General features: G+C 37.4%; 109 protein-coding genes, 3 tRNA genes and 2 pseudogenes (1 of these 114 running past the window's edge). 74 read left to right on the top strand and 40 right to left on the bottom strand.

Annotated features, from left to right (window positions below; translation table 11 throughout):
- The 3 genes from ACNOGP_RS14995 to ACNOGP_RS14985 form a co-directional block, all read right to left on the bottom strand.
- Positions 1 to 85, bottom strand: the beginning of a protein-coding gene (locus tag ACNOGP_RS14995; protein WP_259464038.1) for a hypothetical protein. Its footprint begins 242 nt before the window's first position; only the first 85 of its 327 coding nucleotides appear in the window; it begins with the start codon at positions 83 to 85; its stop codon lies beyond the left edge, outside the window.
- 158 nt (positions 86 to 243) lie between these two features.
- Positions 244 to 426, bottom strand: a complete 183-nt coding sequence (locus tag ACNOGP_RS14990; RefSeq protein WP_121765048.1) for a hypothetical protein — start codon at positions 424 to 426, stop codon at positions 244 to 246.
- A 141-nt stretch (positions 427 to 567) separates the two neighbouring features.
- Positions 568 to 1,260, bottom strand: a complete 693-nt coding sequence (locus tag ACNOGP_RS14985; protein WP_121765047.1) for a J domain-containing protein — start codon at positions 1,258 to 1,260, stop codon at positions 568 to 570.
- A gap of 1,743 nt (positions 1,261 to 3,003) precedes the next feature.
- Here ACNOGP_RS14985 and ACNOGP_RS14980 point away from each other — a divergent pair.
- Positions 3,004 to 3,918 carry a hypothetical protein gene (locus ACNOGP_RS14980; protein WP_121765046.1) on the top strand — a complete coding sequence of 305 codons (915 nt, stop codon included), beginning with the start codon at positions 3,004 to 3,006 and terminating at the stop codon, positions 3,916 to 3,918.
- Between the two features lie 51 nt (positions 3,919 to 3,969).
- Here ACNOGP_RS14980 and ACNOGP_RS14975 read toward each other — a convergent pair whose 3' ends face one another.
- The 11 genes from ACNOGP_RS14975 to ACNOGP_RS14925 all read right to left on the bottom strand — a co-directional run bounded on the left by ACNOGP_RS14975 (position 3,970) and on the right by ACNOGP_RS14925 (position 11,758).
- Entirely contained in the window at positions 3,970 to 5,439 is a 1,470-nt protein-coding gene (locus ACNOGP_RS14975; RefSeq protein ID WP_418213127.1) for a hypothetical protein, read from the bottom strand.
- Positions 5,436 to 5,624 carry a hypothetical protein gene (locus ACNOGP_RS14970; RefSeq protein WP_121765039.1) on the bottom strand — a complete coding sequence of 63 codons (189 nt, stop codon included), beginning with the start codon at positions 5,622 to 5,624 and terminating at the stop codon, positions 5,436 to 5,438. Before ACNOGP_RS14970 ends, ACNOGP_RS14975 begins: the two co-directional genes overlap by 4 nt.
- 35 nt (positions 5,625 to 5,659) lie before the next feature.
- Positions 5,660 to 5,845: a hypothetical protein gene (locus ACNOGP_RS14965; RefSeq protein ID WP_234130980.1), complete on the bottom strand. Its 186-nt coding sequence runs from the start codon at positions 5,843 to 5,845 to the stop codon at positions 5,660 to 5,662.
- A 1-nt stretch (position 5,846) separates the two neighbouring features.
- Complete coding sequence (locus ACNOGP_RS14960) at positions 5,847 to 6,581, bottom strand: TIGR02757 family protein (protein WP_121765038.1); 735 nt, start codon at positions 6,579 to 6,581, stop codon at positions 5,847 to 5,849.
- Between the two features lie 37 nt (positions 6,582 to 6,618).
- Positions 6,619 to 7,086 (bottom strand): hypothetical protein, encoded by a 468-nt coding sequence (locus tag ACNOGP_RS14955; RefSeq protein ID WP_418213126.1) that lies wholly within the window; start codon positions 7,084 to 7,086, stop codon positions 6,619 to 6,621.
- Positions 7,087 to 7,287: 201 nt separating this feature from the next.
- Positions 7,288 to 7,875, bottom strand: coding sequence for a tyrosine-type recombinase/integrase (locus ACNOGP_RS14950; RefSeq protein ID WP_121765036.1), 588 nt, complete (start codon positions 7,873 to 7,875; stop codon positions 7,288 to 7,290).
- A 121-nt stretch (positions 7,876 to 7,996) separates the two neighbouring features.
- The gene (locus ACNOGP_RS14945) at positions 7,997 to 9,955 is read right to left on the bottom strand and encodes a BRCT domain-containing protein (RefSeq protein WP_121765035.1); all 1,959 of its coding nucleotides are present in this window, start codon (positions 9,953 to 9,955) and stop codon (positions 7,997 to 7,999) included.
- A gap of 56 nt (positions 9,956 to 10,011) precedes the next feature.
- On the bottom strand, positions 10,012 to 10,455 hold the full coding sequence (gene dut / locus ACNOGP_RS14940) for a dUTP diphosphatase (RefSeq protein ID WP_121765034.1): 444 nt from the start codon (positions 10,453 to 10,455) through the stop codon (positions 10,012 to 10,014).
- A complete protein-coding gene (locus ACNOGP_RS14935) occupies positions 10,436 to 10,783 on the bottom strand; it encodes a hypothetical protein (protein ID WP_121765033.1) in 348 nt (115 codons plus the stop codon). The genes dut and ACNOGP_RS14935 overlap by 20 nt, the downstream gene beginning before the upstream one ends.
- Positions 10,761 to 11,225, bottom strand: a complete 465-nt coding sequence (locus ACNOGP_RS14930; protein ID WP_121765032.1) for a hypothetical protein — start codon at positions 11,223 to 11,225, stop codon at positions 10,761 to 10,763. Before ACNOGP_RS14930 ends, ACNOGP_RS14935 begins: the two co-directional genes overlap by 23 nt.
- Complete coding sequence (locus ACNOGP_RS14925; RefSeq protein ID WP_117513998.1) at positions 11,225 to 11,758, bottom strand: DUF4494 family protein; 534 nt, start codon at positions 11,756 to 11,758, stop codon at positions 11,225 to 11,227. The genes ACNOGP_RS14930 and ACNOGP_RS14925 overlap by 1 nt, the downstream gene beginning before the upstream one ends.
- 222 nt (positions 11,759 to 11,980) lie before the next feature.
- Here ACNOGP_RS14925 and ACNOGP_RS14920 point away from each other — a divergent pair, with 222 nt between their 5' ends.
- From ACNOGP_RS14920 to ACNOGP_RS14630, 59 genes are all read left to right on the top strand, one after another.
- On the top strand, positions 11,981 to 13,318 hold the full coding sequence (locus ACNOGP_RS14920; RefSeq protein WP_121765031.1) for a phage portal protein family protein: 1,338 nt from the start codon (positions 11,981 to 11,983) through the stop codon (positions 13,316 to 13,318).
- 146 nt (positions 13,319 to 13,464) lie between these two features.
- Entirely contained in the window at positions 13,465 to 14,178 is a 714-nt protein-coding gene (locus tag ACNOGP_RS14915; protein WP_121765030.1) for a hypothetical protein, read from the top strand.
- Positions 14,163 to 14,657 carry a hypothetical protein gene (locus tag ACNOGP_RS14910; RefSeq protein ID WP_121765029.1) on the top strand — a complete coding sequence of 165 codons (495 nt, stop codon included), beginning with the start codon at positions 14,163 to 14,165 and terminating at the stop codon, positions 14,655 to 14,657. Before ACNOGP_RS14915 ends, ACNOGP_RS14910 begins: the two co-directional genes overlap by 16 nt.
- A complete protein-coding gene (locus ACNOGP_RS14905) occupies positions 14,654 to 15,427 on the top strand; it encodes a hypothetical protein (protein ID WP_121765028.1) in 774 nt (257 codons plus the stop codon). The genes ACNOGP_RS14910 and ACNOGP_RS14905 overlap by 4 nt, the downstream gene beginning before the upstream one ends.
- 52 nt (positions 15,428 to 15,479) lie before the next feature.
- Entirely contained in the window at positions 15,480 to 16,751 is a 1,272-nt protein-coding gene (locus tag ACNOGP_RS14900; RefSeq protein WP_121765027.1) for a Clp protease ClpP, read from the top strand.
- Positions 16,752 to 16,771: 20 nt separating this feature from the next.
- The gene (locus tag ACNOGP_RS14895) at positions 16,772 to 17,842 is read left to right on the top strand and encodes a hypothetical protein (protein WP_121765026.1); all 1,071 of its coding nucleotides are present in this window, start codon (positions 16,772 to 16,774) and stop codon (positions 17,840 to 17,842) included.
- A 79-nt stretch (positions 17,843 to 17,921) separates the two neighbouring features.
- On the top strand, positions 17,922 to 18,266 hold the full coding sequence (locus ACNOGP_RS14890; protein ID WP_121765025.1) for a hypothetical protein: 345 nt from the start codon (positions 17,922 to 17,924) through the stop codon (positions 18,264 to 18,266).
- A gap of 11 nt (positions 18,267 to 18,277) precedes the next feature.
- Positions 18,278 to 19,591 carry a DUF2586 family protein gene (locus ACNOGP_RS14885; RefSeq protein ID WP_121765024.1) on the top strand — a complete coding sequence of 438 codons (1,314 nt, stop codon included), beginning with the start codon at positions 18,278 to 18,280 and terminating at the stop codon, positions 19,589 to 19,591.
- Positions 19,592 to 19,599: 8 nt separating this feature from the next.
- Positions 19,600 to 20,061: a hypothetical protein gene (locus ACNOGP_RS14880; RefSeq protein ID WP_008647825.1), complete on the top strand. Its 462-nt coding sequence runs from the start codon at positions 19,600 to 19,602 to the stop codon at positions 20,059 to 20,061.
- Between the two features lie 291 nt (positions 20,062 to 20,352).
- On the top strand, positions 20,353 to 20,739 hold the full coding sequence (locus ACNOGP_RS14875; protein WP_121765022.1) for a hypothetical protein: 387 nt from the start codon (positions 20,353 to 20,355) through the stop codon (positions 20,737 to 20,739).
- A gap of 288 nt (positions 20,740 to 21,027) precedes the next feature.
- Positions 21,028 to 24,780 (top strand): phage tail tape measure protein, encoded by a 3,753-nt coding sequence (locus tag ACNOGP_RS14870; protein ID WP_121765020.1) that lies wholly within the window; start codon positions 21,028 to 21,030, stop codon positions 24,778 to 24,780.
- Position 24,781: 1 nt separating this feature from the next.
- Positions 24,782 to 25,822: a DUF6046 domain-containing protein gene (locus ACNOGP_RS14865; RefSeq protein WP_259464036.1), complete on the top strand. Its 1,041-nt coding sequence runs from the start codon at positions 24,782 to 24,784 to the stop codon at positions 25,820 to 25,822.
- Between the two features lie 2 nt (positions 25,823 to 25,824).
- The gene (locus ACNOGP_RS14860; RefSeq protein ID WP_121765019.1) at positions 25,825 to 27,285 is read left to right on the top strand and encodes a hypothetical protein; all 1,461 of its coding nucleotides are present in this window, start codon (positions 25,825 to 25,827) and stop codon (positions 27,283 to 27,285) included.
- Positions 27,286 to 27,288: 3 nt separating this feature from the next.
- Positions 27,289 to 28,203 carry a hypothetical protein gene (locus tag ACNOGP_RS14855; protein ID WP_121765018.1) on the top strand — a complete coding sequence of 305 codons (915 nt, stop codon included), beginning with the start codon at positions 27,289 to 27,291 and terminating at the stop codon, positions 28,201 to 28,203.
- On the top strand, positions 28,203 to 29,882 hold the full coding sequence (locus ACNOGP_RS14850) for a hypothetical protein (protein WP_121765017.1): 1,680 nt from the start codon (positions 28,203 to 28,205) through the stop codon (positions 29,880 to 29,882). The genes ACNOGP_RS14855 and ACNOGP_RS14850 overlap by 1 nt, the downstream gene beginning before the upstream one ends.
- On the top strand, positions 29,882 to 32,296 hold the full coding sequence (locus ACNOGP_RS14845) for a hypothetical protein (RefSeq protein ID WP_121765016.1): 2,415 nt from the start codon (positions 29,882 to 29,884) through the stop codon (positions 32,294 to 32,296). The genes ACNOGP_RS14850 and ACNOGP_RS14845 overlap by 1 nt, the downstream gene beginning before the upstream one ends.
- Before the next feature lie 2 nt (positions 32,297 to 32,298).
- Positions 32,299 to 32,559 carry a hypothetical protein gene (locus ACNOGP_RS14840; protein WP_121765015.1) on the top strand — a complete coding sequence of 87 codons (261 nt, stop codon included), beginning with the start codon at positions 32,299 to 32,301 and terminating at the stop codon, positions 32,557 to 32,559.
- A 206-nt stretch (positions 32,560 to 32,765) separates the two neighbouring features.
- Positions 32,766 to 38,768 (top strand): DUF1566 domain-containing protein, encoded by a 6,003-nt coding sequence (locus ACNOGP_RS14835; protein ID WP_418213125.1) that lies wholly within the window; start codon positions 32,766 to 32,768, stop codon positions 38,766 to 38,768.
- A gap of 129 nt (positions 38,769 to 38,897) precedes the next feature.
- Positions 38,898 to 39,299, top strand: a complete 402-nt coding sequence (locus ACNOGP_RS14830) for a hypothetical protein (protein WP_008647838.1) — start codon at positions 38,898 to 38,900, stop codon at positions 39,297 to 39,299.
- Positions 39,300 to 39,311: 12 nt separating this feature from the next.
- Positions 39,312 to 40,733 (top strand): reverse transcriptase domain-containing protein, encoded by a 1,422-nt coding sequence (locus ACNOGP_RS14825; protein WP_121765012.1) that lies wholly within the window; start codon positions 39,312 to 39,314, stop codon positions 40,731 to 40,733.
- Positions 40,724 to 41,077, top strand: a complete 354-nt coding sequence (locus ACNOGP_RS14820) for a hypothetical protein (RefSeq protein ID WP_121765011.1) — start codon at positions 40,724 to 40,726, stop codon at positions 41,075 to 41,077. Before ACNOGP_RS14825 ends, ACNOGP_RS14820 begins: the two co-directional genes overlap by 10 nt.
- 62 nt (positions 41,078 to 41,139) lie before the next feature.
- Positions 41,140 to 43,098, top strand: a complete 1,959-nt coding sequence (locus tag ACNOGP_RS14815) for a hypothetical protein (RefSeq protein WP_121765010.1) — start codon at positions 41,140 to 41,142, stop codon at positions 43,096 to 43,098.
- Positions 43,099 to 43,103: 5 nt separating this feature from the next.
- Entirely contained in the window at positions 43,104 to 43,505 is a 402-nt protein-coding gene (locus ACNOGP_RS14810; RefSeq protein ID WP_121765009.1) for a hypothetical protein, read from the top strand.
- Entirely contained in the window at positions 43,498 to 44,178 is a 681-nt protein-coding gene (locus ACNOGP_RS14805; RefSeq protein ID WP_121765008.1) for a hypothetical protein, read from the top strand. The genes ACNOGP_RS14810 and ACNOGP_RS14805 overlap by 8 nt, the downstream gene beginning before the upstream one ends.
- The gene (locus ACNOGP_RS14800) at positions 44,165 to 45,103 is read left to right on the top strand and encodes a hypothetical protein (RefSeq protein WP_121765007.1); all 939 of its coding nucleotides are present in this window, start codon (positions 44,165 to 44,167) and stop codon (positions 45,101 to 45,103) included. Before ACNOGP_RS14805 ends, ACNOGP_RS14800 begins: the two co-directional genes overlap by 14 nt.
- Complete coding sequence (locus ACNOGP_RS14795) at positions 45,100 to 45,987, top strand: hypothetical protein (protein ID WP_121765006.1); 888 nt, start codon at positions 45,100 to 45,102, stop codon at positions 45,985 to 45,987. The genes ACNOGP_RS14800 and ACNOGP_RS14795 overlap by 4 nt, the downstream gene beginning before the upstream one ends.
- Positions 45,984 to 46,520 carry a hypothetical protein gene (locus ACNOGP_RS14790; protein ID WP_121765005.1) on the top strand — a complete coding sequence of 179 codons (537 nt, stop codon included), beginning with the start codon at positions 45,984 to 45,986 and terminating at the stop codon, positions 46,518 to 46,520. Before ACNOGP_RS14795 ends, ACNOGP_RS14790 begins: the two co-directional genes overlap by 4 nt.
- The gene (locus tag ACNOGP_RS14785) at positions 46,521 to 48,020 is read left to right on the top strand and encodes a hypothetical protein (RefSeq protein WP_121765004.1); all 1,500 of its coding nucleotides are present in this window, start codon (positions 46,521 to 46,523) and stop codon (positions 48,018 to 48,020) included.
- Between the two features lie 3 nt (positions 48,021 to 48,023).
- Positions 48,024 to 48,230, top strand: a complete 207-nt coding sequence (locus ACNOGP_RS14780) for a hypothetical protein (RefSeq protein WP_121765003.1) — start codon at positions 48,024 to 48,026, stop codon at positions 48,228 to 48,230.
- Between the two features lie 371 nt (positions 48,231 to 48,601).
- Entirely contained in the window at positions 48,602 to 48,958 is a 357-nt protein-coding gene (locus tag ACNOGP_RS14775) for a GIY-YIG nuclease family protein (protein ID WP_008647857.1), read from the top strand.
- A gap of 10 nt (positions 48,959 to 48,968) precedes the next feature.
- Entirely contained in the window at positions 48,969 to 49,532 is a 564-nt protein-coding gene (locus tag ACNOGP_RS14770; protein WP_121765001.1) for an FAD-dependent thymidylate synthase, read from the top strand.
- Between the two features lie 2 nt (positions 49,533 to 49,534).
- Positions 49,535 to 51,742 (top strand): anaerobic ribonucleoside-triphosphate reductase, encoded by a 2,208-nt coding sequence (gene nrdD, locus ACNOGP_RS14765; protein ID WP_121765000.1) that lies wholly within the window; start codon positions 49,535 to 49,537, stop codon positions 51,740 to 51,742.
- On the top strand, positions 51,739 to 52,221 hold the full coding sequence (locus tag ACNOGP_RS14760; RefSeq protein ID WP_121764999.1) for a 4Fe-4S cluster-binding domain-containing protein: 483 nt from the start codon (positions 51,739 to 51,741) through the stop codon (positions 52,219 to 52,221). The genes nrdD and ACNOGP_RS14760 overlap by 4 nt, the downstream gene beginning before the upstream one ends.
- A 120-nt stretch (positions 52,222 to 52,341) precedes the next feature.
- Entirely contained in the window at positions 52,342 to 52,818 is a 477-nt protein-coding gene (locus tag ACNOGP_RS14755; protein WP_121764998.1) for a hypothetical protein, read from the top strand.
- A 10-nt stretch (positions 52,819 to 52,828) separates the two neighbouring features.
- Positions 52,829 to 54,199, top strand: coding sequence for a hypothetical protein (locus ACNOGP_RS14750; RefSeq protein ID WP_121764997.1), 1,371 nt, complete (start codon positions 52,829 to 52,831; stop codon positions 54,197 to 54,199).
- A 72-nt stretch (positions 54,200 to 54,271) separates the two neighbouring features.
- On the top strand, positions 54,272 to 55,318 hold the full coding sequence (locus ACNOGP_RS14745; RefSeq protein ID WP_121764996.1) for a metallophosphoesterase family protein: 1,047 nt from the start codon (positions 54,272 to 54,274) through the stop codon (positions 55,316 to 55,318).
- Position 55,319: 1 nt separating this feature from the next.
- The gene (locus ACNOGP_RS14740; protein ID WP_121764995.1) at positions 55,320 to 57,638 is read left to right on the top strand and encodes a hypothetical protein; all 2,319 of its coding nucleotides are present in this window, start codon (positions 55,320 to 55,322) and stop codon (positions 57,636 to 57,638) included.
- Complete coding sequence (locus ACNOGP_RS14735) at positions 57,635 to 58,135, top strand: crossover junction endodeoxyribonuclease RuvC (RefSeq protein WP_121764994.1); 501 nt, start codon at positions 57,635 to 57,637, stop codon at positions 58,133 to 58,135. The genes ACNOGP_RS14740 and ACNOGP_RS14735 overlap by 4 nt, the downstream gene beginning before the upstream one ends.
- Before the next feature lie 240 nt (positions 58,136 to 58,375).
- A complete protein-coding gene (locus ACNOGP_RS14730) occupies positions 58,376 to 59,020 on the top strand; it encodes an RNA polymerase sigma factor (protein WP_234130945.1) in 645 nt (214 codons plus the stop codon).
- The gene (locus ACNOGP_RS14725; RefSeq protein ID WP_234130944.1) at positions 58,986 to 59,591 is read left to right on the top strand and encodes a hypothetical protein; all 606 of its coding nucleotides are present in this window, start codon (positions 58,986 to 58,988) and stop codon (positions 59,589 to 59,591) included. The genes ACNOGP_RS14730 and ACNOGP_RS14725 overlap by 35 nt, the downstream gene beginning before the upstream one ends.
- Positions 59,575 to 60,930: a DnaB-like helicase C-terminal domain-containing protein gene (locus tag ACNOGP_RS14720; RefSeq protein WP_121764993.1), complete on the top strand. Its 1,356-nt coding sequence runs from the start codon at positions 59,575 to 59,577 to the stop codon at positions 60,928 to 60,930. The genes ACNOGP_RS14725 and ACNOGP_RS14720 overlap by 17 nt, the downstream gene beginning before the upstream one ends.
- A gap of 1 nt (position 60,931) precedes the next feature.
- Positions 60,932 to 61,975, top strand: a complete 1,044-nt coding sequence (locus tag ACNOGP_RS14715) for a toprim domain-containing protein (protein ID WP_121764992.1) — start codon at positions 60,932 to 60,934, stop codon at positions 61,973 to 61,975.
- A complete protein-coding gene (locus ACNOGP_RS14710; RefSeq protein ID WP_121764991.1) occupies positions 61,972 to 63,681 on the top strand; it encodes a PHP domain-containing protein in 1,710 nt (569 codons plus the stop codon). The genes ACNOGP_RS14715 and ACNOGP_RS14710 overlap by 4 nt, the downstream gene beginning before the upstream one ends.
- Positions 63,682 to 63,887: 206 nt before the next feature.
- A complete protein-coding gene (locus tag ACNOGP_RS14705) occupies positions 63,888 to 65,183 on the top strand; it encodes an ATP-dependent DNA helicase (protein WP_121764990.1) in 1,296 nt (431 codons plus the stop codon).
- 12 nt (positions 65,184 to 65,195) lie between these two features.
- Positions 65,196 to 67,391 carry a DNA polymerase III subunit alpha gene (locus tag ACNOGP_RS14700; protein WP_121764989.1) on the top strand — a complete coding sequence of 732 codons (2,196 nt, stop codon included), beginning with the start codon at positions 65,196 to 65,198 and terminating at the stop codon, positions 67,389 to 67,391.
- Positions 67,388 to 67,915, top strand: coding sequence for a guanylate kinase (locus ACNOGP_RS14695; protein WP_121764988.1), 528 nt, complete (start codon positions 67,388 to 67,390; stop codon positions 67,913 to 67,915). Before ACNOGP_RS14700 ends, ACNOGP_RS14695 begins: the two co-directional genes overlap by 4 nt.
- Before the next feature lies 1 nt (position 67,916).
- Positions 67,917 to 68,690 carry a PolC-type DNA polymerase III gene (locus ACNOGP_RS14690; RefSeq protein ID WP_121764987.1) on the top strand — a complete coding sequence of 258 codons (774 nt, stop codon included), beginning with the start codon at positions 67,917 to 67,919 and terminating at the stop codon, positions 68,688 to 68,690.
- 3 nt (positions 68,691 to 68,693) lie between these two features.
- Positions 68,694 to 68,975 (top strand): hypothetical protein, encoded by a 282-nt coding sequence (locus ACNOGP_RS14685; protein WP_008647883.1) that lies wholly within the window; start codon positions 68,694 to 68,696, stop codon positions 68,973 to 68,975.
- Positions 68,976 to 69,047: 72 nt separating this feature from the next.
- Positions 69,048 to 69,533, top strand: a complete 486-nt coding sequence (locus ACNOGP_RS14680) for a hypothetical protein (protein WP_121764986.1) — start codon at positions 69,048 to 69,050, stop codon at positions 69,531 to 69,533.
- 8 nt (positions 69,534 to 69,541) lie between these two features.
- Positions 69,542 to 69,745, top strand: coding sequence for a hypothetical protein (locus tag ACNOGP_RS14675; protein ID WP_121764985.1), 204 nt, complete (start codon positions 69,542 to 69,544; stop codon positions 69,743 to 69,745).
- 1 nt (position 69,746) lies between these two features.
- Complete coding sequence (locus tag ACNOGP_RS14670; RefSeq protein ID WP_121764984.1) at positions 69,747 to 70,427, top strand: hypothetical protein; 681 nt, start codon at positions 69,747 to 69,749, stop codon at positions 70,425 to 70,427.
- Between the two features lie 4 nt (positions 70,428 to 70,431).
- Positions 70,432 to 70,860, top strand: coding sequence for a DUF5675 family protein (locus ACNOGP_RS14665; protein ID WP_120068740.1), 429 nt, complete (start codon positions 70,432 to 70,434; stop codon positions 70,858 to 70,860).
- Positions 70,857 to 71,372, top strand: coding sequence for a histidine kinase (locus tag ACNOGP_RS14660; protein ID WP_121764983.1), 516 nt, complete (start codon positions 70,857 to 70,859; stop codon positions 71,370 to 71,372). The genes ACNOGP_RS14665 and ACNOGP_RS14660 overlap by 4 nt, the downstream gene beginning before the upstream one ends.
- Before the next feature lie 49 nt (positions 71,373 to 71,421).
- The gene (locus ACNOGP_RS14655) at positions 71,422 to 71,748 is read left to right on the top strand and encodes an RNA-binding protein (protein ID WP_121764982.1); all 327 of its coding nucleotides are present in this window, start codon (positions 71,422 to 71,424) and stop codon (positions 71,746 to 71,748) included.
- A gap of 92 nt (positions 71,749 to 71,840) precedes the next feature.
- Entirely contained in the window at positions 71,841 to 73,418 is a 1,578-nt protein-coding gene (locus ACNOGP_RS14650; RefSeq protein WP_121764981.1) for a phage terminase large subunit, read from the top strand.
- Positions 73,419 to 73,420: 2 nt separating this feature from the next.
- Positions 73,421 to 74,437: a hypothetical protein gene (locus ACNOGP_RS14645; protein ID WP_121764980.1), complete on the top strand. Its 1,017-nt coding sequence runs from the start codon at positions 73,421 to 73,423 to the stop codon at positions 74,435 to 74,437.
- A gap of 109 nt (positions 74,438 to 74,546) precedes the next feature.
- Positions 74,547 to 74,756 carry a hypothetical protein gene (locus tag ACNOGP_RS14640; protein WP_128131944.1) on the top strand — a complete coding sequence of 70 codons (210 nt, stop codon included), beginning with the start codon at positions 74,547 to 74,549 and terminating at the stop codon, positions 74,754 to 74,756.
- Between the two features lie 181 nt (positions 74,757 to 74,937).
- Positions 74,938 to 75,105 (top strand): hypothetical protein, encoded by a 168-nt coding sequence (locus tag ACNOGP_RS14635; protein ID WP_008647903.1) that lies wholly within the window; start codon positions 74,938 to 74,940, stop codon positions 75,103 to 75,105.
- Complete coding sequence (locus ACNOGP_RS14630; RefSeq protein WP_121764978.1) at positions 75,105 to 75,707, top strand: GNAT family N-acetyltransferase; 603 nt, start codon at positions 75,105 to 75,107, stop codon at positions 75,705 to 75,707. Before ACNOGP_RS14635 ends, ACNOGP_RS14630 begins: the two co-directional genes overlap by 1 nt.
- Positions 75,708 to 75,841: 134 nt before the next feature.
- Here the strand turns inward: ACNOGP_RS14630 and ACNOGP_RS14625 are convergent, their stop codons facing one another.
- The 6 genes from ACNOGP_RS14625 to ACNOGP_RS14600 form a co-directional block, all read right to left on the bottom strand.
- On the bottom strand, positions 75,842 to 76,012 hold the full coding sequence (locus ACNOGP_RS14625; RefSeq protein WP_008647907.1) for a helix-turn-helix domain-containing protein: 171 nt from the start codon (positions 76,010 to 76,012) through the stop codon (positions 75,842 to 75,844).
- The gene (locus tag ACNOGP_RS14620) at positions 76,009 to 77,148 is read right to left on the bottom strand and encodes a site-specific integrase (RefSeq protein ID WP_121764977.1); all 1,140 of its coding nucleotides are present in this window, start codon (positions 77,146 to 77,148) and stop codon (positions 76,009 to 76,011) included. Before ACNOGP_RS14620 ends, ACNOGP_RS14625 begins: the two co-directional genes overlap by 4 nt.
- A 301-nt stretch (positions 77,149 to 77,449) precedes the next feature.
- Positions 77,450 to 77,522: transfer RNA gene (locus ACNOGP_RS14615), tRNA-Lys, on the bottom strand.
- Between the two features lie 29 nt (positions 77,523 to 77,551).
- Positions 77,552 to 77,624 (bottom strand) — tRNA-Lys (locus ACNOGP_RS14610).
- An 89-nt stretch (positions 77,625 to 77,713) separates the two neighbouring features.
- On the bottom strand, positions 77,714 to 78,517 hold the full coding sequence (locus ACNOGP_RS14605; RefSeq protein WP_007760575.1) for an MBL fold metallo-hydrolase: 804 nt from the start codon (positions 78,515 to 78,517) through the stop codon (positions 77,714 to 77,716).
- A gap of 82 nt (positions 78,518 to 78,599) precedes the next feature.
- Entirely contained in the window at positions 78,600 to 79,988 is a 1,389-nt protein-coding gene (locus ACNOGP_RS14600; protein ID WP_195476607.1) for a peptide MFS transporter, read from the bottom strand.
- Positions 79,989 to 80,084: 96 nt separating this feature from the next.
- Here ACNOGP_RS14600 and ACNOGP_RS14595 point away from each other — a divergent pair, with 96 nt between their 5' ends.
- Positions 80,085 to 80,504 carry a BT0820 family HAD-type phosphatase gene (locus ACNOGP_RS14595; protein ID WP_143868620.1) on the top strand — a complete coding sequence of 140 codons (420 nt, stop codon included), beginning with the start codon at positions 80,085 to 80,087 and terminating at the stop codon, positions 80,502 to 80,504.
- Positions 80,505 to 80,694: 190 nt separating this feature from the next.
- Here the strand turns inward: ACNOGP_RS14595 and ACNOGP_RS14590 are convergent, their stop codons facing one another.
- Entirely contained in the window at positions 80,695 to 80,943 is a 249-nt protein-coding gene (locus ACNOGP_RS14590; RefSeq protein WP_007760590.1) for a DUF6965 family protein, read from the bottom strand.
- A 109-nt stretch (positions 80,944 to 81,052) separates the two neighbouring features.
- Between ACNOGP_RS14590 and ACNOGP_RS14585 the strand changes: the two genes are divergently transcribed.
- The 3 genes from ACNOGP_RS14585 (at position 81,053) to ACNOGP_RS14575 (ending at position 82,714) form a co-directional block, all read left to right on the top strand.
- Positions 81,053 to 81,493 (top strand): DoxX family protein, encoded by a 441-nt coding sequence (locus ACNOGP_RS14585; RefSeq protein ID WP_270490351.1) that lies wholly within the window; start codon positions 81,053 to 81,055, stop codon positions 81,491 to 81,493.
- A gap of 101 nt (positions 81,494 to 81,594) precedes the next feature.
- Entirely contained in the window at positions 81,595 to 82,146 is a 552-nt protein-coding gene (locus ACNOGP_RS14580) for a DUF3332 domain-containing protein (protein WP_007748383.1), read from the top strand.
- 115 nt (positions 82,147 to 82,261) lie between these two features.
- Complete coding sequence (locus ACNOGP_RS14575; protein ID WP_143868626.1) at positions 82,262 to 82,714, top strand: hypothetical protein; 453 nt, start codon at positions 82,262 to 82,264, stop codon at positions 82,712 to 82,714.
- Here ACNOGP_RS14575 and ACNOGP_RS14570 read toward each other — a convergent pair.
- Positions 82,668 to 84,977: a BamA/TamA family outer membrane protein gene (locus tag ACNOGP_RS14570; RefSeq protein ID WP_418213124.1), complete on the bottom strand. Its 2,310-nt coding sequence runs from the start codon at positions 84,975 to 84,977 to the stop codon at positions 82,668 to 82,670. The genes ACNOGP_RS14575 and ACNOGP_RS14570 overlap by 47 nt on opposite strands.
- A gap of 143 nt (positions 84,978 to 85,120) precedes the next feature.
- On the opposite strand from ACNOGP_RS14570, the gene ACNOGP_RS14565 reads away from it, so the two are divergent.
- Positions 85,121 to 85,888 (top strand): TrmH family RNA methyltransferase, encoded by a 768-nt coding sequence (locus ACNOGP_RS14565; protein ID WP_418213123.1) that lies wholly within the window; start codon positions 85,121 to 85,123, stop codon positions 85,886 to 85,888.
- On the opposite strand, the gene ACNOGP_RS14560 is transcribed toward ACNOGP_RS14565, so the two are convergent.
- The 5 genes from ACNOGP_RS14560 to ileS form a co-directional block, all read right to left on the bottom strand.
- Complete coding sequence (locus ACNOGP_RS14560; RefSeq protein WP_418214766.1) at positions 85,839 to 86,225, bottom strand: hypothetical protein; 387 nt, start codon at positions 86,223 to 86,225, stop codon at positions 85,839 to 85,841. The two genes, ACNOGP_RS14565 and ACNOGP_RS14560, sit on opposite strands and share 50 nt — an antisense overlap.
- 5 nt (positions 86,226 to 86,230) lie before the next feature.
- Entirely contained in the window at positions 86,231 to 87,310 is a 1,080-nt protein-coding gene (locus ACNOGP_RS14555) for a DUF4296 domain-containing protein (protein ID WP_418213122.1), read from the bottom strand.
- On the bottom strand, positions 87,303 to 87,956 hold the full coding sequence (locus tag ACNOGP_RS14550; protein WP_418213121.1) for a lipoprotein signal peptidase: 654 nt from the start codon (positions 87,954 to 87,956) through the stop codon (positions 87,303 to 87,305). The genes ACNOGP_RS14555 and ACNOGP_RS14550 overlap by 8 nt, the downstream gene beginning before the upstream one ends.
- A 98-nt stretch (positions 87,957 to 88,054) precedes the next feature.
- A complete protein-coding gene (locus tag ACNOGP_RS14545) occupies positions 88,055 to 88,435 on the bottom strand; it encodes a TraR/DksA family transcriptional regulator (RefSeq protein ID WP_004295883.1) in 381 nt (126 codons plus the stop codon).
- A 35-nt stretch (positions 88,436 to 88,470) separates the two neighbouring features.
- Complete coding sequence (gene ileS, locus ACNOGP_RS14540) at positions 88,471 to 91,959, bottom strand: isoleucine--tRNA ligase (protein ID WP_418213120.1); 3,489 nt, start codon at positions 91,957 to 91,959, stop codon at positions 88,471 to 88,473.
- A 210-nt stretch (positions 91,960 to 92,169) separates the two neighbouring features.
- Between ileS and ACNOGP_RS14535 the strand changes: the two genes are divergently transcribed.
- On the top strand, positions 92,170 to 93,222 hold the full coding sequence (locus tag ACNOGP_RS14535; protein WP_186967675.1) for a DUF2776 domain-containing protein: 1,053 nt from the start codon (positions 92,170 to 92,172) through the stop codon (positions 93,220 to 93,222).
- 146 nt (positions 93,223 to 93,368) lie between these two features.
- Here the strand turns inward: ACNOGP_RS14535 and ACNOGP_RS14530 are convergent, their stop codons facing one another.
- The 5 genes from ACNOGP_RS14530 to ACNOGP_RS14510 form a co-directional block, all read right to left on the bottom strand.
- Positions 93,369 to 94,907 (bottom strand): carbon-nitrogen hydrolase family protein, encoded by a 1,539-nt coding sequence (locus tag ACNOGP_RS14530; protein ID WP_007748417.1) that lies wholly within the window; start codon positions 94,905 to 94,907, stop codon positions 93,369 to 93,371.
- Between the two features lie 313 nt (positions 94,908 to 95,220).
- A complete protein-coding gene (gene xylE, locus ACNOGP_RS14525; RefSeq protein WP_186967676.1) occupies positions 95,221 to 96,675 on the bottom strand; it encodes a D-xylose transporter XylE in 1,455 nt (484 codons plus the stop codon).
- A gap of 120 nt (positions 96,676 to 96,795) precedes the next feature.
- A complete protein-coding gene (xylA, locus tag ACNOGP_RS14520; RefSeq protein ID WP_143868655.1) occupies positions 96,796 to 98,112 on the bottom strand; it encodes a xylose isomerase in 1,317 nt (438 codons plus the stop codon).
- A 70-nt stretch (positions 98,113 to 98,182) separates the two neighbouring features.
- Positions 98,183 to 99,673, bottom strand: a complete 1,491-nt coding sequence (locus ACNOGP_RS14515) for a xylulokinase (protein ID WP_195534020.1) — start codon at positions 99,671 to 99,673, stop codon at positions 98,183 to 98,185.
- A gap of 119 nt (positions 99,674 to 99,792) precedes the next feature.
- A complete protein-coding gene (locus tag ACNOGP_RS14510) occupies positions 99,793 to 100,524 on the bottom strand; it encodes an NUDIX hydrolase (protein ID WP_186967679.1) in 732 nt (243 codons plus the stop codon).
- Between the two features lie 341 nt (positions 100,525 to 100,865).
- On the opposite strand from ACNOGP_RS14510, the gene thiD reads away from it, so the two are divergent.
- The gene (thiD, locus tag ACNOGP_RS14505) at positions 100,866 to 101,702 is read left to right on the top strand and encodes a bifunctional hydroxymethylpyrimidine kinase/phosphomethylpyrimidine kinase (RefSeq protein ID WP_287668687.1); all 837 of its coding nucleotides are present in this window, start codon (positions 100,866 to 100,868) and stop codon (positions 101,700 to 101,702) included.
- 50 nt (positions 101,703 to 101,752) lie between these two features.
- Positions 101,753 to 102,640 carry an ACP S-malonyltransferase gene (fabD, locus tag ACNOGP_RS14500; RefSeq protein WP_143868661.1) on the top strand — a complete coding sequence of 296 codons (888 nt, stop codon included), beginning with the start codon at positions 101,753 to 101,755 and terminating at the stop codon, positions 102,638 to 102,640.
- Positions 102,641 to 102,718: 78 nt separating this feature from the next.
- On the opposite strand, the gene ACNOGP_RS14495 is transcribed toward fabD, so the two are convergent.
- Both ACNOGP_RS14495 and ACNOGP_RS14490 read right to left on the bottom strand, forming a co-directional pair.
- On the bottom strand, positions 102,719 to 102,964 hold the full coding sequence (locus ACNOGP_RS14495; RefSeq protein WP_007755457.1) for an RNA recognition motif domain-containing protein: 246 nt from the start codon (positions 102,962 to 102,964) through the stop codon (positions 102,719 to 102,721).
- A 274-nt stretch (positions 102,965 to 103,238) separates the two neighbouring features.
- Positions 103,239 to 104,579, bottom strand: a pseudogene (locus tag ACNOGP_RS14490) (glutamine synthetase family protein); the annotation flags it as partial.
- Between the two features lie 64 nt (positions 104,580 to 104,643).
- Here ACNOGP_RS14490 and ACNOGP_RS14485 point away from each other — a divergent pair.
- Positions 104,644 to 105,060 carry a helix-turn-helix domain-containing protein gene (locus ACNOGP_RS14485; RefSeq protein ID WP_024988925.1) on the top strand — a complete coding sequence of 139 codons (417 nt, stop codon included), beginning with the start codon at positions 104,644 to 104,646 and terminating at the stop codon, positions 105,058 to 105,060.
- Entirely contained in the window at positions 104,976 to 105,659 is a 684-nt protein-coding gene (locus ACNOGP_RS14480) for an IS630 family transposase (protein ID WP_158533146.1), read from the top strand. The genes ACNOGP_RS14485 and ACNOGP_RS14480 overlap by 85 nt, the downstream gene beginning before the upstream one ends.
- Positions 105,660 to 105,675: 16 nt before the next feature.
- On the opposite strand, the pseudogene ACNOGP_RS14475 reads toward ACNOGP_RS14480, so the two are convergent.
- Positions 105,676 to 105,846: pseudogene (locus tag ACNOGP_RS14475) on the bottom strand (glutamine synthetase); the annotation flags it as partial.
- Between the two features lie 102 nt (positions 105,847 to 105,948).
- On the opposite strand from ACNOGP_RS14475, the gene ACNOGP_RS14470 reads away from it, so the two are divergent.
- From ACNOGP_RS14470 to ACNOGP_RS14460, 3 genes are all read left to right on the top strand, one after another.
- A complete protein-coding gene (locus ACNOGP_RS14470; protein WP_007760629.1) occupies positions 105,949 to 106,755 on the top strand; it encodes a patatin-like phospholipase family protein in 807 nt (268 codons plus the stop codon).
- A 47-nt stretch (positions 106,756 to 106,802) separates the two neighbouring features.
- A complete protein-coding gene (locus ACNOGP_RS14465; RefSeq protein WP_418213119.1) occupies positions 106,803 to 108,500 on the top strand; it encodes an alpha-amylase family protein in 1,698 nt (565 codons plus the stop codon).
- A gap of 93 nt (positions 108,501 to 108,593) precedes the next feature.
- Positions 108,594 to 109,082 (top strand): PepSY-like domain-containing protein, encoded by a 489-nt coding sequence (locus tag ACNOGP_RS14460; protein ID WP_418213118.1) that lies wholly within the window; start codon positions 108,594 to 108,596, stop codon positions 109,080 to 109,082.
- Between the two features lie 72 nt (positions 109,083 to 109,154).
- Here ACNOGP_RS14460 and ACNOGP_RS14455 read toward each other — a convergent pair whose 3' ends face one another.
- The 4 genes from ACNOGP_RS14455 to ACNOGP_RS14440 form a co-directional block, all read right to left on the bottom strand.
- Positions 109,155 to 111,167: an alpha amylase C-terminal domain-containing protein gene (locus ACNOGP_RS14455; RefSeq protein ID WP_186967684.1), complete on the bottom strand. Its 2,013-nt coding sequence runs from the start codon at positions 111,165 to 111,167 to the stop codon at positions 109,155 to 109,157.
- An 18-nt stretch (positions 111,168 to 111,185) separates the two neighbouring features.
- On the bottom strand, positions 111,186 to 111,632 hold the full coding sequence (locus ACNOGP_RS14450) for a YhcH/YjgK/YiaL family protein (protein WP_007760645.1): 447 nt from the start codon (positions 111,630 to 111,632) through the stop codon (positions 111,186 to 111,188).
- Between the two features lie 34 nt (positions 111,633 to 111,666).
- Positions 111,667 to 112,341: a DUF2461 domain-containing protein gene (locus ACNOGP_RS14445; protein ID WP_182505723.1), complete on the bottom strand. Its 675-nt coding sequence runs from the start codon at positions 112,339 to 112,341 to the stop codon at positions 111,667 to 111,669.
- A gap of 369 nt (positions 112,342 to 112,710) precedes the next feature.
- Positions 112,711 to 113,445, bottom strand: a complete 735-nt coding sequence (locus ACNOGP_RS14440; RefSeq protein ID WP_007760655.1) for a hypothetical protein — start codon at positions 113,443 to 113,445, stop codon at positions 112,711 to 112,713.
- A gap of 287 nt (positions 113,446 to 113,732) precedes the next feature.
- On the opposite strand from ACNOGP_RS14440, the gene ACNOGP_RS14435 reads away from it, so the two are divergent.
- Positions 113,733 to 113,806: transfer RNA gene (locus tag ACNOGP_RS14435), tRNA-Arg, on the top strand.
- Positions 113,807 to 113,872: 66 nt separating this feature from the next.
- Here the strand turns inward: ACNOGP_RS14435 and ACNOGP_RS14430 are convergent.
- A complete protein-coding gene (locus tag ACNOGP_RS14430) occupies positions 113,873 to 115,327 on the bottom strand; it encodes an AbgT family transporter (RefSeq protein ID WP_272719571.1) in 1,455 nt (484 codons plus the stop codon).
- Between the last annotated feature and the right edge of the window lie 16 nt (positions 115,328 to 115,343).

Below are 115,343 nucleotides of genomic sequence, written 5' to 3'. Positions count from 1 at the left end.
CCAAGATTCTATAGAATTTACTACCAATTGCAGTAGCCACTTTGATGTACTTTTTCCGCTTATATATCACAATATGCTTCTTCATTTATTTACGCTTTAAATAAATCATACACAGTTTTTCGCTTCACAGTAACATTTTGAGATTTAGGCAAATAGAAAGTCACATTTGCACAAGAGGTAGAAATGATTTTCACGCTCGTTCTTTGGATTCTTGCTCGTTTCATATCTTATCAGTTTTGTTATTTAAAATTCAAAATTTACAATTACACGTTTACTCCCTTTAGCAAAATGTTCTCTACACACGTCATCAAAATCATAGTACGAATAACGTTTCAATGAACGCACATACTCTCCACGCACATACACTCTGCCGGTTGGTTTCAACTTAAAAAAATCACCAACTTTCAGTTCTTTCAGCTCCTTCATGTTTTTTGATATTTTGCAGGATACAAAAATGGCACGCACTTCTTGCACGCTACGCTTCCACGTTCGTTTTACCCATAAAAATAGCACGCCTGTATTCACCTCCAGACGTGCTATGTATGTTACGACCTACCAGGTATTTAGTTATGCAGCCATTCGCGCATCATATTCCGCACGCTTTTGAGCATTACCAAGAACTTCCCATGCAGCGTTCACTTCTTGCATCTTTTCATTGGAACCACCGGCATCAGGATGCGCAGATTTAGCAGCTTGTTTGTATGCAGCTTTAATTTCCGCTTCCGTAGCATCATGTTTTACTCCCAAGATTTCATAATAGTCAGCAGCTTTCGCAGCTACTTCTTCAAAGTTCAAACGGAATTTCAGAGCATCGAAAGACGCTTTTGTAGCAGCATGGATTTTCTTCTTAAAATCACGCGCTGCACAATCCAGATCTTTCTTTGTAGGCACCAAACCGATACGACTCCACACACTTCCCTCAACATCCCACTTCTTTGACACTTTGCAATCACTTGTACGTACAATGATTTCAGACGGTGTACCGCTACGCAGTTTAGATGCAATACCGCCATTGTCTTCACGCAGTCCAGCCTCAACCGCTTTCACTGTCCAAAACGTAGCTACCACATTCTTCCACACGCGGAAAATCTCGTCCTGTGTCTTATCCTTTGGCGTGTACTCATCACCGGCAAAATTCAGTCCTGAATAATGCGTTTCTCCGTCACGATTTACACTCTTATACACCAAAGTTACACCTACCAACTCGTTTGCGTTTAAGTTCTCAAATTGCACACTGTTATACCTACTAATTGTTCCCATGATTACTGTTTTTTAGGAATTTTCTGCAATAGCGCATTGTAGGCAATCGGGGAATCGAACCCCGACCTACCAAAATAGGAACGCACCACCGAAAACGTTAATACGCTTTCGATTGCGTTAAAGCCCAATCAGAGCATACTGGACATTCACCTATCCAGCACACTCTATGTACAACTTTTTGCCCGTCACTAACAGCGCAACGGAGCCGTGCGCCCTGTGTATGAGTGCTCACCAGCTGCAACCAAGCCGATTGAATTGCAGCTTTTTACATACGCTTTCGCCTATGTGGTAGGTAATTTCCATCGTTACCGTTAAAGCACACTTTTGGCATACACTTCTTCACTGTTAGGGCTGCGTTGCGTTGGTGATTACATATATACGCAAGGGCATATATCTTTCTCAGTTCGCATTAGGGGCAGATTTTCACACCTTTGTGTAAACATCCGTTTTTCGGTATGCAGTCGGCAACTGGGCACAACTATGGCACTAAGTTCACACTTTTCCCTTTTGCTGCATGGAGCTACGCACCTATGGCACGCTTTTGTAGCAGACTTATGTATATAGCTCCCCCATAGTGCCAGCGACGGTTTGCATGACAATCTTTAATAACTGACCATTACAGTTATGGGTATTCTTTTCCCGTTCACAAAACATCCCGTTTTATGTCTGGGCGTGCGCTTTTGCTTTCGCTTTCGCACTCCTTTTGCTTTTATGTATTACTTTCTTTTGTCCGTTTCTTACTTCTTGTTTTTACAGTTACTAATTACGTTCATTATCTAGTATCTGTTTGCGGTTTTCGCTTTTTGCAGGTTTACAGATAAAACCAAAACGGAAAGTAAACACTTTATCAAGTAGCCGTTATCTTAACTTGACAATGCAAAGATATGGCAATATTTTGATATACACAAATAAATAATCAAATAATTTCATTTCAAGGCTAAAATAATTTATAAACATTTGATTTTCAACAATATACAAATAAACAGCAAATAACATAACTTATAAATATCTGAAAATCAACAAGATAAATCACCCCAATACACGCGCGTGTATGCGTGGTTACTTATTAGGCAAATCGTGACACACATACACACATGCACGTGCGCGAGATGTTGTTACCTGGATGCAAAAAGGAACGGGGACAAATCACATACACAAAGAAACAAATTTGTAATAATTTCAAAATAACATCTAAAACAAAAGAATAAGCAAAACAAAGAACAAAAGTACATTTGTTTCACTTTTGTATATTAGTGAAACAATATAAATAACTGATTAACAAATATATAGCCACTAAAAACACAAAAAAAAGAAGGGAGAGCCGGTTAACTCTGGAGCGAATACCGTATATACAATCCGACCTGATTTTTCAATCTCGTTTTTTCAAAAGCCGATCATTGCATAAAAGCCTATTCCCTTCCAGACCACGTTATTCAATACAATAAATTTATCTCCAGTTTCTAACATTAATTTTATAGTATATTGAATCTGGAAGCTGATATTTTGTAATCATCCCAGCATCAATTTGTTAACTTTATTTTTCCGATACAGAGAAATAATTATTTGCCAATATATTCAAATTGACAACGATATAAGAATTCAATATATAAGTTTTCTGATTTTTCCAGCCACCTATTTTTTCAGTCTCGTTTTGTGGTAATTAAGCTAAATTTTTATATCCAAATTGATGTTTATCAAAAAATCATATTACATTTGCCTAACAATTGATTATTTTATCTGAATATGAAAACGAAAAAACAAGTAGAGCATTTTCTAAGAAAAAGAAAATATAAGTCTGAGATAGACTTTAAAGGAATTAGTTCTTATTGCAAAACAGAGTATAATATTAAGCTACATGTACCCTCCAGTTATTCGGACGATCCTGAATCTCTCGATTACGCTACATTTGCCAACTGGTTTGACAAAGGATTTGGAGCTGGAGATGCAGTAAAATGGAACGATTCTATAGGTTTGGTACAAGAAGGAAATGTGAACACTGTTTTAATATGCCTCAGAATTGACGGAAACACGCCTAATTTCGACAAAACAACAATACCTATAGACATTATAACCCCAGCTGGAGAAAACGCTTTAAATCGCCTCTATTCAATTTTAGATAAACAAGGAAAAGAATTTGGCAACCCATTTTTCTTAATAAGCGATAAATATATTCCCAAATCATGTGATTTAGTATGCTTCCATAACCATAAAACAGGTCAAGAAGGATATGGAGTCGTAAGACTTGCAGATAAATCCTCTGGAGACATCGTTATGTATTGTTATGTTATCAAAGGGGAACCGGTTAAATACAGCATGAACGAATATCTGGGAAAAATAGATGATTTCTCGTTTACAACTTTCAAGCCAGCAGATTATCAAAGAAAAGCTCTGGATGTAGAATTGGCTAAGGTTGGTAAGACATGGAATCATTTTTTAAAACGCATTGAGCCTTTGAACATGAAAGTATCTAAAGGAGACCGCTACTGGTATATCACAGATAAGATGCAAGTTACTTCAGATGTGGAAAAAGAAACTGTAACAAGTAATAAACGTTATCTGGCAGGCAATTATTTCCGAAGAGAGAAAGATGCAATTAGAATACTGTCTGAAGAAATGGAGATTAGAAGAAATTTTTTAGCCGAACCCGAAATAAGATAATCGAGGTCGGCTAAAGAAAAGGATTCTGGAAGGTGGCAGAAGGCTTCATGGTTATTCTGCCGCCTTTTTGTTATAAAGCTCTTCCACATCACTTGCCTGATTTACCCGCACGTTATAGTTTATAATCTTATCGACTGACAACTGTTGAGGATGCAGTTTAACTGTATTTTTTTGAGGAAGTTCTTTCCATAGGGTTCTCAAATCTTCTACAGGCACCTTCGATTCGTTCGAGAAACGTTTAAGTAAATCTTCATAAGCAGCTTTCGTCACTTCTGATGGACGAGGTTGCTGATTACTTTCCCGTTCTTTCACAAACTCAATCATAAGCCATATTGCATACTCGGCGTCCGTCAACATATTCGTATCTTTTTCGGCGACTTGCCGGAGAGATTCAAGAAATATTAATCTGGAGGTTCGGTCCTCTACTCCTTTCCGTTTAATTTTTCTGGAAGGTGAAGGGGACTGATTGATGTTTTTAATTTTACTGGGAGTCACACAACATACAGGTTCTCCATTTTGCATTTCAACATCGAATCCAAAAATATTCTTCATGTCTTGTTCTGAAAGAGAGAAATCAGGATTGATAGTTTTTAAATCATTCCAAGCACGGTAAAGAATATCTTTGAAATATTCAACAGGAATGTAATTATCTGGAGAGTCTTCATCATATTGCAAATATCCCCAAACTTCTCTTATTGCCATATCAAAATCATTATCGGCAAAATCTGGAAGGTTGATGATGGTTTCAAAGTCAGAAGAAGAAAGATCTGGAAAAGATAAGTCACGAGAATTGAACCATTCTAAAATCTTCATATCAGTTTCTTTATTAAACTCACTTCGTTCGTTATGATTCTCTTTATTCTCTTTATTATCTATATATATCTTATTCTGTTGTTCAATATGAGCGGACCCTCGTTCATATTGAGCGGACCCCTGTTCATATTGAACGAGGTTAGATCGCTCTTTGACTATATTTTCAGATAGTTCTTCTATGTCTTCACCTTTTTCTTCGTCTATTTGCGAGGGTGTGTTCATATTGAGCGAGGGTGTGTTCATATTGAGCGAGGGTGTGTTCATATTGAGCGAAGTGTGTGGATATTGACGAACTACATCGTTCAATATGGTCAATGGAATCGCTGATATTGGACGTACCTCGCTATTTAAGCACAAGCCTCGCAAATATACCCACCCTTTATCTGATATTTGAGAACTTACTTTATGTATTGCTCGTATCTCGTTCCAATTTACATAAAATGTGCAAAGTGCCCCTTTATTTTGAGAACAACTGATAAGATTAAGTTGCTTCAACGTATCTATTGCCCGGCGTACTGAACTAATAGAAGTTCCCATAACATCAGCCAGTTCTTTGTTGGATATGGCGCATGTTGTCTTACCTCCATCCGTATAACCTCTTCGTAACAGATGAAATAAAATCATAAAGCCATCGCTAGATGTTAATGTCGCCATTGCGTATGGTATGCACTTCCAGTGATTATCGAATTTGTCGGAAAACGTACTCATTTACTTATATCATCTTTTATATAAAAACTAATAATCTGCCCTTTAACCATCTGTTTGGTAAGACGGAAACCTATTTGTTTTGCAAATCGTCCTACACGTTGATTATTGGGTGCATACGGGAATCTTTCAGCATAACATGCCTTCATATCTTCTACAGAAACTCTGTTTTTATTTTCTATATCCATACTTTTATTAAATTAGTTCGTTATACATCAATTTATTATTTCTCTTCATTTTGGCTTGGCATATTATTTTGCTGGCATAAGTTAAGTTGATGTTGGCTCATCAAATCATCACATGCCCGTTTAAAAGGACAATCTTTACAGGCTGTATTCTGTGCAACTACAATGGTTATAGCCGCAATTGACACAAGCGACAATACAATAATTAAAAGAATAACAATCATTTTATTTCAAGTTTTTTGTCATTAATATAAAGTCATATTTTAATGGATCCTCTGCATCCCATTGACGGTAAACATGAGTGAGTTCCATAACAGCCTTCCAGCTTTCTTTAGGATAAGATATAAGTCCCATACGTTGTGCTTGTTGTGCAACATGGGTGTCCATAATAGCATATAGGTTCTTCGGCTTAATTAAGCCAGTTTGCCATACTCCTAAATCTATTTCATCTTTACGAACCATCCAACGCAATAGCATATTAATACGTTTACAGGCAGAGTTACGATATGGGCTTCCAAGATGGGCCGGTTCACACCAATTACATAACGTGAGTAGCAAATCATCAAGTGAAATGGGATATTTTTTCAAATATTCCTGAATAGAATCGTTTTTACTGTAGAAGCATCTAAGTTGATGACATACTTCTTTAAATATTTTTCCCGTAAGAGTACGATAAATATTACATTCGTCCGGAATATCATAAAAATCACCAAATTTAATATAATCACTTGGCTTCCACTCACACACGCTCATCAATTTTTCTGCGCAATACATTATATGAATGTGTTGTCCCCATGAAACCATAGCTGTCCATATTGCACATATTTCAATATCAGCTATGGATTTATTAGGCATTCTCTGCATTTTATGTACTATTTGAATTGGGTCATTTAATATAAATTTTTGACGGTCAAATTGGCCCCATATTTGATCCATCTCATTTTTTAATAACGGTATCATTGATGATATTTTTAATTAAATTCTTATATCTACGATATTAAGTATTGGGTTTCAGTTCGTTTATATTTATAAATGAAGGACATTTTTCATCACCAATAGTATAATTGGCTGGAATCTTATTGAAAGGTCCGTCTCGTTCACAAGATAAATTATACCTAAGACAATTATACCGATCCCAGCATCCTTTAGCCTGACATTTATGAGAGTCATTAGATAATTTGGTATAAGTTATCAACGATAGAAAATTGGCTGTATCCGGCAATTGTTTTCTAAAATGTTCAGGGATTTCACCTTGATGCCATATATTATTGGATTTGATTAGCGTTCCATCAAATCGCCGAATATAAAATTCTTTGCCTTCAGAACCTTTAATAACGTTATTGGGTCGTTTTACAAATGGATATACAATATAATAATGAGAACCAATAACTTCATTACCTATATCCGGATGAGCTATTTTATCCATCCAGAAAGCACAGTTAGAACAAACATTTCGTTTATTCATAATACGCAAGATTTCTCCTGGAGGGTTACACTCATCCAGATTCTCCGGCGTATTACATAATTCACAAGTAATAATGGTAGGTGGGGATACAGACAGCCCCCTCTTTTGTTGTATAAACATGATCAGTTTTATTTATCCGATAAAGGAATAAAGATAGGGGCACATGTCGTGCAATTCAAAATGTAAGATGTAGAGAAGAAGTTAGAGCCGGATAGAATCGAATATAGAATTTATTTCATCTTCTCTAATGCAGATGTATATCTTGGTTATCTCAATGTTAGAGTGATTGAATATCCTGTTCAATAGCAACAGTGCTTCCGACTTGTTTTCGCTTGTATCATAAACATATCGTCCAAATGTTTTTCTAAAAGTATGTGTAGAAAAATTCTCTATATCCAATTTATATTTAGCCTTCCATTCTTTCATTATCCGATTAAGATATTGTGAAGAAACAGATACTCCTGTAAATTTGCTTTTGAATATTAGTTCATTTGGATTAGGACGTTTAAGCAAAATATAAAGTTCCTCTATTCTCGTTTGAATACTTAAATTAAATGGGATTTTTCGCACTTTTCCAGTTTTCTTCTCAATTTTTGTCAATGAACCTTTATAGAGAATGTCAGCCCATGTTAAAGACAATACATCTGATACTCGTAGTGCAGTACAGAATGCCAGTCGAGCATATAGTTCCCATAAATATTGCCGATCCTTATGAAGCAAATGTAGCAATTTCTTGTATTCCTCCATAGGAAGATAATCACTTTTGGTTAACTGATTCTTCTTTGCCATAATTATATCAACTTATTTACTAGATGCAAAAATATGACATTACACTCAATTATGCAAATTTAGAAGCGATTAATATCAATTTAAATTAATATTAATCGCTAACAATCTATAATACAATTATTTAACCATTTAAAATCATATAGAATTCTTCAATAGATAAAATTGGTATTCCAAATAATCGGGCCTTGGATATTTTTGATGAGTTGGCAGATTTATCCTTCACCACCAAATGTGTTGTTTTTTTAGACACCCCACTAACAATTCTTCCTCCTTCATTAGTAATTAGTGCTTCAAGATTACTATCTCGAAATCCCGACACACAGATAGACAAACCTTTGCATTTACCTTCTAGCACAGTGGTCTGTTTAGGCAATTTGTAAGGTATTTTGGTTTCCTCTAAGAATGTCATAAACGGAAAATACCCCAACAATAAGTTTTGTACAGTTATAGGATAATTTTTAAAGTCTTCACTTTGAATATCTGGTTCGTGATTGATATACCATCCTTGACAGAACGAGCATAAGTCCTCATCATCCATTTCACCCAATATTTTTTGGGCTTTTATTTTTCCGATTCCTTTAAAACAATCGCTGGCTTGCATTAAAGTTGCCAAATCAACCCCCTGCATGATTTTTTTGTTATTCTCCAGTATAATATTTGAAATACTGTCTCCAAACCCTTCTATTTTTATCAGATCGCTAAAAGTGATGTTAAGAATCGCCGATATAGAAGTAAAGCCCGCATTGAATATTTTGGACAATGTTTCTTCTCCCATATTTTCAGCCCCACATGTCAAATAGAAAAATATAATTTTGGCTAATTGAATACCTGGACAATTAGGATTAGTACAACACAATTCTATATGATTCTCATTCCACATAGTCGGTGAACCGCAATGAGGACACTCTGACATTTCATCCCATAATTTTTCTTGTTCTTCTTGTGTTGCTGGAGTAAGAGTTGACAGAATCTTGGGAATTACCCCTCCAGAACGGGTAACTAATATTTCGGCTCCCTTCGCAATTTCATGGTCATTAATCCAGCCAGCATTGTATCCAGTAGGATTCTCCATGTTACAATCTCCTGTATCAACCATTTCAATATTGACCACAGGTTTAAGGGCACCAGCCTTGCTGACTTTCCATACAATATCCTTAACCGTAGTCTCAAAAGATTCTGTAAAATCCGGATGTTTGTAGGCAATAGCATACAATGGATTTCCAGATGTTTGATGTCTACCAATAACTTCCCATAAGCGCAAATCATCAACATAGATTACAATACCGTCAATTGGATATATCTTACTCCACTCTTTGAATAAATTCATCAGTAGTTCTTCATTCAGCTCATCTACAAAAGCGAAATGGTAAAGATGCTCTTGTTGATAAATATGACAAATTGTTTCTATCAGACTATGAAAGTTATTATAATCATGTAGGGAACCCTCATCCACTCCATATCTGAAGAAAGAAGCGTGTTCAAGATAATCACATGGCTCATCTCTATTTAAAAGACCGGCAGCTGTATTACGCGGTGATTTAAAAATATCTCCTGTGAATTTAGAACGCTTTCCTTGAAAGTGCCGCTCCCAATCACTTCTATTGATGATAAATTCTCCAAAAGTATAATGAAAACTGCTAGTTGGGTTATAGCATTGAGTAGATGCTTGATAATGGTTAGTACAATCTTGACCTTCATTTTCTACCCCTCCACGAGAATATGCCTCCCCTGTTAATTCATTGTATAGTAGAGAAAGCCCGTCCAGCTTAGGCATACATATAACGCCTGCATTTCCTTTCAACCCTAAAGACATATACCATTTTTTCAGTTCTGATATATCCTTTACTTTATTTAAAGATTTCATTGGGATTGGCAAAGTCCGTTTTCGAGTTTCAGACACAAAAGCGGGTTCAGTATGCTTGAACCATTCATTATTTGGATCAAGTGTTTTTAATAGCTCTATTTCTGCATCATACTCTGCATCTGAAATTTCCGGAGTACCCATACGATACATTTTATTGTGCCGCTTAATCATATCGAGCAACACATCTTTTGTTTCAACTGTAAAATTAAGCTCCATATCCTATAATATTTGTAGATTAAATAATGGGGCACATGAAACGTACCCCACATTCCTTATTTTATTCCAGAATGCCCAAACCCTTGTTCACCGCGTTCTGTGACTTCTAAATCTTCGATTGAGGAAACAGACTCCCATTCTGCCTGCTCATATTTAGAGATGATCATTTGAGCAATTCGTTCTCCATCATTAACAGTAAACGGCTCTGTTCCATGATTAATAAGAATTACACCTATATCACCTCGATAGTCGGCATCCACACATCCAGGAGAATTAAGACAAGTGATTCCTTTTTTAAGGGCCAATCCACTTCTAGGCTGAATTCTTGCTTCAAAACCTTCTGGAAGTTGTATGTGTAATCCTGTTGGAATCAATACACGTTCTCTAGGATTAATAGTAATGGGAGCATCAATATTTGCTCTTAGGTCCAGTCCTGATGATTGCTTAGTTGCGTATTGAGGCAATGGATGTTTTGATGTACTATAAACTTTTACTTTCATACGTTCTATTGTTTTTATTATATTTCCAATTTTTACGATTCATTGCCATAGTAGGATATGTTTGACGTTCGATACCACATAATTTATCATATTCCTCTAACTTCAACGAACCTATATCTGATAATTCTATTTCAACATCGCTGCCTATGTATCTAAAATAATACATACCATTGGAAATCAGTGTACCAACACAAGCCTTAGAAATATTTCCAGGCTTTAGACCACTGATTTTAGCAGCCTCATTTACTGAAGCAGCCATAAGAGCCAATGTTTTTCTGCGATTGAATATTAAGACAGCTTTGGGTTTACGAAAAATCTTCTCTGCCATCCCAAATTTGTTTGAGCAATTCTGGAGGAAGCCTTTTCTTTACCAACGAAATTAAATGTGTATCTGACACAACAACTCCAGTAACAAACATCTCGTCTATTATTTCATTGATATATGCGCAGAATTGCGGATCAACATAAGATAAAAACGGATAGCATAAACATCCGTCAATCAATTGATGCCCCTCCGTGTTGATTGATACCAATTTCTCTAAAGGCAACTTGTAAGTTTCTGCAATAGCCTTGATTTGGAAATCAAACTTATGAAAGAAGTCTTCTATGCTTAATTTATTGTCGGGGTCTTTAGATTGGAGATAACATGTAGCATCAAAAATTCTGCTACCATCAAAATGAGTTCCAAAAAGGAGATTAGGAAATTCCGGGAGTGAGACTTCTGTACATTTGATATTTACAATTTTCCCGGTTCCCTTAGGAGAAGCCATTATACCCTAATATTGTTTTGATGAGTTTCAGGTGTAACCATGACCGATTGTGCTTTGTCATATTTGACATTGCGAATAGTATATTCACGTGTTTCCCCAGCCCGTTTTAAGTAAGTGCGAATATTCTCTATCGCTTCAGATGAAGAATAAGCCGGTACATAAATTGTACTGTTGGAGCTTTTGGTTTTACCAGTCTTTTCATCCACATCATAATAAACAAGAGATACTTGATACAACCCAACTTCTGTATCTTCACTTTCTTCAAAAAAATAGGATATTAATCCACAAATTAGTTCAGTATCAGTAGCAAATGTATCGTTATAAGCAACTTCTGAAATTTTGGTGCGAACAATTTCTATATCCACATCACCAAACTCATCTTTTCCTTCAGCCAACTTATAAGCGATTTGTTCTGCTTCGGTATAGCATGTAGCCATTACCAGATCTTCTGATTTGATGGGAACAATAGCACCTAAATCATTTGTGCCCTTGTATGCCATCTTAATGCGAAAATAATTAAAATCTTTACTCATTTTAATGACGTATTATTTGTTAAACATTAAATTATCGACGCAAAGGTATTTTATTTTATCATATTGACAATATAAAATAATATATTTAACATATATTTTATAGCTATTTTATTGTAATACTGATATTTATAAAATTTCAATTATAACACATGTATTCCTACCCTATCATATATATAGAAACCAACTTTAGACTCGCTATCTATTCTTTCAAAAACTCTTAATATGAATGTAATTAGTGCAGAAACAACATTTCGCGGCACTCCTTTAGAAAGCATATTTAAAACTAGCAAAAAAACTATTCAAGAATATGTTAGGGAGATTGACCGTCATTGTAGATATAAATCTATTCAATCCCAAGTAACACGAGGGGTTGTTTTGGATGATCGCGGTCCGTTGATTGATTTATACGAAGCGTGTGTACAACAAGATGCACATCTAAGCGCAGTATTGGAAACAGTAGAGTCACAAATTATAGGTGAACGTTATATGCTAGCTCACCAGAACGAACGCGGAAAGTATATAAAAGATGTAGAAGAAACAAAAAAAATACAAGGTTCGCAGTTTACAAAAATAATTAAAGGAATTGTAGAATCTAAATGGTATGGATATACTTTATTAGAAATCATGTCTACTATAAATCCTTTAACCAACAAGTTGGCGGAAGTAAATATTATAGAAAGGCGTAATGTATTACCCAACCAACAACGTGTTGTTCAAAGACAAGGGCAATGGAATCCTGGATGGGATATAAATTCTACTCAATATTCTCGTAATTATATCCTTATTAACACAGGAACATTAGGGCTGTTTTCTGCAACTACTCCATTAATATTAGCAAAAAAATTTACTTTAGCTAATTATGTAAATTTTTCGCATACGTATGCGCAACCCATCATACACGGAAAAACAGAATCAGAGAGTATTCAAGATCGACAAAGACTAGCTCAAAACATCGCAAATGCCGCTCAAAATAAAATTATTGTAACAGGATTAGATGACGCGGTAGATATAAAAACATTTACGATGTCAAATTCAGAGCACATTTATACTAGTCTTATTGAATTTGTAAATAAGGAAGTTTCAAACTTAATTGTTGGTTCTTCGTCAATGGCAGGCGAAACACAGTCATACGTAGGTTCTACTAATGCCCATCAAGACATTTTTAGAGAACGTATTGAGGTTTACCGTGAATACATCGAGAACGTAATGAATGAAGAAATTATACCACGTTTAGTTGATATGAAGTATATTAAACCGGGGTTAGAATTCAAATATGCCAACCGTGTAGAAATGAGCAATAAAGACAAGATTAGCTTATATTCTTTTATTACAGACAAGTATGAAGTATCAGCAGATGAAATCGAAAAAGAATTCGGTATTGTTGTAGGGAAACAATTTAATGCCATATCAGAAATAGCAAGTAATAGCGGGAGTATAAATGGAAGCTCCAATGATAGACGTATCATGTCAGATGAAGAATATTACAAAAGATATGGACATAGACGTGGTGAACGAAGGGATTCAAGTAAAGTTGAAAATTTTCTAATGGAAGGAGAATAAAAGATAGCACTTCTCCTTCCGTCCTTGCAGAATCTAAATCAAACAAAGATGAAGAGAATGCTGAATACCTTGCTATCTATGCTGTTTTTCAGAAGTTTTTACAGGTCTATGGCAATATAGAGGATCGTTGGGATTTATTAGAAGAAATGATGACGTTACGTGCAGAATTTGCATTTAATCATGCAATCAAAGGTTTTGGTATGGACTTTGAAAAAGCGCTGGAATTGCTTCGTAATCACAATGATGGATTAACCAAATTAGAAAAAGAGCAACGTAATATATTAGTAGCTGCATTAGATAATCTTGTCGATTTTGCAGTAGCTGAGGAATTTCAGATGTCGGAGAACCTTCCAGACAATTTTAATAGTTCCAATGAAGTAGACCTGACAGAAGCTGAAAATGTTTTCCACAGATACAATAGCATATACGCGAATATTGAAAACGAAGATATTGAATATGCAATGGGAATTGCTGCTGGTTGGATCTTGTATAGCAGTAATACTGTATTAACATATATGACACAGGGAGATAATAGAGTCCGCCCTTGGCACCTTGCATTAGAAGGAACTAGTTACCGTAAAGCATCTTTTCCTGCATGGTTAATACCCCCAATTGAACATGGATGCCGTTGTTTTCTAGTGGAAGAAAGTGCAGACGTTCTCAATCAATCTAAATTATCACAAGTGATAGGGCAAATTATTGAGATGCCTGATTTTGTTAATCCAGTATTTAAAGAAAGTGTAGCAAAAGGGGGACGAATATTTAGTGATGCGCATTCATATTTTATTATTCCTAAAAAGTATAAAAAGAGACTGCGCACTATTGCTAATAAAATTAAGGACAAATGGCTGGAAAAGTAATAACTCCCAAACAATTAGCCCAACAATGGTTGAGGTTGCCTAATAAATTTGAGGTTAATGTATTCAATTTTGAAACATTGGTAGGTAATGCCGCAAAAAAAATATTTAGAGACTCTTTTTATCTCCGGCGGTTCAATTCAGCCGGAACCTTTTCTTGGCAATCCAGACGTGACCACAAACCCCATCCTATATTGGAAGAAACAGGAGCATTAAAACATTCAATTGTATGGGAACGCTTTCATTCTAATAAGAATCGTGGTGTTAAACTGTTCACAGATCCAGACATGTTCAAATTTAGCAATAGGCAACATGGAAGAAACTTTTGTTACGCAGCAATACACAATGAAGGAGGGAAAATAGCCAAACCCGGCTCTCCTGCATCTTATGTTAAACAAAGGCAATTTATAGGATATTCCACAACCGTAGCTGATAAAATTACATCTTACAGTATTCGTATTTTTGATGGCTTTCCAAAATGATAGTAGAAAAATATAAAACAGATTTACCGGACAGCTTAAAGGACACATTTACGAAAGATACCTCTACCCTTTCCGATGATAACAATACCACTCTGGAAGAAGTAGATAACAATCCTTTAGAGGATGTGTATTTAGCAGTAAAACGTGTATTAGAGTCCTTACATACAGACCCTAACGATAATAATTCGTCCAAACTATTCCAAACTGTAAAAATAGATAACGGACAGTTTGAACGTATTGTTCGTACTCGTGGTAATACAGAATATGCTGTATCTTTCCCTGCGGCATTTATTAGGTTTGTAAATGTACGTTATTTAGTTGCCCAACAAAGAATTGGAGAAGGGCGGGCTACTATGCGCATCAGATTTGTGCTTAATGATTTAAACAATAGTGACGATATTGTTGAGACGCATGGATTTCGCGTTTTTCAACAGATTAACGATGCAATCCAAGATGCGAAAGATTACGAAGAAGCATTAAATGAACGTTGTAATCTTACTTATTTTGATATGCCAGAATCTTTAGATCATGGGCTACAGCCATACTGGATTGATTATGAGATATGGTTTAGAACATCATCTTCTTTCCAATATCGCAAATGGATAGACAGGTATTTAGTTATGCCACCATTCACGAACCACTCTGATGCACCAGAACATGATTCAGACGCACATGGTAATCACAAAGAACCTAAAATCGAAGATGTAGCAAAGTATGAACCTTCTGTAGAAACACCTTCAACTGACCCTCCAACCGATCAAGTCGAATAATAAACTTACAACCATTAAAGAAGCTGATACCTATTCTTGTGAAAAAGCTCAAATGAAAGTAGATGAATTAAAATATGTAGTTGGAGAAGCGCAAGAAGCAAAACCGGTATATATGCGCTTCTATGGCAAAATTGACGAAGAGAGCACACGTAATTTTAATGATGAATTTTTATGGATACAGGATTACGTTAAACCCTCGAAAATTGTAATCAGCATTAACAGTGAAGGTGGAAGCGTTCTGTACGGAATGGGAACATTCTCCATTATACAACAATGTCCCATTGAAGTTGAAACAATTGTAGAAGGATTGGCAGCATCAATGGCTTCAGTATTGTGGGCGGCAGGAACTCGTTCTTACATGCGTGACTATTCTATTTTAATGATCCACAACCCATTCATACGTGACGAAAACACATGCAATCCAGACAATGAACAAATTGTAAATGCTTTTCAGAAACAGATTGAAACCATATATCATAAAAGATTTGGTTTGACAAAAGCTAAGGTTCGAGAAATCATGGATGGTAAAGAAGGTTGTGATGGAACTTACTTTGATGCAAAGTCTGCCGTAAATGCTGGTATATTATCAGCAGAATGTGTTTTAAAAACCTCTAAACAGGTTTGTAATAAAGTAAAAAATCAAATTGAAGGAGTAGTGGAAGCAAATGCCCTTCAAAAAATCATGGCTTCTATCAATACAGAATTGGGCAATTTTAAACCACTTGATGATTCCAGTTCTATTCCTAATCAAAATCAAATAGAAAATTCAAATTCACAAAAAACAATGGACAAAGAACAAGAATTTGCATTTGGTTCTGTATGCGCCCAGCTTGGTTTGGAGAAAACCTCTGAAGTTTCAGCTGTTATTACCCGAATTGACGCATTGAAGAATGCGGAAAACAAGGCAGCAGAAATTCAGGCTTCATACAATGCTTTGAAAATTCAAAAAGAAGGATTGGATGCGCAACTTACCAATGTTCAAAACGAATTGACAAATGTCAAGAACGAATTGAAAAGCTACAAAGATGCTGAAGAAGCAAAACGTAAGGAAACTATCGAACAGTTCGTTGACAATGCAATTGCTGAAGGTAAAATCAATTCCGATGCAAAACCTAAATGGGTAGAAATGGCTCAAAACGATTTTGAGATGGTGCAGGCAACGCTGAATTCCATTCCAAAACGTGATAAAATTTCTGCTGAAATTGCAAATGATCCTGCCAACATTGAGAATGCAGAAAATCAGATGACCGAGGCAGAAAAGAAAATGGCTAAGGCTGTTGAAGCTGTCGTAGGAACAGATTTCCAGTTTAAAACACTCGACTAAAACAAAATAACATAAACAACATGGCAAGTTCAGTAAATTTTGCGCAAAACACATATTCTGGTGAGGTCCTTAATGATCTCCTGACATATACCGCGCAAGGGAATGATACATACAAAGAAGGTTTGATTCATATCAAATCTGGAATCCAGTTCAAATACACCATCCCCACTATCCAATTGGGAAAAGTAATTCAAGATAACGTCCCCACTCCAAACTCGACTCATGGTGCAGGAGCAGGAACCACTGGTGGATTGAACCAATACACATTCACAGAACGTTATCTGGAGCCACAAGAATTCATGGTGTATCTTGAATTTAACCCCAGAGACTACGAAAAATATTACAAATTCGCCCAACCGGAAGGCAATTTGGTATTCCGTGACTTAGATCCCAAAGTACAAGCTAAAATGTTGCGCCTTTTGATGGATCGAAAGAATGAATATATCGGCGAGTCTATTTGGTGCTCCGCAAAAGGTGGTTCAGCTGCCGCTAAAATTACCGCTCCTGAAGGTTGCACAACTATTGGAGGTGAAAACGCTGGCGGTCCGATGAAATACTTTGACGGTGCTATCAAACGTATCCTGGCGAATACTGCAACAAACGCAACAGAGGTAGAGAAAGCTGGCGGACAAGTCATTATTGCCGGTACTACAGAATTGAGCACAGGTGCCAGTGTAGAAGCCGCTCTCAATGCTATGTGGAAGAAATGCCCGAAACAAATCCGTAAAAAAGCAGGACTGGTATTTGTATGTGGCTGGGATATTTGGGATTTATATGATCAATACCTAAGCGACAAAACAGTGAAATACTCCGACAACACTAAGGTTAACGAGTATCGTTTTAAAGGTAAGCGTATTGTACCTATTGTCGGTATTCCAGAACATACTATCGTACTCGGAGAATTTACTACCGGCATGGAATCTAACCTGTGGATGGGTGTTGACTATGCAAATGACGCTGAAGTAGTAAAAGTTGAACGACTGCAAGCTAACAGCGAGTTGTATTTCTTCCAAATGCGAATGAAAATGGACGTAAACATCGTTCGTCCGGCAGAAATCGTAGCATGGACCGCTTACAAAAATGCAGAATAACAAATTGAATTAAATATCTCATCATAGTTTATCACAAGGGAGTGGAGTCGGTACTCCATTCCCTTTTTTAATTTAAGTTATGGCTAGAAAAAAGAATACAGAAACTCCGGTCACAGAAGACATTCAAGCACAAGATCCTACAGTTACTTTAGAAACACCGGTTGTTTCAAATACAGAATCAGAAACACAAGAGAAAGATACTGTTGAATCCCCTGACGAAACCACGCTCAAAGAACCCTCACCCAAAAAGGACAAAGCAGAGAAAAAAGTCGATATTCCAGAATTTGTAAAAGAACTGTTACAGAAGTATCCCAATTATCCTGCATTGTATATTGATTCTAAAGGCGGTGTGTTTACCGAGGATACACAACCTAATTGGGTAAAGGATGCTATTCTTTATCAAAATCCGTATTACAAACAATAAAATTTACAAATATGGCATTAGGTGGCGTTTTTATGAGTGATACCGATGGAAACATTGGAACAAGCTCTACAACCTCAACTGAAAAAGTCACAGGCTTGTTGTTTGATATTTCCAAACAAGCTAAATTCTTTGAAGAAGGTGCTGGTTTGGCCGTAAAAGACAAATTACAAGGTAATGTTATTGAAATCAATTCTATGGATGATTTGAAAGAACTTGGCATTACCGCATACTCTGGTGACACTGAAAAGGATTTGCTATTTGGAATTCCTTATTATCATATCAATCATTTCTTTGGAATACAGGGAAGCACAGGGCGTTTATTTATCATGTTTGCAGACTGTAGTACTGATTGGAATGCTATAGAACAGATGCAACGTGCAGCACATGGTATGATCAATCAACTTGGAGTTTGGACTGAACAATCGTTGTGGAAACAAACAGACCCGGAAGCGGAAACATACAGTATTGACCTGGTAACAGATTTGCAATCTAAAGCAGCATCTTTAGCCGATGAAAATGCTCCTTTATCAATCTTGTTATGCGCTAACTCCGCAGTAATTGCAACAGCTGAAGAATCTGTAAAAAAAGTAGAACTGGGTAAAATCCCTACATGTATGATTGATGCCCGGTTTGTCAGTGTATTGCTCGGACAAGGCTTGGATGCAGATGTATCGGCCATGCAGCTTGCTAACTCCAACCTTACTCCTGTAGGAAATATTGGAGCTGCACTTGGATGTATTGCTTCAGCAAGCGTACAAGAATCATTTGCATGGGTAAATAAATTCAATTTAATTGGTTATTTCCCGGATATTGAAATGGGATTTGGAGACGTTACTTTAAATAGTGAGAACAAGTTGACCAGTACATTAAAGTACTCATCTCTGAATAAAATCCAATTGGATAATCTGGATGACAAGGGATATGTCTTCTTGTGCAAATATTCTGGCTTGGAAAGCGGAGTTTTCTTCTCTAAAGACCAGACATGTTCAAACGGTGATTACCGAACAGTTGCCAGAAACCGTACAATCCATAAGTCAAGACGTGCTGTACGCAACGCATTATTGCCTTATGTCAACTCTCCGTTGAAAGTAGACCCCAGCACTGGATACCTGTCTTCCGCCAAGATTACGATGTTTCAAAACATTGTTTCCGACATCCTTACAACCATGCAGAATAATGAAGAAATTTCAGGTTTTTCTGTAACAATTGATAAAAATCAAAATGTATTAAAGAATGATACACTGATCATTAAATACTCACTTGTTCCGGTAGGTGTAGCCTCTCGTATTGAGGTAATCGAAGGGTTGGCATTAACCAATAAATAATTAACAAGATGGCAATAATTAACAATGTAGCGTATAGCTGGTCTATGATCCGTATTTCCATACCAGCGTTGGATATTTCAGAAGATTCCACCATCATGCAAGGAGTTTCTGAAATCAAATGGAACAAGACTCGTAAAGTTGAAAATAACTACGGTATTGGAGGAAATGCTATCAATCGTGGGTTTGGCAATAAAACCTGCACAGCCTCCATTACAATGGATTACAACACTGTTTCCCAGCTCCGAGCATTGGCTGGTTCTTTAATGGATTTGGGAGAATTTGACTTAATCATCTCGTTTACCAATGCTTATGCCGGTGAAGACTGGACTGCTGAAACTGTAACATTGAAAGGGTGTCTCTTTAACGAGGACGGCATGGAAAGTAAACAAGATGATACAAATATTACAAAGGAATTCAATTTGAATCCTTTTGATATTATCACAGGAGAAGGGACTAGTTCTTGGCTGTAACGTTTGGTACAATATACCATATAAAGGCGGGTATGAACCCGCCTTTTATTATATAAAAAAGGGAATACTATTTCTCAATAGTTTCCCTTTTACATCCCTATATAGTACATTCAAAATTAATCTCATGCACTACTTTTTCGTTGCAAAAATAATAAACATAAAATAAAAAATAGGACTTCAACCAATAAAAACATACAATAATTCAATATTTAACATTTTAAATATGATACCCACAAACCAATGATTTCAACAACTTCTATTCTTGGATAAACATCAATAATCATAATTATAATGGAAAATGTAAACGAAGACATCCTCTTGTCTGAAAAGATTCAGACCGAGATCGAAAAGAAAGTAAAAGAGCTGAAAGATTCAGACCCCAAACTAAAACGTGTATTCCCGATTTTGGTAGAAGGAGATGAAGATGAAGGCGAAAAGCCATATTATATCGGTTATTTTAAACAGCCACCTTTCCCGGCATTCAGTAAATACTTGTCCCTCTCCCAGAAGGATCAGGCCGGTGCCATGAGAGAATTAGCAAAAGATTGTTTTGTCGATGGCGATAAAGAACTGATTAAGGATGATTCCTTGTTCATCTATGGCTTGATGCCACACTTGGCTCAAATTATCGAGTTGCGCAAAGGAAAGCTCGTAAATTTATCAAAAGCTGGGAAGTAAAAGACGATCAACTTATTCGTCATAGACTGATATTTATCCGTCATTATTTTCCCAGCATAAAACTTGATGAGTTAAACGATGAAGAATTTGCAATGCTTTCTGAAGATGCCGTATGGCTCCACAGCAAAATGCTCATAACTCAACAAGCAAGTGCACTTGGAATGCTTGCGTAAAGTGTCTTATTACTCGTTTTTTCTACGTAGCCCTTTATCCTCTATCGGATAAGGGGCTTTTTCAATCTTTCAGGGTATCAAACCGCTATTCTTTAGAAAATCAAAATACAAAAAGATGGCAGAAAACTATATTGTTAATTATCAGATAAACGTTAACTCTAATCCAGCTTTAGAGTCTATACGTAAATTTCAGCAGGCCACAGCTGAAATGGAAGCATTAACAAAACGATTTGACGTTGTTGCAAAAAGCATCGGCAAGGTTAATTCAGCATTAGCCTCTATTAAGGCCAAACCTATAAACATACAAATCAATACAAGTGCAGCTGAAGCAGGTTTAGATCGCATCTTAACTAAACTCAATAATATAAAATCACAGGCAAAGACTGCATTAAATGGAGTAATGGGTAAACCTTTATATTCAACTTCGGATATAAAGAAATTGGATCAGGCTATTAGTTCTATAAATGGCAAAACGATAAATCCAAAGGCTAATACAGAAAGAGCAATAAATAGTCTTAACCAACTGTTACAGAAGATTGAGCAGATAAAGTCTAACAGCAAGATAACTATCACGGCAAGTGCAGCTGGAGCATCCAAAACTGTTGCTGGTGGCATAACTAAGAGCAATACTCCTGCTTCAAGAGTACAGCAAATTGGAGCAGGACGTAGTACCTATTTATACCCTTCTACCCGGCAAGTATTAGGACCTACATACGCAAATACCGGAACGAATGTTGCAGGCGAAATGATCAAGGGTATGGGAATTGCTTATGGGCTTAGCTCTTTAATGTCTGGGGTAACTTCTGTATTTAGAGATGCTTCTACCTATGATAATATAGCTAAAACGACAAAGAATATCCTCCAGACTCATGATAAAAAAGTGGGATTTGAGGGGCGTTTTAATGAAATGAACCAACTCATGCGGCAAGTCGGTGTTGAGACTAAATATACAGCCCCACAAGTTGCATCAGCTGGAAAATTCTTAGCTATGGCAGGGTATGATGTAGACCAAATAAAACATGCCATCCGGCCTATATCAGATATTGCACTTGTAGGTGATACAGACTTGGGAGAAACAGCAGATGTTGTAACAAACATCATGACCGCTTATGAAATCCCAGCAAAACAAATGGATAACACAGCTGACATTCTTACAATGACGTTTACAAAAACAAATACAACATTGTTAGAATTAGCTGAATCATTTAAGTATGCAGGTACGGTGGCTCATCAATCTGGATTAGATTTTGAAACAGCTTCGGCAGCTTTTGGTGTATTGGGCGATGCCGGTATTAAAGGTTCTCACGCAGGTACTACATTACGTATGATGCTATTAAATATGATGAACCCTACAAAAAGAGGTCAAGAAGCATGGGACATATTAGGCATCAACACAAAAGATAAAAACGGAAATCTTCGGAATCTTTCTGACATTTTAAGTGATTTACATGAAAAACAGCAAACCATGAGTGCTGGTGATTTTTCAACACTAATCAATAAGATGTTTCGAGTAACAGCGGCTCCAGGTGCGCTAGCATTGATAAACAATGTAGCAAAAATGCAAGAAGTAACCGGACTCAATAAAAAGTCAATGGGACTTGCATCCGACCTAGCTGATGAAAAGAAAAACACTATACAAGGTCTTTGGTATCAGATGACTTCTGCATTTACAGAAACGGGAATGCAAGGGTTTGAACAAATGCAAGGAATAATCCGAGACTTCCTGCAACGCATGATTGAGTTAATGAAATCCACAGAATTTGCAACTGCATTGAGAAATGCAATGGACATGTTCTTGAAAATTGTGAATGTTGTTGTTGATGTGTTTAAAGGTATTATGACTGTCTGGAACTGGATACCAAATTGGGGGAAGACCGTTCTTCAATATTTTATAAGAATCCAAATGTCGTTAGGAATTGCAGCAGGCGTAGTTCAAAGTATATGGAGTACGACATTAATGATTCGCGGATTGTTTATGGGAGATTGGTTGTCTAAATTCTTTTTAAAACCACTATCCACCGCACTTACTTATATGGTACGTATATATAATATAGAAAAAAGCCGCCATAATTTAAGTAAGGGACAGGCTATTTTCAATGCGTTAGGTGGAGGTTTACTACATGGTGGAAGTAAAATTAAACAATGGTTTGTTGGAGGAAACACAGTTGGTAATGTTGTAGCAAATAGTAGTAATAAGACTATAAATACCCTCACAGAAATAGGCAATACAACATTATGGGGATCAATAAAAGGGATTGCACGTTTTTTCTTAACTAATCCAATTGGTTGGGGAATAATGGCAGCAGGAGCTATCACTTATATAGGTTATAAAATTTATGACGCATATAAAATAACAGAAGCTGCTCGTCAAGCCAATGAAGCATGGGCACAAAGCTATCGTAATTTGAATATTGACAAGTTAAATCTGTCCGACCCAGATGCTTTAATTATTGGAAATATGCGTATTTTCAATAATGAATTGTTAACCCAAAACGAGCGTATTGCTCAATCCGCAGAGCTGTGGCATCGTTACTGGATAGAAAAAAATGGTCCAAAACAAAGTGTAGACGACCAGACAAAGTTCTTTGACACAGCCGCAGGTCGAGATCCGGAATTACTACAACGATTAGAAGCCGCAGACCAATGGACAGGTGTAGATAAAGCCTTCCAGTCATTGTCCAGTGCATTGGGAATGAAACAGACTGTCAAAAAGGGTTTGAACGGAGAAAATTATTATGCGTATGAGTTACATGGCCGTACTTTAAGTGGGACCAATACTAATATTTTTGCAAAAAACGGAGATATAAGCGAACAAGTAGCCGTCCAAATGATGCTGGCTCAATTAGCAGACCATAACTCTAAAGAGAATATGGCTTTGAGCAAATATCTTTTGCACAATGCCACTTCTGCTCGTAGTTCGGAAGATTTGTCGAATATACTAAAGAATGCCGCAGATAGGTTTATACCTAAGATGGGTAGTTGGGATTCTCGATGGGACTGGATTAGCACAGAAACATTCCATGATAAGATGACCGAGGGGGATGTACACCGTTCACAAGCATACATACGTCATCTAATTCAAATTATGCAAGGAACAATAAGTGCATGGGATGATTACGCTTCAATTCTTAAAGATTTTGAGTCTGGAGAAATAATAGACCCAACAAGAACCCAAAAAGTATTACAAGGGTTATTTGGTCCTTTATTTGATCCAACTAAAGGATTGTTTGGAACAGAAGGATGGTCAAAGCATGTACAAGATATTGTTAAAAATCCAGAGAAATATAAACTAGGAAGTCAACAGGAGGCTATAGATTATATTACTGAAACCTTTGATAAGTTAGTTTCTTGGTATAACGATTTGTATTCCGGACATAAGTCTCTATTTGCTCCATTTATAAATAGAACACCAATCCAGAATCTTCTTTCTGAAGGAGATGTTCTTCCTACAGGTGGTTTTTATGGTCCACAGAAAGAAGGTGATAAAGCAATTTTTGATGGGGCACAATATATAGCTAAAACGATAGCTCCATACGCTACTCCACAGTGGGTAGATAAAAGTGGGAAAATTTACACCCCTAAAAATGCTAAGGATACATTTAAGTGGGACCCTACGACCGGTAACAAAGAGCAAGATTTAGCTTCCAGCCTTCATAATGGAGCCGACCAGTCTCAATATAGGAGTCATAATAATTATAATGCAGCTCCTAAACAACTGATAGTACGAATTGAAAATCTAATGCGCGTGGATCATCAGACAATTGATATGACAGATGATAGACAAGTTGCGGCAATAACAAACGTAAAACAAGAATTAGCAACCGCCTTGTTAGATGTAGTTCAAGATTTTAATGCAAATATGATGTAATATGAGTTTTATAAGCTCTACATTTTCTAATTTAACGATAAATATTGGTAAGGGGCTGGCAAACACCGGTATGAATGCCGCCTTTTATGCAGTTAACTATAGAAAAAGAAATGGACAATTGAAATTTATATCCAATCGAGGATACAGTAACGTATTTGTTTATGCAGCCAAAAGAACAATGATGCAGATGACTTTTGCCACCATCAACGATCTTTATCCCAAATATATACGCCAGTTGGACAGAAAGAATGCTACCGCAGCCTATCAGAAGAATCAAGGTCAAGAGCTTCAGAAAATCATAACGAACGGTCAGAAGGCAGATGAAGATACCTTTAATAAACAAGGAGTTGTATTAAAGTATCAAGGCAAACCTGCCAATGAAGGTTTACTTCTCTGGATAAAAAATGAAAGCGGACAAGTTCAAACAGTTCAATTCAATACTTATTGGGACAAAATAAAAGGATTGAGTAATGAAGCTGCTGCCAGTTCATCACTTAACACTGCTACAGAAGTAAAAGTGCCCGGTGATCCTGTTTTCTTAGACTTAGGCGCTATAGTACAAGTACAAAGTTCTAACAACCTTGTATTAACCAAGGTACAAGGAAGAGATTATTCACGCAAAGAATTGATTTCTGGAGGCGATATAAATTTTACTGTAACGGGAAAGATTGTTAGCAATTATCCGGATGTATATCCGTATGCAGAAGTTTCCAAGTTTATAACATTGATGCAACATAAAGGAGTTATCCAGGTATTTAACCTCATGTTTCAGCAATTTAATGTGACACAAATTCTAATAAAGGATTTCAATATGGGGCAAAATGAAGGTTTTAAGAACGTTCAGCCATACAGCTTCACATGTGTTGCCGTTGAACCAGATGACGCAGTTAACGTAGTGCAAGATACCATAAATGGAACAAACCTTGAAATCTCTCAAATGAAGAAACAGGGTTGGGCTAAAGTTCTTCTTGACAAAGTTAAAGCATCTGCTGCTAATCAAGCTGCTCAAATGCTTGAATCATTAACCTCTAACACCATTTAAGTATGAAACTTCCAGAAGCAATAATTATAGATGGCAAAGAATGCCTTGATATATTGTGCTGTAAAATCCTAATATGGGAAGCTAATAGTGACGTTATAGAGATTAACGATCCAGATGAAAATAAATGCCTCGTTATTCGGGAATGTGAAAGCATTGAGATAAACGATACTTATAAGAAACTAATCAATTCGGCTTCTGTCAGATTCCCAAGAGGAACTGTAATTAAACGCACTATAACTTCCGAAAACATAGACAAAGAAGGTGCAACTACTGTTTATACAGAGCGTTTAATAGACGGTACAGTTATAGAAAAGCGAAAAGGATATTCTACAGCCCAGCCGACTGATTTTAAGGTAGGACAACGTATCCGGATATATCTAGGCTATTATAAAGATAGAGGAAAGGTTTTCAAAAATGCAACCGAGAGACTTCAAACAATGGAGAAAGAGGCATTTGTCAAGAACGTTCCCGATTTTGACGGTTATATCGTAAAATGCAGTGTAAACACACCTATTGAAATCAAATGCGAGAATTTGGCAAGTGGGTTAAAGCGAAAAAATGTCGTTAAATTAGGTCCAATGATTGTTACAGTAAACGATTTGTTGAAAGAGGGAGGAAAATACGATTTATTAAAAGGAACAGGGTTAAAATTGCATCCCAAAACAGCAGAAAGAGATATTAATATTGGTAAGATTCAGTTAACAGAAGATTTGACAGTTGCGGATGTATTAACAGAATGGAATAAATACGGACTGTATAGCTTTATTAGAAAAGATACAGATGGAACTCCTTATGTTATGGTTGGGCACACCTATTTATCAGGAAATGTTGCCAGTTCTATTTTAAATACAGATGGGAGTTCTGATACTCCTCAAATACAATTTGATTATCATGTAGCCCAAGATAATTTAACTTTGATGAATTGTGATCCCCGATATTTAGCGGTCTCCGCCGAAGGATTCAAATTTGAGGGTAACAAACAAATCAAGTATAATGTAACAGTTCGTTTAAACCCAGAATGGACTGGACAAAATGATACAGAACATAAGAAATTCCAAATCTTGAATGAAACAAAACTTAGCAAGAAATCCCTAAAATTAGGAGCTATCCCCAAATCAAAGACTAAGGATAGAGTAAACCTAAGTGCCTACAATGTAATTCCATACGTCTCATCCAAAATTGGTATTAGCGAGGATGAACTAATAAAAGAAGCCGAAGCCTTTTTTGAAGGATATAATAGAAATGGCGTTGAGGGTAGTATTACCATCTTCGGAGATTTACACAGAACAAATTTAGGCATGAGGCATTTGGAATCTGGAATGAAAGTAGTTTTACTTGATAAACGCGAACCTGAAAAACAAGGTTGGTATCTTATTGAAGAAATCAATACAAAATTTGGTGTTAACGGTTTCAGGCAAACTTTAAAACTCCCCTACTGTATTGCCAAACCAGAAAAAGAATAAATTATGGCAGATAAAATTACAAGCGATTTAAGCGCAAATAGTGCTATTTATGATGCTATACGACAAATTGCATTTCATAAATTGGTAAATCCGCGAAACAACGTTATAAAAAACACAGCCAAAATATCTGGTTTTGTTGTTAAAATACATACAGATGGAGAGCTGTGTGGAACCGTAGATGTACAGGAATATACCCATACACTTACAGACAAACAGGCTATTGATGATGGGCTTCCAGTTGGTTTACATGAAGGCGTATATCTTTCAGCTATTCAAAATAATGAAAATGGTTTAGTGGTTATCCCCTATCTTTATTCGGATGTCGTAATAACAACAGACCCTGAAACATTACGCGAATATGTTATTCAATACTCTCATGCGGATACAGTACAAATAGATGCGCATAACAAAGTAATTATTGGAGCAACAGAAACGAAAGAATGGGAAGATTCAGAGGATGCTCCAGACGTAGATGAATTGGAAAAGACTGGTGTTCATGCTCATACGACTTATACCCCTGTTTCGATATTGTCGGAAGCCGCAAAGGGAGAAGGCGAAACCGATAAAAGTATATTTAAAATAACCGCTGATGATATTTTATCCCAGCATGATAAAAGTCAAATACTTCTTGATGCCCAACAGATTTTGGCAAAATATAATGCAAAAGAAATTATAATCAAAGAAGATGGAGTGTATTTGGGTAGCGGCAGTGCCAATGAACCGGCAGTACTTGGAAATCAATTAGCAACTTTATTGGTTGACTGGCTAGGAGCATTATCTCAAATGATGACTCCAACCATGATGGGACCTCAACCTCCAGCTAATCTAGCAAAATTCGTATCTCTTCAAGCAAAAGTCAATTCTTATAAAGCATCTATATCAGGATTTTTATCAAAAACTGTAAAAGTGGCAAAATAATGGCAAAGTTAAATGAAGGTATATCGCAAATTAAGAAAGGTAGTGCATTGGAAACAATGTACAACCGACTCTTAACAGGGATGGAACAAGCTTCACATGAAACCCTTCCAGATTTTACAGGTTCGGATTATGTGGATGGTTATGTCGTGAATGAAGAAAAAATCAATCTTGAAATACATGAATATGAGAATATAACCAGGAAGAATTCTGCATATTTATTAGCAAATACTATTATAAGCAGTTTAAGTAGTGAAGAAGGAGGCGGAAGTAGCACTGGCGGGTTTGTTTCTATAAATGGTGACTCTATGACCGGTTTATTAAAGGCATTGTATGGTTTTACAGCCGGAGACAATGGAATAACAATAATAGATGTTTACCAAACGTCCGAAAATAATCCACAAGACCGAAAAAATATTGTTTCTATTAACGGTGAACTGCATCTCCCTGCACATGGACTATATATTAACGGTCAGAATGTTATAAGTTATGATAATGATTTAATTACATTAAATGGTAACGTTATTTGTAGTGGATATATTAAACTGGGAGATTTAGAAATATCCAATGATGGCATAAGCTATCAAGGAAACGAGTTTTATCATTCTGGGAACTCAAATAAAGAAGATGTGAACTGGACCATGAAAGATGGAACAGTTACCGGAAACCTGTCTGTAAAAGGCACAAGCACGTTCCAATCTGGCATTACCGCCTTACATGGTGTAGATCTAGGATTTGATAATACAAGTGTATTGGCTATTTCCGCTAAACGATTGGCTCAATTGACTGGGGATTTAAATATTGTAACAGGAGGCATACAATTCGATGGCAATTACATTATTCATGTCAAGAATAACAATGTCATTTCATTTTCTGCATCTAATAAAATATTAAATCTAGGGGACGATAACACCAAACAAATTAACCTGCAAACTAGTATCTATGATGATGATGGTGAATATGAAATGATTTCAAAATTTGGTTCTGCATATTTTCCAGAATCATTTAAGGCAGGGCATAATTTAGGGAATACATTAATTGAAACATATAAAAAATCGTCTGAAGATTCTGGTGTAATATTCAGACGTTATATTAGATTAAAATCAGAAGATGGGCCAGGCTTTTTTAGTGATGGTGATAGCGTATTTTTTGAAGCTCCATTTAAATATAATAAAGTAGCTGATGATGATACTGTACAAATATCTGAAACCATAAAATCGTCATTTGGCTATATAGAATCGTTAAGTTTATATGCCCCATTAAATCGTAAATCATCCAGCTTAATGTTTTCTACAGATGCTGATTTTTTTGTATTTGATAAGCCCATTGAAGGAAAAAAATCAATTGGAATAGCAGATTCTAAAACCCGTCTCCTCCCTAATGAGCTATTCTTTGATGATTCAATCTATTGGTTGGCTTTAGATAATGGAGTTAAGCACTATGGTAACGCCTTTTTTGTCAATGACATAGGTTCTGTTACTTTTTCCAGTGGTTTTGCCGGAAACGGCTGGGGAATCATTCAGAATAAATTGACCGGCAATATAACTGCGACATTTGATGATCTGACAATTCGTAAAAAAATGAGGATATATGAATTGGAAGTACAGAAACAATCAGTAACTAACGGGTCATGGTGGGTCAGTGATGCCTGTTCCGGTGACTTAGTAGAAGAAATATCATAATGTCTGTATATAAATACAAGAAATATAAAATTTCTCTCCAGTCCGATTCTAAAAAGACACAAGGATTGCGGACTGGGGATATAATCAGAAGACAATATTTTGATGGAAAGAATCTTGTTTATTCGTTAATGTGTGTATTGGATTATGGAATAGATAAAACTGTAGATTCTGATACAAATGATATTGTCGAAAAACAGTATTTCATCGGAGCACTATTAGAGGGAGATGTACCAAAAACTGAAGAAATCTTAGACTTTGCTAGGATTACCAATCTGTTTGATACAAATAGATCTGGAGCCATATATTTGACTGGTTCTGACGATAATGCTCCATATATGGATGTAATTGACGGTATTGGGCGTAATGAGAGTTTATGTTGGCCTTCAAATATTGCAACTCCTGATTATGAAGATTCCGAATCACAATATATAGTACGAGGAACAGAAGCAGTAACCACTGATTACATATTATCAGAAGCGGACAACAATCGCATTTGTCATTTTAAAAGAAATGATACTATATATTACGGTTTCGTTGGTCTGCAACAAGATTTCTACAAATATGTTCAAAACCCCAACCGCGTTCTTATTTCATATAAAATTAAAGCCAATAAAGCTGTCAATTGTAAAGTTTCATTAGAATACCAAGATGGAACAAGAACTGATGGAGAAGAAACTACTTCTATTACAACAGATTGGCAATATAAGTTGCACACAATAACCGTCGATTATTCCGGACGTTATTTGCGAACAGTAAAACTAGATTTAAGCGAGCTGTCTCCTTCAGATGAAGTTTGGGTGTCGGATTTCAATATCATCTTACTGTCTAGTGTTTCTAACTTCGGAGATGCCAGTAAAATACGTGTCGGTAAATTGAATGGAATAACAGATCCGGTATTTGGTCAATTAGAAGGATATGGAGGTTATTTACAGAAACTTTTTGCTTCAAAATCTGCTCATATTTCTGGAACACTAACTGCCGGTGATGAAAATGGTTTTGCTGCAACCTTTTATGCCGGAAAAATCCATAGGAATGTATTCGTCAATTCTTTAGATGTCAATTTTACATCTGCAATTACTATTGATACTCAAATAGAAAACCCAACTGGAATCGGCAATGTGTATAGTGCCTCTAAAATTATAAACATGATAGCCCAATCCGAAGAATGGCTTACACAACATATTGGTAAAAAATACACATTCTCTTTTTGGATATATGCGAAGCAGGCATGTCAATTATCTATTTTACAAAATGACAAGGCAATAGGAACCGTTCAAATACCTATTGACGACACAAATATATGGTCTCGTAAAAAGGTAACATTTGAACTGCAAACTCCGAAACAGGCAGAAGAAGCATTGGTTTTATCCATTGCCTCAACTTTTGATACCTCTGATAATGCAGGAGAATCAATATTTTATTTTTCTTCGCCACAATTAGAGGCAGGAGAACTGGTCACACAGTACCAACCTACTGACACTATACTTAATTACACAGAGGATTATGGAGCTTGGTTTAATCGTGGTGGAATTGGTGGAACCATCCAGAATCCATTGCTTCAATTAAATTTTGACGGAGAAGGAAGTATCGGTACTCGTAGTAATTCAGTATTAATCAAAACAGATGGTTCTGGTCATTTTGCCAATAAAAATATTAAATGGAATAAAAATGGCGATGTAACATTTGGCAAAAATGTGACAATGACTTGGGATAACCTTGACCAATCTGTAAAAGACGAATTAGTCAGTAAGTCTATTCGTATTGTTGGAACTGATACCTTTACTCTTTTAGGAGACTTAACAGGAGCCGACCCTGTTACTAACCCGGCAGATATTACTTTAACGTTGGAAGAAGAGAATCTACAGTCCACTTCCAGTCAACGTCAATGGTATTATTTGCAAGGATATGATTATATACCATTTGAAGGAGAAAATGGAAAGACATTAACAATATGGCCTTTTGAACCTTATTGGGATAATGGTAACTCGCTAACAATTCGTTGTATCGTGAAATTTAGTAACGAAGAGTATTCCGCTACATTCACAATACGGAAACAATATATAGTGGGCTATTCACTTGAAATTACTTCCAGTCAAGGAGTATCATATAAAAACAATAGTTGTCAAACTGTTTTAACCGCTAACGTCTATTATCAAGGTAAACTAGTTGATCCGGATTATGTAGCTAAAAACTACATATTCAAGTGGACCAGGTATCATCTTCCTGATATGGAAAATGAAGTGATTGATTGGTGGAAAGAACAAAGAGATAATGAAGGCAATATAGTACAACAAGAAATTGATAGATCAAAACCAAGTATCACATTAAATTATGGAATATCAGGACAAGACTGTTTTATGTGTGAACTCCTAAACGGTAACATGTTCCCGTATGAATTCCCTTTAATATTTTAATTATGGCGGCAGAACAAGAGCAATCCCCTAACCTGCTTGATTTCAATAATAAGCAAGAGAACAATGGAACTGATAATCGTGGACGTTTAACGGCGCACGAATTTAATCAATTGATAAATGCCGTAAACAACAACTCAAATGACATTTTTACTATGAAAAAACAAGTAGGTAATCTTTCATTTGATGTAATTGAAAATGAAGAGGCATTTGAACAAATTGAATCCAAAGAAGAAAATACCGTTTATTTCATACTCGAAGAATGATACAAATAAATGGCAAAGATGTCAGTCAAATAAGGGTTGGTAACAAAATAGTTACCGCAGTTTACATAGGAGCAAAATTAGTTTGGCAATCTATACGCTCTTGTTTTGGGTCCGGTTTCTGGATTAACACATCTCCCTGGAAAAATGACGAAGGTTGGAAAAACTAATAAATTTTTAAATTACGCTTTACAAAAAAATAATTAATTATGGCTAAGAAATTCAGAACTGACGAAATTCCTGCTGGTAAATTTACAGAGGACTGGGGTGGCAATAAAAACAATACCATCCCCGCAGCACCTGATGAAACGAATCTTCTCCCCTACTCTGGGGAGGCTGTGCAAAAGTTTATAAAGAGCTATTTGCAAGACCATGAAAACAATAAAATTGGTCATATTCCTCCTATGACAAAAGATCCGGACGGGTTTTATCATATTCGAGCATTTGCTAATAAAAACACCTACAATGAATGGCTTGCTGACCCTGATGAGAATCAAGCACTAAAATTGCTTGATGTTACTATCCCTATTAGTGACGAACAGGGTGTAATGAATATTGTAGAATTAACTACGGCCAGTAATCAAACAAATTATGTAAGCATTGATGGTAGTGTAGTTCTAAAAATGCGTTTTACTTCCCAAACATACAATCCTGTTACTGGGAAATATGCAAATACCTATGAAGATGGCACGATGACCATCCAAAGGCGTTCTTCCGCTTCTGATTCATGGCGTACAATTGGCACAATGGCAATTAAAAGTGTAGAAGCTGACAGTGATACTTATACAGATGTAGATATTAGTGGATTACTTAACAGCGGAACCTGTCAATTACGTATCATTGTAACTGGAGACCAAACACAAAGCACCACAACTTATGTAGTGTTCCAAAGTGTTACAAAAACAGAATTGAAACTTACGTTCAGAAATGAGTGGCAGCAGCCTATTACTGGTGCTACTATGTCTTTATTATATACATATACTGGTGCTGTAGCCAAAACACTAAATTTAAAAATCAGTGGTGAAGGCGGTGTACGTTCTGTTCAATATGCTGTTGGTAAAGTTGAGTACACAGAAACTCCAAATCAGTTTGACGTAACTGACACTGAAGGGGATTCTGTTAAAGTTATGTCTCATGGAGTACATGAAATTGAGGCTTGGTTATCTGTAGACGGCACAGATGTGGAAAGTGAACACATTTTTTCACAGGTTATGGTAGTTTCAGATCCTGACAATAAAACTCCATATATCATGTTGAACAAGATAGTCGAGTCTCTTGTAAACTGGACATCTGTTCAATTTTTCCAATGGGCAATATATAACCCAGGTTCAGATGTATTACCTGTCACTTTCAAATTAACAGACATTCAAGAGGTTGAAAACTATCTGTCTTACACAGAACAGCAAGCCCAAAATGGTGTAGTTTACACATTTGGCAATATGATAGAAATCGAAAGCAAAGAAACGAATTTCAGTGCTTATATGTTATTTAGCACTGGAGAAAAAAAATTGCGTGATCGTATTAGTTTTAATGTAGATAACTCCCAAAATTTTGCCCCGACTGATGGTGCCGATTTAATTATCAATCCAAAACTACGTAGTAATACAGAAACCCACCCAGATACTATTATTAATACAGTTTCAGGCGAGAATGTTCCCGCGACCTTTGAAAATTTTGGTTTTATTAGTGATGGTTGGGTTGAAGACGATAATGGGATCAAATGTTTGCGTGTTCCTAGTGGAAGAAACATAGCAATTGATTATGAAACGTTCTCTGACTTTATCCAAGCTCAAAAAACAGGTTCTCTTACATTTGAAATAGACTATGCTATTCGCAATGTAACCAACGAAGACGAACCGATATTACGCATGTGTTCTTACACAAAAGATAATAATCCGCTAGGTTGGGAAATGAAACCTATTGATGCCTGTTTCATGACCCAATCTAAAGTAACCCGTAAAAATCAAGATGTCGGCTACAATGAGGGTGTACGTACTAAAATCGCGGTTAATTTATTGTATAACTTATCTAGCACCGGACAAAACTATTGCCGCATTTTCTTAAATGGAATTATTAACCGTGAAATCAACTATGCGACAGACGATACTTTCGTACAATATGTAGATGGAAAACAGACATCACAAGGTATCCGTATTGGTAGTTCTGGAGCCGACATTGACATTTACAGCATTAAGGTATATAAGAAAGCACTCACAGCTAATGATGTGCGCCAAAACTATATGGCATCCTTAGATAATAGTGAAGAAAAAATAGCATTTCGCGATTCTAATAGTATTCTTAATGGTAATACTATCAGCTACGATCTTGCTTATGAAAAATACAATGTTATCCTTTGGAAAGGGAAATATGCCACTTATGGAAATACCAAAAAGGATAAATTCAATGGTACCCTAATTATCCACATTCCTGGAAAACCAGAGAATAGTGGTACGCTGTATGACATGAATGAGAAAGGACAAGGAACATCGTCTATGTTGTATTTTTGGTGGAATGGACAATGGGGCTTCAATGAAGATGGATATTGGGTTGATGAAAATGGAGTAAATCGTGGCAAATGTTATCAGTTAACCAACGATGTACCCGGAGCACTCAAATTGGTAGGGAAAGTAAATTTTGCAAGTTCATCACAAAGTCATAAAATAGGTTCTACAGCTCTATTTAATGATTTATTTAAAGCTGTATGTGGAGGTAACTCCATTACTAATACAGAAGGTTTTGAAAATTGTCGTGTAGCTGTACTTCAAAAACCGTTTTTGTTCTTTGTACAAGAAGATGAGAATTCCGAGCCACAATTTAAATCTTTTATGACTTTTGGACCAGGTAAGGGGGACAAACCGACATTCGGATACGACAAAACAAAATTTCCAGATTATGTATGTCTGGAAGGAGCTGATAATGACCGTGCTTTGGTGATGTGCCGCGTACCTTGGATTGATGAAGATGTTACTTTAGAAGGTGAAGAAGATTGGATGTATAACGGCGAAAAGCAAATGAGTTTGGTCTTTGGAGATACCAATAAGATCGCCCCTATCAAAAGTGGATTTAACTTTGTCTTTAAACATTATGATAATATAGATTATTTCAACGGTACTATCGAAGATTTAAATGCAGCAGAAAATCTTGATACCTCCAAACATTATTGGCTGACTAAATCGGGGCGTAACAATGCACAGTTTGATTTATTCAGGTATGATTTCATTACTTCTACTTGGGTGGGTGCAGGCACTGAAAAGATTGAAAGTGGAAGATATTCGACTGTAAATATCAACGAACAATGCGGGAATATTGCCAGCGGTACAGATTGGGATGCAATTAACTCATCGTTCAAAACGGCTAGAATAGCATTGTTCAAGGCTGATGCAGGAAAATATTTTAATCTTACAGAAACTCATTTTGCAATGAATTTTTGTAAGTTAATTGCAGCCAGTGATAACAGAGGAAAGAATATATATTTTTATGTTGACCCAAAAACTCATTTAATTGGTTGGCATCAAGATGATTTGGACACAATATTTCCTGTAAATAATGTAGGGCAAAGAGAAAAACCTTACTATGTAGAAGAACATGATAAAAACAATGATGGAGGTTTTTATTGGAATAGTGAAGGCAATGCACTGTTTAACCAAATGGAGAATGCCTTTCCAGATGAATTGCGTACCAATATGCGCTCTATATTACAAGCAATGCTTAAATTAAGTGATGATGGAACTTTAATGGGCTGTATGGAAAAATATTATTTTCACGTACAACGTTATTTCCCAGCCGTTGCTTACAATGAAGTAGCTCGTCTTGTATATGAACGTGCTAGAACCGCCTATGTGAGTTCAGACCCGGAAAACAAATATACAAATGGTACAGATCCCATAACACAAAGTTTAGGAGATGGATTACAAGCAGAAATGCAATGGGTTGCACGTAGACTTACTTACATATCTTCTTATGCAGCTTTTGGAGACTTTGGAAGGCGTGACGGTGAAGGATCGGCAGGTTCATTAAACTTCCGGTCTATAATAAAAACAGATGGTACACGCCCACAATTTAAATTTTCTATTATACCACATATTTGGATGTACCCCTCATTCGCCATAGGTTCGACACTATCTTATGGGGTCGGTAACGCATTGTCTCCACGTATTAAAGCTGGAGAAACATACGATGTCAATGTTGGAACTTCAGACGGCAATACTAATATCTTCTTAAACGGTATTGATTATATGCGTTCCATTGGTGACTTTACAGACAAAAGTTTAGGAGAAACATTTAATTTAAGCGGTGCTCGTCTAACAGCCTTTCATGTGGATGGAAAAGATGTAGTTGAATTCCGCCCTACCAGTATGACTATTACCGCCCCTTTATTACAAGAATTAGTATTGAAACGTGTTGTTAGCTTAGTAGGTGGTTTAGATTTATCCATTTTGCTTAAACTTAGAATGTTGAACTTAGTAGGAACAATGTTATCTTCCGTTGTTCTTCCAGCTACCGAATATTTAGAAGAAGTTCATCTTCCTGGAACTTTAACATCCTTGTCTTTAGATCAACAGCCTAATTTGAAAACCATCACATTGGAAGGAGCTGACCGAATGCAAAGTTTATCAATTGGTGCTGGGATTGCAGATTCGCGTACCATATTTAATTTATGCTTTACAGGTAACGCCCCGTTGAATTATTTAAAGTTAGCAAGTATAAACTGGACCGAGGTTTCTCTTTATATGATTAACTATTTGGCTTCTATTACAGACAGCAGTGTATCTGGAAAAATAGCAGTAATAAATAATACCACCAACCGACCTAATTTTAATAATAAAATTGATTGGTTGTATCATTGGGGGAATGTAGATGATGAAAACAACACTCTTCATATTACTTACTACTCAACTCCTATTGCGGCTATAGAAATCAAAGGAAGCCAATACATTTATTCTACAGGTGAACACACTTTTTATTGTAAGCCGAATACCGCCAATGGTAATGATGTGGTTAGCATTCGCTGGTCATTAGACACCAACTTATATGCAAAAATAGTCAATACGTCAAAAGATTATTGTGTTATAAATGTTTCTCAATTAGGAGATGAAGATACTTTAGCTCCACAAGCGACTTTAAGATGTTATGTTACAAAAACAAATGGTGAAGTGCTTGAAGCATCATGGGATATTGGTTTATACCCTAGACGTGCTCATCTTGGAGATTATGTGTTTTATGATGGAACTTATGGTCCTACTACTTCTGGAAAGACTGTAGTTGGAGTTTGTTTTTATATTAATCCAACAGATGCCAATGATAGACGTATGGTAGCATTATCAAATATTGAAAACTCCAGCATTGTGTGGGGACTTTATCCTAACGAAAGTGCTGGAGTGTACCCCATTGAATTACAGGATGATATAAACTATAGCGTCTATGACATTGCATCAATAGCAAATATAACACAAACTGGTTTGCAACCCACAGTATATGATGACGCAGGTCACACATCCGCTAACTATATAAGATACGACAATTATGTAGATGAAAATACAGTTGATGGATTCGTCAACTCAGATAATAAAATTGCTGCTGTTAGAGATGGTATTGCCGCTCCAGGGACAACTAACACAGGAAAAGAGGAGTTATCAGCGGAGTTAGCTATTTTGGCAGGCGCATACAAAAAAGGAGATGAAATTCCTGTTGGATTGGCTAAAAACTTAAAAATTATTCAACATAGAAATAAGATTCTTGAAGATTCTGGGGTCAATTTACCTATACCGGAAGCTACCGATTTATACACAGAACAGTCTATGTTGACTCAGTACATAGCAGACGTAATTGCTAATAATGAGAACCTTAGTAAATATCAACAATTCTATTATCCGGCTGTCAGCAAATGCTATGCTTATCAGCCTACAGTGAAAGCAGGCGAAGAATTAGCAGATAAATTTAAATACCATAATTGGTACCTACCATCCGTTGGTGAACTTATGCGTATGTATTGGCACGCTAGACAAGGAGTGAATTACGATGATGATAAAATAGGTGCAATATTTCAAAAAGCAATAGATGCCGGTATTTTGAATGATTTTTCTAATTCTTGGTACTGGAGTAGCAGTGAGTACAGTCAGGGCAGCAGCTGGGGCGTGTACTTTAGTGGTGGCTACTTCGGCAGCTACGGCAAGAATGGCAGTTTCATGGTGAGAGCGGTTGCAGCATTTTAGTATAGTGGAGCGTCTTTTGACGCTCCACAAAAATAAATATGCCATAATTGTAAACCTCTACAGAAAAAATAAAGTATTCGTAAATAAACTATATGTAATAAGACACATTGTGAACAAAATCTTTTAATTATGGCAAGAACAATTCGTAATGCAGGAAGTGCACCTATTTACAGAGAAACAGAAAATTTAATGTTACTCTGTATAGAAATGGTAGAACGAACCCCTAATAGTGTAGGGATTCGTCAATTAAGCAAACGTCTCATAGACACTCTGCTTGATGGATTAACAGTGATAGGATTGGCTTTAAATGAAGAAGATCCTGATTCCAAACTTGAACTGATTAATTCATTTTATTTGCAAATGCGTACAGTGAAAACTTGCATTGACACCTTAAAAGAGTGGTCAAACCGGAGTCCCCATACACGCATAATTAGCAACAAGCAAATGCCGCATTTTGCTGAATCTTTAAAGGAAATTTCAAAGCATATTAAAAGCTGGAGAAGCAAAGTGTTGGAGCAGCAGACCTGTTGAACGGTTACGACTATGATAACAGGGACATCTTTATTGAAAAATGGGCGTGTCACTGGGCCTTTACCAAGCGTTAAAGACCTAGTTAAGAACAAGATAGTACACGCAATAACCGCAAGCCGGTACTGGAGTAGCAGTGAGAACAGTCAGAACAACAGCTGGAACGTGAACTTTAGTAATGGCAACTTCAACAACAACGGCAAGAATAACAGTAACATGGTGAGAGCGGTTGCAGCACTTAACGATAAATATGTCGAGGGATGGTTTGATGCGTTAGATGATTGCTGTGCCCAAAAAAAGACAAGTTCACAATGTGTTATGTATAGACTGATTTGGCATGAAGATCTATTAGATTTAGCGAGAGAAGTTTATGAACGAACATATAGGCCAACAACAAGTACTTGTTTTATAGTTACTCGTCCTAAATTACGGGAAGTGTTTGCTGCAAATTTTCGCGACCGTATTGTACAACATTGGTTGTGTCTACGCTTAGAGCCACTGTTTGAGGCACGTTTTGTAGAACATGGAAATGTATCATTTAATTGTCGAAAGGGTTTTGGAACATTTGCATGTATTGATCAGTTGACAAAAAATACTATTGAAGTCTCTGATAATTATTCCCATGAAGCTTGGTATGCTCAATTTGATATTAAAGGATTTTTTATGTCAATTGATTGTGAACGCTTATTAGAGTACTTATTGCCATTTATCAAAGAAAAATGGAATTATTGGAAAGGAACTATATATGAACAGGATTTAGATTTAGTACTTTGGCTTACAGAAGTAATTGTACGACATCGACCACAAGATGATTGCATACGTCAAGGGAATTTAAAATTATGGAGAATACTACCTAAAAACAAAAGCTTGTTTTACATTGAATGGATGAGAGGCGAACCAATAGGAAACCTGACCAGTCAATTATTCGCCAATTTTTACATGTCTTTTTTTGATGAATGGGCTATTAAAGCAGCAGAAGAAAGAAAGGCCAAATATGTACGTTTTGTAGACGATTTTAGCTTTGTATGCAAAACTAAGGAAGATGCAATTTATTTCAAAAGAGCTTCTAGGAATCAGCTACGATATATCTTAAATATTCAAATGCACCCTAATAAAATCTATATTCAAGAAGTTAAAAAAGGAATAAAAATGGTAGGAGGAATAATTAAGCCGGGTAGAGCTTACTTATCGAATAGAACTGTTGGAAACTTTATCAACGCTGTTAGTTATTTAGAAGAAGCATGTAAAAACTGTGACAAGGAGGCTATATATGCCAATGTGAGATCTATAAACTCCTATTTAGGTTTCTTAATTCATTTTCAGTCATACGGGATTAGACGCAAAGCATTTTCAGAATTACATTACTTTTGGAAGGCTTGTTATATTCAAGGGAAATTTCAAGTTGTAAAAATAAAAAATACAGTACAATGTTTATAGCTTATAATCAAGGTAATGAGCAACCTCAACGCATACGACACAATATTAAATTAGGGTTGCGTCAATATACAATTGCATTTGATATTCATATAGTAAAAGAAGGTGAAAACGAACAATACAAATGGTGTGAGATAACCCTCCCAGTTGGAACTCCCACATACAGCCAATTGGTTTCAGCTATTATTCATGGTCGGTACTCCGATGATGCAATGCAAGCCATTGTTAATAATCACCTCATAGATGATGGAAACAGTGAACATCAAAAAGAATGGAACGACATGCAAATGTGGAGAGTGGAAGCAAAGCGTATGGCCAAGGAAATATTAGAAGAAATAAAAAAATAGTTTATCTATTCCCACATCAACAAATACTTTATTCAAGGGCTATTCTTTTGAAAAAGTAATTTATGGGAACAGTAGCAAAATCTTCCATCACACTTGTATCTATTAGCGATGCTTATTCGTTATCGCTAACTCCCAACTCGTGTGTGATTAAAGCTGATTTCGATGGTTCTAACCCTAAATTAGAACATGCTTATACTATTATTTCAGCATATTGTGGAGATGAGAAAACCCCGATAGAAATTGATTCCATCACTATTGTAAAAAGTAACGATAATATAGAATACCAACTAATAAAAGTTGATAGCTATAGATACCGGTTATCCATTATATCACTCCCTATTGATATATTACAAGGATATATTGAAATTCCTGTTCTTTCCGGAGTAAGTGCAGGCCTAACTGGGCGTTTCACATTTTCTATTGTACGCGAAAGTACTATGCTGGATTGGATTCAAGATTGGGAAAGCAATAAAACAACTATTGGCTCTTCTTATGTGATCACCCCCAAAATATTTGTTGGAAAAAAAATTATTGGCAGTCACAACAGTCTTGAAGATGTTCCAGGGTTAACGGGGGTGTACATTGGCCCTTCAGAAAATAACGGAGCTGGTATATATGGATATAAAGACAACAAAGAAATTTTTCATATAGACCAAACCGGAGGTAAAATAGGCGGTTGGGATATTACATCCGGTGGCATTCAGTGTGAAGATGGCACATTATCCATAAAATCAGAAGGAACCATTTTTGCTCAAAGTGAAGGTATCATTCATTGGTCGTTAAACAAAGACGGTTCAGCCTCATTTGCCAATGGTAATGTTACTATGGATGTTGATGGAAATGCCTCATTTACAGGAACGATAAAAACATCTGGCGGTAGTATTGCAGGCTGGACTATAGGAGTCGATAGTATTTACAATGGAACTATAGGGATCAATTCATTAAAAAAATTCATTGCTATCGCCAATGTTACTTCCGTTCAGGATACTGGCAATCAATTAGACTGGGTAAAAGAATACGGCGGTGTTGCAATGTACTATATTAGCAATGCTGATTATGGTTTGATAGGATATAAAAATAACGAAAAAGTATTTTCTGCTGGTGCTGACAATTTTATAGCAGGTTGGCATTTTGATGAAAATGCGATTTGGTTGGGAACTAAAAACAACAATATTAACCAACATACATCAACAGCAGGTGGTATAACTATCGGAACCAATGGCCTACGAGGGTTTAAATGGCGATTGGAAGGTGATGGCTCTGGAGCATTGGCTGGAGGAAATATCACTTGGGATACACAGGGTAACACATCTATCACTGGGAAAATTACCGCTACTAGTGGAAGTATTGGAGGGTTTGAAATTGGAGATGGAAGAATTGGAGTAACAGAATCCACTGAAATGAATGGCAAATATCAAGGACTTGCGATTCTTTCAAATTTCATAAAATACTCATCAACAAATATTTGGACCGGATTTGGTACAAATGTATTTCCAGCATCTTCTGGTCTCAGCGGATTATGCAGGTTAGAATATTCAGGAAATACTTATAATAGTGGTATAGGACTTTTTGTAAAATTTAGACCTAAAGACAATAACTATTGGTATATACAACAAGCGATAAATTATGATGGAAATGTTTTTGGTATTGGAGGTAAAGCAGAATTTGAAGATACATATATTGGGGCTGCATATACAGACATAATTCAATCCCTTTTTGATCGAACACATACCTTTATTTTTACAGATATTGGTTTGGAATTTATGACCATCGAATTACCTAGTAATACTCAAATACAAAATGCAGTTAACTCCAGAGATGTAACATTCGAGATTCGCATTATTGTTGCCCACAATTCAGGAAATAAAATTAGAGTACGAGGAGTATCCGGAACACCCTTATTAGACAATAATTGTAATTATGTTAATGGAGATAATGGATATTTAGATATGGCACGTGGTGACACAATGATATTAAGATATTGTCAAAGCCATTATTATTTAGTAGAATATAGAACCTAGAAAATATGGAGTTAGCTAAAATTTTGCCAGATGGTACAGTTGATTTGAGACATTGTACATCCAAAGAATGTGAAAAATATAAAGAACTGAAACAAAAGGGATTTCTTGAATTTATATCTGAAACACCTCCCCCAATATCCCCAGGACAAATTGTTACAAATTCTTTTGATATTATAAAAGAACAAATTGTTCAAAAATGGAATATCAAAGTAAACACCAAAAACATTTATAATCAGGTGGAAAATCTTAAACACAAGTTAGAAGATAGTGATTACCAAATAATAAAATGTTATGAAGCCTCTTTAGTTGGGGAAAAACTTCCGTATGATATAAAAGAATTACATGCCGTTCGCCAACAAATAAGAGATGAAATAAACATACTACAAAAAAAGATAAATAATGCGTAAAGATATTCAGATAAATACAAGAACTGGAGATATTGTGTTAAGAAATCGCAGTACCTCAAATATATATCCATTTAAATGGATTGAGGAAAACGATTTATTTCTTACAGCGCAGATTACTGTCCCTTCTAGTTTTGACATAAAACAATTATACACTATTGGGGTAAAGACAGAAATACCTTATACTCCTGTTTATAAACCAATCAAAATACGTATTGGTAGAGATTTTGGTGGTGATAATATACGTATAGTTATAAATCCAACAAATAATTCTGAATGGTTTGAGGTGCATACAAGGTTGTTTGGTGTACAAGATAAAATTTTGCACGCTTCACAATTAATTATGATTAGCCAAGATCATTATCTTATACAACTAAATGAAGGAATAGCATATTTGTGGTCTGATACTATATCTGATATGATAAACATAAATGCAAATATTCAAAACCGAAATTTATTGTTACAATGCGTTCCGTCCAATAATTATAGGTATCCGACTTCAGGTGTAGGTTTAATTAAATATCTTCACGCCAACCTTAGTCATTCAGGATTAGCAGAAAAACTGCAAACCGAATTCAAAGATGATAAAGTGGATATTATTAATGCCGCTTTTAATTCCTATTCAGGAGATCTAGAATTGGATTTAGATTTTTCAGAAGCAGATGCAAGTGTATAAAGTAAAAAGAAACCAGAACATATTTGATGTTGCAGTAAGCATACATGGCTCTATAGAGGGTATATTTGATTTATTAATCAATAATCCAAATTTATCTTTTCACTCCCAATTAGAAGAAGGTGAAGAAATATATTGGGATGAAGAATTTATTATATACGACAGCATTGTAAATACTTTACAATCAGAACATATTATACCGGCAAACGGGGAACGACATGTATATTATAAAAGTACAACAGCCTCTTTACGATGTATTGTGTACATATCTCCAGAAGAAGCATCTATTGCATTACAAATGGCCGGAGACGGAAATCTTATTGTTGATTGGGGAGATAATAGCGATATGGAAACTATAACGCTCTCCCCCACTCTACAGAAATATGTTCACTTTTTCGATAATTATACCGATGAAAGATCAATTAAGTTGTACGGCGATTTCAATTTAAAAACCTGGGATTTGTCTTCTATTAATGGCTTAATGATGCCCACTATGCCACTGGTGGTAGACGAGATAATTTCGGAGAAGAACAATCTCTCTCTACAAGGACTATTTTTATGTAAAGGCACATATTGGGTAAAACTAGCCAACATGAGTTTATCCAGTCTTGCCCCCATTCAAGATATGAGTTTATCTAATTTAGAGTTAAGAAATATTAATTATATAGAAGACACAGTTATCAATGACTACTTAATCTATATTGCAAAGCATAATAATCAACGGAGGAATTGTAAAGTTATATTAGATATACAACCCTCCGGAACATATAAGGAGCCGCTTAAAGATAGTAATGGCAATTATGTTATTACAACTGGTATGGAAGCGATATACGTGATTACCCATGAAACTGCATGGAATGAAGCGGGTTCGTGGAGTTTTGATATAAATGGAACGATTTATCAATATGAAAATTCAGATATAGCATGAGCCGTACATTAACAGAAATATACAATGAAGCCGTGGAGACCAGAAATAAATACCTGGAACTTACAGAGCTAACAAATGACTCAAAGATGTCAATAATCAATGCTTTCACATGGGTAACAGCTGCTGCAATTTACTCATTTGAAACATTGTTAGACGTTTTTACCACAGATATTGCTAAAACATTTACCCAACGAATTAATGGAACTTCAGCATATTACGCAAATGCCATGTTGAAATGGCAATATGGAGATGATCTAATTATCAATGATGAAGGCACAGCATTTCATTATGCAACCGAAGATACAACAAAAAGATTGATTACACATGTATCTTATCAAGAGTATTATAATGAAGAATTCAAAGATAATATTTTGATATTAAAAGTTGCTTCTGGAGAAGGCCGTTCTTTGTCCCAATTGTCTGATGAGGAACTAATTGCAGCACGCGCATATCTTAATCAGATTAAATTTGCAGGTGTTAAGTGTAATGTAGTTAGTCGCAGAGGCGATGTGCTTGTTCCCAGACTCACCGTGTATTATGATGGAGCCATTACGAAAGAGGAACTTTATGATAATATTGATACAGCACTTATTGATTTTATTGTAAATATGAAATTTGATTCTCTTGTCTACTCACAAAAAATTATAGATGCCATTCAAAAAGTAGAGCATGTTACAGATGTCCATATTGATCAAGAAGCCAGTGTAGAACAAGGAATATTCATCGCTCAATACAACGACAATAATGAACTCGGACCATTAACAAAAATTGAGCGGAAGTGCTATTTAGCTAGCGGTTATGCAAAACAAAGTACACAGCAAGATGCGGAAAGTGAACTTCCGACTTTTCGTGAAGCAATTGTTATAAAACTAGAAACAGAATGAGAAGTTATCGTATTAATACTGACCGTATAGTAAATCAGTTAGTTCCTCATTATCTTGGAGGACGAAAATTGATATTATTTCTTCAGGCCATTTTACAACCATTAAACTCTTTGAATATAAAATGGAAAGAATGGGCTGACGAAAAACGAATAGAAGCAGCAATGACTTCCCAAGTTATTATGATGGAATATTTTTTAAATCATAAATTTAGGAAGTATTTTTTAAACACCTCTGAACATATTGTCATTTCAGATGGTGCTATAAATGGAGTACCGATATATTGGGAAGATGCTAATAAAAATATATGCGAACTTCCTTTGTATAACGAAGGCGAAGACGAAGTTGCCGAACACCCAACCACTCCATTACGCTGGAAAGATGAAAAAATGCCAACAAGTGATGTAAGCTTTGTTGTAAGTTGTCCCGCTATTAATACCAAGGCAATCTCACAAGAAGAGCTTACAGCTATGATTACTTATTATGTAGATCGTTATCGTATTGCAGGAAAAAAATTCAAAGTTACATACGTTTAAATGAAAGAGTTTACTTCACAAACAGGTGGACGTTACACCTATATTGATGATATTATGAATTTACAAAATCTTGCATTAGCTTTTACAAGCATATTTGATGAGTGTGATAACTTTATTATCAGCGGATGTCAAGTGTCAGGTACAAGTATTAGTGCAGGGTATGTCTATATCAATGGTAAAATACGTTATTGTGCAGGAATATCCGGAGTCTCTAAATGGCCTATGTATTTGTATGAGAACAACTCGGTTGAACGTGTGTCTTATGCCGATTCCGGAGATAAAATTGGAAGGAATATATACGGATGCGCTGTATCATCCAGTGTACCAATAGCCAATGATGTACTAACTGAAGCACCACCCCAATTTATCAGTATTACATCAGACGGCACAGCACTTCGACTTAAAGAAGCGTTATTTGGAAAATATGCTTTAATGATAGATTCCCCTAATTCAGTTCAGACTGTACAGAAGGATGTTGTTATTGATGGAAAAGTGACGGTCAATAAAGGCATTACAGCCCAAAAGGGAATTAATTTAATATCAGGAACAACTAAAGCTAGTATCACCTATGATGCCTCTGGAGCATTAAGTATTCAGTCCCAATTAAATGGAAAGCCTGTTTACAAAGTAACTATAACGGAAGACGGGGCTATTCAATTTTATATTGGAGATACTTTATTGGCTTCGCTTGATTCCAACGGTATGACGCTAAAAGTCGCAATGTCTTTAAGTTCTATTAAGGCAGGAAATATTGTTGTATTTAGTAATCATATATATAATACAGGCGTTGCAGCTGATACCGGTAGTATAAATATCAATATGTTAGGATACAATGAAGGAGACTCCTATTATCGGGACACAAAAATTGGCGATGGAAAGAATGCTGTTATACTAGAAATCACAGGAAAATCTAAAGCCAGCATTTTTTATGGACCAGTAAAAATATCCCATGCGGACTCTTCTATCCTAAGTTTAAAGAATACTTCTCTTCCTAAAACAGATAGCCAATTAATAACCTGTTTAAATTGGGAAGATAAAAATTCAGAACAAATAGGTTATATGGGGTATTCCAATATCTCTAATAAAGATTTATATATCAAAAACAACATCGGAGACTTGGTTCTCAACAATGATGTATATGTAACTGGAAAACTATTTGTTGGTGGAGTTGATGTTATAGCTAGAACTATAGAATATCCCAAAGATAGTGGGTGGATTGCAATCAATGTTCAGAATTGTGGTATTACAACAAAACTGTATGTCCGTCAAGTTGGAAAAGTTGTATCCATTCAGGGAGAGTTACACACGCACCACAGTGGTACTATCTTTACATTACCAAACAGCATAGATCCCCCTAAATATAAAATAGGCTATTCGCACAATAAAGGACGTGGCCAATGGCATTGTATTATAAAAGGAGGGCAGCGTACTTGTGTAGTTGATTATTGCAACAACGGATGTTCAGAATATATCGGTTTTTTAATGACATATATTATTTAAATTATGAAAATTATTAATGTAAGTGTTGATATTGAGAGCCAACGTCTAAACTCTCAACAAACATTGGTTAACGGTAAATTACAACAAAATGAAGACGTTTCCACGCAAAAAGAAGAATCAAAAACATCGCAAAAGAGGTCCAGGAAGACCAAAGGGACACAGCTTGAAAAACTTCGACCAGACACGGATCGGGTTTCTAATGAAACATGAGGTTCCTATAGAATATAAACTATTAATGGAAGTATCTGACTTCCTAAAAATCCATGCACCACCTCCAGAACTGATTGAAGCAATAAGCTATGCCTCAGATGACATATTCTTCAAAAAGACTAAGTTTTGGAGATGTTTAATGGATTATAAAAAGTACGGTTTAAGACCTCCATATAGTATTCATACAAACGCGAATAAGGAATTATATTATATACATCTAAGATTTAAAAAGTATCTAATTTGATTATTTTTATAAGTCAATTTAGATACTTTTTTATATCTACAATCTTGTAAATAAGAAAATAATTAGTAATTTCGCATCACAATTGATACACACGATCTCTTATATTGACTTTTAACACAGTAAATTCATGCACAAGGTATCGCGCTTTTTCAAGCCTTTACCGTGTCCTACCCCAGCTCCTAAAAAACTGTATCTATTAAAATGCGAAGCAACTGGATTATATAAAATTGGAGCAACAAGCGAGGATGTAAAAAATCGTATTAGTAAGCTGTATTATAATAGCCACACTGATCAACGAACAATTAAAATTATAAAAGTTTGGGAGAAGTGTGGCTATTGCGAGTATTATATACTCAATAGTTTTGCCAAGTTAAAGGTTTCTCATCCTTTCTACAAAAATGGACATACAGAATGGTTTAAATTCACAAGTGATGAATCCAGTCTAATACGGACTGTAGAATCTATTATTTCAAGTTTAACATAGAGGAAGATATATGATTAAAGTAACTAGACTAAATGCGGTTACTTCTTGGAACCGTGCTTTAAATGCAGCACGTAGAACCGTAGGAAAGTCAGCATTAAAGAAAGAACCTTCAGACTCATGGAAAGCAAAGATGCTATTGGCAGAACACTCTCCTATTCGTTTAATAGAATATGAATGGACATGGGAACAAATACCTCAATGGGTAACAGTGCATTTTGTTCGTCACCATATAGGCTGTGAAAAGTTTGTTCATACTCAACGTCCAGACCGTACCGGTTCACAAATTCCCAGAGGAGAGCATTTACAAGGAGAACTAAATGAAATGGATATGACTGCAAATGCACAAGAAATAATGGCCATTTCACGAGTACGTTTATGTAATTGTGCTTCAAAAGAGACTAAAGAAACATGGACAGCAATGTTGCAAGAACTAAAAAAGATAGATCCAGTCCTTGTTAGTAAATGCGTACCGACATGTGTTTATCGCGGTTTTTGTCCAGAATTAAAATGTTGTGGATATGCCAATACTCATCAATTTCAAGAAGCTGTTGAAAAATATAGAAAGACTGAATAATTATGAAAGTGCAAAAAAGAACAGGTCAAATTGTAGATTTTGACCTAGAAAAAATAGAAAACGCAATAAAAAAAGCCTTTAATAGCAAACAAGTTGAATACGACCCAGCAATTGTAGAATCGGTTGATAAATTAATTAGCCTTACCTACACTAATGTTCCTGTATCTGTAGAAACCATCCAAGATTATGTAGAACGCGCATTAATGCAATTTGGTTATTATGATATAGCCAAGACATTTATTCTATATCGTGAACAACGTAAAAGTACGCGTTTTGTCAAAGAACGCATTGATTATATGAATCAATATAGTCAATCAACAGACAATGCAGCTTCTTCATCAGAAACTGATGGAAATGCTAATGTAACTATGAAAAATGTAGCTAACTTGGAAGGTGAAGTATATAAAACCACTAATCGAATCATCCAACGTCAACGTATGAAAGATGAGTTGAACATTCTCTTTCCAGAAGTAGCAAAGCAATACGAAACAGATCTTGATAATCATATTATTTATACACATGATGAAGCATCTACGCCAGTGTTAAAGCAGTATTGTATGGCAGTTAGTTTGTATCCATTACTAACAGAAGGCGTAGGCAATATTGACGGCGTTACCCCTTCAGAGCCTAACGATTTGCAGTCGTTTAGTGGGCAAATAACCAACTTGATATTCTTACTTTCTTCTCAATGTAAAGGAGCAGTAGCCGTAGGTGAATATTTCATTGCATTAAATTATTATGTAGTTAAAGAGTTTGGGGATAAATGGTATGAAAAACTGGACTGCGAGGCTTCCTCACCGCATTGTTTAATTAAAAGAACAGTACGTGATAATATCCTGAAAGCATTTAAACAGTTTGTGTGGGGTGTTAACCAACCGGCAGGAAATCGTAGCTATCAAAGCCCATTTACAAATATTTCTTATTATGACCATACATATTTCACATCACTCTTTGGAGAATTTTGTTATCCGGATGGAAGTAAGCCTGAATGGATAGCTATTGATACATTGCAACGTATGTTTATGAAATGGTTTAATCAAATACGTTTAAAGCAGGTATTAACCTTTCCAGTAGAAACTTTTGCGATGGTTCACAATGGCGATGATATAATCGACCAAAATTACAAACAATTTTGCGCCGAAATGTATGCGGAAGGACACTCGTTCTTTACTTATATTTCCGACAGTGCAGACAGCCTTGCGTCATGCTGTAGGCTTAGGAATGAATTGGCAGAAAATACTTTTAGCCCCACGTCTGGCCTGACCGGTGTTATGACAGGTAGTTGTAATGTGATTACTTTGAATATCAATAGAATCGTTCAAGATTGGGCATTGACCCACACATTAAATGGAGCACCTTTAACAAAGGGTAAGCAACTTGAAAATATAGGTAATCCCTTACGTGTAACAACGATTGAAAATGACTTAAAGAACTATTTGGTTGGGATTTTGAAAAGAGTCTATAAGTATCATATTGCTTTCAAGACAATGCTATATGACCTTGAAGACAAGGGTATGTTTGCCGCTTCAAATGGCGGTTATATTCATATCAGCAAATTATACAGCACCATAGGCATCAATGGGTTGAACGAAGCCGCTAGATTCTTGGGAATGAAGGTTAGTAATAACCCAGAATATATTGAATTCCTTCAACTCATTTTGGGCACTATTAAAGAACAAAATAAACTACATTCTATCCATGACAGGAAGCGACCTTTCTTGTTTAATTCAGAAGTTGTACCGGCAGAAGGACTGGGAGGAAAGAATTATAAATGGGACAAAGAAGACGGATATGTTGTTCCAGAAGATGAGAACTTATATAATTCATATTTCTATAATGCCCATGATAACACTTCTGTACTTGACAAATTTGTATTACATGGACATCAAACTTATCAGTACACCGATGGAGGGTCAGCTGCCCACATTAATTTGGAAGATCACTTATCAAAAGAGCAGTATCTGAAATTAATTGATTTTGCCATAGCCAATGGAACCAATTACTTTACCTTTAATATACCAAACAGTAAATGTGAAGATTGTGGCAAAATCATAAAAAGACCCATTGATACTTGCCCTTGTTGTGGTAGCCATAATATTACTCAATATACACGAGTTATCGGATATTTACGCCCAACTAAAGCATTTGGAAGTGATCGACAACAAGAGGCTAGAAACCGTATATATAGTGATGGTAAATCCCAGGTATGAAATATGTAGATACAAAAATAGTGTTTCAAGAATTGCCTAATGAAATTACTTTGGCAATAAATATAAGTGGTTGCCCATGCGCCTGCATCGGGTGCCACTCTTCTTATCTGTCACAGGATATAGGAGAATCATTAACAAAAGAAGTACTTCAACGATTGATATACAAAAATAAAGGAATAACGGCTATATCATTTATGGGCGGTGACGCAAACCCTGCATATATAAATAAATTAGCTGAATATCTTTATTATAACCACCCTAATTTAAAAATTGGCTGGTATTCTGGACGAGATAAATTACCTGAAGAGATCAAACTTGATTTCTTTCATTATATTAAATTAGGTCCATATATATCCAGCAAGGGACCTCTGAATAATCCGAATACTAACCAAAGATTATATCAAGTTGTTAAAAAGGAGAATGATATTAACCTATTGGATATTACATCCCATTTTACAAATAATCAATATAACAATTAAATAAACATTATAACACTGTAATACAATAAGATATGTTTTTGTTTAAAAAATATTTCTAGTTTTATTTTGATAGTTAAATTGATACAATTATCTTTGCAGTGTTCTTTGAAAAATGACAGTATGTTGCATGGTCAAGCACGTCTTATTGTGCAAGACAATAAGGCAGCAAAACAAGAGATCGAATTGGCTATTGGAAATTTGAAAGATGGTGATTACATCATTCTTATTATGGACGATACCAAAAACAAATCTCTGCCACAATTGAAGTATCTATTTGGCGTAGTACTGAAGACAATTTCAGAACAATTGCCTACACACCCGCCAGTAGATGCCCTATACAGATATTTTGAGGAAATTTATGCTCCGATTCATGTCTGTGATCTTCCCGGAGGTGAAAAGTATGAATACTTTAACCTCAAAAATGAAAAAGCAAGTGAGATGAATGAAGTAATTGAGAGAATCATTCATCATGTAAACACTGAATGGGGTATTAAGGTTGTGTTGAAAGATAAAACCAAAATGCCAGAAGCAAAAGAACTTTGGGCTGGAGCTTATACCGAACAGTGGAATCTTCCCCTCTCTAAATTAAACAAATAATTTTCATTTTATGGAAGAGATGATTAGAAATCCGTATGCCCTCTTTGCGGAAAATCAAGAAACTTATGAAGAGGCGGTAAAAAAAAGTACCGATGAGAGCCAATCATTTCAACGTACCAAACATTTCCGTATGGATTCCGCAGGAACTTATACTGTGCGTATCCTTCCTTTGGCACCAGTCGAGCAGCCAGATGGCTCTTACAAATTAGAACGTAAGGGGTACGAATATCCTGTCAAGACTCAGGTGTTAAAACTGGACAACCCACGCCCAACAGGAAAAAAAGACAAACAGTTCTTTGTTAACATTTGTCATTCCAGCTATGCAGGGTTATCTGTAGACCTAATTGACACTTATCTTCAAGTTGCTGAAAATAAGTATGGCAATGATGAAAAACTGATGAAAAAGATTAAAGGTTCAGGCTTTGACGGTGGTTTAAAATGGAACTCTCAACGTGCCATGTATATTTTAGATTTGGACAACCGTGAAGAAGGTATTCATTTACTTATCCTGTCTTATTCACAATACAAAGACTTGGAGGATCGCAAACTGGCTATATGGAAGAAACTTCTGGAAAAAAATCCTAAATGTCTGTGCCCTATCTCTTCTTTGGAAGATGCTTTCCCGGTAGAAATTACTCGTAAAGAAGAAAACAAGAAAACTACTTACACATTCAACATTGATACAATTTCCGGTGCCGAACCTCTATCTGAAGAGGAAGTTAATTCGTTGTTGGAAACACTGCGCATTCCGGCTGCTATTTATCGTTACTCACGTTTCCACATGGAGGCTACCATTGAGTTCTTGAAGCAATACGATGCTAAAATGGAAATGGATGTGATGAGTAGCAAAGAGATCACAGAAGCTATTGAAAAGATTAAAATGGAGCTTCATCCTGATGATAAATCCCATTTCTCTTTTGACAAAAAAGAACGTAACAGCGGCGATAATGAGGAACCATCAGACAACGAACTGGATTCATTGTGGAACCGCTGGGAAAAACTAAATGAACGCGGTATTGGTGATAAGAGCGAAGAAGGGCAAGACTTACGTGATGCAATTCGCGAATATATTGATACCAATGAGTTAAATGTCCGCGTGACCCGTGGAAAAACAAATGAAGATTTGTTGAATGATATTGAAGACGCATTGGAAGTTGCTAAAGACGGTGACAACAACGAAGATGACAATACGCCAAGCGACACTAAACCGGAAGAGGAGCCTTCAGCACCGGAACCGGAAGAGGAGCCAGATCCAGAACCAGCCCCCGCTCCCACTCACAGTGTTCGTAGACGTGGTGAACATAATGATGACACCAATGAACCGGCTGTAAACCCAGTCCGTGAACGTAGAGCTGCACGTCCTGAACGTAGAAGAAGATAATTCATTTTTACATTAGCATTATAGGGGCATATCTAACGAATATTAATATGTCCCTATTTAAATTGAATCACAATGAGCAAGAAAATACCAAGTGCCTTATTGTTGAATGATATACATGTATCAAAAGACAATATCCCAGAATTTCAAAAAAACTGGGATGAGGCTTTATATATATGCGATCAATACGGAATTGAAGATATGATAATTGGTGGAGATTTGTGGTTATCACGTTCTTCTCAAACACTTAGCACACTCATGGCTGTCCGCCAAGCTATCATAAAAGCTACTAAAGCTGGAATAACCATTACCGTTGCCGAAGGAAATCATTGTAAGGTTGATCAGGAATCAGTTTTAGGGTATAGTCATTTGTTTAGTGAATACCCCCACGTATATGTTGTTGATGACTATTCGATTATTAATATTAGCAACGATGTAGAGCTGTATATAATGAGCTATTTCCCTGAAAACGGAAGTTTCGTTGAACGGCTGAAAAAAATGGTAAAGGCAGAATTGAATCCGTCTGTACATAATATCCTATATATTCACGAAGGAATAAATGGAGCACTTAGCACGCCTAATGAAAAAGAACTACCCACGAACATTTTCAGTAACTTTGATACAGTTCTTGTTGGACATTATCACAATCGTTGTATTATTAAAGGTACCAACATTGAATACATAGGTTCTTCCAGGCAACATAACTTCGGTGAAGATGAAGAAAAAGGTTATACCATTATATATGATGACGGTAGCTATGAATTCATTAAGAACCAGGTTAATATTCGCTACAAAGTTTTGGACATAAAAGCTAGTCAAATCAATTCAAAGCTAATTGATAAACTGGATGACATGAAAGCGGATGGAAGATACAAGATTAAAACAAGAATCAGTTGTACAAGCCAAGAAGCTTCAAGTATTGATAAACAAAAACTTCTGGAAGCAGGGGCTTCAAAAGTGGAAATTGTTACTGAAGATGTGGAAATCACAGAAACAACAGCCCACTCTTTAGATAAAAAATTCGACAAATCCGGTATTAAGCAAGAATATACCAGTTTTTGTGCTAACAAAGGAATCATAAATATAGAAATGGGGTTGCAATACCTTGATAAAATCAGTTAGTATGTGGACATTAAGACAAGTTTACGCAAAAAACCTATGTGCTTTTAAGCAATTGGATTATACATTGTTGCAAAAACATACAACGCTGATTTTTGGCAACAATATGGATAATGATTCGCAAGGTTCAAATGGTTCCGGAAAATCTGCTATGTTAGAAGCAATCGCTATTGGGATAACCGGAGAGACACTTCGTAGAATAAAAATGGATGAGATAATCAATGATGCGGAGGATGAAGCGACTGTTTCCCTTTTGTTTCAGAACAATACTACAGGACAGTATTTATCAATTCAACGTGTTATCTCCCGTAAAACAGCACAGATAATCAAAGTTTGTATGTATGATGACGAAACTGATTGTAGCGAAAAACATATAGAACAGGCCGGAGTTGCAGATTATAATAAATTTATACTTGAAACATTAGGGCTAACCAAAGATGATGTTTTCTCAAACTTCATTCTTTCTAAGCACAAATATTCATCATTTCTCTCCAGTTCTGATCGTGAGAAAAAAGAAATCATTAATCGTTTCAGTAATGGTGTAATGGTGGATGAATCTATCGCTGCATTGCAAGCGGATATGATACCAGTGCAAGAATCATTAAAACAAGCAGAATTGAATGTAGCGAATCACACTGGACGTGTTGAAACTTTACAAGAGCAAATCAATACAGCTATTACAGAATCAACAGAGCGTTCACAAAAGAAAGCTGAACGTATCGCGAACTGGCATGAAGCTATTGCTGGGAAAAGAGCTTATATCCGTGAGCAAAATATTCTCATAAATAAAAGTGACAAGTTGTTAGAGCAATATGACAAAATAGATGAAACATTGCAAAAACTGGAAAACAGTAAAAAGGATACCGGCGCATGTTTTGAAATTATTTCAGAACGTTTTACTTCATGCGCTTTGCCTTTACCTAAAGATTTTGCGGCTATATCAATCAAAAATCAAAAAGAATTGGAGGTTGTTACAGCAGAATATTCTAATGTGCAAAAACAGCTGGTTCAACATGAAAAAAAGATCGAAACAGCCAGATCCTCTTATGAGAAGCTGTTAAAACAACATGAGAAGTTTCAAGAAAATTTCAAAAAGAAATCCACCAAAATTGAGAATCAAATAAACGAATTATTGGATTCTATTAAAAAGTTGGATATTGAGAATAGTAATCTTAGACTACAAAGAACTAAGTTGGAAGCAGATATAGCTAGCCTCCAGAAACAACTTGCCGGAGTCATTGTTTGTCCCAAATGTCAACATGAATTCACATTGGCTAATGATGTAAATATAAACGAAGTTAAACTAAGATTGCAAGACCGAAATGGAGAGACACAAGACATTCTCAAAAATATTGAAGCCAATGAAAAATGTATTTCAGATATTACAACAAAAGGACGCGAAGCTCGTAAAGAACAGGATGAATTAAATCGTAGTAAAATAGAATGGTCGAATAAAATTACTGAGACTTGTACGGCATTGGATGAATTATCACGCAATACATCCTATTTAACCAATAAAATGCAATCTCTCCAGCATCAAATGAACACCCTTCAGAAATCCATTGATGATGCGCGTACTAATTTATTTGATGATTCTTATGCAATATTAGATGAAGCTATTAAAAAGCAAGAATACGAAGCAAAGCAGGCTGAGTTGAATATTAACAATGCTAATGGAGCTATTCAGTCGTATAAAGAATCTATTCGTGACATCGAAAACTCTTCCGAAACTGACATGATAGAATCTCTCAAAGCCAACAAGAAAAAATATGAGAAAGAATTGGTATTAGCCATTTCTGAGAAAGAAACTATTGAACGGAAATTAAATTCATATAAAGAACAAGAAGCAACCTTTACTGAATTTAAGACCCATCTGGCTAATACTAAAATAGATGCTCTTAGTCATATAACTAACGAGTTTCTGGAGGCCATTGGTAGTGACATTCGTATTGCATTTTCCGGTTTTACAGTCTTAAAAAGCGGAAAAGTCAGAGATAAGATTTCCATATCTCTTATTCGCGATGGTGTAGATTGCGGCTCTTTTGATAAATTTTCAGAAGGTGAAAAAGCAAGAGTTAATCTGGCTAATATATTGGCAATGCACAAACTTACCAACGTAAATTGCGATGACGATAAAGGACTGGATCTCCTGATACTTGATGAAATATTAGAAGCCACTGACGAACAAGGGCTTTCCAACATTTTTGATGCTCTCAATCAATTACAGATTACATCTTTGGTAGTCAGTCATGGAAATATAGCTGAAGGCTACCCATACAAGACTGTAGTCAACAAACTTAATGGCGTTTCATACATAGAATGATTAACGAATCAAAAAACATTAAAAATGAGTCAATAAATCAAATTACACGTGATAATGTGCTTGCATTAGATATAGCAGAGCACTGTGGATATTACTCAACCCATGAATCAGGGACATGGAACTTTACCCAAAGAAAAAGTAAAAACGCAATTGAGCAACATAAAATGTTTTATGACACACTGGTTGAATTTATCCAAAAATACAACATTAAATTGATTATCGCCGAAGATGTATGCGTTTCAAAGCATTTCATTGCAGCGCGAAAACTATCCGAATTTAGAGGCATATTATATCTGATATGCGCCCAGCTTGGACTCCCGGAACCAAAATTCATAAACGTTAGCACAGTAAAAAAATGGGCTACCGGTGACGGAAAAGCTGACAAAAAGAAGATGATTGAATATTGCATCAAACGATGGAATATTACGCCAGTCGATGATAACATGGCTGATGCGACCCACATCTTCAAATATTATGTAAGAATATACAAACTTTAGACAGAAAATGAGTTACGCAAGAAACATAAGGCGTAGGCAACAAAGAGAAGGCCAGCCCCATTTAATGATGCTGGGAAGATTGCTAGGAGATTTTTACGAATTTCTTAGCAAACAACCCCAGCCAACAGACAACGAGGTAAGAAGTAATTTTATCTCTAGTAATAATAAGTGGAAGAAGTATTGTAAAGTCCACAAATTGATGAACTCGGATCACTTGTTTGTGCTCAATGTTCAAGAGGCGTGGAAGAGACATACTCAGCAGTTACCACAGAACCAATAATAATAAGTGATGAAGTAGCTGCACGGCGAAAAGCCCTATTTGATAAATACGTAACACCGTACAACCGAATGATATACAAGTTATGTATGCGCTATACTTTTAATCCTTCTGACATAGAAGACAATTACATAGAAGTGCTTACCAACATGTATAAATATATCGAAACATACAATCCAGAGCGTTCTGTACAAACATGGCTCCATATTGTAACCAAACGATGTGTCTTTGATTTGGATCAACGTAAAAAACGGCATCAGGACATGTTGAGTGACGACAATGATGTGGAAACATTTTCTTCCAGTGAATCTATTGTAGATTTTGACGAAGTAAGTTCTAACGTAATGGGTATCGACAATTATCAAGAGTTATACAGCGATGATGTTTTAGATGCACTAAAACAGTTAAAACCGCAATACAGAAGTGCACTTCTGTATCAACAGGCAGGATACAAACTCAAAGAAATTGCCGAAATCGAATATCGGAACGGTGCCTTAGAATCTCGCAATATCGAAACTGTCAAAAGTCGATTATTCTTGGCGCGTCAACAACTTCAACAACTATTGACTCGTGATGGAAAAAGAAGAACGACTGACGAAACAGATTAAGACAGTATATACAGAAATAGCCAAGCGTTTGGTAGACCCCTCCTTCTCATTCCCAGAGGGAGGGCAAGCCAAACGTCAACTATCTCAATTTATTGTCAGTTTTACTCAAATTTGCGGTGGAGTATTTAATACTTCACGACTTGTAGATTATTGCGTATTCCAGCTTCATAAAAACAGGAATGCCAAATACCAACGTACATTAGCCCCAAAAACATTTGGGACTACTGCTCTTCAAAAATATCTATCAATGTCTTCCAGATCCAAGCAATACATGGAAGACCAATGGTTATCTGAAGCCAATCTAACCAGAGCCTATCTAAATTCACTAATCTGTAAAAAAGAGCATCCTCAGTCTAAGTATATTTATATGCCATCTGAAGAATGCACTAAGAAACGGAGTATCAACACAGATATTGGGTTTCTAATATGCTCTACATCTACATTGATGTGGAGTCCATTTTCTCCAGCATGTCAAATATGCACAAATGTCGAGAAATGTAAGAAAGAAACCGCGATAAAATATCCAGAGTTATACCGAATTAGACTCGAAGAATATGGCGAAAGAAGATAACGTATTAACAGAAGATTTCTTATTTGAATTATATTACGCTTGTTTTACATACGACTATGTATGTAGCTTAGTGTGTGAATATATGCAGAAATCGTACCTACCTGGTAGAGATTTTCAAGCATTGCAGGGGTATCTGTGCAAATACTTCGCAGAACATAAATCATCCCCTACCCTTAATATTATCAGCCAAATAGTTTCTGTCAACAGAGAGGTTTCAGCACTATTAGAAGATATAAAAGACTGCGCCGAAGGAGTTGAACCTGAAATTATATTAGAACAGTTTGAAAATTATCTAAGGCAAGTAAAATTTCAAAAGACTTACAAAGAGATAGGTGAACTCTACGCAAAACAGGATCGTGACAAAGCAATGAAATTGCTCCAATCATTCGCTGAATGGCAGAATGATTTCAGTTTGCGTCAAAACTCTTTTGTTGATGTAGTCGAAACCTTTGAATCCCGTTTTAGACGTAATAGAGAAAAACACAATCAAGAGTCAAGATTTAAACCAATCACCAGATTTTATATTGATGGTCTGGATGAAATGAACGGTGGACGAGATTTACGTACTCAATTAACATGTATCTTAGCCCCTACCGGTGTTGGGAAAAGTCATGCCGCACGTTGGATTGGAAAATGCGCCTCTCAAATAGACGGATTAAACGTACTTCATTTCCAGTTAGAAGGTTCTGAAGATGAAGTTATAGATGCTTATGCTGCGTCACTAGTAGCCTGTAATTCTTATCGTTATAGTACTGGTACACTAAAAGATCGGGAATTAGAACGAATGATACAAGAAATCAAAGCAATGTCGGGCACCCTAAAGGTCAAATCCTTCCCAAAGTTCGCGAATCAAGTATCTACTATTGATATAAAAAATGGTATTGCCGAATACAAAAAAATCTATGGTATATCTCCAGACGTTGTTATCATAGACTCTATGGATTTGCTAACAGATTCCAGCGGACGTAGATGGTCAGAAAATGGAGAACGACATAAACGAGTTGCCGTAGCTAATGATTTAAAGGATTTGGCAGGTGACGAAAATGTCTGGATGGTTGTGACTTATCAAGCAACTATAGAAAATAGAGAGTGGCTTAACGATGAACAAAATGTATTGACAGAATATAATTGTTCAGAAGCCAAAGGTTTGAGCAGACCAATGACTCATCTTATTACTCTTAATCAAAGCATCAATGAAATGCGCGAAAATATTATGCGTATAAATGTTGCAAAATCACGATTCTTCAAAAAAGGAGACCCGTTTAAAATTGCTACTGATTATGATAACGAGTGCTTTTATGACAGAACAAGAACATTAAACATCAGCAAAGTTGCGTAATATGGAATTGAGTAAAGAAGAAAAAGAATATATAATCCAAGAACTTTCTATTGAATTACATGCAAAACCAGACGGTAGCGGAAAGAACTTGATTGTTCCCCAATGCCCCTATTGTGGGCATGAAGGGGGAAAATATGGTATATATATAGGTAAGACAACCGAAAGGAAGAGACCTTTTATGGCACATTGCTTTTCATGTGGACGTTCAACCCAGACATTAGAACAATTGTTGACAGATATAGGCCGTCAGGACTTAATTATAACAGATACTTTTGATCTGGATGGAGATAAAAAAATTAATAATTTCTCCTTTTTGGAAGACAATGACAAGGAAATAGATGACTCTCTGTGTGTTGTAGAAATGCCTGAATATTATAAGCGCACTCATTTTAATCGGTATTTAAAAAAACGTGGATTCACTGAAGAAGATTACGATTTTTTCCCAGTTGGCACTACGCGTAACATGAACTTCAAATTTGATGATTATGTAATATTTCCTATTATAGATAATGGAGATGTTGTTGGATATATTTCCCGGCATATTTGGGATAAAACTGATATTGATGAATACAACCGCAAAGCAAGTCATAATGGCAAATTCCAAATTATGCGTTATAGAAACAGTACCGAAAATGATTTTGTTAAATTATTATACAACTATGATAGCATAATTGAAGACGAAACAGATACCGTGATCCTTGTAGAAGGAGTGTTTGACGTCATTGCGCTTACGCGAAAGTTAAATCTGTATAATAACCCATCTGTAGCTGTTGTTGCTACGTTCGGGAAGAAAATCTCTGACACACAAATATATAAATTACAGACTAAAGGAGTTCATACAATTGTCATTGGGTATGATGGAGATGCTGTAGAGGCTATAAAGAAAACAGGTGAACAGCTAAATGAATATTTTGATTGCTACATTGCTGATATTGAAAACTCCAGTCAAGATTTTGACAGTATGGGCTTTTGGGAAATATATGACACGTTCGCTTTTGGACTGAAAACTTTAACCGAATATAAATTAAACAAAATTCAAATATGAATCCTGATTTATTAAATTGGCTAGATAATAACAAGATGTGTTTCAATATCATAGACGAAGATGTTATTGAAATCACAGGCTTTGGTAAAATGTACTATGAAGATACCAGTATGATTAAATCCATCTTCCGTACTGATGCTGACAACAACATCAAGTTTAATACAATGGAAAATATTCAAACATTACAAGAGGAAGGCATTAATTATATAGTATTTCAATTTGGAGACAACTGGTATTACTATGACACTAGAAAAGATTTTGAATTTCAAATTTTAAAGTATGTAGGCGTTAGGAGGCCGTTAAGCCATGCCCAAGAATTTGTAAACTTAGGCATACATACCCCTTTTGAATTGCTCAATGGAAGTTTTTCGCTAACAGATTGGATAAAAAAAGCCAAATACTTAGGACAATCCGCATTAGGTATTTGTGATTACAACACAATGGCAGCAACCCTTATTCTTCAAAAAGAATGTGAAGCTGCTGGCATTCAATGGGTGTTTGGATATTCACTTACATTCACTGATGGTACCGAAAAGATAGATGCCAAAATATACTGTCAGTCACAAGAAGGACTTCAAAATTTGCTTAGAATTCAAAAACGTATAAACGTAGATTCCGAAAATAAAATCATTGATTTACAAGATCTTCTAAGACATGGAGCCGGTAATATAATTGTATTTAGCAAATATGCGTCATTTTGGTTGAAAGACATAGGTAACAATCTTGACCGTTTTTTCGACAGTTTTGACTATTGTTTTTATCAATTAGATTTATCGGAATTCAAGGCTGAACGTATTGATATTAAAGTGCTAGATGCCACAAAATGTTACTTTGACTACATTTATGATACAGGCGACCTTCCTCCAGTATTAATTTGTGACTGCTATTATTTGGACAAAGATGATGCAAAAAACAAAATCATCCTTAACAAAATTGCTGAAGGGGCAGCACATGAACAAAGTGATGACCAATATTTTAAGGACTTGGATGAACATTGGACTACTATGTCTGTCTTGTTTGATGAACACAAATGGGACATAGAGGATATATTCAATTGGGCGTGTGAAAATACAGTCAAAATTGCTGAAGGGGCAAAAGCTAGATATGAAATTGAACGCAACTTTATGCCTCAATATGACATGGCTGACAATGAAAAATCAAAGTACGCCAACCGACATGAAATGTTTTTGGATTTGCTGGAAGATGGGTTCAACAAACTGGTCCCCAAAGGTAAGGAAGATATATATCGCAAACAATTAGATTATGAGATTTATGTATTGGAATCAACCAACAACGTAGATTACATGCTCGTACAATATGATACTGTTAATTGGGCACGCAAAAATGGAATATTAGTGGGATGCGGACGTGGTTCTGCTGGAGGATGTCTAGTTCTATACCTATTGGGAATAACACTTATAGATCCAATAAAATACGATTTGCTATTTGAACGCTTCCTTCTCCCAGAACGTGCCGGACTATACCCTTCAGATGTCACCATTATTGGAGATGACGTAGATTCCAATCAATACATCGAAGTAACATTAGAAAATCATAAAACTTATAAAATAGACAAAGACGCACAGTTACTTGTGAAACGTGCAGGAATGGATGATCCTATTGTAGTATATGCAGATGAACTGCAAACTGACGATGATATTCAATTTGATAATCGAGATCTTTTATTTACTCTAAACGAAATTTGATTATGATTCCAATTTTAAGAAAAGTAGGATGGGATTTAAACCCTAATGACAAAGTGGTTAATGCCATCTTCAAAAGATGTGAAGCCAATAATGGCGAATGTCCATGTCACAATGATTCTGAAGACAAACGATGTCCATGTAGTTCGTATAGAGAGCATGATGTTTGTCATTGCAATTTATATGTAAAAATCGAAAAATAAAAAGGTATGGAAGATATGATTTTGACTGAAGAGATGCAAAAAATTATGAATCTCATTCAGAACGATGAGAATAATGTATTCGTAACAGGTAAAGCCGGTTCTGGAAAGACTACATTTCTAAAATATCTAATTGAAAAATCCGGAAAGAATTGCATTGTAGCTGCCCCAACAGGCGTAGCAGCGATTAATGCAGGAGGCGTTACATTGCATAGTCTATTTGGCATTCCTTTTGGACCTATTACACCTTATGACCGACTGGAAAACAAATTTTCAGAATACAAGGTAGAACTATTGCTCAAAATGGAATTGCTGATTATTGATGAAATAAGTATGGTACGCCCAGATATACTGGACACTATTGATCGCAAGCTAAGGTGGGTTTACGAAAGCGATGAACCATTTGGCGGTGTACAGGTGGTAATGTTTGGCGATCTTTTTCAATTGCCTCCAGTAACAAAGAAACAAGAAAGAGAAATATTGTCTGACTTTTATGATGGCTTTTTCTTTTTCAACGCCTTAGTTTTCAAACGCACAGGTTTCCACATTGTAGAGCTAACAAAAATATTCAGGCAGACAGAACCAGAATTTATCAATGTACTCAACAATATTCGTAATTATCAAGTAACATCCGATGAACTGGATTTATTAAGCGAATTGAAAGACCGCAAAATCAGTAATAGTTATGATGGTGAATACATCCATATTTGTACACACAAAGCTGATGTTGAGAAAATTAATGCTGATAAGTTAGGGGAACAAGAGATACGGAACTATGATATAGTTATCAAGGACAAGTTCCCAGAATCATCTATACCATGTGATTTACATTTAAAACTTCGAGTTGGGGCAAGAGTTATGTCATTAGTTAACGACTCATTAAAGGGTTATTATAATGGTATGCTTGGAATTGTGACCGCATTAGAAGATAACGTAATTACAGTACGTATGGATAATGGCCGGACTATCAAATTTGAACGTTATACATGGAGTAATACGCAATATACTTTAAAAGATAATGAGATTGTAAAAGAAGAAATTGGTTCATGTACCCAATTCCCATTAACATTGGCATGGGCCATTACCATTCATAAAAGCCAAGGGCTTACGTTCGATAAAATTATCATTCATGTATCACACACTTTTTGTCCTGGACAACTATATGTAGCCCTCAGCCGGTGTAGAACGCTGGAAGGCATCGTTTCAGATGCTTTTATCACCAAACAAATGATTATTCCGGAATATGCTCTAATTGATTTTGAAAGAGCATACAAATCAAATGGGTATTATTATGGAAAACTATAATAAAAGGAATATATGAAAGTCATATCAATCATAAATAAAACAAGTCATGTTCCTGTACAAACGTTAGATTGTTTTGTAGACAAAGGTTATTTGCAAGGAACTGGTGGTTCCCTTCCTGATGTGGATGTAGACTTCCAATCAGACCGTAGACAAGAGGTAAAAGAGTATATTGAACGCCGTTATAACCATGATGGTAAGCAACGTGTGTTTTCTGCTGGGACCTTTACTACTTTAAAATTGAAGGCAGTTCTTAAAGATGTAGCGCGTGTACATCGAGTTCCGGTAAATATTGTAAATTATATCACAGCTATATTTGAAGATGACAATATGAGCTGGACGGACCTGTTTACAATGGCTGCTACCAATAAAAAAGTACATAGCTTCATAACGGAATATCCACAAGTAATCGAAGATATTCGTACTTTGATGGGACAACCCCGTTCCTCATCAGTTCATCCCTCTGCCCTACTAGTAACCCCAGATTCAAAAGATGGAAAAGATTTGGAATGCTTTGATTTTACTCCTATAAAGAAAATAGACGGTGTATTGATTTCCGAATTTGACGGTTATTCATTAGACGAACAAGGATTATTAAAAAATGACTGTCTTGGTATTAAGGAATTATCAAAACTACAAGCTGTCATCAATATATGTAATGATAAATACCATACCGACATTACTTTTCAGAATATCGTACAAAGCGGACTAGATGACCCTAAAGTATATCAACTACTACAAAAGGGATACACCCAAAATATCTTCCAGTTTTCATCTAAAGGGATGACTAAATTTTTAGTAAGTATGCAACCGGATAAAATTGAAGATTTAATCGCAGCCAATGCCTTATTTCGTCCAGCAACACTAAATTCCGGGTCTACAGATAAATATGTAGATTGCAAATTGGGAGACGCAGCTCCTGTATATCTATGGGGAACATACAATGCCATGAAGAATACTTATGGTGTACTGTGTTACCAGGAACAGTTAGCACAGATTGCCCGTGAAGTTGGAAAATTCAGTTTAGGTGAAGGAGTTAAATTGGTAAAACTTATATCCAAGAAAAAAGTAGAAAAGATTCTCGCCTTACGAGACAAGTTTATGACCGGAGCTAATGAAAATGGTTGTCCCAAAGAAGATGCAGAAGCAATATGGCACATGTTTGAGGTGGCTGGCGGTTATCTTTTTAACAAAAGTCATGCAACCGCTTACGCTGTTACCGCCTATGCCGGAGCCTACCTCAAAGCCAATTACCCTACAGCTTTTTATACCATAGCTCTTCAATGGGCTAAAGATGATGAAATTCCTACATTAATGAGTGAGATGGAACTATGCAGTGAAGCAAAAATAGTTCCACCAGATATAAATGTCAGTGGTGGAACCTTTATTACAGACTATGAAACCAATAAAATTTTTTGGTCTCTTTCTCGTATTAAAATGTTGGGAGCTAAAGCTACAGAATGGATTATAAACGAACGAAATGTACGCGGAGAATTCAGCTCTATTGAAAATTTTATAGAACGAATATTCCGGTATAAATTAAAGCTGTACAAATATTGGGATGATCCAGACAATCCGAATGAAGCTACTAAATGCCCGGTTAATGCAAGACATGTCCGCCATTTAATATTATCCGGATGTTTTGACAAAACAGAAAATGCCCAATCAGTCATAGAACGATACGCCATTTTAGAAAAAGCTGCAAAATGTCTAGGTTTTGAAATATCCGGAAAAGATATACCGGAAGATTTGAGAAACAAACATTATTTCTGGAGTCAACAGCAAATCGCAATTAGCGGCATTGGGGCTATCGACTATAAACGTATTTATGACAATTCAGAAGCAAAACCCAAAATAAAAGGAAAAGCATCTTGGGCACTTTTAAAAAACATACAAGACCCCGATTATGATGGAAAACGCGTTGCTATTTGTGCTAACATTGTAGATATTGAAGAGAAAAAGTTTAAAGACAAGAAAACAGGTGAGAATCGAGTTTTCTGCAAACTTTTACTTCAACAAAACAACGATCTGGTAGAAATGATCATCTGGAATGATGAATGGATGAATGTCCGGGCAACACTTTGTAAGGGTGGCCCTCTTAGCAGTGCAAAGAACAAAATGCTTATATGTTCCGCCCAAGTCAAGTACAGTGACTATACAGGTGGAAACAATCTTCAGTTATATAAATCTTCAATTATAGACATATTATGAAAATAAAAGCAAATATACCAATTATTATAACTATTGTCGGACCATCTGGAAGCGGTAAGACAACAATGGCAAACATCATGTCTGAAAACGGCATTCCAACAATAGTATCATATACAACACGTCCCATGAGGGAAGAAGAAACAAATGGAAAAGAACATTGGTTTGTAACTCCGGAAGACAAGCCCCGAATGTCTGAAATGATAGCTTATACACAATTCGGCGAACATGAATATTGGGCTACATTGCAACAGGCAAAGCAGAAGATATGTACATACGTAATTGATGAAAAAGGTCTGATATATTTAAAAGAAAAATTTCCAAACTCATTTATTATATTTTCTGTATATATCGACAGAAGTATGGATGATCGTATAAATTGTGGAATCGACCAACAGCGATGTGAACGCGATTTGAATCGTATAGAGATACCTTTAAATGAATATGATTATGTTATTCATAATAATTATTCACTCGAAGAATTTAAACAAAAAGTTAAACAACTCACACTAAGTTTATTAAAATAATATGGCAACTCCTAATAACGAAAAGCCGATTATTGTGGCTTTTACCTTAGACTTTGAAACTGGCGGTTTGGACTGCCAAGATTGCGCATGTACCCAGATTGCAATCCATGCAGTACGTATAGATACTTTTGAAACAATTGACAGATATGTAAAATACATATCCCCATATAATAAACAGCCGGATAAAGGTGTGGCTAAACGTAAAGTATTGAAGAGTAAATTTGATAAAGACGATGAACAGCCCATGAAATATGAAGAAAAAGCTCTGACTTATTCCGCCATAACAATGGATATGTTAGAATCTCTTGGTATGGACATCAAGCAAGTTGCGTCAGAGGTTATTGATTTTATCCGCAAAAACATATTATCAAAAGGTCGCAACATAAAACCCTTCTTAATTGGTCAAAACATTGGATTTGATATAGGATTCATGCAACAATTAATGGAATATGGAGGACAAATGAAAGAATTTGCCAAATTAATGAGAGGAGAAACAGATTTCTATGGTCACTTCCAACCTTTATATATAGACACAATCGTTTTAGGACAATTGGCCTTATCTCATTTAGACGGCATGACCAGCTATAAATTGGAAATCATGGCAGAAAAATTTGGCATTGAATTAGATGATGCTCATGATGCAGATGCTGACGTAACAGCAACAACCAATGTGGCTATGGTATGTTCCCAAAGGATGCGTAATGCTTCCGGCATAGATGATGGTAGTATGGTTATGACCAAAACAGAAAAATCACGTGTTCATTTCAAAATATAAAATATGGTAACAGAAGAAGAAAAGCAACAAGCGCAATCAATTGGACTGGAACCAGAAGTAGTGTTCAACACTCTTTCAGACCGAAGAATTCTAGCTGTACAAACCGAAGATACCCATGAAACTATTATGGAAATTTCCGGATATGATTTACAAATAAATTTTAATCGGGATAAGTTACAGAATATTGCAGATATAGAAAGTATGCTAGATGGACTCAAAGACCTATTCAGGCGGGTTGTTATGCAAGATTTATTAGAAAGTAATGTTGAAAAAACAAACTCATAAAGTCTTTCTTAGCTATTCTTAGTAAACCAAGCCCAGTTGAACATATCGGCTGGGCTTTAATACAATTAAAGAATGGAACTAAAGAAACCAGAATCGTTAAATAAACAAGAAATTGATTTTTGTGAGCTGTTCATTTTCGGCTGTGACCCTTATGCTGGAAATGCCCGCAAATGCTACGAAGATATATTCTATGATTCCAGTCATACCTCTTTAAGAAAGGCAAAACAATTAATGGCGCGGAATGATGTACAGGACTATATCAATCAATTGCGGACTATCGCGAATTATGAAACAGCCGATCTAAAAGCTCGTCTAACAGAAAAACTACTACATATTATAGACGAAACTTCCACAGCAAAATATACAGATCGAAGAGGCACAGAGCTATCACCAGCTCCATTACGTTCTGTAGCTGTGCAAGCATCAAAAGCCTTAATGGAAATGTATCCAGTAAAGGTAGCACAAGAAAGTAAAGTTGAATTGAAAGGTAACGGTGACTCTGGTATTGTTTTCAATGTCATTGTTCCTCAATCTAATAATGATAATAATGTTGAATAAAAGAACAAATGGTAGGACGAAAAATTACAATCATTGCCTCTCCTTTATTGAAAGAATGGAAATTGAAAAGGTTAATTGGAAGGGATGGGGTTATTATTAAAGAGAATCAAAATCAAAAAACAAAAGGCGTATGGATACGCTTAAATGAGCCATTTGCAAATGAACTAGAATGGTTTATCCCAATCCAGTCAGTACAAATTACTTCACATTAATATGGAACAGTTGGATAAAGGCATCGGATGGCTTCAAAAATTGCTTAACCTACAAAAGAGATATGGCTTTTTCAGCATTATAAAAGGACTATTTCTGTTGTTTTTAAGCGGTTACATCATATTTTTCGCATTAAATCCAAAGTATCTATTAGATCGTATGTCCGAAATAACAACTGCCCAACATGACCACCTAGTAAATACAAGATTATCTGCGGATTCCAATATTCGCCATATTTTATCTAAAATGATATTTACCACTAATGCTGACCGGGCATGGTTAATAGAATTTCATAATGGAAGTAAAAATCTGACAACAGGATTACCATTCCTTTTCGGTTCAATGCGAATTGAAGAAGTTAGGGATAGTATATCAAATGTTGATGAAGATTATGCCGACTTTAGTTTATCAAAATACAAACTTGTGGCAAAAGTGTTGGAAGATGGATATTTTTATGGTGGACTGGATGATATTCAAAAAATAGACCAACGCTTATATTACAAATTTCAAGCTAACGATATTAGCGAAATAGCCTTATTGACATTGTATGATGGGGAAAAGCCTGCCGGAATTATTGGATTATCGTTTTGTAATGGCAAAAAGATGGACAAACAACTGGTTGGAAAACATATCAGAAGCAGTGGCATAAAAGTAGCCACATTACTATCACAAATAAAAGATTAAGACTATGGAATTAAGATTAGAACGTCTATGGCCAAAAGAGACTTATACTATTGGCAGACTATACATCAATAATGAATTCTTCTGTAATACCCTAGAAGACAGGATAGTTGATAAAAATAAAAATGGAATATTCGATAATGGAGAGAAAAAAGTTTATGGAGAGTCAGCAATTCCGTATGGAACCTATAATATAATCTATAACTGGTCTCCCAAATTCGGTCGTAATCTTCCAAGATTATTAAATGTTCCTCATTTTGAAGGTATTCTCATACATAGTGGCAACACCGCCGCAGACAGTGCCGGTTGCATTTTAGTAGGGAAAAATTCAACTGTAGGCCGATTATCTGAATCAAGATATACTTCCGATTGCCTTAACAAAAAGATTGAAGAGGCACAAAAAAGAGGGGAACCCATTACTATCAGTATTGTATGAGACCAATTACTATCATAAGTTGTATTCTTTGCATTCTGTTGCTTGGTTCATGCGCTGCTTCTAAAAATATGGAGAAGCAACAGCAGATAGATTACTCCAGTGAATTGCAACAACTTCGTAATTCACTGGACTCTCTGCACATAGATATTGATAAACAATCTAAAGTAACAGCAGACAAATTGAGTAATTTAAAGTTAGAAAATAAAACAGTGTATCTGTCGATGCCAGACTCTACTGGAAAACAATATCCAATAAAGCAAAGTACAACTAATATAAACAAACAAGATACCGAGCATACAGAGTCAGCTGAAACATTGACAATAACCATATCACAAATATCATCCAAGCTAGACTCTCTATACCAAAGGGTTAATGAACTTAGCAAATCATCAGGAAAGACTATAGAATTAAGTTGGTGGGATTTACATAAAGATAAGATTTATCTATCGGCAATAATTATAACACTAATAACAATATTTCTTGTTAAAATCAAAAAATTATATCATTTATAACAACCACCTCTATAGCAAAAGACTATTCTTGATAAAACATTAAGAAGTTATGGATTTACATATCAAAGATAGATTGCTTATTCCTTCTATTTTTCCAGAGCGGGGAAATTTTATGGATTTTAATTTGAAAAAGTCTATCGCCCGAAAAATTGCTATTTCAGAGCAAGACAGAAAAGACTATGAAATAGTCGAAAAAAAGGAAGAAAAGCGAATTGAATGGAACGTTCAAAAAGATTCAGAAACCCCGTTAGTGGTAGAATTTTCTAAAGAAGAACTGGATTATATGCGTAGAGCTTGTGAAGCTATTACAGAACAGCAAATGCCAGATGAAATGTGGGCTGTAGTTGAACGCATCTATAATGAAGCACAAAATTGATTTCTTACTTCTTTACTCACAATCATATCTTCCATACGAATGGGAATCTGTCTTACTGTACGGATTCCCATTTATTGTTTTAAATTAACAATATGGCTGTAGGATTAAAAGCACCAAACATAAAAATTGATTTCAAGCCATCCCCCAAACAATATGAATTATGGAAATTACTTCAACCAGACTATTGCCCTCATTGTGGGGGGCATATATCACAAAAAATGGTTGGGCATGATATTAAAGGAAATCCACAATATAAACCATATTGCACATCATGCGGCTCTGAAGATCTACCACAACTTATTTTAGGAGGTGGTGCAGCTGGAGGTGGAAAGTCTTATTTAGGAAGCTGCTGGCTTGTTAGTAGCTGTATGAGATTTCCAGATATACGCGCCGTTGTTGCTCGTAAAACCTTAAAGAGCCTGAAAGGTTCTACTTGGAATACTATAAAGAAAGTATGCAAGGAATGGGGACTAAAAGAAGGGGTGAATTACAAAATAAACAATCTGGATGGAATATTGACATTTTGGAATGATTCAGTCATCATCATGCAAGAAATGGTTGATTTACCTTCAGACCCTAACTTTGAACGTTTCGGTTCTTCAGAATATACTATTGCATTCATAGATGAGGTATCAGAAATTTCAGAAAGAGCTATTGAGGTATTGTTTTCTCGTCTTCGTTGGCGTACAGCAGAAACATTTAAGACTGCCAGAATGATGATGTCAACCAACCCTTGTATCAATTGGGTACGTTCACGTTTTGTACAAGACGATGAAGGAAATCCTGTATTATGCAAAGAAGGCGAAGCATACGTACCATTCTCTGTTTTTGACAATCCGGATATTCAGTTTGTACAGACCTATGTTGCTGCCCTAAACAAAATTACGGATCGAGCAACACGAGAAAGGCTCTTATATGGAAACTGGGATTTTGTTGATTCAAACCTTATGGCCGCATATTGGAATTTTGATGGCGAAAAACATCTTATTGAACGGTTACGAGAAAAAGTTTATGATCCGATGAAACCTATCATATCAGGATGGGACTTTAATGTCGCTCCATATATGAGCGAGATGGAGTTGCAGATTAATTATGAAAAGAAAGAAATATATCTGCTGGAAGAAAACTTAGGTAAACCAGAAAACAAAGAAAACAATACCCCAAAATTATCTCAAAAAGTAAGGGACAAACACCTCCAGAACCAGCATATAGGTGGAATAATTATAACAGGAGACCCGGCTGGACTGGCACGTAGCACACAAACAGAAGAAGGTGTCAACAACTATACTATTATAGTGGACAACATGAAAAACAATGTATTAAGACCACGTATAAAGCTACTTCAGAAGCAGCCGCCACAGAGCACCAGGTTGGAATTTGTCAACGCAATATTCAATGGGTTTGACGGTTGGAAATTCATGGCAGACCTACGGTGCCGTAAATTTACTGAAGATATGATATACCAACAGAAGAACTCTGACGGCACCAAATCCAAGAAAAAGATATTAAACCCCAAAACTGGCGGTAAAGAAGAAAAATACGGGCACTTATCGGACATTTTGGATTATGTGTTGGTATTGTTTCTCTGTGACTCATGGAGACGGTTCCAAAATCAAAAAACAACAATTGAAACATATACAGCACCAGTCTATAACACTTTTGAATATTAATTATGTATAGAAGGTTTTTAAACAAAAACGATTATCTGGGTATCATTACGGAAGATGCTTTATCCCAGTTGACCCGTGGCAATGATAATTGCTTTGTACAAGCAGAACAAGCTGCCGAAGCGTCTATCATGGACTATCTTACTGAAAATTATGAAATTGAACGCGAACTGAATCGTGGCAAATTCATTTTTGAATATGACCGAAGAATCAGTTATCCTATAGGATGTCATTTCTACCATAACGGAAAAATATGCGAAGTAATTCAAGCTATCAATGGTTACAAAGTTCCTTGTCCTATTTCTTATTGGCACGAAACAGAAGAGATACTTGACCTGGGAAAAATAGAACAATACAGCCAGATGAAAAACTATCGTCCCGGAGATGTGATAAAGTTCTTAGGACGGGCATATATATGTGACATCGCCAATGGCATAGACTTCAACGATATTCGTATTCCGGAAGTTAATGCCTGGGAAATGGTTGATACATACAAGTGGGACACCGTTCCATACAATGAATGGGAAGTTGTAGAATATGAAGGCAAATTCTTCACCTTGCTAACAATGGATAATTATGACTGTCTGGTCAATCCGATGGAGTCTGACTGCTGGGGGATGATTGGAGAATATGACCCTTCACTCAATTCTTATGAGTTATCAGAACACGAATATGTAGAATATAAAGGAAAAATTTATTATCCTATAATCAATCCCAATGCTGATGTACCGGAACTGGAAAAGAATATCAGATACCATGACCCAAGAAACTATAACCTGAAACGTCACATGGTTCAACTGTCATTATACGAGTTGCACAAACTGATTTCTCCGAACAATATCAGTACTGTACGAATAGATGACTACGACCATTCTATGCAATGGTTAAAAGACGCTTCCAGGCTAAAATTAAATCCTCAAATTCCAAGAAAAATTGATAATAAGAAAGAACCTATTACTGATTGGCAGATGGCAACCTTTCAAACATCTTATGACCCATATCAAAACCCTTGGCATGTATGAAACGGTTTTAAATGATAACCTCATCTCAAAATTAAAAATTAACCTCAAAAGCTACATGGATTTTCTAAAAAAAATTAGGCAGAAAATAGATGAATTCTGCTTTAACCACATGAGAATGGACGGTGCCCAGCATTTGATTGCTGGCATCTTGATTTATGATGTACTCAAATACCTTATACCTGTTTGGAGTGCCATACTAATCACTCTGATTATACTTGTCGCCAAAGAAGTTGTTTTAGACAAATGGATAAGGAAAGGGGTAGCTGATTGGCATGATATAATCTGGGGAGTCATAGGACTTCTGCTAGGAGTGCTGTAAGTACTACTCTTAGATTAAATGATACGGTGGGTAATAGTGATGTTATTCACCGTATTCTTGTTAATGCTGCTGTAGATACTGAACTTTGTGTTAAAAGTAGTGCTGATAAAGATGATTTTAATGATGCTGCAAGAAAAAGTAAAACTAATGTTGTATCTTTGTCTCGTAAAATAATTGATTTATGGCAGTTTATATCAAACCAATACCAACATTAACTGGCAAAGTCGCAGAAAAATTTGAAAAGATTGCCCGTGAGAATGAGAAAAAACGAGGGACCGTTGATTTTTCACGTGAAGTAGAAATGACCAAAAGAATTTTGGAAAAATCAAACCTTCGTAAATTCAAATAGTGGGCACATTCATCGAAGATAATTGCGAATTTGTTGAATGGAGCAGACCTCTAATAGAGAACTGTTCTGACTTTTCATGCGCTCACGATAAGGATATTGAAAACTTCTTCAAAAATGATTTTGAAAATTACAACAATCAATTACTTGGTAAATCATACGGTTTCGTCAAGGCTGACACTTCTTTAGAATTAGTTGCAGCATTTACCGTATCCAATTCAATGTTGCCCGTTTCGTCCTTACCTAAAAATATAAAAAACAAAATAAATCGCCCAATCCCCAATATTAAACGCAACTCTCAATATCCAGCTGTATTAGTTGGACAATTAGCTGTATTTGATTCCTTTGCCGGAAAGCATATTGGTGATGAAATTTTGTCTTTTATAAAAGGTTGGTTTATTGATCCATTAAATAAGACAGGATGCCGTTATATTATTGTTGATGCTGCCAATCATCAAAAAGTGATAGATTTTTATCAGCGTAATGGATTCAAATTTATATTTGAAAATATTGCAGATGAAATAGAATACATGAAACTAGACCTAGAACCAGAGTATAAACGTACTCGTTTAATGTATTTTGATTTGATTATCCTAAAATCATAATTTGTTTTCTTCTAACAAAAAATTACCCCGGTCACTTAGGGTGAATACCATGTGTCAAAACAGTAATCTGGGCTTTTACCTATTTTGATAGGTCATAAATGACACACAGTGCAAAGTAACCGAGGCATATATTTTTATCTATTCGTCATATTGACGAAGTTCATCAAGTCTTGCTCCTTTATCAATACTCGACCGGCTGGCTTGGTGTATGGTATTCTTCCTTCAGCCAAGTATCGTTGAGCTGTTCTGTAAGATATACGAAGAAAATCAGCCGCTTCTCTTACAGTGACAAGTTTCATCTTCATACAATATTGTTAAGTCGTTCAAACTCTTTGTCTACTTCAGCCTGATATATATGCGCATATAGCTGCGTAGTCTGGATATTCGTATGTCCAAGCATTTTGCTGATAACTTCAATCCTCACACCATTAGCTAATGCAACAGTAGTGGCAAAGGTATGCCGGGCAACGTGACTCGTCAGCTTCTTCTTTATTTCACAGAACGCCCCCAGAATTTTTAAATATGAATTGTACTTCTGGTTAGATATAACAGGCAACTTAAACTCATACTTCTTTAATATATTCATGACTTTATCCATGAGTGATATATTATAAGGAGTTCCGGTTTTTATTCTCTCATCTCGTATTCTATACATTCCGTCTGTCATTATAGCATCTTTGAAGTTGAAAATTGCCAAATCCGCATACGCCAAACCAGTATAGCAACAAAACAGGAAAAGATCTCTCACACGATTCAGGCACATATCATCAATTTGTTTAGTTTCGAGTTTAGCTAGCTCCTCTTTAGTCAAGAACTTTCTTGCTACACGTTTGCCGCGATCTAATTTGAAATTCTGATATGGATTCTCTGAAATCAAATGAGCCGCGTATGCTTCTCTTACAAACACTTTCAGTATCTTGTGATAATTATACACCGAAGACTGGCATTTGCATCGTTTTTTAGCGAATTCATCGTATGCTCTGATATTTTCGTCACAAATATCAGTAAAATCTTTAATCCTGCCAAATTCTTTCAGTGCTTTTAGTACACACTTCTGCCTTTGCTTCGTTGAATCAGTGACTTGCCGTTCGTATATCCGTTTCTCCATAAAGGACAGAAATGAATTTGTGGTTCCGGATTCCGAATTGTTCAAATACCGTTCCAATCTTTCAAAGGTGAAAGGAATGTTTTGAGATGAGAGCTGATAGACAAAATCATATATCCCTGACACCATATCGTTCAACTTTTGGTTGAACACTAATGACTGGGGGTGATTTTTAACTTTCAGGTCTTTGCCCCACTGGTCGGAATAGAGTTTTATGCCAGTTCCGACATACTTGCGTTTCCGCTGATAAGTTACCTCCATTTGTACGGAGGATTGGCGTTTTTTGGTGGCTACGTGCTTTCTATCAAAGACGAGCCGTACAGATACATTGTTCATACTTTTACTTTAAGTATGATTGATAAATGTAGATAAGGAGAAATTGGGAAGATTTACGTCTGGTATCACACCGGGTATCACACCGGGTATCACATTGGTATCACATTGGTATCACACCGGTATCACTCCCTAGTATCGCATTGGTATCACAAATATGTCACTATTTACTATACCTTGTCGTAGTTTGACGTAATTAGTACTATCTTTTGATACTCCTTTAGATGTCAATTTATATAACATCTATTCAATTAATCTGCTGTAAACCAACAAAATAAGGAGGCTAAAACCTCCTTATTCTTCGTACACCCTCAGGGATTCGAACCCTGGACCCACTGATTAAGAGTCAGTTGCTCTACCAACTGAGCTAAGAGTGCAACTTTTTTTCATTGCAACTCGGAATTTGTACACCCTCAGGGATTCGAACCCTGGACCCACTGATTAAGAGTCAGTTGCTCTACCAACTGAGCTAAGAGTGCTTATTTCCTCGTTTGCGGTTGCAAAAGTAGGTCTTTTATTTTATTTGACCAAACAATAATGCAGCTTTTTTACTATCTTTTTTCCGCTTTTATTCGAACACATAGAGCTCGGAAGGTGTATTTCGCTTTAAAGCAAGCAGTTGCACATCTTTGCCGACGATTACTCCTTTGTTCTTTAATTTCCATTCTACTGTTTTGAAAGCCAATTCCGGATGATTATTGTCTTTGCTTAAATGACACAACCAAATATATCGCAAATGTTCAGTGATATTTTCCGCCAAAAACTCCGCCGTATCAGAGTTACTCATGTGTCCGGTCCTACTCGCAATCCGTTCCTTCAGATATTGAGGATAAGGCCCCATCTTAAGCATTTCCTCATCGTAGTTGGCTTCAAGTATCAGATAATGAGCTTTACTGATATAATGGGCAGCCGTAGGAGTAATTTCTCCAAGGTCCGTCAAGAAAGAAAAGACTTTGCCGTCAATCTCAATGCAATATCCAACATTGTCCGTTCCATCATGTGGCACCTCAAAAGACTCGATACGAAAATCCTCCAACATCATGGGTTCCTGCTTTTCCAAATAACGGACTGACGAACTGAGTTTCTCTGTCATACAATAACTACGATTAATTCCGGCATGAATACGGGCGGTTGTATAAACAGGAATATTCATTTTTTCTCCCAGATTACCCACTGCTTTAATGTGGTCAGCATGATCGTGGGTTATAAATACCGCACGGATACTATCCATCAGGATATTATAATCTTTCAGTACTTTCTTGATTGTACGTATACCAATTCCTGCATCTATCAGTATCCCATAAGTTTCGGTACCCAGATAATAACAGTTCCCACTACTGCCACTCGCCAGGCTTATAAATTTTACTTTCATGTTTTATCTTCTTTATTAAAATGCAAAATGCCGTCAACTTTTACAGCAAAGTGACGGCAAATATACGTAAAAAAGAAGAGAATTACCGAGAAGCTTTCTTCTTTTTGTCGATGGATTCGGTGATTTTTGCAAATAACAGTAATGCCACAGCTGCAATCAGCCCTATGGCAGCAAAATAATACCATATATAATGAGCATTTACGCTAGCTGCCTCCCACGCTGCCCGTGTCTCGAACAAAGCAGGATCCGGACAATACTTAGTGAGCAGAATTCCCGCCAGACCAAAACCGAAAATAGAAGAAAGAAACGAATGCAAATGGCTGAACCCTAAATACATTCCTTCTTCTCCTTTAGGAGCCTGCAAAGAGAAATATTCCAAATAACGCGGTGAAATAAAACATTCGGCAAGTGCCTGCACCACTATACCCGCAATCATCATCAGAGTAATATTGCTCATACCGGCAATAAGATCATTGCCCAGCAAATTCCCGCACGCCATCAGCAACGCAGAAACAGGAATCAGAAACATCCCCACATTCATCGAAGTAATCGCACTGCGTTTTGCCATCAGACGTGTGATAAAACTAACGCAACAAACCACCACAAACGGATTCACATTAGCAATCCAACCCGGTCTTGCCGTCTCTCCGGCCATACGAATCACATACTTGGGCATAGTGGCATAAAGTTGCTGCTGTACCATCCAGAAACCGGTAACAATCAGAATAAGAATCAACAAACGCCAGTTTGTAATGATTCGCATAAACCCTTGCCCAATCTCACGGAGTGTTTTTCCTTCGCCTGCCGTGTGCGTTGATTTATAAAGGAAAATAACAGCAAGCAAAGCAATAACTGTCATCGTACCGGAAAAATAATTAATATAGATATATGCTTGCTCACCAATGACGTTACGCAAAGGGTCGATTATCGTTTTACCGGTGAAAGCACCCACATTTACCATCATATAAAAGATGGAATAACCACGGGCACGGGTTGCTTCTGTTGTTTCTTTAGCCACAGAAGCGGAGATGATAGACTTAATGAAGGAGCCTCCCACCATAAGCACAAATAAAACCGGAACAATGATCCACCGGGTATAACTATCAGGCAAACCATTAAATTGAGTAGTAACGCCATAACTAACCAGCCCTGCAGCTTCCAGCAAAGTGGGCAACACACCTAGCCCCAAATATCCGGCAGATAATAAGGAGAATGCTATAATCATTGATTTCCGGAAACCGATTTTGTCGGCATAGGCCCCGGAAAAAATAGGAAGCAGATATAAACCTCCGGAAAAAAGCCCGGAAATCATACTTGCTTCGAAATCGTTAAAACCTAAAATGGAAGATAGATAAATAGTGAGAACGATAAAAACGGCATAATATGCCATACGCTCAAACAGTTCGACTGTGTTGCTGACCCAGAAAGCTCTCGTAAAGCCTTTAGCAGCACGCTGAGGGGAATTGTCCATGTATTTATATTTTTGTTAAAATGTTAATTCGGGGCAAAGATACGTTTTTTTAGCTTACTGTCTGTATCTTTGTCAGAAATTAGGTACTAGAAAACTATGATTATAGCTGTTGATTTTGACGGAACGATTGTAGAACATCGTTATCCACGCATTGGTGAAGAAATTCCGTTCGCCATCGATACATTAAAGTTATTGCAACAAGAAAAGCACCGCTTAATATTGTGGAGCGTGCGTGAAGGAACACTCTTGGAAGAAGCTGTCGAATGGTGTAAAGCCAGAGGTCTGGAGTTCTATGCGGTCAACAAGGATTATCCTGAAGAACAAAAAAGCCATCAAGGCTTTTCCCGCAAATTAAAAGCCGATTTATTCATTGACGACCGCAATCTAGGCGGTCTACCGGATTGGGGGCTTATTTATGAAATGATAAAGAAGAAAAAAACATTTGCGGATATATATAGCCAAAATGATGATGAGCAGCAGCCTTTGAAGAAAAAGAAAAGATGGTTGCCCTTTTAACACTTAAAATGATAAATAAATGACTATATACATAAAAAATGTGATTAAATAATCAATTATTGAGATTATTCGGTGTATATTTGCATATCCTTATTTCTCGTAATCTCTGAAGATACGAGTATAATATGTTAATTTTGTTTGTTTTGTTTGTTGTGCACTCTTGTCAGGCGTGATTAGAGTGCACTTTTATTTATGCGCCTCTATTCTCCCACTTTTCTCTAAACTCCCACAATTGCTCTATAGTGGGATGAAAAGTCGGGTTTTCCCAATTTCTGGAAATCATTGCAATCAATGTTTCCAGATAATGTTTGCCATCAATAATTGTTGTACACTTATTGATCTGAAATCTCTCTGTCGGGTAATTATCAGTCTCAACCATTTTTTTTGCCCAATCCAGCAATTCCTGAACGGACTCATTATCATAAGTATGCTGTTCCATATCACACATTTTTCTACAAAGATACAAAGTTTATTATAAGATTATGAGAACAAAATCAAGATTTCTTATGTTTATCATAAATAAGAACAAACTTAAAATAGAATATCTTATGATTTATAACTTTTTATTTCCAACAAAACCCAACACAACAAAAACATCTTTGTTGCTACTAGTAGTCCGGATTATCTTCGGAGTATTATTGATGAATCACGGAATACAAAAATGGAGTAACTTTCAAGAATTATCTGCCGTTTTTCCAGATCCACTGGGATTAGGCAGCCCCATTTCTCTCGGGTTAGCCATTTTCGGCGAATTGGTATGCTCAATGGCATTTATCATCGGCTTTTTGTATCGTTTGGCAATGATTCCGATGATTTTCACGATGATAGTGGCATTTTTTATCGTTCATGCCAATGATGCATTTGCAGTCAAAGAATTGGCTTTCATTTACTTAATTGTATTTATAATCATGTATATCGCCGGACCCGGCAAATTCTCCATCGATCATATCATCGGAAATGAAATGGCACGCCGAAAATTAAGATCATAAAAAACAGGGATTATAACCTAAATAAACAAAAAAGTATTATATTTGCAGGTACACAAAAGAAGCAATATAAATATTTTTTATTAACTAAAAAACTTTCTGACATGAAAAGAAACAAAATGTTTTTGGTTGCGGCAGTACTTAGCGGCAGCCTATTATTTAGTTCCTGTGTAGGTTCATTCGGCTTATTTAACCGCCTGACAACTTGGAATCAGTCTCTTGGTAACAAATTTGTAAATGAACTTGTGTTTTTAGCTTTCAACATTGTACCGGTCTATGGTGTAGCTTACCTTGCCGATGCTTTAGTAATCAACTCTATTGAATTCTGGAGTGGTTCCAATCCTATGGCTAATGTAGGTGACGTAAAGAAAGTTAAAGGAGAAAACGGTAACTATATGGTAAAAACGCTAGAAAACGGCTACTCTATCACTAAAGAAGGAGAAACTGCTTCTATGGATCTGATTTACGACAAAGAAGCCAATACATGGAACGTTGTTGCAAACGGTGAAAGTGCTGAACTTGTAAAAATGAATAATGACGGTACTGCTGACTTGTTCTTGCCGAACGGTGAGAAAATGAATGTAACTCTGGATGCTCAAGGTATGATGGCAGCTCGCCAAGCTACTACAAGCAATCTCATGTTTGCAGCCCGTTAACATAACAACCCAAGAATATATAATAAAGGAGATGGAACTCGACTTTGTTTCATCTCCTTTTTTTCATACTCATTACCAACTATAATATCATTTTTAATCATATAAATTTAATGTTATGAATAAATTGCACATACATATCCTATCTATATTTTCATTCATTTGCTTATCTTGTCAGCAACAAACGCCCAAAAGCCAAATAGAGCAAACAGCCGTAGACTTTTGCGAAGCCTTTTATAACTTCAATTATCCGGTTGCCGAAGAGTGGAGCACTCCTTCTTCCCTATCCTATCTTAGCTTTTTAGCCTCCAATATACAGCAGAAGCATATAGAACAATTAAAAGCACAGGGAACAGCCAAAGTATCTGTCGTTTCCAGTGAAATAGATGCTAATTCCGAAAGAGCAACGGTTGTTTGCGAAATAAAAAATGCGCATATTATAAGTCCCATCAGTGGGGAAATGCAACAAATAAGTGTTCTGCAAGACACGCTCGAACTAATGAGGGAACGTAATAAATGGTTAATCAGAATGGATATCCCACGGCAAAATGGAAAGCGAAATCACGACTAAACTTAGGATGAATAATAGGGAAACGCTCTTTCTTTGTTTCAAAAGCCGGATTAACCGCTTTCATGCCTCCGTCAAAACGAAGAATAAAGAAATCCAGGTCAAGCCGTAAACCTAAGCCATAAGCAACTGCTATTTGCTTATAGAATTTGTCGAATTTAAAAACACCTCCGGGCTGATTTGCATAGTTACGGATCGTCCAGATATTACCTGCATCCACAAATACGGCTCCTTGAAATTTCCAAAACAGTTTACTCCGATATTCAATACTCGCATCCAGTTTAATATCTCCCGATTGGTCCAACAGGTTTCCATTTCCGGAGAAAGAACCCGGTCCTAAATCACGCACGGCCCATCCACGTACACTATTAGCTCCTCCGGAAAAATATTGTTTCTCAAACGGAATTGTTTTCGCATTCCCATAGGGTACTGCAATTCCCAAACCGGCGTGAAACGCGAATGAGTTACGGTGGTCAATCCGTATATTCTTTGCGAAATCAAATTCACCTTTCAGATATTGGGCATAGGGAATTCCCAGAATGGCATACTCACCATTATCATTCTTCCGGATATTGGCAACTTTGGACAAGGCATACAATATATTTCCCGCAGACTCGAAATTAAAGCGGATAGAATATGAATTAGAAGCAATCGTATTATTGACGATAGATCCACCTACACTATTATAATTGTAACTATATCCCATATTTACAATCAAGCGGTCTTGATAATTATATTGGAATATATGATTTTGCCCTTTATTGATATAATCTTCTCTGAATCTGTCTGAAATACGCGGCAAATAGAGAAAACCAATATTAATCAAATCGATACGATGTTGAATTTTCTGGCGTTGCGTCCATTTATAACTCCAGTTGGCAGATGCCATCGTCCGCAGAAACTCCGGCCGTAACTGATAATTATACTGCAACCCGAACTCAGTGGTAGCCCTGATCTTACGTTTAAAGTCAGAAGAAAGAAAGGGAAACAAGAAGTTAGGAAAATTAATGCTCGTCTCCACCCCGTATTCGGTATAGTTGTTATTCGAATAGCCTGCCTGAAGTCCGGAGATCACCTCGTATGCCCCGCGAAACTTTATCATAAAAGTCTCCGAACCACGAAATAGATTCCTATTCTGAAAAGCGACTGAAGCAGCCGCCCCCAAGTCTCCGGCGGAATTCGTACCTTCCACCTCAAACGATACAGACTTATGCTTGCTTTTTGTCAGCATTACATAGCAATCGAGCATTGTCGAATCTCCTAACTGAGTCTCAAAGAAACGGATATTAGTATATTTCAACGCCGACAAACGCCCAAAGCTGGAGTATGTTTGCTGTACATCGCGTTCATTATACAAATCTCCGGGACTAAAACGAAGGTTATCCGTCAACACTTTGGGGCGCAAATAAAGTTTATCTTTATAAAAAATAGGATATCCTGTATAATGAATAGAGTCGTTGATTTCCACACTGCTCAATGCCGAAGATTGCAGAACATCATAATCAGTGATAAAATTAATCTTATTGATCCAATATTGCTGATGTGCTCGTGCCGAATCATTCGTATGAGCCTTGTAAGGCCGCAAAAACTGAGTCAAATCGACCTTATAGGTATTACGGACAGTATCGGCAGTATAGCCTATATAGTCCTTATTAAATTTATAATAACCGTTTTGCAACAATTTATCCGTGATACGTTGCCTGTCCGCATCCAATACATTTACATCAAAATACATTCCCTGTTTCAACAGACTCCTGGCTGAATCCTGCTTGAGAAGCGCTTCTATTTTAGGATCGGATATATTATATTTAATGGACTGAACAACATACGGCTTTCCCGCAGTCACGTCATAGTATAATTTTATCTTCTTCTTTTTTATCTTTGTCGAACGTTTTACGGTAGCTGCCATATATCCCATATTATGCACAGCCTTCGTGATTTCCTCTTCAGAACGCAATGCTTCATCCTCATTATATATCACGGGAGCATCACCTATTCTCCGCAAAAACTTATTTCCCCACTTAGTAGAATCACGTCCGGAAAGATTGTAAACGTAAAGCTGGGTCTTTATCAGACTAAACCACTTGGCATTAGGATTCTGACGAACATACATTTTCAATGAAGAAGGGCGGATACTTTTCTCATCCGTACGAATTTTGACTTCATCCAACAGATATGAACCATCCGGCACAAACTTGGTGGCAGTGCACGAAGCAAGTGACAAGACAGCAACAGAAGCAAGCAAACAAAGAAAATCTCTCCTCATACGGTTCTTACATCGATAGCATAAAAAAAGTGATTACAAAGATAAATTATATTTTCCGATAGGGAAAATAATTTAAGAAAAAGAGAGGAAAGTAAAGGCAGATTGGAAATATCTTTATAGCTTTGCAAAAGAATATCAAATCTATGGCACCACTTAGTAAGAATAAAATAAAGTATATACACTCGCTGGAACAAAAGAAAACACGTAAAGAAGAACGAGTATTTCTAGCTGAGGGCCCAAAACTGGTAGGCGATTTACTCGAATATTTTCCTTGCCGTTTTCTGGCCGCAACCTCATTATGGCTTCAAAGTCATCCCAATATATATGCGGGCGAGATAGCAGAAGTCTCTCAAGAGGAACTTTCACGGGCAAGTCTCTTAAAAACTCCCCAACAGGTACTTGCCGTCTTTGAGCAACCGAAATATACACTAACTCCGGATATTGCCCGTCACTCCCTTTGTCTGGCATTAGACGATGTTCAGGATCCCGGAAATCTGGGGACGATTATTCGTCTGGCCGATTGGTTCGGGATTGAAGACATTATTTGCTCACAGAACACAGTAGACGTTTATAACCCCAAGACAGTACAAGCCACTATGGGTGGAATTGCCCGAGTAAGGGTACATTACACTTCTCTTCCGGATTTTATCCGTTCGCAAAGCAAAGAGATACCCGTGTTCGGTACTTTTTTGGATGGACAAAATATGTACGAGCAACCATTAGCCGCTAATGGATTGATTGTGATGGGAAATGAAGGAAACGGCATAGGGAAAGAAGTGGAAGCGTTAATCAATAGAAAACTGTATATTCCCAATTACCCACAAGGCCAGGAAACATCCGAATCGCTCAATGTAGCCATTGCTACCGCAGTAATCTGTGCCGAGTTCCGTCGACAGGCCGCATGGAAGTAAAATCAAAGGGATAAAACAAATAAGGAAACAATACTTCTCCATTCTTCCGGGATGTATCAAGAAAGTCGTTCAAAGTACAAGAAGACGCAGCTATAAGAACAGGAAGATTCTGTTGAAATACCGGGATGTTTTTAGCAACCATCCCGGTATTTTTTATTTCTTCCATCTGATGTACAGGCAACAAAACAATTACACCCGGCAGCCATTCAACGGACTCCACTTCTTCAGTCAGTGGAAATATATTTTGAGCAACTCCTTCGTCACTTATCTCTACTACCTGTTGCTTTACGAATCCGACACTGGGTATCAGTAAATAATGAGAAGCAAAACGTTTCATCATGACTAACGTGTTTGACGTCTTTGCTGCTGACGCCTGCGTTGATTCATCTGGCGTTCCTTGCGCTGTTCCATTCTTTCCTGCTGGATATGTTGTTCCACTTCGATCTGCTCCGGCTTCTTCTCACGATGTGTTCCCGTACGGCGGCGGTTCATTTCTTCCGGTGTCAATCGTTGAACATCTTCTTTACCCTTCTCCTTCTCCACTACTCTCTCCAAAGAATCAGCCTTATGATCGGAGAGTTTCTTCAAAGAATCAGCTTCCAAAGCTTTTATCTTATTCAGCGAATCACGGACAGCAAAAGCAAGTGTATCCGTACAATGATAACGGGTCATGCTAAAGCAATCGGCCAACAATGCCCCTGCTTTTTCCTGTCTTTCCAACGGATAGTAAATGAAGCCTTTTATCTCTTTCATCTGTCCCAATGTATCTGCAAAAAGACGGATTTTCTGAACTCCGGGCTCGGTCACTGTTGTCCAATGACTAACTGTATCTTTTTCGTAAATCACCTGCATTGCCATAGTGACAGTTCTTAAAGAATCGGCCAACATCGGTTCCAGAAAACGATACCGCACTTCCCACACCAACGTATCCCGATCTTTATAGTTAGAGTCAGTCGGCAAGGTAAACACATATTGATTGTTCATCATCTCACCTGTGAGGCGCACCATACGCTGCCACGGCCATACATCAATGCTGTCTCCTTGTTTGGTTGTTTTCGGTTTCTTATCACGCTTGGCTATCAGATCGCCAACAAGTTCCTGCTCACTTTTCAAACGTACCTTTACCTTCTCATAAATTTTCGACAACACTTCTGTGTTACGTGTGTACCACACCATAGACGAATCAAACACAGCCTGCGTAGTTCCGTGTTTCCGAAAGACGGCATCAAGATACAACGCTTTCTTATAGTTCTCGCTATAAGGAAGGTTATCCCCCATAGACTTTGCCAGATGGTAATCGTATAACAAATTCTCCATCTCTGATTCAGGGATTACCCCACCGGGTCTTTTCACTTTACACCCGGCTATCGCAAAAACCACTATGCAGACAAGACACAGATGAAACCGAAACTTATTATTCATGATTCACACTTTTCTTTTCTTCCTTATCCAACGAATGATATGACTCATTCAGATATTTACTATAAAAAAGCAATAAAGCAATGATACCACAGCTAATAGCAGCATCAGCAAAATTAAAGATCGGACTAAAGAATATAAAATGCTCGCCACCCACAAACGGCATCCAAGCAGGCCAGCTCGTATCTATAATCGGGAAGTAGAACATATCCACAACCTTACCGTAGAACCAGGTAGAATATCCTCCTCCTTCGGGCATAAAGCTTGCAATCTGCGAATGTGTGCTTTCATTGAAGATCACTCCATAAAAGACACTATCTATAATATTACCCAAAGCACCGGTCAGAATCAAAGCCACACAAACAATATAACCTGTTTTGAATCCTTTTTTTATTATCTTGTAGAGATACCACCCTATCAACGCTACCGCAACAATACGGAAAGTGGTCAGGAACAACTTCCCAAAAATCTCCATGCCGAAAGCCATTCCATTGTTTTCGGTGAAATAGATATAAAACCAATCCGTCACACGTATGCTTTCATGCCAATACATATGAGTCTTAATCCAGATTTTAATGATCTGGTCAATAATTAATACGGAAAAGATAACGAGCAGGGCGATTCTCCCTTTCGTGAATAGTTTCTTCATGTGTTCATTATAAATTAAACATAACGAGCTACAAGTGCCGTGCGTAAACTTTGCGCAGCTACTTGTAGCTCGTCACTCGTAGCTTGTGTAGCTATCTATTATTTTTTACCGCTGTTCTTTGCTTCAATGCTTAATGTAGCATGAGGAACAGCGCGCAGACGTTCTGCCGGAATCAACTTTCCTGTTTCACGACAGATACCATACGTCTTATTCTCAATACGTACCAAAGCTGCCTGCAATCCTTGTATGAACTTCAACTGGCGCTGTGCCAGACGGGTTGTTTCTTCTTTGGATAGCGTATTCGCACCTTCTTCCAACACTTTATAGGTAGGAGACGTATCATCGGTATCATTACCGTCCAATCCCATCAAACTCTTCTTCAACTGTTCATAGTCACGTTGGGCCAATTCCAGTTTCTCCATAATAATGGCACGGAACTCTTCGAGTTCCGCATCTGAGTATCTAGTCTTTTCTGCCATAATCTTACAATTTTAAAAGGTTAATCAATATAGTATTAGTCTTTTATCACATTCACGAACAGTGAGAAATCGTCAAAGTTAAGCTCTGTACCGTCTTTCACTTCATCTACAAGTTCTAAAGATGTGCCTAAAACTTGGTTACAAATATAAGTATTATATTCCTTTACCGCATCATCTGTTTGCGTATTTTTCGAGATTGTTATTTTTATTTTGTCTGTAATCTCGAAACCGCTTGATTTTCGTATGTTTTGAATACGATTTACCAATTCACGGGCAATACCCTCACGCCGCAACTCTTCGGTAACGGTTACTTCAAGCGCAACGGTCAGCTTACCTTCATTGGCAACCAGCCATCCCGGAATATCCTCACTGAAGATTTCCACATCCGCTGCTTCAATAACAGCTTCCGCTCCATCCAGGTTCAGCACATATTTTCCATTCTTTTCCAGCTCGGCGATAGCTTCCTGCGACATTCCGGCAACAGCAGCAGCCACTGCTTTCATTTGTTTTCCAAACTTCGGACCCAATTTCTTAAAGTCGCATTTCACCTTCTTTACCAATACACCGGCAGCACCATCAACAAATTTAACTTCCTTGACATTAACCTCATTCATTATCAAGTTCTTCACCGCTTCGATATGGGCTTTCTGTTCTTCATCTACCACCGGAACCATGATACATTGCAGAGGTTGGCGCACTTTGATATTCACTTTACGACGTAATGCCAATACCATAGACGTTACATCCTGCGCCATTTTCATACGGGCTTCCAGTTCTTTATTTATGCTATTTTCCTGGTATTCCGGGAATTTAGCCAAGTGGACAGACACAACATTATCACGTCCTGTCGCTGTAATCAAGTCTGTGTACAACCTGTCGGCATAGAACGGAGCTATCGGCGACATCAATTTAGCCACTGTCTCAAGACATGTATACAATGTCTGGTATGCAGACAGTTTATCTTGTGTAAATTCACCACCCCAGAAACGTTTACGATTCAGACGAACGTACCAATTGGACAAATTATCATTCACAAAGTCGGAAATCAAACGTCCAGCTTTTGTCGGCTCATATTCATTATAACAGGTATCTACCTCTTTTATCAACGTGTTCAATACAGACAGAATCCAACGGTCGATTTCCGGACGTTCCGCCATCGGCACATCCGCTTCCTTATATTCAAATCCGTCAACATTGGCATAAAGCGCAAAGAACGAATAGGTATTATATAAAGTACCGAAGAATTTACGGCGGACTTCTTCTATTCCGTCTACATCGAATTTCAAGTTATCCCACGGAGACGAGTTGGTAATCATATACCAGCGCAACGGGTCAGAACCATATTTCTCAATTGTACTAAACGGATCGACAGCATTACCCAAACGCTTGGACATCTTGTTACCGTTCTTATCCAACACTAATCCGTTAGAAATTACCGCTTTATAAGATACACTGTCGAATACCATAGTGGCAATCGCATGCAATGTGAAGAACCATCCGCGTGTCTGATCCACTCCTTCTGCAATGAAATCGGCAGGATATACCTGACGGCTATCCAACAGTTCCTTGTTTTCAAACGGATAATGGATCTGTGCGTATGGCATTGAACCAGAATCGAACCAAACATCTATCAAGTCCATTTCACGCTTCATCGGCTTACCGTCTTTAGAAACCAGAATAATGTCATCCACGTACGGACGGTGAAGGTCAATCTTGTCATAGTTCTGCTCTGTATATTCACCCGGAACAAATCCCTTATCCTTATACGGGTTCGACTGCATGAATCCGGCAGCCACCGATTTCTCTATTTCATTATAAAGTTCCTCTACGGATTCAATACACTTTTCGTCCGTATTATCTTCCGTGCGCCAGATAGGAAGCGGAGTTCCCCAATAACGCGAACGACTTAAGTTCCAGTCATTCAAGTTTTCCAGCCATTTACCGAAGCGTCCTGTTCCGGTAGACTCCGGCTTCCAGTTGATAGTCTTGTTCAATTCCATCATACGCTCCTTGCAAGCTGTAGAACGGATAAACCAGCTATCCAACGGATAATAAAGTACCGGTTTGTCTGTACGCCAACAGTGCGGATAGTTATGGACGTGCTTTTCTATTTTGAAAGCTTGCTTACCAGCCTTCATCATCATGCAAAGAGCAATATCCAAAGATTCGGCAGCCTGGGCAGCCTTCTCATCATATTTTCCGTCCACCGTAAACTGCGGGTCATAAGCATTCTTCACCCATGCGCCTTGATATTCCTTATATTTATCTACATCCACGCATTCCTTGACGAATCTTTCATCCAGTTCATCCAACAAATAGAACTTACCAGTAAGATCTACCATCGGGCGGGTTTCACCTTTCTTATTTATCATGAACAATGACGGAATACCTGCCGCACGTGCCACATTCGCATCATCCGCACCAAAAGTCGGTGCAATGTGCACGATACCCGTACCGTCTTCCGTCGTCACATAATCCCCTTGAATAACCCGGAAGCCTTTATCGCTGACTTTCCACATTCCGTCTTCGGAAACCTCTATCGGTTTCACCCAAGGAATGAGTTGTTCATATTCCATACCCACCAGTTCCGTACCTTTATATTCAGCCACTACCTTGAACGGAACCAACTTATCTCCCGGTTTGTAATCCTCCAGATTCAAGTCCGCAGCTTTCGGATTAAAGTGAGTATTTAACAACGCCTTAGCCAAAACAACCGTAATCGGTTCTCCATTATATGCATTGTATGACTGTACAACCACATAATCAAATTTCGGGCCGACACAGAGTGCCGTGTTTGAAGGCAATGTCCATGGAGTAGTGGTCCAAGCAAGGAAATAAGGAGTCCCCCATCCGGTCATTTCCGGTTTCGGGTTCTTTATCTTGAATTGGGCAACCATCGTCGTATCCTTCACATCCCGGTAACATCCCGGCTGGTTCAGCTCATGAGAACTCAACCCCGTTCCTGCTGCCGGAGAATATGGCTGGATGGTATATCCTTTATACAACAATCCTTTCTTATATAATTGCTTTAACAGCCACCAAAGGGTTTCAATATAACGGTTGTCATACGTGATATAGGGATGTTTCATATCCACCCAATATCCCATCTTGTGAGTCAAGTCCTCCCATTCTTTAGTAAACTTCATCACATCCTTGCGACAAGCAGCATTATATTCGGCTACGGAGATTTTCTTGCCGATATCCTCCTTTGTGATACCCAACGCCTTTTCTACACCCAATTCTACAGGTAGTCCATGCGTATCCCATCCGGCTTTACGCTTAACCTGATACCCTTTCATCGTTTTGTAACGGCAGAAAATATCCTTAATCGTACGGGCCATTACATGGTGAATACCTGGCATACCATTAGCCGAGGGAGGTCCTTCAAAAAAAACGAACGAAGGACAGCCATCACGTTCTGTCATACTCTTGGCGAAAACCTGGTTTTCGTCCCATTTCTTCAGCACATCTTTGTTCACCTGTGAAAGGTCAAACTGCGAATACTCAGTAAATCTCTTACCCATAGCTATATCTACGATTTTACTATTTACAATTTACACTTTGAGGGGTATCCCCGTTTTTAAGGGTGCAAATTTACAAAAACATTTGTTTAGTTGAGCAAAAAGCAAAGACTTTTAATCGGAATCCTATAAAGTTAACGATTTAAACTGCCTGTGACCTAAACAAAACAGACCTATCCTTGTTCTACTGAAAAACCTAAAAGCACTTATCTTATGAATTACGGTATTAGTATTTTATTCAGAGCAATCCCTTTGGTGATGGCACTCTTTTGCTTCGGATACGGAGCATTCATTTACGGTTACGGAGATGCAGGAGGTCGCGTTGTGGCAGGTCCCGTCGTTTTTTCACTAGGTATGATATGTATTGCGCTGTTCTGTACGGCGGCTACCATTATCCGGCAAATCATACATACTTATAACAGAGCCGCAAAATATGGATTGCCGATCCTTGGTTATCTGGCAGCTATTGCGACAATCATCACAGGAATATGCATCTTCAGTGGAGCTGATTCTCCTTCAGCATTCGTTGCCGGTCATGTAATAACCGGTGTCGGATTTATTACAGGCTGCGTAGCCACTGCCGCCACTTCTTCCACCCGCTTTTCTTTTATTCCCGAAAACTCTAAAAGCACAGGACATGAAGTTCCGGATGGAGCTTTTTCCTTGGGTGAAGAACGTACGATGGAAGCCGTTGTAATCACCATATCTTTGGTTGCATGGATATGGGCATTCGTTTTATTAGCCAACAGCCATGTTCATCCGGCTTACTTTGTGGCAGGTCATGTAATGGTAGGCCTTGCATGTATTTGTACCAGCCTAATTGCGTTAGTAGCTACTATAGCCCGACAGATACGTAATGTATATTCGGAAAAAGAACGTTCACAATGGCCGAAGTTAGTGTTACTGATGGGATCTATTTCCTTCATTTGGGGGCTTTTTGTAATTTTCGCAGACTCAGGAAGTACAAACGGTACTACAGGCTATATCATGCTTGGACTTGGTTTAGTATGCTACAGCATCTCCAGTAAAGTAATCCTCCTGGCAAAAATATGGAGACATGAATTCAAATTAGCCAACCGCATTCCTTTAATTCCGGTACTGACGGCATTGGCTTGCTTATTCTTGGCTGCATTTGTATTTGAACTTGCCACTGTACATTCGGATTATTTCATTCCCGCCCGCGTCTTATCGGGACTGGGAGCTATCTGTTTTACCTTATTCTCCATCGTCAGTATCCTCGAAAGCGGTACTTCCGGGAAGGGATAAAACGGGAATAAATCAAAGCTCTTTTACCACAGATTACACGAACCTTCACAGATTAAAGATTAAATGATTCATTCTTAATAAAAATAATCCAATAGGAATAATCTGTGCCAATCCGTATAATCTGTGGTGAATTTTGAGCCACTGTCTTATTTCTTTAGTCTTACTTCATAAACATCACTTCTGCGATCTTTCAGATTACGTACGCTACCATAAGTATGCAGTTCATTCAATAAATCCAAATCCACATCCGAAACAAGAATCATCTCGGTATTAGGAGTCGCTTCCGCTCTCTTTCCGTCAGTCGGGAAAGCAAAATCGCAGGGAGTGAAGACACCGGACTGGGCATATTGAATATCCATATTATGTACACGAGGAAGATTCCCCACACTTCCCGCAATAACTACAAAACATTCATTTTCAATAGCGCGTGCCTGCGCACATACCCGGACACGGGAATAAGCATTCTGCGTATCGGTCAGGAAAGGCACAAATAATATCTGCATCCCTTGATCCGCCATCAAACGGGATAGCTCGGGAAACTCTACATCATAACAAATTAAAACTCCGATTTTAGCGCAATCGGTATCAAATGTCTGCAACAACTTACCGCCACTCAACCCCCAACTCTTGATTTCATCCGGAGTGACATGCATTTTTTCATACATTTCGTATGTACCGTCCCGACGACAAAGGAATCCTACATTGTATAAAAGTCCGTCTTCTTTGACATACGGCATACTTCCGGTAATAATATTGATATTATAACTGATTGCCAGGTTGATAAATCTGTCACGAATTTCCTCTGTGTACTTCGCAAGCCCACGAATGGCCTGAGATTCTCCTTTATCATTATACTTCGACATCAAAGGAGCATTGAAATACTCCGGGAAAAGGACAAAATCACTTTTATAATCCGATACTGCGTCCACGAAAAACTCTACTTGCTCAAACAAATCATCCAATGTCTTATAACTACGCATCTGCCACTGTACCAAGCCTACACGGACTGTTGTTTTCGGATTAATATATTCCTGCGTAGGTGGCTGATAATAAATATTATCCCATTGCAACAAACAAGCATAATGTTTCGATTCTTCGTCATTAGGAAGATAATTGGTCATGACCTTACGGACATGAAAATCATTTGACAACTGAAAAGTCAGAACCGGATCATAGATTTCGCGCTGACGCACCCGTTCGATGTATTCTTTCGGACGCATCTTATCAGCATATTTATGATAATTGGGGATACGTCCACCAAACATAATAGCTTTCAGATTCAATGTTTCGCAAAGTTCCTTACGGTATTCATACATACGACGTGCCAGACGCAAACCACGATAACCCGGATGAATAAACACTTCAATACCGTAGAGGATATTTCCTTTAGGATTATGCGTGTTGAATGTTTCCTTACCTGTCACTTGCGCATACGTATGGTCATTCTTCACTTTATCATAATCGACAATAATAGACAGGGCACAACCCACAATTTTATCATCGACAACCGTAACAATCTGTCCTTCCGGGAAAATATTGATTAATTTCTGAATCTGGGCGTGAGTCCAAAACACATCGCTACCATCTGAATAAACGCGGGTAAACGATTGAGATAACTGTGCGTAATCCTCTATCTGAAGATTGCGTATCTGCACTTTATTAATTTTTATCGGATGTTGTTCCATAACAATACGTGTTTTTATAAAAGATAGTGCAAAGGTATAGCTATTTATAGAAAAGATACTGTTCAAAGCCAGAAAAAAGAAAAAGCACCGCTTTAAGAGAGGGAAAGCACCGCTTTAATTAAGCTAAAGCAGTGCTTTAGCTATGGAAAATGAATGCTTTTATTCAAGTCTACATAACACATTGAAGATCTGTTTATTGCATATACAAACAATTATGACACCATACCATTGATTGGTACGATGTCATAATCTCAATAGAGTCATGTCAAGAGAGCAAAGTCATAATGACACGATGAAATTACACTAACCTAACCTATTTATTTTTCTTCCAAAGTTTGCTCATATCTTCCAGTGTCTTCCCTTTTGTTTCGGGTACCCAGCGCCAAACGAAGATAGCAGCAGCCACACAAATAATGCCGTATAAACTATATGCAAACATTGGGCTGAAATCGTACAATGCCGGGAAAGTAGAAGATACAATATAGTTAAATATCCATTGGAAAGCCACAGCGATTGCCACCGCTTTACCACGGATGGTGTTCGGGAAGATTTCCGCGATCAATACCCAGCAAATCGGTCCCCAGGACATCATGAAGAATGCTGCGTATACAATCACTGAAAGCACCGGAAGGATACCCTTTATTGCCATACTGTCACACATCGCCACTGCAAATGCACCAACAGCCATACCGATAGAGCCGATTATCAACAACGGTTTACGTCCGAAGCGGTCTACAGTGAAGATAGCAACCAGTGTAAAGACAATGTTTACAATACCCATAATAACCGTTTGCATCATACCGCCGCCTTCCGCACCTGCATTTTCAAAAATACGAGGAGCATAATATAGCACGGCATTAATACCGATAGCTTGCTGGAATACAGATAGCAGAATACCAATCACAATTACCGCCACTCCATAAGTAAATATCTTCTCTGTCTTTTCGTGAGCGGTAGCTTTAATATCATTAAGGATTTCCTGTGCTTTTGTCTTACCATTGATCTTTTCCAGAATTGAGTAAGCCTTTTCATCCTGCTGTATCAAAACAAGATAGCGAGGTGTTTTCGGAACAAAGAACAACAACAGTCCAAAGAAGGCGGCAGGGAAAGCCTCCGAACCGAACATGTAACGCCATCCTTCATAAACAGTCCACATATCAGATTCAGAACTGACAGACAGCACACCGGCTGCATCTTTCAAAATAACAGGATTCTGATGGTCGCCCATAATCAGGTAATTCACAAAGTACACTACCAGCATACCGAAGATGATGGCAAACTGGTTACACGATACAAGCGTTCCACGAATATTGGAAGGGGCTATTTCAGCAATATACATCGGGCAGACTGCAGAAGCCAGTCCTACTCCGATACCACCCAAAACACGATACAAATTAAAAGCAATCAGCAAATCCATGTTCGGCTTTCCGTATTCGAAGAATAAGAATTCCGGATAATAGGAACCTAATGCTGAAAGGAAAAAGAGTATGGCAGCAAGCCTTAAGGAGTTACGACGTCCCAAACGGGAAGCAAATATACCGGAGATCGCGCCACCCAGTACACAGCCAATTAATGCACTGGAAGAAGTGATTCCATGCATTACTTTATTGTATTGAAAATCAGAGGCCGAAAGGAAAAAAGCTTCCAAGCCTTTCTCTGCACCGGAAATAACTGCCGTGTCATAGCCGAAAAGCAGTCCGCCCAAAATAGCGACAGAGGTTATCGAATACAGGTAGAGTTTACTACCCTCGTTCGTTGTATTAATCATGGTAATAAGTAGTGTTGTAGTAGTTAGATATATCACCACAGATTACGCAGATGAACACAGATAAATTCAAAAGAGAGAAGAAAAGAATCTGTGAAATCCACGTAATCTGTGGTGGGTTAATTAGCAATACATATTCAAGATTGCTTCATAAAGTTCTTGTTTGCCACTAGTCTGTTTCGGTTCACCATTTGCTTTAGCATAAGCAACCACGTCTTCCAACGTCAATTTGCCATCTTCAAATTCCTTACCTTTACCAGCATCGAATGAAGAATAACGGTCAGCCAACATCTTCTTATACGGAGATTCGTTCAACAGAGCTGCTGCGCTTTCCAATGCACGTGCCATAGCATCCATACCGGCAATATGAGCGATAAAGATATCTTCCAGGTCAGTGGAGTTACGACGGGTCTTAGCGTCGAAGTTTGTTCCGCCGTTACCCAAGCCACCATTACGGATAATTTGCATCATGGCCTGTGTCAGTTCGTAGTTGTCAATCGGGAATTGGTCTGTATCCCAACCATTCTGATAATCACCACGATTAGCGTCGATAGAACCCAACATACCGTTGTCTACTGCCACTGCCAATTCGTGTTCAAAAGTATGACCGGCCAAAGTTGCATGGTTTACTTCAATATTCACTTTGAAATCTTTGTCCAGGCCATGAGCTTTCAAGAAGCCGATTACAGTTTCCGTATCTACATCATATTGGTGTTTAGTGGGTTCCATCGGTTTCGGTTCGATCAGGAAAGTACCTTTGAAACCACGGGCACGAGCATAGTCACGAGCGATAGTCAACATCTGTGCCAAGTGTTCTTTTTCACGTTTCTGATCTGTGTTCAGAAGAGACATATAGCCTTCACGACCACCCCAGAATACATAGTTCTGACCACCCAATTCGATAGTTGCGTCGATTGCATTCTTGATCTGAACAGCAGCACGAGCTACTACGTCAAAATCAGGATTAGTAGCAGCACCGTTCATATAACGTGCATGACCAAATACGTTGGCAGTACCCCATAACAGTTTGATGCCTGTTTCAGCTTGTTTTTGTTTTGCATAAGCTACAATTTCTTTCAGATTGGCCTCATATTCTTCAATGCTTGCACCTTCAGAAACCAAATCCACATCGTGGAAACAGTAGTATTCGATACCGATTTTCTGCATGAATTCGAAACCTGCATCCATTTTATCTTTTGCAGCTTGAACAGCGTCTGCGTTACCGTTCCAAGGGAATTGTTTTGTTCCGCCACCGAACTGGTCGCCGCCTTCAGCACACAATGTATGCCACCATGCCATAGAGAATTTCAACCAATCTTTCATCTTCTTTCCATTGATTACTTTCTCTGCATCATAATAGCGGAATGCCATCGGATTTTTGCTATCCTTACCTTCAAACTTAATCTTTTCAATTCCAGGGAAAAACTCTTTTGTTGCCATAATTAATAATGTTTTTAGTGTGAGAATGCACCAATATGAACAGCACATTACTCACGATGTTATACTTAGATTATTTACTCATTGATTTTTCTAAACGATACTTCCATTTAGCATACGCGTCCGCATATTCCTGGCGTTTAGCCATATTAGGCTCAATCACATCCAATTTGTCAAGCGTAGCAAATGCCTCATTATTATCTTTATAGATACCTGCGCCAATACCTGCACCTTTCGCAGCACCTACCGAACCATCCGTATCGTAAAGCTCAATGGTGGCTCCGGTCACTCCGGCCAACGTATCACGGAAGATAGAACTCAAGAACATATTGGCGTGTCCGGCATGAATCATCTTCACAGGAATCCCCATCTGCTCCATTATATCAATGCCATACTTGAAGGAGAACACAATCCCCTCTTGAGCTGCACGAATAATGTGATGTTTGCCATGTGCGTTGAAATCCAGTCCGCGAATACTACATCCGATTTCTTTATTGTTCAGCATACGCTCGGCGCCGTTGCCAAAAGGCAGAATACTGATTCCCGCGCTGCCGATAGGAGCTTTAGAAGCCAACACATTCATTTCATTATAAGATATTCCTTCGGGAGCTATATTTCGTTTTACCCATGAATTAAGAATACCTGTTCCGTTGATGCATAGCAACACTCCCAAACGTGTTTGGTCTATTGTATGATTGACATGAGCAAAGGTATTGACGCGCGATTGCGGATCATAATTTACTTCACCGTTCACTCCGTAAACCACTCCCGATGTTCCCGCCGTAGAAGCTATTTCCCCCGGATTGAATACATTTAAAGAAAGAGCGTTATTAGGTTGGTCACCGGCACGGTAAGTAATCGGTGTTCCTTCTTTCAAACCCAACTCCTTAGCTGCTATCGCATTGACACGTCCCTGCTCTGCAAAGGTCGGTTTAATATCTGCAATCAAAGAAGAGTCGAATCCGTAATAATCCATTAGGAAGTCGGCCACCCGGTTGTTCTTGAAATCCCAAAACATACCTTCCGAAAGTCCGGAAACGGTTGTGCAAATCTCTCCACTCAACTTCATGGCAATATAATCACCCGGCAGCATTATCTTGTAAATCTGTTCATAGATGGCAGGCTCGTTTTCTTTAATCCATGCCAATTTGGAAGCTGTAAAGTTTCCCGGCGAGTTCAACAAATGAGAAAGACATCTCTCCTCTCCGATCGTTTCAAACGCTTTCTGTCCGTATGGCACAGCACGGGAATCACACCAAATAATAGCAGGACGCAACACATGCTGATCCTTATCAACGCATACCAATCCATGCATCTGATACGAGATGCCGATAGCTTTAATTTCAGCAGCACTCACTCCAGATTCGGTCATAATAGCTTGTGTAGCCAACTTTAAATTTTCCCACCAACTCTCCGGGTCTTGTTCCGCCCATCCGGGATTTACCGCGATAATGTTCGCCTCTGTTTTCGGAAAGAATGCCGATGATACACATTTGCCTGTTTCTGCATTTACCAAACTCGCTTTTACAGACGAGCTACCTATGTCATAACCTAATAGAAACATAATTTTATTTACGATTAAACGATTTACTATTTACGATTTAACGCTCAATGCCCGACAATTAATACTATAACATTCAACGCCTAATACTTAATATTAATACCTAATACTTGAATAAAGTCTTACCGTCTTACTTTATTATATATCTTCTTGTCAAATTTATAATAACGTGCAGCCCGGTGAGCCACGCCTTGTTGCTTTTCTTCCAAAGGAACTACATATTCCATCATGGCTATTTTTTTATGGAAGTTACGTACATCCACAGCTTTGTCATATACCAACTCAAAAAGAATTCTCAATTGTGCAGCTGTAAATTTACGCGGAAGCAGTTCGAACAACATGGAAGGATTAAATTCTACGAACTGACGAATATAAGTCATTGCTTCCTTAATAATCAGATTATGGTCAAAAGCTAATGTTTTCACATCTTTCAAAGCAATCCAACAAGCCTGGTGTTCATCCAAGTTCTTGTCCAATGTACGGTCTATCTTGACCATAGACAGATAAGCTATAGTCACAATACGCTCTACCCTCGATTGCATAGCCCGTTCCAACCAGCGCACATCTTTGGGATTACTGGTTCTGTTTTTAGAGCCGAATGCCTTAAACTGCATCAGATTTACATTTTTAAGTCCTGTCAATTCGTACAAGACACGTTGTGCAGCTTCGTCCAGATCTTCATCCATATATATAAGACTTCCGGGAAGTTTCATATCGTGATATACTTCACCATTATCTTCACCCGCACGTTTCACAAGCAACACTTTCAGTTGTTCTCCGTCAAAACCAATCACAACACAATCCACTGATATATGATTGTTGGCCAAAGGGATATTTTTCTGTATATTATGCATATATATTTCTTTAAGACGATGCAAATATAGAAGAGAAATGCAGTCCTAACAAAAATAATAGATATGCTATAAAACATTGTTTTTCATATATATACATATCATATATCATACAATATGTACAGTTGGCGTTATCTTACAATTTACAATATGTATTTTAGTTATCTACGAGAGGAGTAATTGTATAAAGTACGAAAACTATATTCGCACTTTATTATCAGCACTTTTCGCATTTATACCGATAGATTAAAACACCGGTACTTATTGTATTTTAAACGATATATCCTTTTGTACCTTATCGTTTTTTATCCTATCTTTGCAACCTAAATATTAAAAAAACTAAAATGAAACATCATCCTGTCATTTTATCCATTGCCGGTTCCGATTGTTCGGGAGGTGCAGGTATTCAAGCGGATATAAAAGCAATCTCAGCATTAGGAGGATATGCGGCTTCGGCCATTACCGCAATTACCGTGCAGAATACATTAGGAGTGCACACTGTACAGGCTATGTCTCCCGAAATCGTTCGCGGACAAATAGAAGCTGTTATGGAGGATCTCCAACCTGTTGCGCTAAAAATAGGTATGATAAATGACATTCAGATCGTCCGTGTCATTTCTGACTGTATCCGAAAATATACTCCGAAATATATCGTTTACGATCCTGTGATGGTATCCACCAGTGGACGAAAACTAATGACGGACGAGGCCATAGAAGAAATAAAGAAAGAACTGTTACCACTTGTCACTTTAGCTACTCCAAATCTTGACGAAACAGCCGTACTTATCGGTAACCCCATCCATAACATTCAGGAAATGCAGGAAGCCGCCAAACTACTGACGGAACATTATCATATCAGTATATTAGTAAAAGGCGGACATCTGGAAGGTGATCTAATATCCGACTTCCTATATACCTCCGAATCTGCTTCCTATATATATAAGGAGAAAAAAATAGAAAGTAATAATCTGCACGGAACAGGATGTACCCTCTCTTCCGCAATTGCCACTTATCTGGCAAAGGGATATTCCTTACACGAATCTATCCGCCATGCCAAAGCCTATATTACCCAAGCCATCCTTGCCGGAAAAGAGTTACACATCGGTCATGGCAACGGTCCGTTATGGCATTTTCCAGACTCCATTGCACAAATGTGTACAATTTGTGCGGTCGTATCATAAAATTCCGTAACTTTGCACCCGCAATTAAAAATCAATTAAATAATAAAAATATGAAAGCATTTGTATTTCCCGGTCAAGGCGCTCAATTCGTAGGAATGGGTAAGGACCTGTATGAAAACTCAGCTTTAGCAAAAGAATTGTTTGAAAAAGCAAATGATATCCTCGGATATCGCATTACAGATATCATGTTCAACGGTACAGACGAAGACCTCCGCCAGACAAAAGTTACTCAACCTGCCGTATTCCTCCACTCTGTCATATCCGCTCTGTGCATGGGCGATGACTTCAAACCGGAAATGACAGCAGGTCACTCACTTGGTGAATTCTCAGCTTTGGTAGCTGCTGGTGCTTTGACTTTCGAAGATGGACTTAAATTGGTTTATGCACGTGCAATGGCTATGCAAAAAGCCTGTGAAGCTACTCCGTCCACTATGGCCGCTATCATCGCACTGCCGGATGAAAAAGTAGAAGAAATCTGCGCATCTGTAAATGCAGAAGGCGAAGTCTGTGTACCTGCCAACTATAATTGTCCGGGACAAATCGTTATCTCCGGGTCTATTCCGGGCATCGAAAAGGCTTGTGAACTGATGAAAGCTGCCGGAGCCAAACGCGCTCTTCCATTGAAAGTAGGTGGTGCTTTTCATTCTCCGTTAATGGATCCTGCTAAAGTCGAATTGGAAGCTGCTATTAAAGCTACGGAAGTTCACACTCCTAAATGTCCGGTATACCAGAATGTAGACGCACTTCCCCACACTGATCCTGCAGAAATCAAAAAGAATCTGGTTGCACAGCTGACTGCTTCTGTACGCTGGACTCAATCAGTTAAAAATATGATAGCTGACGGTGCTACGGATTTCACTGAATGTGGACCGGGTGCAGTACTTCAAGGATTGATTAAGAAAATCGATAGTTCAGTGAGTGCTCACGGTATCGCATAAACAGAAACAATATAATAAGAAAGGCGTGTTGGTTATCACCAACACGCCTTTCTTTATTTTTCGGCTGTATATCCAGTCTTAGTTTCTTGGTAAAGCTTCTTTCACTACCATTGAACGACCTACATATTCTGCACCGTTCAATTGCTTGATAGCGTTGTTAGCTTCTGTATCATCCGGCATTTCGATAAACGCAAAGCCTTTTGATCTTCTAGTTTCACGGTCTGTGATTAACTTTACTGAAGCAACTGTTCCATACTCTTCCATTACATTTCTCAGGTCTGATTCCTTAACATTATAGCTAAGATTTCCAATGTACAAATTCATAAAAATACAAATATAAAAAATTAATAATTCAATAAGAAAGTTTTGGGAAGAGCTAAATTAGAGATGGATATGCTCAAATAAATGAGAAGATTCATGTAAAATAATCAAATCGCAATAAACCTCTTTATTGTTGTTGATGCAAAGAAAAGCATTATTTAGGGATATCGCACTATGTTAGTCCCTTTTTCTTCTCATAAAACATCTTTTTTATGAAAATAGGCCAATACTTAACGTTTAATATCCCTAAAAACAGCCTTATACCTTTATAATCTCACTATCCGCAATGAAAATACTTATGTACCAAATCTAACATTTCCTGTGGTTTTCCTTCCAAATCCGCACGTAATGTCTTGTCGCCATAACTGCGAAGCTTACGAATGATACCATCAATCATTGCCGGACTGAATACATTATATTGTTCAAAAATGGCTCTTTGTTGTTGCAGGCAATCGGCAGAAGCCTCACAGCTATCCGGCAGTTGCGCTAATGATTTCAGCTTATCTTCATTCTCTTTCTGATGGATATTCACATTTACATATGTCTTTTGGGCAATCTCCAATGCGTTTCCGATTTCAAACCCATGACGGCAGGCAACAGCCAAGCCTGCCAACAGTTGATATAGATCCGCCGATCCGTCCGGAGAACGCATTTCTACCGTCTGCTTTTGGCTAGTGTCGAAATGGCTTTCAGCTTCTAACGGGTTTGCCAATGTACACATATCTGTTTTTGCAGCCCACCCTAAAGGTACACGCACTAATACAGAACGGTTGCGATCTCCCCAACAAACATTGGTAGGTGCTTCCTGATGAGGAACAAGACGGAAATACGAAGTTGGATTGGTATTCCCGAAAGCAGTGATTGAAGGAGCAAGCAGCATCATTCCTGCAATTGCCTTGCGTGCCGTTTCCGACAAAACGCCATCTGCCAGCATTTGGTTCTTTCCGTCCTTCATTATACGCATATGGATATGTAACCCCGAACCGGCTTTTCCTGCCGTAATTTTAGGAGCGAATGTCACATTATATCCATACTTATATCCTAAATTGCGGATCACCCATTTGGCTATCATCAATTGGTCTGCCGCCTGTGATACGGGAACAGGCAAGAATTCTATTTCATTTTGTTCATAAATATAGCCATCCAAAGTAAAGTTACCCACTTCAGAATGTCCGTACTTTATTTGCCCGCCTGTCTGTGCGATATAAGACATACATTGGGTGCGGAACTCATTGAATTTCGCATAAGGACCTGATTCATGATAACCACGCTGATCGGTCGCTTGAAACATACCTGTATCCGGTGCTATTACATAATATTCAAGTTCGCCCATAGCTTGAAATTCCATTCCGGTGACTTCCGTAAAGGTCTTACTTGCTTTGTACAGGGTATGTTCCGGCGCACTTTCAAGCGGTTCTCCATCTTTATTAAAGAAAGAACAAAGCATGGACAAAGTCGGTATTTCTGCAAACGGATCAACAAATGCTGTGCAAAAACGAGGAATCACGTAAAGATCACTACTGCCCGCCTCTATAAAAGAGAAAAGACTGGAACCGTCTACCCGTTCTCCACAAGTGAGAATAGCTTCCAGATAAGCTTGATTATTAATAAGTAGATGTTCATAATTGGTTTATATCATAAGGTTTTGATACCTTTGCCTCATAAAATTCAAATATGCACTTATGGGCAAAATCAAATCAATCATATTAAAGGATTCCGAACGCTTGGCGTTGGAAACGGGTTTCCGACAGGGAGACAGCCATTGCTTTCGGATGCGCTGTCGTGCCGTACTGCTCAAATCGACTGGACTTTCCAGCAAGGCCATAGGTTTGCAGACGGAGATGTCACATGTATCTGTCAACTCTTGGGTAAAACGTTTCTTGTCGGAAGGCATCGACGGCTTGCAGACCCGTCCCGGCCGTGGGCGAAAACCTATCATGGACTGTACGGACGAGGAAGTTGTTCGCAAGGCCATAGAACAGGACAGGCAGAGCGTCAGCAAAGCTCGGGAAGCCTGGCAGAAGGCCACTGGCAAGGAAGCGAGCGACCTGACATTCAAGCGTTTTTTATCAGCCTTGGCGCAAGATATAAGCGAATAAGAAAACGCCCAAGGGGAGTCCCCTCGCCGCAACTCTATGCGTATAAGACCGAGAAGTTGCAAGAACTTGAACATCTGAACATAAACGGCAAGATAGACCTCTATTACGCCGATGAAAGCCATGTGTGCACCGAAGGCTATGTGCCTTACGGCTGGCAATTCCGTAACGAAGACGTGTATATCCCATCCCAAAAGGCACAAAGGGTCAACATCTTCGGCATGATAGACAGGAACAACCGCTATCATGGGTTCACCACGACTGAAAGTATTGACGCGGACAAGGTCGTTGAATACCTTGACACCTTTTCCTTGAACATAAAGAAAGATACGTTCATCGTGCTTGACAATGCGAGCGTACATCGAAACAAGAAAATAAAGGAATTGAGAGAACTGTGGGAGAAACGCGGACTTTTTCTCTTTTACCTTCCACCGTATTCCCCTCACCTGAATCTTGCAGAAACCTTGTGGAGAATAATGAAAACTAAATGGATCAGACCGCAGGATTATGCAAGTAGCGACAACCTCTTTTACACCGTCAATAGGGCATTGGCGGCTGTCGGGGATACCTTGGGTATTAAACTTAAACATAATGCTGCTTAATTTTAATTAGTTACTTAACAAAGTTCAGTGTTTTCAAACGACCGTCTCCCGCCGGATACATAAAATTGACCATGCGGATATCTTTTTCTCGAATAAATGAAATAATATCGGCTTTAGTAAATTCAGAAGTCGGCTTCTGAAAGAATGCCACCAATTGGTTTGCATTCATTGATAATTCTTGATTCATAATCGGTTGTTTTTCGTTGTTATATGATTAAAACGGTTTGCTGAATGCCAAAGATAAGGAAAAATTCACTAAATTCGTGCCGAACTAACGAAAAAGTAACTCATGGAGGTATTTACAAACAGCTGGAATAGTCGGAAATATCAGATTGGCTATGCTCTAAGCGGAGGATTTATTAAAGGATTTGCCCATTTGGGAGTAATGCAGGCTCTTTTGGAGCATGATGTCAAACCGGATATTATCTCCGGAGTAAGTGCCGGAGCACTCGCAGGAGTATTCTACGCGGATGGTAATGAACCTCATAAAGTTCTCGATTATTTCTCCGGACATAAATTTCAGGACTTAACAAAATTGGTTATTCCCAAGAAAGGGCTATTCGACCTTTGTGAGTTTATTGATTTTCTCCGAACAAACTTAAAGGCTAAGAATCTGGAGGATTTACAAATTCCTTTGATTATCACCGCAACCGATCTCGACCACGGACGTATGGTTCATTTCCATCGTGGCACCATAGCGGAGCGGGTAGCCGCTTCCTGCTGTATGCCTGTCATGTTCGCTCCTGTTAACATAGAAGGCACTAATTATGTAGATGGCGGGCTGATGATGAATCTTCCGGTTTCTACTCTTCGCAGGATTTGTGATAAAGTAGTGGCTGTCAATGTAAGTCCTATCATGGCACAAGATTATAAAATGAATATTGTAAGTATCGCTATGCGTTCATTCCATTTTATGTTCCGTGCAAATACTTTTCCCGAAAGAGAAAAATGCGATTTATTGATCGAGCCTTATAATTTATACGGATACAGCAATACGGAACTAGAAAAAGCAGAAGAAATCTTTGAACAAGGATATAGTACTGCCAACGAGGTACTCAACCAATTATTGGAAGAAAAAGGGAATATATGGAGATAATCCATATTTTTCCTCCAAATAACAATAAATATAAAAATCTACTCGATATGAATGACGAAAAGAAAATAATTATCTATCAAGTGTTCACACGCCTGTTTGGAAATAATAACAATCACTGTGTTTACAATGGGGATATCAGTGCCAACGGCTGCGGAAAAATGGCGGATTTCACACTGAAAGCACTAGGAGAAATAAAAAAACTAGGTAGCACACATATATGGTATACAGGCATTATCGAACATGCCACACAAACAGATTATCGCCGTTACAACATCGCGCCTGACCACCCTGCCGTTGTGAAAGGTAAGGCCGGATCACCCTATGCTATCAAAGATTATTATGATGTTGACCCCGACTTGGCAAATGATGTGCCGGGACGCATGAAAGAATTTGAGAATCTGGTGAACCGTACTCATCGTGCAGGGCTAAAAGTGATTATAGACTTTGTGCCCAACCACGTAGCCCGTCAATACCATTCGGATGCACAGCCCGACGGAACGACAGAGCTGGGAGTCAACGATGATTCAAGTTTGGCTTTCAGTCCGTACAACAATTTTTATTATATTCCTCAGGCTGAGCTTCGCGCTCAGTTTGACATGAAAAACGGCGCTGCAGAGCCTTACCATGAATTTCCGGCCAAAGCGACCGGAAATAATCGTTTTGACGCTACTCCTAATATCAATGACTGGTATGAGACAATTAAACTGAATTACGGGGTGGATTATCAAAACGGTGGTACCTGTCACTTCTCCCCGACTCCGGATACATGGATAAAGATGCTGGATATACTTCTTTTCTGGGCATCAAAAAATATTGATGGCTTCCGTTGCGATATGGCGGAAATGGTCCCCGTAGAGTTTTGGGAATGGGCTATTCCACAAGTGAAAGAAGCTTATCCCGAAATTATTTTTATCGCAGAAGTCTACAATCCGAATGAATACCGCAACTATCTGTTCCGTGGAAAATTTGATTATTTGTATGATAAAGTAGGATTATATGATACTTTAAGAAATGTAGCTTGCGGATATGAATCTGCTACCGCCATTACACATTGCTGGCAAAGTCTGAACGGGATTGAGAAAAGAATGCTTAATTTCCTTGAAAATCATGACGAACAACGCATCGCTTCTGATTTCTTTGCCGGTAATCCGCGTAAAGGCATCCCGGCACTCATTGTTTCCGCCTGTATGAATACAAATCCCATGATGATTTACTTTGGGCAGGAGTTTGGAGAAATGGGTATGGATAATGAAGGATTCAGCGGAAGAGACGGACGAACCACCATCTTTGACTACTGGAGTGTAGAGACTATCCGTCGTTGGCGCAACGGAGGTAAGTTTGATGGAAAAATGCTCACCGAAGATCATAAATACCTATATGATATCTATCAGAAGGTACTTACACTTTGTAATGAAGAACCGGCAATCACGCAAGGAGTATTCTTTGATTTGATGTATGCTAACATTAACGGATGGCGTTTCAATGAGCATAAGCAATATACTTTCATGAGAAAATATAAAAATGAACTGCTGTTTTTCGTTATCAATTTCGATAGTCAATTAGTAGACGTCGCAATCAATATTCCTTCACATGCTTTCGATTTCTTGCAAATTCCTCAAATGGAAAGCTATCAAGCGGTTGACCTGATGACGGGGGCTAAAGAAGAGATCTGTTTGTTACCATATAAACCAACAGAGATTGCAGTGGGAGCTTACAACGGAAAAATTCTAAAAATCACGTATTAGACTATACACTCTCATTTTATGCACATCATTCAAACAAATATTCAAAAAGGCTGTTTTAAGTAGACAATTAATAATCCTCTAAACTCAAAGCTTATGAAAAAATTTAATATTTGGACAGTCGCGTTACTTTTGATAATATCCGTATCCACTTTTGCCAATACTCCTCCCGGTAATATTCAGTCAACTTTCAAAAAGATGTATCCAAAGGCTAATGATATAGCTTGGTCACAAGATGATGGATATTATTGTGCCAATTTTGTAATGAACGGATTCACTAAAAACGTATGGTTTAATACTCAAGGGCAATGGACTATGACGCAGACTGACCTCGTCAGCCTCGACCGTTTATCGCCTGCCGTTTATAATACTTTCGTATCCGGTTCTTATGCAAGCTGGGTGGTAGATAATGTAACGATGGTCGAATTCCCAAAATGGCAAGCCATTATAGTGATTAAAGTAGGCCAGGATAATGTCGACATTAAATATCAGTTATTCTATACTCCACAGGGCGTTTTGTTGAAAACCCGCAACGTGAGTTATTTACATGATGTTCTCGGTCCAAGTACATTTTTTCTTAACTAAAAAGAGTGCATAGAGAAAAAAGCCCCCGCAGATGTAATGATTTGCAGGGGCTTCTATTTTGTGTGGAAAGAGTTATTTCTTCTTTCTAAGCACTACAGCAGTACGTGCAGGTATATAGAGTTTTAACCACTCTTTCTTTTCTTTTTTGTACAACGGATCAGCATTTGTAAAATGAACGATAGAATCATCGGTCAAGCCATTTCCTCCAAACGAGACATTATCCGTATTCAGTATAACTTCGTATGCACCCGGAGTCACCAAAAAACCATAATCGGTGAACGACTGTTTCGGATTAAAATTGAAGACGAATATCAAATCCTTACGACCATATGCCAATACCTGATCACCATCATTATGCCAGATTTCCTGAACAGGTGTTGCCTGGAAGTTTTTTACACTCTTGATTACTTTCAGCATTTCCGCATCAAAGTCTCCCATATAATGATAAGTAAGATCCTTATTATCTACCAAATTCCATTGGCGACGGGCATATTTGCAAGACCATCCATTACCTTCGCGCGGGAAGTCAATCCATTCTGGATGACCGAACTCATTGCCCATAAAGTTTAAATATCCTCCATTGATTGTAGAGGCTGTCAGCAGACGGATCATTTTGTGTAAGGCAATACCCCTATTGACTACATAATTTTCATCCCCTTTCTGCATATGCCAATACATATCAGCATCAATCAAACGGAAAATAATCGTCTTATCTCCCACCAATGCTTGGTCATGACTCTCCGCATACGATATAGTTTTCTCATCCTGGCGACGATTGGTGACTTCCCAGAACATACTGGAAGGTTTCCAGTCCTCATCAATCTTTTCTTTAATCGTCTTAATCCAGTAATCCGGAATATTCATAGCCATGCGATAATCAAATCCGTAACCACCGTCTTCTACTTTCGCAGCCAATCCCGGCATACCGGAAACTTCTTCTGCAATTGTGATAGCTTTCGGATTAACCTGGTGAATCACCTCATTAGCCAACGTCAGATAACAAATCGCATTATCATCTTGATGTCCGTTGAAATAATCTCCATAATTACAGAACGCCTCTCCCAAACCGTGACTATAATATAACATAGACGTTACCCCATCAAAACGGAATCCGTCAAACTTATACTCTTCCAGCCAGAACTTACAGTTAGACAATAGGAAATGAATCACTTCATTCTTACCATAATCAAAACAAAGAGAATCCCAAGCCGGATGTTCGCGACGCCCGCCCGGATAGAAATACTGGTTCGGATCACCAGCAAAATTGCCTAAACCTTCCACCTCATTCTTTACAGCATGAGAATGAACGATATCCATAATTACAGCAATTCCCATCTCATGTGCCGCATCAATCAAGGCTTTCAATTCGTCAGGAGTACCAAAACGGGAAGAAGCAGCAAAGAAACTAGATACATGATAACCGAAACTCCCATAGTATGGATGTTCTTGAATAGCCATGATCTGAATGCAATTGTACCCTTCCTTTGCGATACGCGGAAGTATCTTTTCACGAAATTCATTATAGCTTCCAACTTTCTCTTCCTGTTGTGCCATGCCAATATGGCATTCGTAAATCAACAAAGGATTAGTGGTAGGCTTAAATGCCTTCTTCTTAAATTTATAGGGCTTCTCCGGAGCCCACACTTGCGCACTGAATATTTTTGTCTGTTCATCCTGAACCACCCGTGTAGCCCAAGCTGGAATACGTTCACCTTGACCGCCATCCCAATATATATTCAGTTTGTACAAGTCTCCATGATGAATAGCATCTTCCGGAAGATTGATTTCCCAAATTCCATTCTTCAGTTTCTTCAACTTGTAAGCAGCTTTTTCTTCCCAATTATTGAATGTACCTACCATATAAATATGTGTAGCATTCGGCGCCCATTCACGAAAAGTCCATCCTTTGGCAGTACGATGCAATCCGAAGTAAAGATATCCCGATGCAAAGTCCGAAAGAGTTTGCTTTCCTTTATTGGTTAATTCGGCCTCCTTGTTCAGCACATATTGATGACGACCTGTGATTGCATCAGCAAAAGGCTCCAGCCATGGGTCATTTTTGATAAGATTAAGTGTCTTTTCCATATCAGAATTGAATTTAGATTATGCTTTTACTTTTACTATTACTTTCTTCACACCCTCCGGAGTAATGCCGGGGGCATGTCCGTCTTGAGGAAAGAAAATAGCAAACATTCCCGGCTTCACAGTGATATAAGTTTCAGCTAATCCTTCAAAAAAAGTAATATCTTTTTCTGCATTATAAGGCGCATCTGCCGGAATACAGTCTTTTGCAGCGGTATATCCCATGATTTCCGTTCCTGACAATGGAATCTGAATATCAATAAAATCACGATGTGTCTCCAACTTGGCTTCTTCCTTAGTTTTAGGCTTGGTTTGTGCTATATTTACCAACAAATCTTTTCCTTTCAACTCCGTCTTACCTATTTCCATAGCCTGAAGATCATGAGATTTTAAAAACTCAATAGCTTGTGCAAACAACGGATTCAAAGACGCATATTTCTCCAGATTTTCTAAAGTATCTACTACCATATCAAGTTCAATTTTAAAGTTTATATTTTAGGTATTATTCAAAATCATCAATAGTGTAATTAATAAAATCGGCAAACCGTTTGAATTGCCGGAACACTTTGTCTATCTGCTCCAACACATCAGATTGAGTAAAAAAACTATCAGAGACATTATAAGAACAGATGTATTCTTTGCACTTCAAATAGTCAATATACTTGAAATCTTTCGGAAAGCCTTTAGGAGCGGTTTTCAAGAAATCCTCCCCTATCACCGGAAAATATTTCTTAAATTCCGGGTCTTCTGCAATAGCAACAAATTCTTCAATATTATCATAAATAGATTGCCGGACAGCTTTTAAGACATTTGAAGGTAGACAGAGACTTCCTCCGGCAAGCATAGAACCATTCGGTTGCAAATGCACATAATATCCGCAATGATTTGATTTCTTGCCTTTCGCATTAATATATCCTCCAAAATGTATTTTATAGGGTGTTTTATCAGCAGAAAAGCGGGTATCCCGGTAAATACGATAAGTACAGTCTTTGGGTTGAATTCCCCGAATCGTTTCGTCAAACAGAGATATACGGGCAATCACTGTTGCCAGAAAGTTATCAAACTCAGCACGAGCCAATTCATATTCCGCCTTATGCTCATTAAACCACTCGCGATTATTATTCGCGGAAAGATCTTTTAAAAACTGAAAGATAACAGGTATGTTCATCTTTATCATTTTCTATTATTACCCTACAAACGTACAAATTTTATTTCATATAAACTACAAAAGGACACAAAAGGAGATAAAAAAAGCATCGGCTTAGTAAACCGATGCTCTAACACATTTATCAAAAAAACAGACTCTTCTGTCTCTGATGTACTTTAGCTTTCACAAGTGGAGTACAATCTCTTTAATTAATCTTATATCTAATACTATGAAAAACACATAAATATAACAGTACAAATGAGATTTTTGTTCAGTACAGTCCTGCATATTTCAGTTAATTATAGTTATAAAACCGGTAGAGAAAGATAACTATAAAAAAGGGCTACCCAGACAATGTCTATCGGTAACCCTTCTTAGTTCTTTATATGATAGTCTAATTTACTTCATTGCAGCTTTCACTTGAGGAAGCATTTTCTTAACGTTTGCATTCTCCGGAGATATTTTAGCAGCTTCTTCCAGATAATCTACCGCTTCTTTGAATCTGGCATCAGCTTTCTCTTTTTCCGCAGCATATTTATCCGCATCAGAGTTTGCCAAAGGAGCAGCTTTCTTTAAAATATTAGCTCCATCATTGTAACACAAAACACCCAAACTATACAATGCATTCGTTTTGTATGTCTTATGATTCAAAGGAATTACTTTTTTAAAGTTTTCTTCTGCTTCTTCTGCCTTACCTGCTTTCTGAGCGGCAAGCCCTGCTTTCAAAAAGTGAAGACCATAATTTTTCACCATTACCTTATTGTTAGGATCTACCTTCAAGCCTTCTTCTAATGTAGCCACATATTCGTCAGTTTTCTTCAACGCATCCAAAGCCGCAGCCTTACGAGCGTATGCATTCCCTATATTGAACTTCTTTTGAATTGCTATATCAAAATAAGTAACAGCTTCGGCATATTTCTTTATCTCATCGGCAGCCATACCACAATAATAAGCTGTTGCAGAATCTTGATTATTAGTCTGCTTCAAGTATTCACTAAACTTAGCATACGCTACGGGATAATTTTTAGCATTGAATGCGTCATTTCCTTCTTTTTTAATTTGGTTAGGGTCGGTCTGTGCAAAAATGTTAGTAACAGTAATACAAAATGCAAATAAAAAAATAAATTTCTTCATAACTTTATGTGTTTTTTAGTTGTTTATCGTTCAAAAGTAAACCTTATAATAGAAAAACACAACCCTATTTAAGTTTTTTGAGCTTTTTGAAACCTATATAACGTTCGTTATTCTTCGTAAAAAGGGCATTCCTCTATTTAATTATCCTACCATATATAGAAGACACCCAATATTTGTATTCTATAAATAGCTGATTAATAACCAAAAAGAAAAATACAAATAAAAAATCAGCCAAAAGTTTTTGATATTCCACAAAAAGCACTACCTTTGCATCCGCAAATAAGGATGGTTCCGTAGCTCAGCTGGATAGAGCAACGCCCTTCTAAGGCGTGGGTCTTGCGTTCGAATCGCAACGGAATCACTATTAACATCCGGTAACAGTTAAACGTTATCGGATTTTTCTTTTAAATGACTGATATTAAACATTTTACAGTCCGACCGGTATCTCCAACAAATACCAGACAACAAACAATAATGTCCAGGCAAACAAGATAGCCAGTGAATATCTCCAAGTATATTTAAGCAAAACTCCATACGTAATTCGCTTGTCATATTGCCGCATATAAGTCAATACTAAAGGCATATAAAACAAGAAAGGAGTGATTGCATTGGTCGAGCTATCCCCTATGCGAAAAGCACATTGTACAATGTCCGGAGTAATCCCCATTTGCGCAAACATCGGAATAAATATGAAAGACATAAAAGCCCATTTAGAGGTAGCAGATACCATAATAAGATTGACAGTTGCTGTAAACAGGATAAACAACACCAAAGCAGCCAATGGAGCAGGTTCAAAAGAAGAAAGCAGTTCCGCTCCCATGATGGCAAGGCACTTATCCAGATGTGAATACTCGAAACATGCAAACATCTGTGCTGCAAAAAAAGCAATTACAAAATAAACACCAAGAAGTTTCATGGGTTGCGTTAACCCTTCTATGACGTCATTATCCGTATGATAACGACCGGAGCTGAAGCCGTACGCCATTCCTGTGATACCGGCTCCCAATGAAAGAAGAAACAAAATACCTGCAATAAAAGGTGAATGCATTAAACCACCGTTTACCCCACGTAGAATCCCGTAAGAAGAAAAAGTAAGCCACAAAATAAGAGCCACATAAATAGCCGCCACAACAATAGAGATCATAATAGCACGCCGTTCTTTGCGGGACAGAGGCCGGTAAGCTTCTACCTTTATCCCCCCTTCATAATTCCCTAACTTAGGAATAAGCCATTTCTCAGTCACCCAATAAACAATAGCAGTAATAACCACCGTAGAAGCACTCATAAAGAAATAATTGCAAAGAGGTTCGGTGTTCCCTTGATATCCAGTCTGCGCTAAAGCAGCCTCTTGTGTGGTATGAGCTAATAACGGGTCCATCGTACTTAATACAATATTGGCACTATATCCACACGCAACGGAAACATAAGCCGTTACAATTCCGGCAATCGGATGGAGACCTACCCATTGGAACAACATAGCCGCAATAGGCAACAAAATTATATACCCACCGTCACCAATGGCATTCGATAATAACCCTAGAACAATTACCCAAAGAATAATTCTCTTTTTCTCTTTCCTGTTCCCCACCCCCAAACGGATACACGCATTAATAAACCCGGAATGTTGGGCAACCCCAAGTCCGAACATCGCGATGATTACCATCCCCAAAGGAGCAAATCCTGTAAAATTCTTAATTGCGTTGCGCAACCACCAGCGAATACCTTCCGGACTCAACAGACTTTGCACACGAATGTCTTCACCGGTTTGCGGCAATGTCACCTTTAACCCATAGATATCGCATATCCATGAAAGAAAAACCACTGCCATCGTCAACAGCATAAACATCGTAGCAGGATGGGGCATACGCCATTTTGTCTTCATCGCTTTTCAGAATTTA

Source organism: Bacteroides difficilis, assembly GCF_048319815.1.
Taxonomy (GTDB): domain Bacteria; phylum Bacteroidota; class Bacteroidia; order Bacteroidales; family Bacteroidaceae; genus Bacteroides; species Bacteroides zhangwenhongii.
The sequence above is the reverse complement of the archived record's forward strand: the minus strand, read 5'-3'. Positions and strand labels throughout refer to the sequence as shown.

Coding starts and splice junctions, on each gene's coding strand:
- nrdD (WP_121765000.1), top strand. CDS start 49,535: ATGAAAGTGCAAAAAAGAACAGGTCAAATTGTAGATTTTGACCTAGAA.
- ACNOGP_RS14810 (WP_121765009.1), top strand. CDS start 43,104: ATGGAGTTAGCTAAAATTTTGCCAGATGGTACAGTTGATTTGAGACAT.
- ACNOGP_RS14660 (WP_121764983.1), top strand. CDS start 70,857: ATGAGACCAATTACTATCATAAGTTGTATTCTTTGCATTCTGTTGCTT.
- ACNOGP_RS14580 (WP_007748383.1), top strand. CDS start 81,595: ATGAAAAGAAACAAAATGTTTTTGGTTGCGGCAGTACTTAGCGGCAGC.
- ACNOGP_RS14445 (WP_182505723.1), bottom strand. CDS start 112,341: ATGATAAAGATGAACATACCTGTTATCTTTCAGTTTTTAAAAGATCTT.
- ACNOGP_RS14775 (WP_008647857.1), top strand. CDS start 48,602: ATGCACAAGGTATCGCGCTTTTTCAAGCCTTTACCGTGTCCTACCCCA.
- ACNOGP_RS14455 (WP_186967684.1), bottom strand. CDS start 111,167: ATGGAAAAGACACTTAATCTTATCAAAAATGACCCATGGCTGGAGCCT.
- ACNOGP_RS14985 (WP_121765047.1), bottom strand. CDS start 1,260: ATGGGAACAATTAGTAGGTATAACAGTGTGCAATTTGAGAACTTAAAC.
- ACNOGP_RS14745 (WP_121764996.1), top strand. CDS start 54,272: ATGAGCAAGAAAATACCAAGTGCCTTATTGTTGAATGATATACATGTA.
- ACNOGP_RS14680 (WP_121764986.1), top strand. CDS start 69,048: ATGGAACTAAAGAAACCAGAATCGTTAAATAAACAAGAAATTGATTTT.
- ACNOGP_RS14590 (WP_007760590.1), bottom strand. CDS start 80,943: ATGGAACAGCATACTTATGATAATGAGTCCGTTCAGGAATTGCTGGAT.
- ACNOGP_RS14620 (WP_121764977.1), bottom strand. CDS start 77,148: ATGAACAATGTATCTGTACGGCTCGTCTTTGATAGAAAGCACGTAGCC.
- ACNOGP_RS14655 (WP_121764982.1), top strand. CDS start 71,422: ATGGATTTACATATCAAAGATAGATTGCTTATTCCTTCTATTTTTCCA.
- ACNOGP_RS14970 (WP_121765039.1), bottom strand. CDS start 5,624: ATGGATATAGAAAATAAAAACAGAGTTTCTGTAGAAGATATGAAGGCA.
- ACNOGP_RS14895 (WP_121765026.1), top strand. CDS start 16,772: ATGGCAAGTTCAGTAAATTTTGCGCAAAACACATATTCTGGTGAGGTC.
- ACNOGP_RS14470 (WP_007760629.1), top strand. CDS start 105,949: ATGGAGGTATTTACAAACAGCTGGAATAGTCGGAAATATCAGATTGGC.
- ACNOGP_RS14635 (WP_008647903.1), top strand. CDS start 74,938: ATGGCAGTTTATATCAAACCAATACCAACATTAACTGGCAAAGTCGCA.
- ACNOGP_RS14595 (WP_143868620.1), top strand. CDS start 80,085: ATGATTATAGCTGTTGATTTTGACGGAACGATTGTAGAACATCGTTAT.
- ACNOGP_RS14715 (WP_121764992.1), top strand. CDS start 60,932: ATGGAATTGAGTAAAGAAGAAAAAGAATATATAATCCAAGAACTTTCT.
- ACNOGP_RS14495 (WP_007755457.1), bottom strand. CDS start 102,964: ATGAATTTGTACATTGGAAATCTTAGCTATAATGTTAAGGAATCAGAC.
- ACNOGP_RS14675 (WP_121764985.1), top strand. CDS start 69,542: ATGGTAGGACGAAAAATTACAATCATTGCCTCTCCTTTATTGAAAGAA.
- ACNOGP_RS14905 (WP_121765028.1), top strand. CDS start 14,654: ATGATAGTAGAAAAATATAAAACAGATTTACCGGACAGCTTAAAGGAC.
- ACNOGP_RS14935 (WP_121765033.1), bottom strand. CDS start 10,783: ATGGCAGAGAAGATTTTTCGTAAACCCAAAGCTGTCTTAATATTCAAT.
- ACNOGP_RS14820 (WP_121765011.1), top strand. CDS start 40,724: ATGTTTATAGCTTATAATCAAGGTAATGAGCAACCTCAACGCATACGA.
- ACNOGP_RS14885 (WP_121765024.1), top strand. CDS start 18,278: ATGGCATTAGGTGGCGTTTTTATGAGTGATACCGATGGAAACATTGGA.
- ACNOGP_RS14570 (WP_418213124.1), bottom strand. CDS start 84,977: ATGAGGAGAGATTTTCTTTGTTTGCTTGCTTCTGTTGCTGTCTTGTCA.
- ACNOGP_RS14880 (WP_008647825.1), top strand. CDS start 19,600: ATGGCAATAATTAACAATGTAGCGTATAGCTGGTCTATGATCCGTATT.
- ACNOGP_RS14920 (WP_121765031.1), top strand. CDS start 11,981: ATGAATGTAATTAGTGCAGAAACAACATTTCGCGGCACTCCTTTAGAA.
- ACNOGP_RS14700 (WP_121764989.1), top strand. CDS start 65,196: ATGAAAGTCATATCAATCATAAATAAAACAAGTCATGTTCCTGTACAA.
- ACNOGP_RS14840 (WP_121765015.1), top strand. CDS start 32,299: ATGGCGGCAGAACAAGAGCAATCCCCTAACCTGCTTGATTTCAATAAT.
- ACNOGP_RS14720 (WP_121764993.1), top strand. CDS start 59,575: ATGGCGAAAGAAGATAACGTATTAACAGAAGATTTCTTATTTGAATTA.
- ACNOGP_RS14780 (WP_121765003.1), top strand. CDS start 48,024: ATGAAAATTATTAATGTAAGTGTTGATATTGAGAGCCAACGTCTAAAC.
- ACNOGP_RS14430 (WP_272719571.1), bottom strand. CDS start 115,327: ATGAAGACAAAATGGCGTATGCCCCATCCTGCTACGATGTTTATGCTG.
- ACNOGP_RS14460 (WP_418213118.1), top strand. CDS start 108,594: ATGAAAAAATTTAATATTTGGACAGTCGCGTTACTTTTGATAATATCC.
- ACNOGP_RS14545 (WP_004295883.1), bottom strand. CDS start 88,435: ATGGCAGAAAAGACTAGATACTCAGATGCGGAACTCGAAGAGTTCCGT.
- ACNOGP_RS14640 (WP_128131944.1), top strand. CDS start 74,547: ATGAGAATGGACGGTGCCCAGCATTTGATTGCTGGCATCTTGATTTAT.
- ACNOGP_RS14560 (WP_418214766.1), bottom strand. CDS start 86,225: ATGAAACGTTTTGCTTCTCATTATTTACTGATACCCAGTGTCGGATTC.
- ileS (WP_418213120.1), bottom strand. CDS start 91,959: ATGGGTAAGAGATTTACTGAGTATTCGCAGTTTGACCTTTCACAGGTG.
- ACNOGP_RS14695 (WP_121764988.1), top strand. CDS start 67,388: ATGAAAATAAAAGCAAATATACCAATTATTATAACTATTGTCGGACCA.
- ACNOGP_RS14760 (WP_121764999.1), top strand. CDS start 51,739: ATGAAATATGTAGATACAAAAATAGTGTTTCAAGAATTGCCTAATGAA.
- ACNOGP_RS14955 (WP_418213126.1), bottom strand. CDS start 7,086: ATGAATAAACGAAATGTTTGTTCTAACTGTGCTTTCTGGATGGATAAA.
- ACNOGP_RS14565 (WP_418213123.1), top strand. CDS start 85,121: ATGGCACCACTTAGTAAGAATAAAATAAAGTATATACACTCGCTGGAA.
- ACNOGP_RS14665 (WP_120068740.1), top strand. CDS start 70,432: ATGGAATTAAGATTAGAACGTCTATGGCCAAAAGAGACTTATACTATT.
- ACNOGP_RS14925 (WP_117513998.1), bottom strand. CDS start 11,758: ATGAGTAAAGATTTTAATTATTTTCGCATTAAGATGGCATACAAGGGC.
- ACNOGP_RS14750 (WP_121764997.1), top strand. CDS start 52,829: ATGGAAGAGATGATTAGAAATCCGTATGCCCTCTTTGCGGAAAATCAA.
- ACNOGP_RS14755 (WP_121764998.1), top strand. CDS start 52,342: ATGTTGCATGGTCAAGCACGTCTTATTGTGCAAGACAATAAGGCAGCA.
- ACNOGP_RS14825 (WP_121765012.1), top strand. CDS start 39,312: ATGATAACAGGGACATCTTTATTGAAAAATGGGCGTGTCACTGGGCCT.
- ACNOGP_RS14835 (WP_418213125.1), top strand. CDS start 32,766: ATGGCTAAGAAATTCAGAACTGACGAAATTCCTGCTGGTAAATTTACA.
- ACNOGP_RS14685 (WP_008647883.1), top strand. CDS start 68,694: ATGGTAACAGAAGAAGAAAAGCAACAAGCGCAATCAATTGGACTGGAA.
- ACNOGP_RS14550 (WP_418213121.1), bottom strand. CDS start 87,956: ATGAAGAAACTATTCACGAAAGGGAGAATCGCCCTGCTCGTTATCTTT.
- ACNOGP_RS14485 (WP_024988925.1), top strand. CDS start 104,644: ATGGGCAAAATCAAATCAATCATATTAAAGGATTCCGAACGCTTGGCG.
- ACNOGP_RS14815 (WP_121765010.1), top strand. CDS start 41,140: ATGGGAACAGTAGCAAAATCTTCCATCACACTTGTATCTATTAGCGAT.
- ACNOGP_RS14740 (WP_121764995.1), top strand. CDS start 55,320: ATGTGGACATTAAGACAAGTTTACGCAAAAAACCTATGTGCTTTTAAG.
- ACNOGP_RS14950 (WP_121765036.1), bottom strand. CDS start 7,875: ATGGCAAAGAAGAATCAGTTAACCAAAAGTGATTATCTTCCTATGGAG.
- ACNOGP_RS14440 (WP_007760655.1), bottom strand. CDS start 113,445: ATGAAGAAATTTATTTTTTTATTTGCATTTTGTATTACTGTTACTAAC.
- ACNOGP_RS14530 (WP_007748417.1), bottom strand. CDS start 94,907: ATGGAACAACATCCGATAAAAATTAATAAAGTGCAGATACGCAATCTT.
- ACNOGP_RS14535 (WP_186967675.1), top strand. CDS start 92,170: ATGAATTACGGTATTAGTATTTTATTCAGAGCAATCCCTTTGGTGATG.
- ACNOGP_RS14990 (WP_121765048.1), bottom strand. CDS start 426: ATGAAGGAGCTGAAAGAACTGAAAGTTGGTGATTTTTTTAAGTTGAAA.
- ACNOGP_RS14870 (WP_121765020.1), top strand. CDS start 21,028: ATGGCAGAAAACTATATTGTTAATTATCAGATAAACGTTAACTCTAAT.
- ACNOGP_RS14945 (WP_121765035.1), bottom strand. CDS start 9,955: ATGGAGCTTAATTTTACAGTTGAAACAAAAGATGTGTTGCTCGATATG.
- ACNOGP_RS14930 (WP_121765032.1), bottom strand. CDS start 11,225: ATGGCTTCTCCTAAGGGAACCGGGAAAATTGTAAATATCAAATGTACA.
- ACNOGP_RS14875 (WP_121765022.1), top strand. CDS start 20,353: ATGGAAAATGTAAACGAAGACATCCTCTTGTCTGAAAAGATTCAGACC.
- ACNOGP_RS14785 (WP_121765004.1), top strand. CDS start 46,521: ATGAAAGAGTTTACTTCACAAACAGGTGGACGTTACACCTATATTGAT.
- ACNOGP_RS14575 (WP_143868626.1), top strand. CDS start 82,262: ATGAATAAATTGCACATACATATCCTATCTATATTTTCATTCATTTGC.
- ACNOGP_RS14915 (WP_121765030.1), top strand. CDS start 13,465: ATGATGACGTTACGTGCAGAATTTGCATTTAATCATGCAATCAAAGGT.
- thiD (WP_287668687.1), top strand. CDS start 100,866: ATGAAACATCATCCTGTCATTTTATCCATTGCCGGTTCCGATTGTTCG.
- ACNOGP_RS14975 (WP_418213127.1), bottom strand. CDS start 5,439: ATGAGTACGTTTTCCGACAAATTCGATAATCACTGGAAGTGCATACCA.
- ACNOGP_RS14850 (WP_121765017.1), top strand. CDS start 28,203: ATGGCAAAGTTAAATGAAGGTATATCGCAAATTAAGAAAGGTAGTGCA.
- ACNOGP_RS14795 (WP_121765006.1), top strand. CDS start 45,100: ATGAGCCGTACATTAACAGAAATATACAATGAAGCCGTGGAGACCAGA.
- ACNOGP_RS14605 (WP_007760575.1), bottom strand. CDS start 78,517: ATGAAAGTAAAATTTATAAGCCTGGCGAGTGGCAGTAGTGGGAACTGT.
- ACNOGP_RS14965 (WP_234130980.1), bottom strand. CDS start 5,845: ATGATTGTTATTCTTTTAATTATTGTATTGTCGCTTGTGTCAATTGCG.
- ACNOGP_RS14900 (WP_121765027.1), top strand. CDS start 15,480: ATGAAAGTAGATGAATTAAAATATGTAGTTGGAGAAGCGCAAGAAGCA.
- ACNOGP_RS14645 (WP_121764980.1), top strand. CDS start 73,421: ATGTATAGAAGGTTTTTAAACAAAAACGATTATCTGGGTATCATTACG.
- ACNOGP_RS14790 (WP_121765005.1), top strand. CDS start 45,984: ATGAGAAGTTATCGTATTAATACTGACCGTATAGTAAATCAGTTAGTT.
- ACNOGP_RS14725 (WP_234130944.1), top strand. CDS start 58,986: ATGGAAAAAGAAGAACGACTGACGAAACAGATTAAGACAGTATATACA.
- fabD (WP_143868661.1), top strand. CDS start 101,753: ATGAAAGCATTTGTATTTCCCGGTCAAGGCGCTCAATTCGTAGGAATG.
- ACNOGP_RS14625 (WP_008647907.1), bottom strand. CDS start 76,012: ATGAAGATGAAACTTGTCACTGTAAGAGAAGCGGCTGATTTTCTTCGT.
- ACNOGP_RS14650 (WP_121764981.1), top strand. CDS start 71,841: ATGGCTGTAGGATTAAAAGCACCAAACATAAAAATTGATTTCAAGCCA.
- ACNOGP_RS14510 (WP_186967679.1), bottom strand. CDS start 100,524: ATGCATAATATACAGAAAAATATCCCTTTGGCCAACAATCATATATCA.
- ACNOGP_RS14860 (WP_121765019.1), top strand. CDS start 25,825: ATGAAACTTCCAGAAGCAATAATTATAGATGGCAAAGAATGCCTTGAT.
- ACNOGP_RS14515 (WP_195534020.1), bottom strand. CDS start 99,673: ATGTTTCTATTAGGTTATGACATAGGTAGCTCGTCTGTAAAAGCGAGT.
- ACNOGP_RS14910 (WP_121765029.1), top strand. CDS start 14,163: ATGGCTGGAAAAGTAATAACTCCCAAACAATTAGCCCAACAATGGTTG.
- ACNOGP_RS14690 (WP_121764987.1), top strand. CDS start 67,917: ATGGCAACTCCTAATAACGAAAAGCCGATTATTGTGGCTTTTACCTTA.
- ACNOGP_RS14555 (WP_418213122.1), bottom strand. CDS start 87,310: ATGAATAATAAGTTTCGGTTTCATCTGTGTCTTGTCTGCATAGTGGTT.
- ACNOGP_RS14710 (WP_121764991.1), top strand. CDS start 61,972: ATGAATCCTGATTTATTAAATTGGCTAGATAATAACAAGATGTGTTTC.
- ACNOGP_RS14670 (WP_121764984.1), top strand. CDS start 69,747: ATGGAACAGTTGGATAAAGGCATCGGATGGCTTCAAAAATTGCTTAAC.
- ACNOGP_RS14805 (WP_121765008.1), top strand. CDS start 43,498: ATGCGTAAAGATATTCAGATAAATACAAGAACTGGAGATATTGTGTTA.
- ACNOGP_RS14980 (WP_121765046.1), top strand. CDS start 3,004: ATGAAAACGAAAAAACAAGTAGAGCATTTTCTAAGAAAAAGAAAATAT.
- ACNOGP_RS14705 (WP_121764990.1), top strand. CDS start 63,888: ATGGAAGATATGATTTTGACTGAAGAGATGCAAAAAATTATGAATCTC.
- ACNOGP_RS14735 (WP_121764994.1), top strand. CDS start 57,635: ATGATTAACGAATCAAAAAACATTAAAAATGAGTCAATAAATCAAATT.
- ACNOGP_RS14830 (WP_008647838.1), top strand. CDS start 38,898: ATGGCAAGAACAATTCGTAATGCAGGAAGTGCACCTATTTACAGAGAA.
- ACNOGP_RS14865 (WP_259464036.1), top strand. CDS start 24,782: ATGAGTTTTATAAGCTCTACATTTTCTAATTTAACGATAAATATTGGT.
- ACNOGP_RS14600 (WP_195476607.1), bottom strand. CDS start 79,988: ATGGACAATTCCCCTCAGCGTGCTGCTAAAGGCTTTACGAGAGCTTTC.
- dut (WP_121765034.1), bottom strand. CDS start 10,455: ATGAAAGTAAAAGTTTATAGTACATCAAAACATCCATTGCCTCAATAC.
- ACNOGP_RS14585 (WP_270490351.1), top strand. CDS start 81,053: ATGATTTATAACTTTTTATTTCCAACAAAACCCAACACAACAAAAACA.
- xylE (WP_186967676.1), bottom strand. CDS start 96,675: ATGATTAATACAACGAACGAGGGTAGTAAACTCTACCTGTATTCGATA.
- ACNOGP_RS14855 (WP_121765018.1), top strand. CDS start 27,289: ATGGCAGATAAAATTACAAGCGATTTAAGCGCAAATAGTGCTATTTAT.
- ACNOGP_RS14890 (WP_121765025.1), top strand. CDS start 17,922: ATGGCTAGAAAAAAGAATACAGAAACTCCGGTCACAGAAGACATTCAA.
- ACNOGP_RS14845 (WP_121765016.1), top strand. CDS start 29,882: ATGTCTGTATATAAATACAAGAAATATAAAATTTCTCTCCAGTCCGAT.
- ACNOGP_RS14960 (WP_121765038.1), bottom strand. CDS start 6,581: ATGATACCGTTATTAAAAAATGAGATGGATCAAATATGGGGCCAATTT.
- ACNOGP_RS14800 (WP_121765007.1), top strand. CDS start 44,165: ATGCAAGTGTATAAAGTAAAAAGAAACCAGAACATATTTGATGTTGCA.
- xylA (WP_143868655.1), bottom strand. CDS start 98,112: ATGGCAACAAAAGAGTTTTTCCCTGGAATTGAAAAGATTAAGTTTGAA.
- ACNOGP_RS14465 (WP_418213119.1), top strand. CDS start 106,803: ATGAATGACGAAAAGAAAATAATTATCTATCAAGTGTTCACACGCCTG.
- ACNOGP_RS14770 (WP_121765001.1), top strand. CDS start 48,969: ATGATTAAAGTAACTAGACTAAATGCGGTTACTTCTTGGAACCGTGCT.
- ACNOGP_RS14450 (WP_007760645.1), bottom strand. CDS start 111,632: ATGGTAGTAGATACTTTAGAAAATCTGGAGAAATATGCGTCTTTGAAT.